102 protein-coding genes (1 of these 102 running past the window's edge) are annotated in these 115,343 nt (G+C 58.2%); 39 read left to right on the forward strand and 63 right to left on the reverse strand.

Annotated features, from left to right (window positions below; all coding sequences use genetic code 11):
• Positions 1-145 precede the first annotated feature (145 nt).
• The 12 genes from tkt to CLV97_RS00065 form a co-directional block, all read right to left on the reverse strand.
• Positions 146-2,155 carry a transketolase gene (tkt, locus tag CLV97_RS00005; protein WP_106343726.1) on the reverse strand — a complete coding sequence of 670 codons (2,010 nt, stop codon included), beginning with the start codon at positions 2,153-2,155 and terminating at the stop codon, positions 146-148.
• A 1,243-nt stretch (positions 2,156-3,398) separates the two neighbouring features.
• Complete coding sequence (locus CLV97_RS18880) at positions 3,399-4,127, reverse strand: ComEA family DNA-binding protein (RefSeq protein WP_106343476.1); 729 nt, start codon at positions 4,125-4,127, stop codon at positions 3,399-3,401.
• Positions 4,114-4,779, reverse strand: coding sequence for a 4Fe-4S single cluster domain-containing protein (locus CLV97_RS00020; RefSeq protein WP_106343477.1), 666 nt, complete (start codon positions 4,777-4,779; stop codon positions 4,114-4,116). Before CLV97_RS00020 ends, CLV97_RS18880 begins: the two co-directional genes overlap by 14 nt.
• Complete coding sequence (locus tag CLV97_RS00025) at positions 4,776-5,021, reverse strand: DUF2997 domain-containing protein (protein WP_245891295.1); 246 nt, start codon at positions 5,019-5,021, stop codon at positions 4,776-4,778. Before CLV97_RS00025 ends, CLV97_RS00020 begins: the two co-directional genes overlap by 4 nt.
• Positions 5,018-5,467, reverse strand: a complete 450-nt coding sequence (locus CLV97_RS00030; RefSeq protein ID WP_146130367.1) for a hypothetical protein — start codon at positions 5,465-5,467, stop codon at positions 5,018-5,020. The genes CLV97_RS00025 and CLV97_RS00030 overlap by 4 nt, the downstream gene beginning before the upstream one ends.
• A 19-nt stretch (positions 5,468-5,486) precedes the next feature.
• A complete protein-coding gene (locus CLV97_RS00035; protein ID WP_106343480.1) occupies positions 5,487-7,130 on the reverse strand; it encodes an AAA family ATPase in 1,644 nt (547 codons plus the stop codon).
• A gap of 489 nt (positions 7,131-7,619) precedes the next feature.
• Positions 7,620-8,081 carry a D-aminoacyl-tRNA deacylase gene (dtd, locus tag CLV97_RS00040; RefSeq protein WP_106343727.1) on the reverse strand — a complete coding sequence of 154 codons (462 nt, stop codon included), beginning with the start codon at positions 8,079-8,081 and terminating at the stop codon, positions 7,620-7,622.
• Between the two features lie 110 nt (positions 8,082-8,191).
• On the reverse strand, positions 8,192-10,345 hold the full coding sequence (locus CLV97_RS00045) for a RelA/SpoT family protein (RefSeq protein WP_106343481.1): 2,154 nt from the start codon (positions 10,343-10,345) through the stop codon (positions 8,192-8,194).
• 335 nt (positions 10,346-10,680) lie between these two features.
• The gene (locus tag CLV97_RS00050) at positions 10,681-11,040 is read right to left on the reverse strand and encodes a hypothetical protein (RefSeq protein WP_106343482.1); all 360 of its coding nucleotides are present in this window, start codon (positions 11,038-11,040) and stop codon (positions 10,681-10,683) included.
• A gap of 111 nt (positions 11,041-11,151) precedes the next feature.
• Positions 11,152-13,236, reverse strand: a complete 2,085-nt coding sequence (locus tag CLV97_RS00055) for a transglycosylase domain-containing protein (RefSeq protein ID WP_106343483.1) — start codon at positions 13,234-13,236, stop codon at positions 11,152-11,154.
• Between the two features lie 54 nt (positions 13,237-13,290).
• The gene (locus CLV97_RS00060; protein ID WP_106343484.1) at positions 13,291-16,848 is read right to left on the reverse strand and encodes a UvrD-helicase domain-containing protein; all 3,558 of its coding nucleotides are present in this window, start codon (positions 16,846-16,848) and stop codon (positions 13,291-13,293) included.
• A gap of 42 nt (positions 16,849-16,890) precedes the next feature.
• A complete protein-coding gene (locus CLV97_RS00065; RefSeq protein ID WP_245891312.1) occupies positions 16,891-20,133 on the reverse strand; it encodes a PD-(D/E)XK nuclease family protein in 3,243 nt (1,080 codons plus the stop codon).
• 301 nt (positions 20,134-20,434) lie between these two features.
• On the opposite strand from CLV97_RS00065, the gene CLV97_RS00070 reads away from it, so the two are divergent.
• The 12 genes from CLV97_RS00070 (at position 20,435) to ric (ending at position 32,411) form a co-directional block, all read left to right on the forward strand.
• Positions 20,435-20,620 carry a hypothetical protein gene (locus CLV97_RS00070; protein WP_106343486.1) on the forward strand — a complete coding sequence of 62 codons (186 nt, stop codon included), beginning with the start codon at positions 20,435-20,437 and terminating at the stop codon, positions 20,618-20,620.
• 151 nt (positions 20,621-20,771) lie between these two features.
• Positions 20,772-21,722 (forward strand): TAXI family TRAP transporter solute-binding subunit, encoded by a 951-nt coding sequence (locus tag CLV97_RS00075; protein WP_106343487.1) that lies wholly within the window; start codon positions 20,772-20,774, stop codon positions 21,720-21,722.
• 8 nt (positions 21,723-21,730) lie between these two features.
• Positions 21,731-22,231: a DUF1850 domain-containing protein gene (locus CLV97_RS00080; protein WP_170070292.1), complete on the forward strand. Its 501-nt coding sequence runs from the start codon at positions 21,731-21,733 to the stop codon at positions 22,229-22,231.
• Position 22,232: 1 nt separating this feature from the next.
• A complete protein-coding gene (locus CLV97_RS00085) occupies positions 22,233-24,272 on the forward strand; it encodes a TRAP transporter permease (RefSeq protein WP_342749755.1) in 2,040 nt (679 codons plus the stop codon).
• Positions 24,269-24,844, forward strand: coding sequence for a DUF4253 domain-containing protein (locus CLV97_RS00090; RefSeq protein WP_106343489.1), 576 nt, complete (start codon positions 24,269-24,271; stop codon positions 24,842-24,844). The genes CLV97_RS00085 and CLV97_RS00090 overlap by 4 nt, the downstream gene beginning before the upstream one ends.
• A 234-nt stretch (positions 24,845-25,078) precedes the next feature.
• A complete protein-coding gene (locus tag CLV97_RS00095) occupies positions 25,079-26,668 on the forward strand; it encodes an ABC transporter substrate-binding protein (protein ID WP_245891296.1) in 1,590 nt (529 codons plus the stop codon).
• Between the two features lie 124 nt (positions 26,669-26,792).
• Positions 26,793-27,797: an ABC transporter permease gene (locus CLV97_RS00100; protein ID WP_106343490.1), complete on the forward strand. Its 1,005-nt coding sequence runs from the start codon at positions 26,793-26,795 to the stop codon at positions 27,795-27,797.
• Between the two features lie 12 nt (positions 27,798-27,809).
• Complete coding sequence (locus CLV97_RS00105) at positions 27,810-28,682, forward strand: ABC transporter permease (RefSeq protein WP_106343491.1); 873 nt, start codon at positions 27,810-27,812, stop codon at positions 28,680-28,682.
• A gap of 14 nt (positions 28,683-28,696) precedes the next feature.
• Positions 28,697-29,653, forward strand: coding sequence for an ABC transporter ATP-binding protein (locus CLV97_RS00110; RefSeq protein ID WP_106343492.1), 957 nt, complete (start codon positions 28,697-28,699; stop codon positions 29,651-29,653).
• 5 nt (positions 29,654-29,658) lie between these two features.
• Positions 29,659-30,588, forward strand: a complete 930-nt coding sequence (locus CLV97_RS00115) for an oligopeptide/dipeptide ABC transporter ATP-binding protein (RefSeq protein WP_106343493.1) — start codon at positions 29,659-29,661, stop codon at positions 30,586-30,588.
• Between the two features lie 68 nt (positions 30,589-30,656).
• Positions 30,657-31,508 (forward strand): MBL fold metallo-hydrolase, encoded by an 852-nt coding sequence (locus tag CLV97_RS00120; RefSeq protein ID WP_106343494.1) that lies wholly within the window; start codon positions 30,657-30,659, stop codon positions 31,506-31,508.
• Positions 31,509-31,703: 195 nt separating this feature from the next.
• The gene (gene ric / locus CLV97_RS00125) at positions 31,704-32,411 is read left to right on the forward strand and encodes an iron-sulfur cluster repair di-iron protein (protein ID WP_106343495.1); all 708 of its coding nucleotides are present in this window, start codon (positions 31,704-31,706) and stop codon (positions 32,409-32,411) included.
• On the opposite strand, the gene CLV97_RS00130 is transcribed toward ric, so the two are convergent.
• Positions 32,408-33,496, reverse strand: coding sequence for a DmpA family aminopeptidase (locus CLV97_RS00130; protein WP_106343496.1), 1,089 nt, complete (start codon positions 33,494-33,496; stop codon positions 32,408-32,410). The two genes, ric and CLV97_RS00130, sit on opposite strands and share 4 nt — an antisense overlap.
• 246 nt (positions 33,497-33,742) lie before the next feature.
• Between CLV97_RS00130 and mnmH the strand changes: the two genes are divergently transcribed.
• From mnmH to CLV97_RS00165, 7 genes are all read left to right on the forward strand, one after another.
• Positions 33,743-34,816, forward strand: coding sequence for a tRNA 2-selenouridine(34) synthase MnmH (gene mnmH / locus CLV97_RS00135; RefSeq protein WP_106343497.1), 1,074 nt, complete (start codon positions 33,743-33,745; stop codon positions 34,814-34,816).
• Positions 34,817-35,037: 221 nt separating this feature from the next.
• Positions 35,038-35,379, forward strand: coding sequence for a DUF485 domain-containing protein (locus CLV97_RS00140; protein ID WP_106343498.1), 342 nt, complete (start codon positions 35,038-35,040; stop codon positions 35,377-35,379).
• A gap of 80 nt (positions 35,380-35,459) precedes the next feature.
• Complete coding sequence (locus tag CLV97_RS00145) at positions 35,460-36,971, forward strand: solute symporter family protein (protein WP_106343499.1); 1,512 nt, start codon at positions 35,460-35,462, stop codon at positions 36,969-36,971.
• Positions 36,959-38,764 (forward strand): LytS/YhcK type 5TM receptor domain-containing protein, encoded by a 1,806-nt coding sequence (locus tag CLV97_RS00150; RefSeq protein ID WP_106343500.1) that lies wholly within the window; start codon positions 36,959-36,961, stop codon positions 38,762-38,764. Before CLV97_RS00145 ends, CLV97_RS00150 begins: the two co-directional genes overlap by 13 nt.
• Entirely contained in the window at positions 38,754-39,587 is an 834-nt protein-coding gene (locus CLV97_RS00155) for a LytR/AlgR family response regulator transcription factor (protein ID WP_106343501.1), read from the forward strand. Before CLV97_RS00150 ends, CLV97_RS00155 begins: the two co-directional genes overlap by 11 nt.
• 170 nt (positions 39,588-39,757) lie before the next feature.
• Entirely contained in the window at positions 39,758-40,099 is a 342-nt protein-coding gene (locus tag CLV97_RS00160) for a DUF485 domain-containing protein (RefSeq protein ID WP_106343502.1), read from the forward strand.
• Positions 40,096-41,598: a solute symporter family protein gene (locus CLV97_RS00165; protein WP_106343503.1), complete on the forward strand. Its 1,503-nt coding sequence runs from the start codon at positions 40,096-40,098 to the stop codon at positions 41,596-41,598. The genes CLV97_RS00160 and CLV97_RS00165 overlap by 4 nt, the downstream gene beginning before the upstream one ends.
• Before the next feature lie 326 nt (positions 41,599-41,924).
• On the opposite strand, the gene CLV97_RS00170 is transcribed toward CLV97_RS00165, so the two are convergent.
• The 3 genes from CLV97_RS00170 to CLV97_RS00180 form a co-directional block, all read right to left on the reverse strand.
• Positions 41,925-42,344 (reverse strand): NUDIX hydrolase, encoded by a 420-nt coding sequence (locus tag CLV97_RS00170; protein WP_106343504.1) that lies wholly within the window; start codon positions 42,342-42,344, stop codon positions 41,925-41,927.
• 68 nt (positions 42,345-42,412) lie between these two features.
• Entirely contained in the window at positions 42,413-45,418 is a 3,006-nt protein-coding gene (locus CLV97_RS00175; RefSeq protein ID WP_106343505.1) for an ATP-binding protein, read from the reverse strand.
• Positions 45,415-46,548: a metallophosphoesterase family protein gene (locus tag CLV97_RS00180; protein WP_170070293.1), complete on the reverse strand. Its 1,134-nt coding sequence runs from the start codon at positions 46,546-46,548 to the stop codon at positions 45,415-45,417. Before CLV97_RS00180 ends, CLV97_RS00175 begins: the two co-directional genes overlap by 4 nt.
• 192 nt (positions 46,549-46,740) lie before the next feature.
• Between CLV97_RS00180 and CLV97_RS00185 the strand changes: the two genes are divergently transcribed.
• Positions 46,741-47,199: a hypothetical protein gene (locus tag CLV97_RS00185; protein WP_146130368.1), complete on the forward strand. Its 459-nt coding sequence runs from the start codon at positions 46,741-46,743 to the stop codon at positions 47,197-47,199.
• A 123-nt stretch (positions 47,200-47,322) separates the two neighbouring features.
• On the opposite strand, the gene fabF is transcribed toward CLV97_RS00185, so the two are convergent.
• The 3 genes from fabF to CLV97_RS00200 all read right to left on the reverse strand — a co-directional run bounded on the left by fabF (position 47,323) and on the right by CLV97_RS00200 (position 49,703).
• A complete protein-coding gene (gene fabF, locus CLV97_RS00190) occupies positions 47,323-48,564 on the reverse strand; it encodes a beta-ketoacyl-ACP synthase II (RefSeq protein WP_106343730.1) in 1,242 nt (413 codons plus the stop codon).
• Between the two features lie 123 nt (positions 48,565-48,687).
• Positions 48,688-49,161, reverse strand: coding sequence for a transcription elongation factor GreA (gene greA / locus CLV97_RS00195; protein WP_211295642.1), 474 nt, complete (start codon positions 49,159-49,161; stop codon positions 48,688-48,690).
• A 311-nt stretch (positions 49,162-49,472) separates the two neighbouring features.
• Complete coding sequence (locus CLV97_RS00200; RefSeq protein WP_106343508.1) at positions 49,473-49,703, reverse strand: hypothetical protein; 231 nt, start codon at positions 49,701-49,703, stop codon at positions 49,473-49,475.
• Between the two features lie 212 nt (positions 49,704-49,915).
• Between CLV97_RS00200 and CLV97_RS00205 the strand changes: the two genes are divergently transcribed.
• Positions 49,916-50,761 carry a CPBP family intramembrane glutamic endopeptidase gene (locus tag CLV97_RS00205; RefSeq protein ID WP_106343509.1) on the forward strand — a complete coding sequence of 282 codons (846 nt, stop codon included), beginning with the start codon at positions 49,916-49,918 and terminating at the stop codon, positions 50,759-50,761.
• Here the strand turns inward: CLV97_RS00205 and CLV97_RS00210 are convergent.
• The 14 genes from CLV97_RS00210 to CLV97_RS00275 all read right to left on the reverse strand — a co-directional run bounded on the left by CLV97_RS00210 (position 50,724) and on the right by CLV97_RS00275 (position 70,071).
• Positions 50,724-51,713, reverse strand: a complete 990-nt coding sequence (locus tag CLV97_RS00210; protein WP_106343510.1) for a 2-hydroxyacid dehydrogenase — start codon at positions 51,711-51,713, stop codon at positions 50,724-50,726. The genes CLV97_RS00205 and CLV97_RS00210 overlap by 38 nt on opposite strands.
• Before the next feature lie 353 nt (positions 51,714-52,066).
• Positions 52,067-52,297 (reverse strand): hypothetical protein, encoded by a 231-nt coding sequence (locus tag CLV97_RS00215; protein ID WP_106343511.1) that lies wholly within the window; start codon positions 52,295-52,297, stop codon positions 52,067-52,069.
• 232 nt (positions 52,298-52,529) lie between these two features.
• Positions 52,530-53,318 carry an alpha/beta hydrolase family protein gene (locus CLV97_RS00220; protein WP_170070294.1) on the reverse strand — a complete coding sequence of 263 codons (789 nt, stop codon included), beginning with the start codon at positions 53,316-53,318 and terminating at the stop codon, positions 52,530-52,532.
• Between the two features lie 259 nt (positions 53,319-53,577).
• Positions 53,578-53,940 (reverse strand): Panacea domain-containing protein, encoded by a 363-nt coding sequence (locus CLV97_RS00225; protein ID WP_106343513.1) that lies wholly within the window; start codon positions 53,938-53,940, stop codon positions 53,578-53,580.
• 248 nt (positions 53,941-54,188) lie between these two features.
• Positions 54,189-54,380, reverse strand: a complete 192-nt coding sequence (locus CLV97_RS00230) for a hypothetical protein (protein ID WP_106343514.1) — start codon at positions 54,378-54,380, stop codon at positions 54,189-54,191.
• Positions 54,381-54,489: 109 nt separating this feature from the next.
• Positions 54,490-55,224, reverse strand: a complete 735-nt coding sequence (locus tag CLV97_RS00235) for a hypothetical protein (RefSeq protein ID WP_106343515.1) — start codon at positions 55,222-55,224, stop codon at positions 54,490-54,492.
• A complete protein-coding gene (gene pglZ / locus CLV97_RS00240; RefSeq protein WP_106343516.1) occupies positions 55,199-57,202 on the reverse strand; it encodes a BREX-3 system phosphatase PglZ in 2,004 nt (667 codons plus the stop codon). Before pglZ ends, CLV97_RS00235 begins: the two co-directional genes overlap by 26 nt.
• A 166-nt stretch (positions 57,203-57,368) precedes the next feature.
• The gene (locus tag CLV97_RS00245; RefSeq protein ID WP_170070295.1) at positions 57,369-58,973 is read right to left on the reverse strand and encodes an argonaute/piwi family protein; all 1,605 of its coding nucleotides are present in this window, start codon (positions 58,971-58,973) and stop codon (positions 57,369-57,371) included.
• A gap of 46 nt (positions 58,974-59,019) precedes the next feature.
• Positions 59,020-59,484: a hypothetical protein gene (locus CLV97_RS00250; protein ID WP_106343518.1), complete on the reverse strand. Its 465-nt coding sequence runs from the start codon at positions 59,482-59,484 to the stop codon at positions 59,020-59,022.
• Between the two features lie 250 nt (positions 59,485-59,734).
• Positions 59,735-62,554 carry a DNA methyltransferase gene (locus tag CLV97_RS00255; RefSeq protein ID WP_106343519.1) on the reverse strand — a complete coding sequence of 940 codons (2,820 nt, stop codon included), beginning with the start codon at positions 62,552-62,554 and terminating at the stop codon, positions 59,735-59,737.
• Entirely contained in the window at positions 62,544-66,257 is a 3,714-nt protein-coding gene (locus tag CLV97_RS00260; RefSeq protein ID WP_106343732.1) for a DUF6079 family protein, read from the reverse strand. Before CLV97_RS00260 ends, CLV97_RS00255 begins: the two co-directional genes overlap by 11 nt.
• 301 nt (positions 66,258-66,558) lie before the next feature.
• Complete coding sequence (brxF, locus tag CLV97_RS00265; RefSeq protein ID WP_211295643.1) at positions 66,559-67,056, reverse strand: BREX-3 system P-loop-containing protein BrxF; 498 nt, start codon at positions 67,054-67,056, stop codon at positions 66,559-66,561.
• Positions 67,057-67,778: 722 nt separating this feature from the next.
• Complete coding sequence (locus CLV97_RS00270) at positions 67,779-68,561, reverse strand: N-acetylmuramoyl-L-alanine amidase (RefSeq protein ID WP_106343520.1); 783 nt, start codon at positions 68,559-68,561, stop codon at positions 67,779-67,781.
• A gap of 166 nt (positions 68,562-68,727) precedes the next feature.
• A complete protein-coding gene (locus tag CLV97_RS00275) occupies positions 68,728-70,071 on the reverse strand; it encodes a M28 family metallopeptidase (protein ID WP_106343521.1) in 1,344 nt (447 codons plus the stop codon).
• A gap of 489 nt (positions 70,072-70,560) precedes the next feature.
• On the opposite strand from CLV97_RS00275, the gene CLV97_RS00280 reads away from it, so the two are divergent.
• The 9 genes from CLV97_RS00280 (at position 70,561) to CLV97_RS00320 (ending at position 77,738) form a co-directional block, all read left to right on the forward strand.
• Complete coding sequence (locus CLV97_RS00280) at positions 70,561-71,445, forward strand: sulfite exporter TauE/SafE family protein (protein WP_106343522.1); 885 nt, start codon at positions 70,561-70,563, stop codon at positions 71,443-71,445.
• 16 nt (positions 71,446-71,461) lie between these two features.
• Entirely contained in the window at positions 71,462-71,902 is a 441-nt protein-coding gene (locus tag CLV97_RS00285; RefSeq protein ID WP_106343523.1) for an RrF2 family transcriptional regulator, read from the forward strand.
• Complete coding sequence (locus CLV97_RS00290; protein WP_106343524.1) at positions 71,899-72,093, forward strand: YezD family protein; 195 nt, start codon at positions 71,899-71,901, stop codon at positions 72,091-72,093. Before CLV97_RS00285 ends, CLV97_RS00290 begins: the two co-directional genes overlap by 4 nt.
• A gap of 91 nt (positions 72,094-72,184) precedes the next feature.
• Positions 72,185-72,718, forward strand: a complete 534-nt coding sequence (ssuE, locus tag CLV97_RS00295) for an NADPH-dependent FMN reductase (protein WP_106343734.1) — start codon at positions 72,185-72,187, stop codon at positions 72,716-72,718.
• A 5-nt stretch (positions 72,719-72,723) separates the two neighbouring features.
• Positions 72,724-73,731: a sulfonate ABC transporter substrate-binding protein gene (locus CLV97_RS00300; protein WP_106343525.1), complete on the forward strand. Its 1,008-nt coding sequence runs from the start codon at positions 72,724-72,726 to the stop codon at positions 73,729-73,731.
• Positions 73,731-74,909 carry an FMNH2-dependent alkanesulfonate monooxygenase gene (gene ssuD / locus CLV97_RS00305; RefSeq protein ID WP_106343526.1) on the forward strand — a complete coding sequence of 393 codons (1,179 nt, stop codon included), beginning with the start codon at positions 73,731-73,733 and terminating at the stop codon, positions 74,907-74,909. The genes CLV97_RS00300 and ssuD overlap by 1 nt, the downstream gene beginning before the upstream one ends.
• The gene (ssuC, locus tag CLV97_RS00310) at positions 74,878-75,651 is read left to right on the forward strand and encodes an aliphatic sulfonate ABC transporter permease SsuC (RefSeq protein ID WP_106343527.1); all 774 of its coding nucleotides are present in this window, start codon (positions 74,878-74,880) and stop codon (positions 75,649-75,651) included. Before ssuD ends, ssuC begins: the two co-directional genes overlap by 32 nt.
• 30 nt (positions 75,652-75,681) lie before the next feature.
• A complete protein-coding gene (locus CLV97_RS00315; RefSeq protein WP_106343528.1) occupies positions 75,682-76,440 on the forward strand; it encodes an ABC transporter ATP-binding protein in 759 nt (252 codons plus the stop codon).
• 380 nt (positions 76,441-76,820) lie between these two features.
• Positions 76,821-77,738, forward strand: coding sequence for a VOC family protein (locus CLV97_RS00320; protein WP_106343529.1), 918 nt, complete (start codon positions 76,821-76,823; stop codon positions 77,736-77,738).
• 146 nt (positions 77,739-77,884) lie between these two features.
• Here the strand turns inward: CLV97_RS00320 and CLV97_RS00325 are convergent, their stop codons facing one another.
• The 6 genes from CLV97_RS00325 to CLV97_RS00355 form a co-directional block, all read right to left on the reverse strand.
• Positions 77,885-79,381, reverse strand: coding sequence for a family 10 glycosylhydrolase (locus CLV97_RS00325; RefSeq protein ID WP_106343530.1), 1,497 nt, complete (start codon positions 79,379-79,381; stop codon positions 77,885-77,887).
• On the reverse strand, positions 79,378-82,248 hold the full coding sequence (gene dacB, locus CLV97_RS00330; protein ID WP_106343531.1) for a D-alanyl-D-alanine carboxypeptidase/D-alanyl-D-alanine endopeptidase: 2,871 nt from the start codon (positions 82,246-82,248) through the stop codon (positions 79,378-79,380). Before dacB ends, CLV97_RS00325 begins: the two co-directional genes overlap by 4 nt.
• A 969-nt stretch (positions 82,249-83,217) precedes the next feature.
• On the reverse strand, positions 83,218-84,486 hold the full coding sequence (locus CLV97_RS00340) for a PTS ascorbate transporter subunit IIC (RefSeq protein ID WP_106343533.1): 1,269 nt from the start codon (positions 84,484-84,486) through the stop codon (positions 83,218-83,220).
• Positions 84,487-84,510: 24 nt separating this feature from the next.
• Positions 84,511-84,786, reverse strand: coding sequence for a PTS sugar transporter subunit IIB (locus tag CLV97_RS00345; RefSeq protein ID WP_106343534.1), 276 nt, complete (start codon positions 84,784-84,786; stop codon positions 84,511-84,513).
• Positions 84,783-86,957 carry a BglG family transcription antiterminator gene (locus tag CLV97_RS00350; RefSeq protein ID WP_106343535.1) on the reverse strand — a complete coding sequence of 725 codons (2,175 nt, stop codon included), beginning with the start codon at positions 86,955-86,957 and terminating at the stop codon, positions 84,783-84,785. Before CLV97_RS00350 ends, CLV97_RS00345 begins: the two co-directional genes overlap by 4 nt.
• Before the next feature lie 176 nt (positions 86,958-87,133).
• On the reverse strand, positions 87,134-88,357 hold the full coding sequence (locus tag CLV97_RS00355; RefSeq protein WP_106343536.1) for a DegT/DnrJ/EryC1/StrS family aminotransferase: 1,224 nt from the start codon (positions 88,355-88,357) through the stop codon (positions 87,134-87,136).
• A 261-nt stretch (positions 88,358-88,618) separates the two neighbouring features.
• On the opposite strand from CLV97_RS00355, the gene CLV97_RS00360 reads away from it, so the two are divergent.
• Both CLV97_RS00360 and CLV97_RS00365 read left to right on the forward strand, forming a co-directional pair.
• A complete protein-coding gene (locus tag CLV97_RS00360; protein ID WP_106343537.1) occupies positions 88,619-89,119 on the forward strand; it encodes a DinB family protein in 501 nt (166 codons plus the stop codon).
• A 323-nt stretch (positions 89,120-89,442) separates the two neighbouring features.
• Positions 89,443-91,770: a glycoside hydrolase family 3 N-terminal domain-containing protein gene (locus CLV97_RS00365; protein WP_245891299.1), complete on the forward strand. Its 2,328-nt coding sequence runs from the start codon at positions 89,443-89,445 to the stop codon at positions 91,768-91,770.
• A 100-nt stretch (positions 91,771-91,870) separates the two neighbouring features.
• Here the strand turns inward: CLV97_RS00365 and CLV97_RS17810 are convergent, their stop codons facing one another.
• The 8 genes from CLV97_RS17810 to CLV97_RS00400 all read right to left on the reverse strand — a co-directional run bounded on the left by CLV97_RS17810 (position 91,871) and on the right by CLV97_RS00400 (position 97,418).
• Positions 91,871-92,056 (reverse strand): hypothetical protein, encoded by a 186-nt coding sequence (locus tag CLV97_RS17810; RefSeq protein ID WP_146130369.1) that lies wholly within the window; start codon positions 92,054-92,056, stop codon positions 91,871-91,873.
• Positions 92,032-92,352 carry a thioredoxin gene (gene trxA, locus CLV97_RS00370; RefSeq protein WP_106343538.1) on the reverse strand — a complete coding sequence of 107 codons (321 nt, stop codon included), beginning with the start codon at positions 92,350-92,352 and terminating at the stop codon, positions 92,032-92,034. The genes CLV97_RS17810 and trxA overlap by 25 nt, the downstream gene beginning before the upstream one ends.
• 114 nt (positions 92,353-92,466) lie before the next feature.
• Positions 92,467-92,676 (reverse strand): hypothetical protein, encoded by a 210-nt coding sequence (locus CLV97_RS00375; RefSeq protein WP_106343539.1) that lies wholly within the window; start codon positions 92,674-92,676, stop codon positions 92,467-92,469.
• A 259-nt stretch (positions 92,677-92,935) separates the two neighbouring features.
• Positions 92,936-93,862: a DUF4340 domain-containing protein gene (locus CLV97_RS00380; protein ID WP_106343540.1), complete on the reverse strand. Its 927-nt coding sequence runs from the start codon at positions 93,860-93,862 to the stop codon at positions 92,936-92,938.
• A complete protein-coding gene (locus tag CLV97_RS00385) occupies positions 93,859-95,247 on the reverse strand; it encodes a GldG family protein (RefSeq protein WP_106343541.1) in 1,389 nt (462 codons plus the stop codon). Before CLV97_RS00385 ends, CLV97_RS00380 begins: the two co-directional genes overlap by 4 nt.
• Positions 95,248-95,282: 35 nt before the next feature.
• Positions 95,283-95,993 (reverse strand): ABC transporter permease, encoded by a 711-nt coding sequence (locus CLV97_RS00390; RefSeq protein ID WP_106343542.1) that lies wholly within the window; start codon positions 95,991-95,993, stop codon positions 95,283-95,285.
• Entirely contained in the window at positions 95,993-96,937 is a 945-nt protein-coding gene (locus CLV97_RS00395) for an ABC transporter ATP-binding protein (protein ID WP_106343543.1), read from the reverse strand. Before CLV97_RS00395 ends, CLV97_RS00390 begins: the two co-directional genes overlap by 1 nt.
• A 205-nt stretch (positions 96,938-97,142) precedes the next feature.
• Positions 97,143-97,418 carry a gamma-glutamylcyclotransferase gene (locus tag CLV97_RS00400; RefSeq protein WP_170070296.1) on the reverse strand — a complete coding sequence of 92 codons (276 nt, stop codon included), beginning with the start codon at positions 97,416-97,418 and terminating at the stop codon, positions 97,143-97,145.
• A 356-nt stretch (positions 97,419-97,774) separates the two neighbouring features.
• Here CLV97_RS00400 and CLV97_RS00405 point away from each other — a divergent pair, with 356 nt between their 5' ends.
• From CLV97_RS00405 to CLV97_RS00410, 3 genes are all read left to right on the forward strand, one after another.
• Positions 97,775-99,112, forward strand: coding sequence for a helix-turn-helix domain-containing protein (locus tag CLV97_RS00405; RefSeq protein ID WP_170070297.1), 1,338 nt, complete (start codon positions 97,775-97,777; stop codon positions 99,110-99,112).
• On the forward strand, positions 99,096-99,236 hold the full coding sequence (locus tag CLV97_RS17990; RefSeq protein ID WP_170070298.1) for a hypothetical protein: 141 nt from the start codon (positions 99,096-99,098) through the stop codon (positions 99,234-99,236). Before CLV97_RS00405 ends, CLV97_RS17990 begins: the two co-directional genes overlap by 17 nt.
• A 159-nt stretch (positions 99,237-99,395) precedes the next feature.
• Positions 99,396-99,734 carry a DUF4870 domain-containing protein gene (locus CLV97_RS00410; RefSeq protein WP_106343546.1) on the forward strand — a complete coding sequence of 113 codons (339 nt, stop codon included), beginning with the start codon at positions 99,396-99,398 and terminating at the stop codon, positions 99,732-99,734.
• 6 nt (positions 99,735-99,740) lie between these two features.
• On the opposite strand, the gene CLV97_RS00415 is transcribed toward CLV97_RS00410, so the two are convergent.
• The 3 genes from CLV97_RS00415 to asd are packed head-to-tail and all read right to left on the reverse strand — an operon-like array spanning position 99,741 to position 102,509.
• Positions 99,741-100,961: an MFS transporter gene (locus CLV97_RS00415; RefSeq protein WP_170070299.1), complete on the reverse strand. Its 1,221-nt coding sequence runs from the start codon at positions 100,959-100,961 to the stop codon at positions 99,741-99,743.
• Between the two features lie 7 nt (positions 100,962-100,968).
• On the reverse strand, positions 100,969-101,646 hold the full coding sequence (locus CLV97_RS17815; protein WP_146130370.1) for a rhomboid family intramembrane serine protease: 678 nt from the start codon (positions 101,644-101,646) through the stop codon (positions 100,969-100,971).
• 11 nt (positions 101,647-101,657) lie between these two features.
• Positions 101,658-102,509, reverse strand: coding sequence for an archaetidylserine decarboxylase (asd, locus tag CLV97_RS00430; protein WP_106343549.1), 852 nt, complete (start codon positions 102,507-102,509; stop codon positions 101,658-101,660).
• A 97-nt stretch (positions 102,510-102,606) separates the two neighbouring features.
• On the opposite strand from asd, the gene CLV97_RS00435 reads away from it, so the two are divergent.
• Positions 102,607-102,789, forward strand: a complete 183-nt coding sequence (locus tag CLV97_RS00435; protein WP_106343550.1) for a gamma-type small acid-soluble spore protein — start codon at positions 102,607-102,609, stop codon at positions 102,787-102,789.
• A 42-nt stretch (positions 102,790-102,831) separates the two neighbouring features.
• Here the strand turns inward: CLV97_RS00435 and CLV97_RS00440 are convergent, their stop codons facing one another.
• Positions 102,832-103,422: a DUF502 domain-containing protein gene (locus CLV97_RS00440; protein ID WP_106343551.1), complete on the reverse strand. Its 591-nt coding sequence runs from the start codon at positions 103,420-103,422 to the stop codon at positions 102,832-102,834.
• A 165-nt stretch (positions 103,423-103,587) separates the two neighbouring features.
• On the opposite strand from CLV97_RS00440, the gene CLV97_RS00445 reads away from it, so the two are divergent.
• On the forward strand, positions 103,588-104,886 hold the full coding sequence (locus CLV97_RS00445; protein WP_106343552.1) for a S8 family peptidase: 1,299 nt from the start codon (positions 103,588-103,590) through the stop codon (positions 104,884-104,886).
• Positions 104,887-104,922: 36 nt separating this feature from the next.
• Here CLV97_RS00445 and CLV97_RS00450 read toward each other — a convergent pair whose 3' ends face one another.
• Positions 104,923-106,044: a S8 family peptidase gene (locus tag CLV97_RS00450; RefSeq protein ID WP_146130371.1), complete on the reverse strand. Its 1,122-nt coding sequence runs from the start codon at positions 106,042-106,044 to the stop codon at positions 104,923-104,925.
• 84 nt (positions 106,045-106,128) lie between these two features.
• On the opposite strand from CLV97_RS00450, the gene CLV97_RS00455 reads away from it, so the two are divergent.
• On the forward strand, positions 106,129-106,536 hold the full coding sequence (locus tag CLV97_RS00455) for a hypothetical protein (RefSeq protein ID WP_106343554.1): 408 nt from the start codon (positions 106,129-106,131) through the stop codon (positions 106,534-106,536).
• A gap of 187 nt (positions 106,537-106,723) precedes the next feature.
• Here CLV97_RS00455 and CLV97_RS00460 read toward each other — a convergent pair whose 3' ends face one another.
• The 6 genes from CLV97_RS00460 to CLV97_RS00485 form a co-directional block, all read right to left on the reverse strand.
• Complete coding sequence (locus CLV97_RS00460) at positions 106,724-107,242, reverse strand: hypothetical protein (RefSeq protein WP_106343555.1); 519 nt, start codon at positions 107,240-107,242, stop codon at positions 106,724-106,726.
• A gap of 49 nt (positions 107,243-107,291) precedes the next feature.
• On the reverse strand, positions 107,292-108,872 hold the full coding sequence (gene mbcS / locus CLV97_RS00465) for an acyl-CoA synthetase MbcS (protein WP_425440532.1): 1,581 nt from the start codon (positions 108,870-108,872) through the stop codon (positions 107,292-107,294).
• 149 nt (positions 108,873-109,021) lie between these two features.
• Positions 109,022-109,246 carry an alpha/beta-type small acid-soluble spore protein gene (locus tag CLV97_RS00470; protein ID WP_092037216.1) on the reverse strand — a complete coding sequence of 75 codons (225 nt, stop codon included), beginning with the start codon at positions 109,244-109,246 and terminating at the stop codon, positions 109,022-109,024.
• Positions 109,247-109,355: 109 nt separating this feature from the next.
• Positions 109,356-109,724, reverse strand: a complete 369-nt coding sequence (locus CLV97_RS00475; protein WP_106343556.1) for a hypothetical protein — start codon at positions 109,722-109,724, stop codon at positions 109,356-109,358.
• 349 nt (positions 109,725-110,073) lie between these two features.
• Entirely contained in the window at positions 110,074-110,286 is a 213-nt protein-coding gene (locus CLV97_RS00480) for a hypothetical protein (protein WP_106343557.1), read from the reverse strand.
• Between the two features lie 152 nt (positions 110,287-110,438).
• On the reverse strand, positions 110,439-110,810 hold the full coding sequence (locus tag CLV97_RS00485; RefSeq protein ID WP_146130372.1) for a hypothetical protein: 372 nt from the start codon (positions 110,808-110,810) through the stop codon (positions 110,439-110,441).
• 396 nt (positions 110,811-111,206) lie between these two features.
• On the opposite strand from CLV97_RS00485, the gene CLV97_RS00490 reads away from it, so the two are divergent.
• Positions 111,207-112,037: a hypothetical protein gene (locus CLV97_RS00490; protein ID WP_106343559.1), complete on the forward strand. Its 831-nt coding sequence runs from the start codon at positions 111,207-111,209 to the stop codon at positions 112,035-112,037.
• Between the two features lie 107 nt (positions 112,038-112,144).
• On the opposite strand, the gene CLV97_RS00495 is transcribed toward CLV97_RS00490, so the two are convergent.
• The 5 genes from CLV97_RS00495 to CLV97_RS00515 all read right to left on the reverse strand — a co-directional run.
• Positions 112,145-112,414: a cell division topological specificity factor MinE gene (locus CLV97_RS00495; protein ID WP_106343560.1), complete on the reverse strand. Its 270-nt coding sequence runs from the start codon at positions 112,412-112,414 to the stop codon at positions 112,145-112,147.
• A 36-nt stretch (positions 112,415-112,450) separates the two neighbouring features.
• Positions 112,451-113,251, reverse strand: a complete 801-nt coding sequence (gene minD / locus CLV97_RS00500; protein WP_106343561.1) for a septum site-determining protein MinD — start codon at positions 113,249-113,251, stop codon at positions 112,451-112,453.
• 271 nt (positions 113,252-113,522) lie between these two features.
• A complete protein-coding gene (locus tag CLV97_RS00505) occupies positions 113,523-113,813 on the reverse strand; it encodes a YkvA family protein (RefSeq protein WP_170070300.1) in 291 nt (96 codons plus the stop codon).
• Between the two features lie 58 nt (positions 113,814-113,871).
• A complete protein-coding gene (locus CLV97_RS00510) occupies positions 113,872-114,528 on the reverse strand; it encodes a zinc ribbon domain-containing protein (protein ID WP_170070301.1) in 657 nt (218 codons plus the stop codon).
• A gap of 571 nt (positions 114,529-115,099) precedes the next feature.
• Positions 115,100-115,343: the final stretch of a phosphoenolpyruvate synthase gene (locus tag CLV97_RS00515; protein WP_106343564.1), read on the reverse strand. 2,408 nt of this gene lie beyond the right edge of the window; only the last 244 of its 2,652 coding nucleotides appear in the window; the start codon falls outside the window, past its right edge; the stop codon is at positions 115,100-115,102.

Here is a 115,343-nt window from a genome sequence, read left to right on the forward strand (position 1 = left end):
TGGGTTCGTCCTGAACATATAAAAACCTTCCTTCGGAATTGTTTTATTCCGAATTCAACAAAAAAGGCTGTTGACCCTTCTTTGTCAACAGCCTCAGGAGGGGAATCGATTCCCCTCCTACGCGGTATCCAGGGCCAAAATTCCCTCAGCCCAAGAGGCGCATGACATGGTCCGCCACATTCTCCGCCGTAAATCCGTATTCCTTCATCACCCGGCCGCCGGGGGCGGAGGCTCCGAAGCGGTCGATGCCGATCACAAGTCCTCCTTCGCCGACATAGCGATCCCAACCCATCGGGTGGGCCGCCTCCACGGCGACGCGAACCTTGACATCCGGCGGGAGCACTTCATTGCGATATGCTTCCTCCTGCCGGTCAAACCGCTCGCGGCAGGGCATGCTGACGACCCGCACCGGAATGCCCCGCTCCGCAAGAAGCTTTTGGGCCTCCAGGGCCAGGCTCACCTCGGAGCCCGTGGCGATCAGGATGGCTTGGGGCTTGCCCTCCGCCGCCTCCGACAGGACATAGCCTCCGCGGCGAAGGCCTTCCTGCGCCTTTTCCGCCGTGCCATCCAGGACGGGCAGCTTTTGCCGGGTGAGCACCAGGGCGACGGGCGCGTTCTTTTCGGAAAGGGCTTCGCGCCAGGCGGCCACCGTTTCGTTGGCGTCGGCGGGACGGAAAACGGTCAAACCCGGGATCAGCCGCAATGAGGGAATCTGCTCCACCGGCTCGTGGGTGGGACCGTCCTCCCCGACGGCGATGCTGTCATGGGTGAACACGTAAATGACGGGCAGACCCATCAGGGCGGCGAGACGGATCGCCGGTCGCAGGTAGTCGGAAAAGACGAGGAAGGTGCCGCCGTAGGGACGGAGACCTCCGTGAAGCATCATGCCGTTCAAGGCCGCACCCATGGCGTGTTCCCGCACGCCGAACCAGACATTCCGCCCTGTGTAATCTTCCGCGTGGAAAATGCCCTCCTCCTTCATCGTGGTATTGTTGGAGGAAGCCAGGTCGGCGGAACCGCCGAAGAGGGTGGGCAGAGTTTTGGCCAGGGCGTTGATGGCCGCGCCGGAAACCTGGCGGGTGGCCAGCGGTTTGTCCTCGGGCGAGTATGCGGGCAGATCGGAATCCCATCCCTCCGGCAGCTCTCCGGCGATCGCCTGCTGCAGCTGCCGGGCCAGGGACGGATGGGCTTCCCGATACCGGTCGTAGAGGGCGTTCCATTCCTCTTCCTTCTTGACCGCTTCCGCCTTCCAGGCGGCGAAGTGTTTGCGGACCTCCTCCGGTACGAAGAAGGGCTCCTCCGAGGGCCAGCCGTAGGCCTTGCGCACCTCGCCCACTTCCTCCTGTCCGAGGGGTTTGCCGTGCACCGTGTTGGTCCCGGCGTACTTGGGGCTGCCGTAACCGATGGTGGTGCGCACTTCGATCAGGGTCGGACGCCCGGTGTCCGCCTTCGCTTCTTCGATGGCCCGGTCGATCGCCTCGAGATCGTTCCCGTCCTCCACCCGCAGCACCTGCCAGCCGTAGGCTTCAAAACGCTTGCGGACATCCTCGGTGAAGGAATGGGCCGTTTCTCCGTCCAGGCTGATATCGTTGGAATCGTACAGGGCGATCAGTTTCCCCAATCGCAGGTGTCCGGCCAGGGAAGCGGCCTCCGCCGCCACCCCCTCCATCAGGTCACCGTCGCTGCAGATGACGTAGGTGTGATGATCCACCACGGGAAAGCCTTCCCGATTGTAGACGGAGGCCAAATGGCGCTCCGCCATCGCCATCCCGACGGCCATGGAGATCCCTTGCCCGAGGGGACCGGTGGTCGCCTCCACCCCCGGGGTGTGACCGTACTCGGGATGCCCCGGCGTGCGGCTCCCCCACTGCCGGAATAGCTTCAGCTCCTCCATCGGAAGATCGTATTCGCACAGGTGGAGAAGGCTGTACAGGAGCGCCGAAGCGTGCCCGGCCGAGAGAACGAACCGATCCCGGTTGAACCAGGCGGGATGATCCGGATTGTGCCGCATGTGCCGGGTCCACAGCACATAAGCCATCGGAGCCGCCCCCATCGGCATCCCGGGATGGCCGGAATTGGCCGCCTCCACCATGTCGATGGACAACATGCGGATGGTGTTGACAGCCAGCTGGTCGACGGATTGGTTGGAAGTCATTTGTCGCTCATCTCCCTTCAGATGCTTAAACCCTTTGTTCGTCCCCGGAGCGAAACCGACCTGCCTGGGATTCATCCTTTCTCGGATCCATCGGGAGTCTTCACGGAAGAAAAGTCCCCCTTTTCGCGCGGAAGACGTTACAATTCTTTTGGTTTGCAGGATCCGGTCATCACATGTTTTTAGTCTATCAAATCGAAGACGCGAAGACCACAATGAAGTCAACAGGCCGGAAAATTTTCAAACAAATCTTAACATCTTCCTTTCCACAATCGAAAACCCTGGGATCAATGGGGTGAAAATCCCCAAGATGCCGCAGAATTTGCGGTTTGCGCTGTACGGATATAAAAAGATCTCGACTTCCCCCTGCTATAATCGGGGAGGAGGATGGAAAAGGATGACTTCCGAGCAAATCCAAACGCCGCAAGACACCCTTGGGCAGGATATGCTCCGGCTCCCGAACGTATTGGAGCACCTGAAACATCGAGCTTCAACGCCGGGAAGAGATCGAAAAAAGGGTCCACGCTCCGATTACGATCCTTGTCGAGTGATCGGCGGATTTTTCGCCCTCGCCCTCCACTCCCTGAAGCGTTGGCATGGGGGAGGAGTCGCGGTTTTCTTCGTATGTACCCTCTTTATGCTGCTTATGACCTCGTACTATTTCGGCAAGTATAATGGCCCAAGGATTACAAATGCGTTTGCCTTCCCATGGAATTACTGGATGAATCCCTCAAGACCGACGAAGGGTATCCCGAATCGGTTTGGAGCCCGAAGATTTCACCGACTGGATGATGCAACAATATGCCGAAAGCACAAACCACAATCGGGAAGTAAACAGGAACCGTTCGAACTGGTATGCAAAAGGGCGATATCTCTTTTGCACATTGGACACAGAAGGCACCTGGGTCAGCCTCTACCTGTCCCTGGCCGATCTGTCGTCCTGAAAGGAGGTGTGATCCTGGGCTAAAAAATGAACCTCCTAAAACGACACACAAGCCCTTGGGGATTCGTCAATACCCGGCGCCAACAACGAAGGCGGGAAAAAGGAAAGAGCCGAGCGGATCACCCGGCTTCAACACACCGCCTCGAACAAAGAAAAAGTAAAGCCCGACATATTTAACCCGACGACCCACGGCAAGGCGACAAACTTCCAATCCCGGGGAGTCGGCAGGGCGAAGTTCCGTCGACTCCATGCAGCAGGGGTCGCCCGGCGAAAAATCGCTCCCCCCCGCAAAGACATTTACACTCAATAATCCACAATCCGCCCAAAGCCCCCCTCCCTCTCCGACCCGGAAGGTCTTGAATCTTCCGCTTTCGGGCCAACTGTCACCATGGGCCGGATCCTCTCCTTGATATGGGGCTTCAAGCCCAGAGCATGGCTGAAATCCTCAAGGGAATCAAAACCTCCCCGTGCATCCCGGAGAGAAACGGCCCGCTTCGCCATGATCAGATTGATGCCGGGTAACGAGGCGATCTGCTCTTCCGAAGCACGATTCAGATCAACGAGGGCGGTTTCGCCCGGTGCATGCCGGTCGGAGAAAGGGGAAGCAGCCCTTTCCGGAGCGGAAGAAGCATCGGATGAAGCAAAAGGCGACGTGGAGGGGACTTTTGAAAGGAGGTTTTCTCCATCCACACCTAAGATTTTTCGTCGCAGAAGCTCTTCCTCCTGTTGGAGGAGTTCCTCTCTCACTTTCATTCGAACGAGATATTCCCGGCGGACGGCAAAACCGTGAATGATGGAAGCAATCCAAGCCCCGATCGCCAAATTTGTCAAATAATTTCCGATCGTCGAGTCCGGGGAAAAGACCATTAACAAAACAAAGGGAATGGAATAAATCACTCCCCACCAGATCCAACGCCGATGCCTCGCCCGGATTCCTATGTAAAAAAATGCCACCCAATAAAAGACAATGGTGAACGTCCATAGGATCCAAAGGGAATTTTTCCAAAACTTTTCTTTTTTATGCATCCCCATCACCTGCTCCCTCGCTCCACTTCCCTTTGATGGCGGTACCAGGCGCTGATTCCAGACGGGCCAATTCCGCAAACCAAGATTCCAACCGCTCTAGATCCACAATTCCATTGACGGCGATCCGTCCGTCCGGTTGGATCCGCACCTCCATCCGGTTGGGCGTATTCTCCAACCGGGCTTCCCAGTAGCGATAGCGGGAAGTGAGAAAATGGACGCGCTGGTTGGAAGAGCCGACCCAGAGTCGGCTCACATCCCGGAGGTCCGCGCGAAAGGGGCCGTCGATCAACACATCGGTCACCGCCAGCAAATCATGCCAATCGGTTCGGGAGGAACGCCGGATCTGTTCCAGCAAGTATCCCGTATAGGTGACAATGGATAACCCCCGGTTACGCAGAATTTTTCCCAGATGTGCCAATCCCTCCGCCTGGGCGAAGGGTTCTCCTCCGGCAAAGGTGACGCCTTCGACCGAAGGACCGTTCAAGATGCGTTCCGCCAAATCCTGAACGTCGATTTCTTCTCCCCCCTCTTCCGGCCACGTGTTCGGAACCGCACACCCCGAACAGCGGATCGGGCACCCCTGGACCCAGACACAGGCCCGTACCCCGGGTCCTTCCGTACGGGTGGCGGGCAAAAAGCGATGGATCCGCAACTTCATTCGAAACTCCCCCCGCCTCCCGACCGATCTCTAAGTTTTTCGGCATGAACTGTCGATTCTTTATTGAGGAGCTGCTCCACTTCCCTTTCGTAATATTCCGCAGTGTAGTCGGAATCGACGGTCTCCGCTTCCAACAGCTCTTCAAGGATCCGGATGTAGTCCGTACACTTTTTCCCTTTAACCCCTTTTACTTCCGCCCGAACCGTTCCATCGGGAAACAATCGGATCTGAACCCGTTTCACCGTGATCCCTCCCGAATGGCCAGGGTCAAAACGATGGAGTGATCTTCCTGCACTTCTTCCGATTCAAAAACAAATCCATATTGCTCGGCCCGGGACACAAGTTTTTTGTACACTTCCTCCTGCAGTACTTTCGTGTATTCCTCATGAATCACTTCGAGAAAAGAGGTCACCGATCTCAATAATTGTCCTTTGGACACTTGAGCCTCAATTTCCCCCTCCCGGTTCTTCACAAACTTTATTTCACCCCCGTCCAGAAACACGCGAATCCCTTTTTCCTCAGCGACGTATTGAGAACCGTATTCGCGCAAAGCCCTTTCCAACAAATCCCATCTCTTCATCCTTGTCTTCAGTGTGATGCCCCGCACCTGCGAACCCAACTCTTCACGCGTCGCAACGGCTCCGGTAACGGCAAGGGCAAGCGGAATCAGCACCAGTGAGACGCCCATGAGCACCATCCTCACTTTTTTAAAAATCCACTTTTCGGCCTCCGCGGACCCTGCGGATGTCATCATCCCCAGGTACGCAGGATCGGTCGGACTGTCTGGTGTAATCGACCATGTGTTCCCGCGCCGTCGCCGCCACTGCCCGTACATTTGCCCAATCGCGGATGGCCCGTATTTGCTCCGCCTGGGTGACGGACAAGGGGACCATGTTCTTGACAGCCTTCTCAAAATCGCTTAACCGGATGCTCCGCTGTTCTGAAAAGGCCTCAAACAGGGCGGCGATGACGACCTGTTCAATCTCCGCTCCCACAAATCCTTCGGTCCAATGGGCCAACGTTTCCAAAATTTCCTCATTCAGCTGAAAATCCCTCATCACCTCCGGATCGCGCAACCGTTTCCGGAGATGGACCCGAAAGATCTCCTTGCGTTCCACCTGTGTGGGAAGGTCAACAAAGAAAATCTCGTCAAACCTCCCTTTGCGGAGAAACTCCGGGGGCAGTTCTTGGATCTGGTTGGCGGTCGCAACCACGAAAACGGGTTTCGTCTTTTCCTGCATCCAAGTCAAAAAGGTCCCGAACACACGGGTGGAGGTTCCACTGTCCCCGCTACTCCCAATGTTGCTGAACCCTTTTTCGATTTCGTCGATCCACAGGATCGAAGGTGCGATCGCCTCGGCTGTGCGAATCGCCTGACGCATATTCTCCTCGCTGCTCCCGACAATCCCACTGAATACTTTCCCGATATCCAGACGAAGCAAAGGCAGCTTCCACATGGCGCTGATCGCTTTGGATATGAGGCTTTTGCCACAACCCGGCACACCGGTGATCAACACGCCTTTGGGGGCGGGAATGCCATATCGTTTCGCCGAATCGAGCCAGGAATTCTTTCGCTTCTCCAGCCAACGCTTCAGGTTTTCCAGTCCTCCGACTTCATCAATTGAAAAGGGGCTTCGGATAAACTCCAGAATGCCTGTTTTCTTGATGATCTGCCGCTTTTCCTCCAGTATCACCTCCACATCATCCGCGCCGACCCTGCCGTCCCTCACCATGGCACGAGCAAAAGCATTTTCTGCTTCCTTTAAGGTCAAGCCCAACGCCGCCTTGACAAGCCGCTCTTCCTCCTCGGGTTTCAAATCAATCGCAATCCGCCCGCTTCGCCTGTTCACTTCGATCATTTCGTGCAACAGGCGAGCGATTTCCTCCTCGGTGGGCAAATCGAACTCAACGATGGTCACATCCTTTTGCAGCTCGACCGGCAAAACACGGGTGGGCGCAGTGATGATCACATTTTTGGGTCGCGGACTTTGCTTCAACCTGACCGCCAAATCGCGCATCTTACGGATAACCGGATAATCGGGTCTCCCAGCCATGCCGCCAAAATAGAAATGAAAATCCTTCAAAATAAAAACCGCAGGCTGATCATATTTGTTGATAAACTCCAAGGCCTTGAGAGGGGATTGCGTTTCCGAAACCATCCGGGAATCGGCACCGACCATCCCGTCGGTCACCGTCCATGTAAAAAGATCCCGCACGGTTCGAATGCGTGACGGATCGCGCACCACTTCCTTGATCACATCAAGCAAACGCTCTTCTTCCCAAGTTGGTATGTACAAATAGGGGAATCGCGCTTTTAAAAATTCGGCCAATTCCACCGGAAACGAACGCAAATCCTTCTCCCCCCTTCAAGAGAAAAAACGAATCCACCCTCAGACGATCATCCCCACCATTATACTAGCACGAAAGAACGAGAAGCCATAGATCGGAATTCGGGGTATACATCAAAGTATTGAAACACGAAGCGATCGGGGACCATGATGAGCGGGCTCGATCCATTTATTCATACTTGACTTGTCTGAAACTAGACATTAAGTCCCTTGCCCGATCAACCATCCACTCATCCTGGCCAAAACGGGGGATCGCTTCGAGCCATGCCCCCAACCGCGGATGGCATAACCTTCGGGAGCGGAATCTTCAATGGGACCGTTTATATCGTCTGACGCGAATTCCAACAAGTCGTGATCAGGTGGAGCCAGCGCTTAATAAAATAAAACGACGCGCCAACCCCTGTTCCTGAAGGCGCGTCTCGCATGTCAATGTCCCGTTTTGCACCGGCAGTAAACCCGACACCCCGCAACACAGCCGCCCCTTCATCCCGTTCACACACGGACCTTTCCGTTCTCCCGGCTTTCCAGGATCAGGGTCACGGGGCCGTCGTTGGTGAAGGAGACCTGCATCATCGCCCCGAAAACGCCGGTTTCCACCCTCACCCCGTGACTCCGAAGCTGCTCGTTGAACCGGTCGTACAGCCCGGATGCGATATCCGGAGCAGCTGCGGCGGTAAAGCTGGGACGTCGCCCTTTCCGGCAGTCCCCGTACAGGGTGAACTGGGACACGGACAATATGCTCCCCCCCACATCGAGGAGGGAACGGTTCATCTTCCCCTGGTCATCCTCGAAGATGCGCAAATTCACCACCTTGTCCGCCAGGTAGCGGAGGTCCTCCTCCCCGTCTCCGTCGGTAAAACCCACAAGCAGCACCAATCCGTGATCGATGGATCCCGTCACCCGGCCGTCCACGGTGACCCGGGCGTTTTTGGCCCGCTGTAAGACGATGCGCAAAGTCTTTTCCCCCTTTTCGACGTTGATGAGGAAGCATAGAAACCGCCAAAAGCGAAAAGAAGCCGGGAAAAAACAGCCGCTTTCGCGGCGTCCCCGCTTCTGGCCCCTTCTCACTGCATAATCCGACGGACGGAGTAGATGTCCCGGACCCGTTTGATGCGCTCCACCACGTACTGGAGATGGTTCAGGTTTCGGATGGAAATGGTCATGTGGATGGAGGCCATGCCCCTGCGGTCCGCTTTGCCCGAAACCGCCGACAGGTTGGTTTTCGTCTCGGAAACCGCCTGAAGCACCTCGTGGAGCAGGCCGCGCCGGTCAAGGCCCGACACCTCGATATCCACGTGGTAGGATTGGTCCGGCGTCCCCTCCCATTCCACGGGGATCATCCGCTCCTTCTCCACCGACTTCAAATTGGGGCAATCCTTTCGGTGGACGGAAACCCCGCGGCCGCGGGTGACAAAACCGGCGATCTCATCCCCGGGGACCGGATTGCAGCACCGGGAGAGTCGGACGAGCAGGTTGTCCACTCCCTTCACCCGCACCCCGTGGGCCGGGCGGCGGCTGGGGCGCGGCAGTTCCTTCACCTCGGGCAGAAGGATGGGCTCTTCCGGTTCGGGCTTGAGCCCCTCGATCAGGCGGTGGACCACCTGGGCGGCGGAGATGCCCCCGTACCCGACGGCGGCGTACATGTCCTCCTCGTCCGGAAAATTAAACTTCCTGGCCACCTCCTCCACCCGCTCGTCGGTGAGCACCTCCGAAGCGTTGAAATCGTGTTTGCGGAGGAGGTTTTCGATCATTTCCCGCCCCTTGGCGACGCTTTCCTCCCGCCGCTGCTTCTTGAACCAGTTGCGGATCTTGTTTCGGGCGTGGGAGGATTTCACCATCTTCAGCCAGTCCTGGCTCGGACCGTAGCTGTGCTTGGAGGTGAGGATCTCGACGATGTCCCCGGTATGCAGCTTGTAATCCAGGGGAACGATTTTTCCGTTCACCTTGGCCCCGATGCATTGGTTGCCCACCTCGGTGTGGATGCGGTAGGCGAAATCCAGGGGAACGGATCCGGCGGGGAGCTCCACCACATCCCCCTTCGGGGTGAAAACGAACACGGAATCGGAAAAGAGATCGATCTTCAGATTCTCCACAAACTCCTGGGCATCCTGGGTCTCCTGCTGCATCTCCAGAATTTCGCGGAACCACTTCAGCTTCTCCTCGAAGGTGCCCGGCTGAACCTGGGTCCCTTCCTTGTAGGCCCAGTGGGCGGCAATCCCGTATTCGGCCGTCTTGTGCATGTCCCAGGTGCGGATCTGCACCTCGATCGGCTCTCCCTTCGGCCCGATCACCGTCGTGTGCAGAGACTGGTACATATTGGGCTTCGGCATGGCGATATAATCTTTGAAGCGGCCGGGCATCGGCTTCCAGATGGTGTGGATGATGCCGAGCACGGCGTAGCAGTCCCGAACGGTGTCGACGATGACGCGGACGGCCAACAGGTCGTAAATTTCGTTGAATTGCTTGTGCTGGGTGACCATTTTGCGGTAGATGCTGTATATGTGTTTCGGACGTCCGGAGATCTCCGCCTTGATTCCCGTTTTCTCCAGGCGTTCCCGCAACACCTGGATGATCTCCTCCAGATACTGCTCCCGTTCGGCCCGCTTTTTCCGCATCAGGTTCACGATCCGATAATACTGCTGGGGATTGAGATAGCGAAGGGCGATATCCTCCAACTCCCACTTGATCGTGGAAATTCCCAGCCGGTGCGCAAGGGGGGCGAAAATCTCCAGGGTCTCGTTGGCGATTCTTCGCTGTTTTTCTTCGGAGAGATACTTCAAGGTCCGCATGTTGTGCAGCCGGTCGGCCAGCTTGATCAGGATCACCCGGATATCCTGGGCCATGGCGACAAACATCTTTCGGTGGTTCTCCGCCTGATGCTCCTCGTTGGACTTGTACTTCATCCGCTTGCCCAACTTGGTGACGCCATCGACCAGCCGGCTGACCGTCTCCCCGAATTCCTCCCGGACGACTTCCAGGGTGACCCCGGTATCCTCCACCACGTCGTGCAGAATCGCCGCCACCAGGGTGGTGGCATCCATCTGCAGATCAGCCAATATGGTCGCCACCGCGACCGGATGATTCACATAGGGTTCCCCCGATTTCCGCTTTTGGCCGGCATGGGCCTTTTCCGCAAAGCGGTAAGCCTTTTCGATTCGCTTTATATCGTCCTCTTTTAAATATGCGGAGCATTTGTCCAGCAGCGCTTCAATCGGCATCGCAAATTCACCTGGAATGGCCAAAAATCGTTTTCCTATTATTATCTCCCAGCGGAAAAGAAAAGTAAAGGATCGCCGTATAAAAGGGAACGGAGGCACGGAAAGGCTGAGGAGGGGGAGCGGATGAAGGGATTGATGGAAGAGCCGGCAGAAAGCAACCCCGTGATCGGAGTGGGGACGAAAGTCATCGTTGATCACCGCAGGCGGCGACGAAAGGATTGTCTTATTATTCCGAAAAATACGGTGCGTCGGAAAGGCGCGCCTCCTTGCGCTCGCAAGGAGACCGGCGTCCCCCGACCGTCTTCGGATGCGAAAATGATGAGTCCGTCGCCGGCTTACGGCAACAACTTTTTCCCCCACGGCCAGTAACCCGCGTAACGGCGGACATACAAACCCGCCGCGGACAGGACAATCGCTGCGACCAGCGACATCCCGTAGGTGCTGACCCCTTCTTCCGCGATGAGCATCAGAACGGGGATTACGATCAGTCCGCCGTAGGAGACCGCTTCATAGGAAATCAACAGTCTCCTCCAAACGCGTGACATGTACTCGCGAAATTGAAAGCGGTCGTCCGGAGAAAACAATTCCCGAAACATCAAAACCAGGATCAATGCGATCCAAAAAAGAATGATAAAGATCGCCATCCAGGCAAACCCCGAAATCAGGCGGGAAAACCAATCTTCCAGCCAGTTCACCGACTTCTACGCTCCTTTTCCCAATATCTCATGCAAAAATTATAGCACGTCGCGGAAAAATGCCAACCTCCAATCACATGGCGCGAAAAAAAAAGCGGCCGCGGAGGGGGATCATCCCCCTCCCCACCGCTTTCTCCACTCTTCCAAGCGCTTCTCCCACTCTTTCTGACGCTTCTTGATCTCCTTCTCCAGCTCTTTCCGCCGCTTCTCCAGCTCCTTTTGCCACTTCTCCCCGATCTCTTCCCGCCTCTTCTCCTCGCGTCTCTCCGTCTCCCTTTTCACCTTGGGCGGCGTCTTCCAGGGAATCATCGAAAGATCGAAGGATTGGACCGGTTCCCCTTTCAGGGAGGCGGCCATCATTTCCCGGAAGATCCGGGCGGCCGTTTGACCGCCGGTAGTGGTCAGATAATGGTTCCCGTCGGTCTTGTCGTAACCGAGCCAGACCGCTCCCACCAACTGGGGAGTATACCCGACGAACCAATTGTCTTTGGCTCCGTCTCCGCCCCCCGGCAGCTGGGTGGTACCCGTCTTGCCGGCGATGGGTCGGCCCGGAATCCGTGCCGCCGTTCCCGTGCCTTCATCCACCACGCCCTTCAACATGTAGGTGATCTTTTGGGCCACTTCCTCGGACGTGACCCGGACGGATTTCTTATACCACTGGGCGACCAGTTCCCCGTCCGGCTTCTCGATGCGCCGAATGGCGTGAGCCTCCACCATCACTCCCCGGTTGGCGAAGGCGGAGTACGCCTGGGCCAATTGCAGGGGAGAGGTGCCCCCGTTCAATCCGCCCAGCGCCAACCCCAATTGGCGCTCCTTTTCGTCCAGGGGGATGCCGAACCGCCGGACGGTCTCCATCCCCCGGTCCACACCGATTTGATCGAGCAACCACACCGCGGGAACGTTGAGGGAATCCACCACCGCTTCATACATCGTCACTTCGCCCCGGTACCGGCCGTCATGGTTTTTCGGCCGGTAGTCCCCGAAGTTCGTCGGTTTGTCCAGCAGCCTGGAATCCAGGTCATATCCCGACTCCAGGGCCGGCGTGTAGACGGCCAAAGGCTTCATGGTGGATCCGGGCTGGCGCTTCAGCTGGGAAGCCCGGTTGAAGCCGCGAAAGGTGTGCTTCCCGCGGCCGCCGACCAGGGCCCGAATCCCCCCGGTGGAAGGATCGATGAGAACGGCGCCGCTCTGGACGATCTGATCCTTCCCGTCGGCGGGAAAGAGGTCATCGTTTTTGTAGACGGACTCCACCGCCTCCTGCATTTTGGGATCCAGCTCGGTGTGAATCTGGAGGCCGCCGTTCAAGACCTCGTTCGCCGTCAGGCCGTAACGGGAAACGGCTTCCTCCAGGATGTAATCGACGTAGTGGGGAAAGCGCCTGGCATCGTTGTCCAGCCGTTTGCCCTCAAGGACGATTTCCTGCCCCATCGCCGCCTTTTTCTCTTTTTCCGTGATGAATCCCAGTTCCACCATGCGGTCGAGAACCAGATCCCGCCGCTTCATCGTCTTTTGAAAATCCTTGAAGGGATTGAGGACGGACGGTGCCTTGATCATGCCGGCCAACAGGGCGGACTCTCCCAGGGTGAGTCGGTCCACCTCCTTGCCGAAATAAATTTCCGCCGCCCGTTTGATCCCCCAGGCCCCCTCGCCGAAATAGATGTTGTTCAAGTACATCTCCATGATTTCGTTTTTGGAATATTCCCGCTCGATCTTCTTGGCGAGGAGCATCTCTTTGATCTTTCGCTTATAAGTCCGGTCGTGGGTCAAAAAGACGTTTTTGGCCAGCTGCTGGGTGATCGTGCTGCCCCCCTGGACCGTTTTCCCTGCGGACAGATTATGGATCAGTGCGCGAAGGGTACCGACATAGTCGATGCCCGAATGGTGGTAAAAGCGTTGATCTTCCATCGCCACCACCGCCTGGACCAGGTGGGTGGGAACGCGTTTGATGCCCACCGCCTCCTTTTTGGAGGTGGAGATTTCGCTGGCCACACGCCCCTCCCGGTCGTAGATGACTGTGGGGTGGGGGGACGCATCCTTCAGGGCGCTGATGTCGCTCATGGATATGGCGACGTTGACGACGATGAGAAAAAGGGCGGCCGTCACCGCCAAAGCGACGATCACCGGCTTTCTCCAGCGCCGCGTTTTCTTGGCGCGCCGCCTCTTGGGGGACTTGGTCTTTTTTCTGTCGGTCTCCATGGATCTCTCCCTCCATACGGACGCTCCTCCGGATTCAGCCTGCGCAAGCCGGTCCTATTCCCGCCCGGCCTCGCAGACAAAGCGGTAGGCGCAATAGGTGCACCGTTTCCCGGGACGGGGTGTATATTCCGCCGAGGTCCTGCCCCGCTTCAACTTCTCGGCGGCGGATTCCAGCATGAAATCCGCTTCGGCGAGCCATGCGTTGTCCACCTCGAAGGAAACCTCCACACCGGGGTGAAGAAAGAAAAGCGTCGCCCTGTCGGGGACGATCCCCCACTCCCGGCGGGCCGCCAGGGCATAGAACCGGAGCTGGGGCTGGTATTCCTCCGCCGCCTCCATCGCTTCTTGCGGAGTGACATCGTTAGTCTTGAAGTCGATCAACTCCCATTCCCCCCGCTCGTTCCATTGGAGCCGATCGATGATCCCTTCCATCTCCAGGCCGCCGGCTCGGACGAAAAAGGGAACTTCCCTCATCACCTTCCGGCAATGCTGCGCCTCCCGGTGAATCCTTCCCGACAGGAACCGCCGGATGAGGGGACCGATTTTCTCCCACGCCCGGTGAAGGAGGGCAGGGGAAAGATTCATCTCCGCAGCCGCCCTCCGGAACAAACCGGATAGCTTCTCTTCCGACAGGGGGCCGTCGGGCAGGAGCTCGAGCATCCGGTGGACGAGATTTCCCCTGAGAATCGGGGAAAGCGCATGCCCGCCTCCGTCCTCTTCCGCCTCATCCGCCCATTTCAAGCGTTCCTCCGCCTCCTCCGGCGAAGCCATCCCGATCACATACTGGTAGAAATACTTGCGGGGGCAATTCATCAGCACCATCATCTGGGTGACGCTCACCCGCACCCGATCCCGCTCCGTCAGACCCCGGGGATGCATCCCTTTCCAGTCCTCATCGGTGAGAACCTCCGGCTGCCCCCTCTCCATCTCCTCGAGAAACCGGTCCAGAGCGGACTTTTGCATTTTTTCCCCCGACGCCCTCTCCTCCTCCCCGGACCACACGCGGATGGTCAGGTCGCCTTCCCCGAAGGGCAGGGACCAATGCCCCGCCTCCCAGTCGATCCGGTCGTAGTCCAAAACGGCATCCAACCACCGGCTCCAGGAACCGGAAGAGAGGATTTCTCCCCCTTTCTTCGCCTCCTTGTGCTCTTCCGGCTCGCCGCTCAGGATCAGCCGCTTCTCCGCGCGGGTGACGGCGACGTAGAAAAGGCGGACCGATTCCTCCCGCTCCAGGCGCCGCTCCTTCTCCTTCACTCTCAACCAGCGCTCCGTGTCCATCGGTTCCCCCGACGGATCGTAAAGGCGAACGACCAGACCCGATTCCTCATCGACGCCCATCCCGTCCGGTCCTCGCGGAGAGCGGCGGGCCAGGTCGGGAATGATGACCACGGGAAACTCCAATCCCTTGGATTGGTGGATGGTCATCAGCTTGACGCTGTCCGTCGCCTCCGACTCCACGGATGCCTCCGTTTCCGGCGTCTGCTGGTCGATCAAGAGCTCCATCTCCTCCAGGAAGAGGTCCGGGGAATAGGCGCTGTCTCCCTTCCGGTAACGGGCCAAGCGAACCAGCTTCTCCAGATTGGCCCGGGCCTGTTTTCCCTGCGGGGTGGCCCAAAGGACCAGATCATATCCGCTCTCCTTCAACAGCTCCTCAATCAGATCGGCCACGGGTACGCGCCCCATGAGACGGCCGGCGCGCTCCGCCAGCCGTCGGAAGCCGGAGAGCTTCTCCCGCTCTTCAGCGGAGATCTCCTCCACCTCCGCCCAGGATTCCGGCCGTCCCAACGCTCCCGCCTCCTTGAGCCACAGGAGGGTTTCGTCGCTCACGGCGCAAAAGGGGGAGCGCAACACTCCCGTCAGGGCCAGGGTGTCCTCCGGATCCGTCAGCCACCGGAGCAGATTCAGCACATCCGCGATCTCCTGCCGATCGTAAAACCCCCGTCCCTTCACCACGTGAAAGGGGATGCCCCGGCGGACCAGTTCCTCCTCATATCGCTTGACCTCCGTCATCGCCCGGAACAGGACCGCGATATCGCCGGGACGCCATCCCTCGGCGATGAGTCCCTCGATCCGGCGGGCGATCAGTCGGGCCTCCGCCTCACGGGCGCTTCTCCCGTCCCGCTCCTCCCTGTTCGGCACGGCCAGATATTCCACGCAGGGACCTTTTCCCCCGGCCGGTCCGCGGGCTTCCGCCTCCTGATAGCAATTGGGCTCGCCCGGGCCGGAAGACATGAGCCGGGAGAAAAAACCGTTGGTAAAGCCAACGAGACGGGGATCGGAACGGAAGTTGGCCTTCAATGCCACTTCCCGTCCCCCTTCGGCCAGCAGCTCTTCCCGGGTTTTGCTGAAGACCGACACGTCCGCCCCGCGAAACCGGTAAATCGACTGTTTGGGATCCCCCACCACGAACAGCTTGCCCGGAGCGGGGCTTCCGTCCGGATGGCGGCGGAGTAAATCGATCAGCCGCTTCTGCAGCCCGTTTGTGTCCTGGTACTCATCCACCATCAGGAAGCGGATCCGCCGCCGGAGCCGGCGCCGGACATCCTCCCTCCCCTCCAACAGGCGGCACGCCCGCAGCTGAAGATCTTCGAAATCGAGGGCATTCCGATCCCGCTTCGCCGCGGCATACCGTTCTTCGATCCCTTCCAGAAGGGGGAGGAGGAAATCCAGGGTCTTTCGCTCGGCGGGAAGGTGAAGCTGCCCCCGGAGGGCTTCCGCCAAATTCTCACCGGCTTCCTTCATCCGATCCCGATGAAGGAGCAAATCCTCTTTCTTTCCCCAATTGCCTTTCAGCAGCTCCAGCGCCCGTTCCACCGGAGGGAGCAGGTTCCCCGGATCGCTCTCCCGGGTGAAAAGCTCCCGGAGGCGGGGCCATTCCTCCTGAAGGGCCTTCAGCTTTTTGCCTCCCCGCATCTCCATCAGGGCGTCGCCCGCCCCGAGAAATTGGATCCGGGTTTCCTCCCGAACCTGCTTCAAACGGGATGCCGATCGGCGCAGGTCCCGTCGGGTGATCTCCCCCAACTCCTCCGCGGTCCAGCCGTATCCGGCCATCTTCCTCATCACGCCGCCCAGGGCTTCGATTCCCCGGGAAATGCCGATGCCCGCCAGCCAATCGAGGAGAGGGGAATCGCCGGACGTCCCGGCCCGGGCAAGCAGCTCCTCCTGCACCGCATCCCGGAGCAACAGGCGGGCCTCCACTTCATCCAGCACGACAAACTGCGGATCGACGCCCGCCTCCACGGGAAAATCCCGGAGCAGGCGGGCGCAGAAGGCATGGATCGTCATGATGCTGGCCCGCTCCGACTCCACCATCAGGCGGTACCAGCGATCCGCCTCTTCCCGCCTCCCCGAGCGCCCGGCCTCTTCCAGCCGTTCGGCCAGACGGCGGCGGATTCGCCCTTTCATCTCCGTCGCCGCCTTTTCGGTGAAGGTGATGGCCACAATGCTCTCCAGGATCTCCGGGTCATCCCCGTAAAGGGAAAGAATATGCAAAAACCGCTCCACCAGAACCCGGGTCTTTCCGGAGCCCGCCCCGGCCGAGACGATGCAGTCCGCATCCAGGGCATGGGCCGCTTCCCGCTGCTCCGGCGTGAGGGAGATTCCCTGGTTCATCCGCCACCCTCCTTTTTGTCCGTCCTTTGATCCTCCGAGAAATCACCCGTCGGCGCTTCCCCTTCCGTTTTCCTCCTTTTGGGCCGACCGCCGGGGATCAAAGCGGCAAATGGTCCGATGGGGACAGTGTACCGGGCATTCCACCGCCGGTTGGACGGCAAAGTTTCCCTGAAGGGACAGGCGGAGGCCTGCGGACAGACGCTCCCCGATCGCATCCAGGGTCTCGGTCCAGGCCTCCTCGTCCAACGCGGAGCGAACCGAATCTAGAATTCCCGCCCGCTTTGCCTGGGACTTGCGCCACAAGCCCTGATTGCGGTTTTCCGTGGGCCGCTTGCCGGGGCTGCCCGGAACATAATAGGCCGCCCCGACGGCTTTCTCCGCAGGAAATCCGAACCCCTTCTGCAGGGCCCAGAGGTACAGGGGAAGCTGCAGGTGGATCCCCGCATGGACCTCCTCCGTCCGGGGCGCCGTTCCCGATTTGTAGTCGTAAACGACATAGTAACCCTCGTCATCCACATCGACCCGGTCCACCTTTCCCCGAAGCCGGAGGCAAACGCCGCCGTCGAGGGAAATCTCCACGGGCTCCGTCCGCGATTCGGGATCCGACTCGCCCCGCTGAAGGAGGCCGGGATCGAGGGGCATTCCGAAGGAAAGCTCCAGATAGCGGGGAAGCAGCGTCCCCTTCCCCTCGGTGCGTCCTCGCCAGTAAAACTCGTGTTCCAGGATGGTCCGGAGCTGCCGTTTCAGACGGATCTTCTCCACCCGCAAGTGAAGGGGATGCCGCTCCGCCGGCAAGGAGTCGACGGCCTCACGAAACACCGCATCGGTAACGGATTCCAAGCGCCGCAGGGCCGTCTCCGCCTCCTCGGGAGACGGCGCCCGATCGCGATAGCCGTCCCAGAAACGGCACAAAATCCTGTGCAACAGCTCGCCCCGCTCCAAAGGGGTCAACCCGTCTTCCGGTTTTTCCCTTTCGCCGAGCCCCAACAGGCGACCGGCGAAGAAGTGAAAACGGCACAGGGAGAGTTCGTTCAATTGGGACGCACTCCACACCCGCTCGCCCAGTTGGCGGCGGAGCCGATCCCGAAGGCGGCCGTCCCCGAGCACCCCGTCATAGGCGGTAAACCCTTTTCCCCATCGGATCCGCTCCGCCCGGATGCGTCCCACCCGGGGACGCAGAGCGCCGTCTGCGGTCACGCAGCGTTGGAGCAAGCGACGGGCTTTCTCCCCGTCTTCCCGGTCTCCCTCCTCTGCAGGGGACATGCGGCTGAGCAGATCGACGGCCCGCTCCATTCCCAGGCGGAGGGAGAAACATTCCGTCCAATCATCGGGCAACAGGGAGGAGGCGTCCATCTCCCTCCACCGGATGCTCTTCCGCGTGAACACCCGGAGGAGCTCCTCCACATAAGGGGATGGAAGCCGTTCCCTCCCCTCCCCGTCCCCTTTCGTCCAGGAAAGCACCAGCAGCTCCTCGGCCGCCGCCGTGCACAGGAAAAAGGAGGTGAGCTGCCGCTTCCGCCGCTCGTCGGTGGTGGGAAGGAGCACCGCCTCATCCCGCAGCCGGTTCACTTCTTCATCGGAAAGAAGCCAATCTTCCCGGATGGGCCGGGGCCATACCCCCTCCGTGCAGCCGAGGAGAAAGACCGCCCGGTAGCGATCCCCCCGCACCTGGTTGGGTTCCAGGACCTGGAGGCCGCCCCTCACTCCCGGCCTGCTGCGAACAGGCTTCCGCTCGGCCGCCGCCGTCAGCGCGGCGACAAAGGAGGGAAGATCGCTCCTTTGCCGGCCGGCGCCGATCCGGCCGTACAGGGCTTCCCATTCCTGCGCGATCGAATCCAGCTGGCGAAAAGCGTGGAGATCCTCGGCCAAAAGCGGCAGCAATTCAGGATCCCCCTCCAGTTCCGATCCCTTCGCCGCCGGCTCGATCCGGCGAATCCATTCCCGGAACCAGGCAATCCGCTCCGCCCAAGGGACGTCGAGGGGGATGGCTTCCACCCATTCAAGCAGCTCGAGCATGGGCGAAGGCGACTCTTTGTCCTCTCCCGCCATTTGCTCCAGCCGCTTTCGAAGGCCCGAGGCCCCATCCTGCATCCCCAACCGCCGGAGCCGCGCCGCCCACTCCCCGCGGGAACGGCGATCCCCCCAGGGAATGTAAGGGCTGCGCAACAGATGGAGGATCATTCCTTTTCTCCCCATCCGGACCAAAAGGGCCGCCCGGATCGTGCGAAACAGGGGATGATCCGACAGGGGACGCGTTCGGCTCCGGGAGCAGGGCAAGCCCGCCTCATCCAACGCCCGGAACAGCTCCGGCAGGTACATTTCCGGATCGGCCGAGACGATCGCCGCCTCCGACAGCGATCCCCCCGATTCCTCCAGCCACCGCTTGATGCGGGCGACGACCGCTTCCACCTCCCGTCGGATACCCGGGGCGGCGATCACCTCCACGGTCCCGTCGGCGTCCGCCGTCTCCGGATCCCGCGAAAAAGCGCAGCCGGTCAGATGGCAAAGGGGCGCGGCTTTTTTGTCCCAGGGATCGGGCCCTTCGATCTCCGCGGGCCGGACCGCAAACCCGCGCCGGGACAGCCGTTCCACCGTCCGCCGGGTTTCCCCGAACAGACGTTCCCGGGACGCATCCCACACCAGGTGCAACTCCGTCGGCACATCCGCCGTCACCAACTGGATGAGCAGTTGCTCCTGCAGGGGCGACAGATCGTAGAAGTGCTCGGCGACCACCCGCTCCGGCAGCTGCACCCTCCTCCGGGCGATCTCGCCCATCAGCCGGAAGTAGGGCTCTTCGTGATCCATCAGCCCGCATTGCTCCAACAATTCGTGATACGCCTCATAGATCCGGGCCAATTCCTCCCATTTCGCGCCTCGGTTCCGCCAAAGGGCGGTCAATCGTTCCGGCCGGATTCCGCCCCGCTTCATCATCCCGATCCAGGTCTCCACCTTTTGCAGCCAGCCCTCTTGGTTGACCATCTCCTGAAAATAGGAAAATCCGCCCCGATCCGCCGCCCGGAGCACCGCCTGCTGGACGATCAGTTCCTGCTCGGCCGGGGACATGCGGTGAAGGGGCTCTTCCGCCAGACAGTGCATGACGAACTGGTCAAAGGTAAAAATCCGGACCCGGTGGGCCAGCCGGGAAAATCCGCCCAGCCGCCAGCGCATCTCCGACGCCACCCGGGAAGAGGGTACGAGATAAACCATCTCCTCCTCTCCGCCAGGCAGTCCGAAAGGCCAACCCATGCCCCACGAGAGGCGGGATACGGGATACAAATGGATCACTCCGGGCAAAGCACTCCCTCCTTCAGCCGGACAGGATGGCATGATTTTCCGTCATACCCGCATGAGAAAGGGGACAAGATGCAATTATCAGCAAAAACCGAGCCACTCTCTCGCCATCTATGTACCCCAAAAGTGTAGCGAAAAACGCCGCAACACGCTTCCCCCGGAGCGGCAACAGCCCGCCCGGCAAATCCGAAAATCCGGATCTTTATGGAACGTACGTTCAGTATACATCATTTTCTCCGGATTTTGTTTCGCAGAGGGAAAACCGCCGAAGGGCAGCGTCAGGGAGGTGGGATCGATGGGCAAAGATGCGCATCCCGATGAATTGAACGACGGCCTGCTGGCCGACTATCCGTCCGGATGCGATCCGGCCACACGCGTCACCGCCGGCATCCAGGAAACCTGGGAGATTCACCCTTCCGAAGAGGAACAAGCGGAAAAGGAGAAAAAGCCGAAGAAGCCCGATGAATCTCCACGGCGATGAAAAACCCGGCAAGAATGCGCCGGGTTTTGTTGTGAACGCCCCAAACGGATGCGCATTTGAAAGAAAAATCGACGGATTTTGTTTGATCGAAAACTGAAACTGCCTTATCATCGAAATTGGATGAAATATCGATTGGAAACGAGGTGGAAGGATGAAAAGAATTTCCTTTATTTTTATTTTGGCTTCCGTGTTGTTCCTGTCCGCCTGCGGCGGGGGAAGCGGCGCGGACGACCGGCTGTTCCTCACCATCGCCACCGGGGGACAATCCGGGGTTTATTATCCCCTGGGCGCCAGCCTGGGCAAGCTGTACGAAACCGAATTGGGAGCCAAATCCTCCGTGCAGGCCACGGGTGCCTCCGTGGAAAACATCAACCTGCTGGATCAAAAGCGCGCGGAACTGGCGATCATCATGGGGGATGCCGCCTCCCAGGCCTATGAGGGAACCGGCCCCTTCGACAAAAAGGTCCAATCCTTCGCCACCGTCGCCTCCCTGTATCCCAACTATGTTCAGGTGATCACGACGAAGGATTCGGGGATCGAAACCATCGAGGATCTGAAGGGAAAGCGGGTCGGCGTCGGGGCCCCCAACAGCGGAGTTGAATTGAATGCCCGGGCGATCCTGGAAGCCTACGGCATGTCCTACGATGACTTCGAAGAAGATTTCCTCTCCTACAGCGAAGCGATCGACGGCATCAAAAACGGAACGGTGGATGCCGCCTTTGTCACCTCCGGCATTCCCAACCCGGCGGTGACCGATCTGTCCACCACCCACGAGGTGAAGGTGATCCCCATCGAAGGGGAGGGGATGAAAAAGCTGAAGGAGCTCTATCCGTACTACGCCGAAAACACCATCCCCAAGGGCACGTACGGAAACAAGGAGGATGTTCCCACCGCCTCCATCATGAACCTGCTGGTGGTCCGGCGGGATATGGATGAGGAGACGGTATACCGGTTGACCAAGACGATGTTTGAAAACCTGGAAAAGATCCAGAGCTCGCACAATGCCGCCAAAGCGATCAAACTGGAGACGGCGAAGGACTCCGTTCCCGTCCCCTTCCATCCCGGGGCTGAAAAATATCTCAAAGAAGCGGGAGTGGAATAATTCCGTCGGTGGTAAAAGCCCTCCGGAGGCGAAGGTTCGCCGGTCTCCTGGTGGCCTCGATCCTGTCCATTCTCGTAGTTGTGTGGCTTTTCCTTCCCGTCAGATTCCTGGAAATCGTCGATGAACAAAGCGGCCGGCGATACGGCCTCTTCCGGGTGGAGGAGGATGCGCGGATCCGCCTGTCGTGGATTCATTCCGTCGAACGCACGCCCTGGGTGGAGCAGTACCGGATCAGGGGAACGAAGCTGATCCTGACGGAGGTGCGCGTGAAGTCCTTCGGGGCGGGAGTCGACGTGGAAGCTCCGGAATCGAAGGTGGAAGGAGGATGGGTGGTGATGCGCAAGATGGATCGGGAATTTGACGCCCTCCATTTCATCTATTCCCGCCGTGCAGGCCATCGGCTGCACCTCGGAAACCGGGACCTCGATCTGAAATCCCGCGTTCCGCACCACGCCTCCGTCGAGGTGCGCATCCGGAAGAGCCCCCGAATTTCGGCCATCATCGAGTGAGGTGAATTCTTTGAGCCAGGAACAAACGCAAAGCGGCAGCAGGGAGTTGCTTGAAAAATATGACAAGGAAATGCGGTTCCGGATCCTGAAATCCCGGTGGCAGGCGGTCCTCGTCACCCTTTTGGCGGCGGGCCTTTCCCTGTACCAGCTGTACACCTCCGCCTTTCCCCTGTTCAACACCCATCCCCATCGGGCCATCCACTTGGGCGTCATCCTGGCGCTGGTTTTTCTCCTGTATCCCTTGGGCCGGAAAAGCCCGAGGGACCGAATCGCCTGGTATGATGCGATTCTCGCCCTGATGGGATTGGCCACGGCCGTCTACGTTGTGGCGGACTTCGCGGGCATCGTCCAGCGGGGAACCACCCTGTACAATACGACGGACCTGATCTTTTCCATCGCCACTGTCCTTCTCGTCCTGGAGGCGGGCCGCCGGGTTATCGGATGGGGACTTCCGGTCCTGGCTCTTCTCTTCATGTTGTACGCCGTATACGGAAGGGAATTTCCCCTGGACGCCTTTGCCCACCGCGGATACACCTGGGAAGATACCCTGGCTTACATGTTCATGGGGCTGGAAGGCATCTACGGAACGGCGATCGGCGTCTCCGCCAGCTACATCTTCCTGTTTATCCTGTTCGGAGCTGTCCTCTCCAAGTCGGGAATGGGCCAGTTCTTCAACGACCTGGCCCTGGCCCTCGCCGGATCCTCCAAGGGAGGACCGGCCAAGGTGGCGGTTCTGTCCAGCGCCTTTCTGGGCTCCATCAACGGTTCGGCGGTCGCCAACGTGGTGACCACGGGAGCCTTTACAATCCCCCTGATGAAGAAAATCGGCTACCAGCGAAACTTCGCCGGCGCAGTGGAAGCCAGCGCCTCCGTCGGCGGCCAGGTACTTCCGCCCGTCATGGGGGCCGCCGCCTTCATCATGGCGGAAACCCTGGGAATCCCCTATTCCACCATCGCCCTGGCCGCGTTGCTGCCGGCCCTGCTGTATTATGTAAGCGTGCTCACCCAGGTCCATCTCCGGGCCGACCGCCTGGGGCTGAAGGGCATCCCCCGCTCGGAAATCCCGCGGGTGAGGGATGTGCTGAAGGAGCGGGGACACCTGGTCATCCCCCTCCTGTTTCTCATCTACATGCTGTTCTTCACCAACGTCACCATCCTGTACACCGCCTTCTGGACCATCCTGGTGACCCTTGCCGTCGCCTCCCTGCGCAAAACGACCCGGATGAGCCTCCGGGACCTGATCGACGCCCTGGAAGAGGGGGCGCGCTCGGCGATCGGGGTAGCCATGGCATGCGCCGTGGTGGGCATCATCGTCGGGGTCGCCGCCCTGACCGGGTTCGGATTGAACCTGGCCCAGGGGATTATCGATTTTGGAAACGGCAACCTGTTCTTCACCCTGCTCTTCGCCATGGCGGCGTCCATCCTGCTGGGAATGGGCGTCCCCTCCATCCCGGCCTATGTCATCACGGTCACCATGGCGGCGCCGGCGCTGGTGGAACTGGGCGTTCAACCCCTGGTCGCCCACATGTTCGTCTTCTACTTCGGCATCTTCGCCAACCTGACGCCGCCGGTCGCCCTGGCCGCCTTCGCCGCGGCGGGCATCTCCGGCGGGAGCCCGATGCGAACCGGATGGGCCGCCGTCAAGCTGTCCGCCGCGGGATTCATCGTCCCGTACATGTTCGTCTACTCCGACCAACTGCTGCTGGTCAACGCCGGATGGGCTGAGGGACTCGGCCTGGCCGTCACCGCCGCCGCGGGGGTGTTGATGCTGGGGGCGGCCGTGGAAGGGTATCTGCTTTCACCCCTTTCTCCCCTGCTGCGCCTTGTTTTGGGAGCGAGCTCCCTGCTTCTGATCGATCCCGGTCTGATCACGGATCTCGCCGGGGCCGCCGTGGGCGCTTTGGTTTTCCTCCGGCAATGGTGGCGCAAGCGAAACCAAACGGACGGAATCTCTTTATCCGCTGAACCCTCTTTCTTTTTCCAAAAAACTCATCCCCATCGACGCACCGGATTTGCAAGGAGGGGAACGCGAGGAAGATGAACTTTCAGGAAGTATGCGGGAAATTGGAAAAATGGGCGGGAAAGCCTCTGGAGCCCATCATTCTGGACGAAGCGGAGATTTTCTGTTTCTTCCTAAAAGGACCTTACCGGCATCGATTCACCCCGGGGGATACCGGTGCGCGGAAGGTCCAGCTGGATTGGGACCGCGCCGAAGCCTTCGTGGAGCAGGTGAAAAATCAGGCGGAACCTGATGTCCACATCTTTTATATGGAGGGATTCGAATCGGGGGTGGAAGTGGCCGTCGGTCAATCGGACTCCAAATACGACATCCTCTGCTGGGCGAAGACGGACGGTTCCAATTATGATATCTATACGTATGATCTGATCTGCGAGTTGAAAAAGATCGAAGAAAAATACGGGGAGTTGGAATTCCTTCAGGCCACCTACGACTCGCTGGAACTGGGGCTGTCCCGGCTGCCAGAGGACTACTCCGAATTCATCTACGACCTGTGCGGCTTCTGTCCGGATCTGCGCGCGCAGATGTTTCACGAGGAGGAGGACTTGATCGAATACATCCGGGAAAACCATTCCGTGCCCCTCTGGTGGGACTAGGACGTGTCCCGTTTTCCGTCAAACCGCCGGTTTCTCACAACCGGCGGTTTTTTGTACCCGCCCGATCCCGAATCCCTCCATACATTGCCTTCTTTTTGAAAGACCGCCATGAGGTATAATAATAGGTGGAATAATCAGACGGGGGACAATATTGAAAACGAGAGCCGCCTGCATCGCAACCGCTCGCGCCGCAGTCTTCGAGTCCGGATTTCCCACGGGGAAGGAGTGCTGTCCATGAAAATGATCAAGCGATTCTCTCCGGCGTTCATTTCAGTTCTCTTGTTGCTGTCGGCCGCCTGCGCCCCCAACGCGAACGCCCCCTCCAAAGCGAAGTCCTCGTCGCCGGTTGTGGTCGACAATGCCAAGGACACCTTTGTCGTGGCCATCAGCGCGGATCAGGGAACCCTGGATCCGGCGGTGACGATGGACAACTCGGCGTGGAAAATCACCTACCCCGCCTATGAACGCCTCGTCGAGTACGACGGAAGCAGCACCGAAGTCAAACCCGGATTGGCGAAGGAATGGAAAGTGAGCAAGGATGGCCGCACCTGGACCTTCACCCTGGAAGAGGGCCATCGATTTGCCGACGGAACGCCGGTGGACGCCGAAGCCGTCAAATTCAGCTTCGACCGCCTCCTGAAAATCGGAAAGGGCCCTTCGGAAATCTACGGCATCATTTCGGAAATCCGGGCGGAAAACCCGACGACGGTCACCTTTGTACTGAAACAGAACTTCCCTCCGTTCCTGTCCACCCTGGCCGCCAACTACGGGGGCATCGTGAACCCCAAAGTGATGGAACAGGAGCAAAACGGGGACCTGGGTCAAAACTATCTGGCCAACCACACGATGGGAAGCGGGGCCTATCAGCTGACGGAATGGAAAAAGGGGCAATATATCAAGCTGGAACAAAACCCCCACAGCCTGAAAAAGCCGTCCTTCAAAACCGTTTACTTTAAGATCGTCGGCGACCCCTCCGCCCAGCGCCTGCAGCTGGAAAAGGGGGAAATCGACGTGGCCGAAGGCATCCCGGTGGAGCAGATCGAGTCCGTGAAAAAGATGCCCGATGTCAAGCTGCTCCAACAGCCCAGTCTGCTGGTGGATTACCTCTACATCAACACGGGCAAAGGGAATCCGGCCCTGAAGGATCCCCGGGTTCGCCGGGCCATCAGTCACGCCATCGACTACCAATCGCTGATCGAGGCGGTTCAACAGGGGTACGCGACCCGGCTGCGCGGCCCGATTCCGAAGGGCCTGTGGGGACATGATCCCGACACTCCCGTATACGACCATGACGTGGAAAAAGCCAAGTCCCTGCTCAAGGAAGCGGGCGTCACGAACCTGACCCTCGATCTCCTGTACTCGGACAACAAACCCTGGTGGGAGACGGAAGCGCTGACGGTCCAAGCCAATCTGGCCGAAGCGGGCATCCAGGTGAAGCTGAAAAAGGTGGCCTACGCCACGATGCGCGAAATGATCGACCGCGGGGAATTCGACCTCTGCACGGGGGTCTGGAGTCCGGATTTCGCCGACCCCTTCATGTTCATGAACAATTGGTTTGACTCCAGGAATTTCGGTCTGGCCGGAAACCGCGCCTTTTACAAGAATGAAGAGATGGATCGGCTCGTCCGCAAGGCGGCTTCCATCAACAGCAAGGAAGAACGGATCAAGCTCTATCGACGGGCCCAGCGGATCGCGATCGACGAAGCGCCTTACATCTACCTCTACCAAAAGGATTTTCTCCTGCCGATCCGCAAAGAGGTGAAAGGTTTCGTGTACAACCCGATGCTCGAGGGAATCTACAACATCGCCGAAATGTCCAAATGAACGGCCCTTTAAAGGGTTCGGGCTCCGGCCCCCTTTCTTTTTTGCATAAATGGAGATCCGCCGGGTCGATCCCCGGTGATATCCCGTCTGGAGCCCGAATGCGATCCAACAGGAGTGTTTTCCCATGAAGAAAATGATCGTCAAACGCCTGTTGCTTCTCTTCCTCGTCATCTTCGGGGTGACGCTGATGACCTTTCTGATGTCCCATGTGATTCCGGGAGATCCGGCCCGGATGATGGTGGGACAAAGGGCCAGCGAGGAAACCCTGCAAAGAGTGCGCGAGCAGCTCGGTTTGGATCAGCCCCTTTGGATCCAGTATGTACGGTACCTGAAGGGACTGCTTTCCGGAGATTTGGGCATTTCCATCCGCACCCAAAAACCGGTATTGGACGACTTGATCACGTTTTTCCCGGCCACCCTGGAACTCGCCCTATTGGCCTTCCTCTTCGCCATCCTCATCGGAGTTCCGCTGGGCGTCCTGGCGGCCGTGAAAAAGGACACCTTCTGGGATCACGCGAGCCGCCTCTTCTCCATCGCGGGGGTCTCAACCCCCGTCTTTTGGAGCGGTCTGGTGATGATCCTCATCTTCTACGGATACCTGGGATGGTTCCCCTCCAGCGGGAGACTGGACATGGACGTCCATCCCCCCACCCGCATCACCGGGCTGTATCTGGCCGACAGCTTGCTCACCCTGGACTTCATCGCCTTCAAAAACAGCCTGTGGCACATCCTGATCCCCGCCCTCACCCTGTCCTACGCACAGCTGGCGATCATCACCCGCCAGGTGAGGGCCAGCATGATCGAGGTGCTGGAACAGGATTACATCCGCACGGCCATCGCCAACGGCATCCACGGACCCTTTCTCCTCTTCCGCTACGCGCTGAAAAACGCCCTCATCCCGGCCGTCACCGTGATCGGAACCTCCTTCGGCTCCCTGTTGGGAGGGGCGGTGGTGACGGAAACGATCTTCGGCTGGCCGGGCATGGGAAAATATGTGGTCGAATCCATCGCCTATCTCGATTTTCCGGCCATCATGGGGTTCTCGCTGGTCATCGCGGTCGGCTATGTCCTCATCAATCTCCTCGTCGATCTGACCTATTTTCTGCTGAACCCGCAGATCAAGGAATAAAGGGGGATCACCATGCAGGAGCAGGCCGTCGTCCGCCCCTCTCTGCCGGAGGGCGAAACCCATCCCGTGTGGCACAAGGTGAAGAACAACAAATTGATGATGGCGGGAATCCTCATCATCGCGCTCATTCTCTTCGCTTCCCTGCTCGCGCCGGTCCTCTCTCCCTACGACCCGACCAAGATTCATATCGCCGAGCGCTTTCAACCTCCCTCCTCCGACCACTGGTTCGGAACCGACGAAGTAGGAAGGGACATCTTCACCCGCATTCTCTACGGAGCCCGGCTGTCCCTCGGCATCGGGGCGGCCGTCGTGGTCGCCGCCGGTTTAATCGGCATGATCCTCGGAACGATCTCCGGCTATTTCGGCGGAACCGTCGACCAGGTCATCATGCGCATCATGGACATGATCCTCGCCTTTCCCGCCCTGGTCCTGGCCATGGCCCTGTCCGCCGCCCTCGGACCCAACCTGCAAAACGCCATGATCGCCATCGCCATCGTCAAAATTCCGGTCTATGTCCGCCTGGCGCGGGGGCAAACGCTGGAGCTGAGAGAAATGCTGTTCGTCAAAGCGGCCAAAACCTTCGGCATCCGGCCCTGGCGGATCATCGTCAAACACATCGTTCCCCACTCGGTTACCGCCGTGATCATTCAAATCACGCTGGATATCGGGGATGCCATCCTCCTGGTGGCCACCCTCGGTTTCCTGGGACTGGGGGCCCAACCGCCGACCCCGGAATGGGGCGCCATGATCAGCGTGGGCTGGAAATATCTCTTGGATTACTGGTGGTATCCCACTTTCCCGGGATTGGCCCTCTTCCTGGCCTCCGGGGCCTTCAACCTGATCGGCGACGGCATTCGCGACATCCTGGACCCGAAATCCAACTGACGGAGGAAGAGAGCATGCTGCTTGAGATCAGAAACCTGTCCGTCGAGTTCCGCGGAATCCGCGGCACCGTCCAGGCGCTGAAAGGGATCTGTCTCTCCATCGCGGAGGGAGAAATTCTGGGGATCGTCGGCGAGTCGGGATCCGGAAAGTCGGTCACGGCCCTGTCGATCCTGGGCCTTTTGGGCAAAAACGCCGCGGTCACCGGCGGAGAGGTGTTGTACAAGGGACGGAACCTTCTGGCTTTGGACAAAAAAGCGTGGACGTCCATCCGCGGCAAAGAGATCGGCATGGTGTTCCAGGAACCGATGACCGCCCTCCATCCGACGATGAAAGTGGGGAGGCAACTGGCGGAGGTGATCCGAAGGCACCGGGGGGTGTCCAGGAAGGAAGCCCGCAGGCTGGCGGTGGCCTCCCTGGAGGAAGTGCACATCCGCGACCCGCAATCGGTGGCGGAAAAATACCCCTTCGAATTGAGCGGGGGGATGAGACAACGGGTGGTGATCGCCCTGGCGATGTCCTCTCCACCCTCCCTCCTCATCGCCGACGAACCGACAACCGCGCTGGACGTGACGACCCAGCACGAAATTCTCAAACTGATGAAGGAGCTGTCGGAAAAGAGGGGGACCGCCATCCTTTTCATCACCCATGATCTGGGGGTGGTGGCGGAATTGTGCCGGAGGGTGGCGGTCATGTACGCCGGGGAAGTGGTCGAAACGGGTCCCACGGCGGAGGTGCTTCGGTCGCCCGTCCATCCCTACACCCAGGCCCTTCTGCACGCCTTGCCGGATCTGGCGGACCCTCACGAGCCCCTGAAAGCCATCCCCGGTGAAGCTCCCGATCCCCGTGCCCGGCCCGCCGGCTGCATATTCGCGCCGCGCTGCCAGATGAGGATCACCCGCTGCCAACGGGAAAAACCTTCGCTGGAACCGGTGTCGCAGAATCGCCACACGGCCTGCTGGCTTGCGAGGTGAAGAGGATGAACCCGCAGGAATTGATCCGATTTCATCGGGTGGAAAAGCGATACGGGCCCCTTCGGGCCGTTCGACAAGCCGACTTCTCGATCCGCAGGGGGGAGGTCTTCGGTTTGGTGGGGGAATCCGGCTCGGGAAAAAGCACCATCGCCAACATGCTGATCGGTTTGACCCCGCCCAGCGACGGAACCATCTCCTACATGGAAAAACCGCTCTGGAGGAAAGGGTCCTTCCACATGCCCCGGCCCGGGGAGCTGCAAATCGTGTTCCAGGACCCCCAATCATCCCTGAACCCGAGGATGACCGTCCGGGAAATCCTGTTGGAACCCCTCTACGCCTTCCGTGCGGCCGAAAGAAAGGAAAAGGGATCGCCGGAGCGCCTCGCTTCTCTGATCAAGCAGGTGGGATTGAAGGAAGAACATCTGTCCCGATACCCCCACGAGTTCAGCGGCGGCCAGCGGCAGCGCATCGCGATCGCGAGGGCGCTGATCACCGATCCTTCCTTTCTGATCCTGGACGAGCCGACATCCGCCCTGGACGTTTCCGTTCAGGCGCAAATCCTCAACCTGCTCAAGAGGCTGAAGAGGGAGCGGAATTTGACTTACCTGTTCATCTCCCACAACATGTCCGTCATCCGGTACATGTGCGACCGGATCGCCGTCATCTACAAAGGAAAGATCGTCGAGATCGCCCCGGCCGCCGAGATGTTCCGAAAACCCGGACATCCCTACACCCGCATCCTTCTCTCTTCCCTGCCCGGCGTGTACGGCAAAGCCCGGGATCCGCTCTCCTTCGCCCCGCCGGTCTCCGAAGAAAAGGCCGACGCCTGCATCTTCTATGAAAAATGCCCGCTCCGTCGGGAAAGGTGCCTGGAGGCCCCCGCCTTCGTCACCTGGGAGGGGGACTGGGGCGGCGCGTGCCACTTCCGAAACTGAGCCGATCCTTCTTTCCTTCCGCATACTTCCGAAACCGGCGGGCATGATTCTACAGGGAGGGTTGCCCGATGGACCGACAACTGGAAGACAGCATGGAAGGAAAATGGATTCCCGCCGTCTCGGTGAGATCCGGCGAGGGACAAGAGGTGACACCGGATCTGTTTTGCCTCACCGTTCAGATTGTCAATGTCGTCATGGTCGGACGTCCCGACCGGTGGGTCCTCGTGGACGCGGGGATGCCGGAATCGGCAGACGTGATTCTCTCGGCGGCCATCGAACGCTTCGGACAACACCACAAACCGAGGGCGATCATCCTCACCCACGGACATTTCGACCATGTGGGCGCCGTCGTCGATCTCGCAGAGACATGGGATGTTCCCGTCTTTGCCCACGAGTTGGAACTGCCCTATCTGACCGGCCAGGCCCGCTACCCGGAACCGGACCCCACCGTGGAGGGGGGATGGGTCGCCAAGCTGTCTCCCCTGTTCCCGAGGGATCCCGTCAACCTGGGAGACCGGGTGCGGAAGCTTCCCCCGGACGGCCAGGTTCCGGAAATGCCCGGCTGGCGGTGGATCCACACGCCGGGGCACACCCCCGGACATGTTTCCCTTTTTCGGGAAGCGGACCGGACATTGATAGCGGGAGATGCCTTTGTCACCGTCCGGCAGGATTCCCTGTACAAGGTCGTCATGCAGCAGAAGGAAATCAGCGGGCCTCCCCGCTATTGGACGACGGATTGGCCGTCGGCCCGGGAATCCGTGAAGCGGCTTCATGCCTTAACCCCCTCCCGCGCCATCACCGGTCACGGAGTTCCCGTCTCCGGCGAGGAGTTGACCGGGGGATTGGAGCGGCTCGTTCGGGAGTTTGACCGCATCGCCCTGCCGGATTACGGCCGGTACGTGGACGGCAGGAAGCACTGACCCAATACAAGCCGGGAAGGGTTTCTCATGACCCTTCCCGGCATTTTTGCGGGCTTTATCGACGACAAGGCGGAACAATGTGACCGACATCACAGGATCCGTCGCTTTCCCGGGGTAATATGGGCTTAAGCCGCTTCCTGTCGTCGTTTCAACCTCTGCGTTGAAACCTAAAGCCCTGCAAAAGGAGGAAGATTTATGGAACGGAAATTTACCGGTTCCGAAACCGTCGGTGAGATCGTCGCCGCCTTTCCCAGCGCCAGCAATTTGATGAAGACATACAAAATCGATTTCTGCTGCGGCGGCGGCCGCCCCCTGTCCGAAGCCTTGAGGCAAAAAGGAATCGACGAAAAAAACTTCCTGGAAGAGTTGAACCGGCTTCATCAACAAGCCCTGGAAAAACAACAACAGAACGTGGACTGGCGAAACGCGCCCCTTTGCGACCTGATCGATCACATCGTGCAAAACCACCATGCCTATTTGCTCAAAGAACTTCCCCTGCTCAGCGAATTTGTCACCAAGATCTTCCGGGTGCACGGCGGTGCCCATCCCGAACTGGCTCAGCTTCATCGCCTGTTTCATCAAATGAAAACGGACCTGGAGCAGCATCTGGTCGAGGAAGAGGGAACGGTGTTCCCCCTCATCAAGGAAGCGGAACGGGCGGGGACCCGAGAGGCCTTTCAAAAAGCGAACGAAACCATCGCCAAGATGGAAGACGACCACAGCGCCGTCGGCGAGCTGTTAAAAGAGATGAGGAACATCACGGACGATTACCGGCTGCCGGAAGGTGCCTGCCGAACCTACACCTTGACGTTTCAAAAATTGGAGGAATTGGAGTCGGACATGTTCCAGCACATTCACCTGGAAAACAACGTGCTGTTTCCCCGGGTGAGCGAACAAGCCTAATCCGCTCGCATCCACCGGTCCGCGCTCCGCTTCCACAGCTCCACCGCCCGCTCCGCCGGCAGGGCCTCCACTCGTCGCCCCTTTTTCCCGAGGGTCGTCTCCGCCGCGAACAGGGAATTGTGGATCGCCTCTTCGGTGGCCTCCGCCACGGCCTGAAAGCAAAGGGAGAGCAGCTCCCCGTCCTCCGGCAGGCGGCGGATCGTAAGGAAGCCGCTGTCCGGGTCGGCCGGAATCCGGTTGCCCGTCGAAAAGGCGATCGCAATGTCCCCGCTTCCGTGCCGGGCGAAGGAGCCGGTCCGGGCCAGCCCGAACGTCGCCCGCCTGGCCAGACGGCGAAGCTGCTGGGCATCCATCGGCAGGTCCGTCGCCGCGACGATGATGATGGAACCGTCGGCTTCCTTCTCCGGAGGGCGTCCTTCCATCAAGCGCCCCACCGGAACGCCGAGCAGGTGGAAATCCTCCCTTTTTCCGAAATTGGAAAGCACCAGCACGCCGATATGATACCGGTCACCGCCGACCGGAATGCGCCGGGAGGAGGTGCCGATCCCCCCTTTCCAGCCGAAGCAGACCATGCCCGTCCCGGCGCCGACGCTTCCCTCCTCCACGGAACCTCCCCGCGCCCTCCTGAGCGCCTCCCGGGCATGTTCGGGGCGGACGTGCAGCCCCCGCATGTCGTTCAGGTAGCTGTCGTTGCACTCCGCCACCACCATGTTGACCGAACCCGCCTCTTCGCCGATGCCGGCATCCCGTTCCATCAGATATTGGAGGGCTCCCTCCGTCACCGCGGGCACCGAGAAGGTGTTGGTGAGCAGTATGGGGGATTCGAGGGTGCCCAGCTCCTCCACCTGCACCAGTCCGACGGTTTTCCCGTACCCGTTGATGACATGCACCGCCGCCGGCAGCTTTTCCCGGAAGAGGCTTCCCGGATGGGGCAGGATCGCCGTCACGCCGGTTCGCACCTCTTCCCCCTGCCGGAGGGTGCAGTGGCCCACCAAAACCCCCTCCACGTCGGTGATCGCATTCTCCTTTCCCGTCGGGAGAACCCCCGCTTCAAGTCCGTAATCCCTCAAGCGTTTTCGTGCCATGGCTTCCTCCCTGCTCTCGATATTGTCCGTTTCCCAGCCTTGATCGGGCGGTGCCGGCCTCCGATTCGGCCGCCAGCCCCGTACTCGAACCCGATCACCGCGGCTCCGGAAGCTGAAGAAGCGATAAAGGCGCGCCTTCCTGGATTTTTCACCCCCGATTTTTGGACTTCCCCGCGCGTGTGTTATGATGATACAGAGAAAAGGTTACTTGCATCAAGCCGATGCACACGATCGGAGGCACACGGGATGATTCGGGAAATATCCGTGGAAGAAGCCCTCAACAATCCCCGTCTCCGCTGGGTGGACGTCCGTTCCCCCGGAGAGTTTGCGGATGCGACCGTGCCGTGGGCCGTCAACGTGCCGCTCTTCGACGACGAGGAACGGGCCCGCGTGGGGACGAGCTACAAGCAACAGGGAAGAAAAAAGGCGATTCAACTGGGGGTCCGCATCGTGTCCCCCAAAATCCCCTCCCTGCTGGAGCAGGTGGAGGAAGCGACCCAAGGGGGCGAACCCCTCATCTTCTGCTGGCGCGGAGGGATGCGCAGCAAGGCGGTCGCCACGTTTTTGGATCTGGCGGACCGGCCCGTCTACCGGCTGGCGGGAGGTTACCGGGCCTATCGGCAGTATGTCGTTTCCCGGCTGGAGTCCTACGACCTGCGCGCCCGCCTGATCGTCCTTCACGGACTGACCGGCGTGGGGAAGACGGATATCCTGCAGCGGCTTTCCCAAGAGGGCGTCCCCGTGCTCGACCTGGAGGAAATGGCGGGTCACCGAGGGTCCGCCTTCGGGACGCTGGGCGAAATCCGCCCGCGGAACCAGAAAATGTTCGATTCCCTGCTTTTCCACGCCCTGGAGCGATTCAAGGACGAGCCTTATCTGTTCATGGAGGCGGAAAGCAAGCGGATCGGACGGGTGCTGATGCCCGATTTTCTGGAGGAAGCCAAGGCGGCCGGCATACCGGTGATCGTGGAGGCCTCCTTTGACGTGCGGGTGTCGCGGATTCTCGAAACCTATCTGCGCGGGGAAACGGATCCGGACCGCCTCCAGCAACAGGTGGCGGGGGCCGTCTCCCGCATCGAGCGCCGCCTTCCTCCCGACGTCAGAAAGGAGCTGGCTTACCGGATCGGGGAGCGCGATTGGCGACGGGTGGTGGAGATCCTGCTTGAGAAGTATTACGATCCCCGCTACCTGCACTCCCAGGAAAAGGTGGAAGGAGACGCCATCCACCTGGATGCGGAGGATCTGGACACCGCCGTGGAGGCCTGCAAGGGGATCTGGAACCGCTTGAGGCGGCGGACGGCGACCGACATCCCGGTTTGACGGGAACGGTCGCCTTTATTTTTTATGCAGTTTCCCGCCATCCTCCCTTTTCTCGCCCTGTCCATCTCCGGATTTTCAGCAACTTCTTTCAATTTATATCAATATTATCCTATTTCTTGAATGTTTGTTTTGATTATAGTATAAAGAAAGATAAGAAAATATTCTCTATATATAATTATACCGATTTGCCGGGAGTCCCGCGAAGAAAGGAAGAACCCGGGATGGATCAGGAGCGGAACCGGGCTCCTTCAGAAGAATTTAACCGTTTTCTTCGGAAAAAAATGCGGTTCCTCCTCTCCGCCGGCATCTTTTTCGTCTCCTTCTACTTCCTTTTTCCCCTGCTGATCAGCTGGTTTCCGGAAAGGATGAACCGTCCCGTGTGGGGACCCTTCAGCTGGGCCTGGCTGTACGCCTTCGCCCACTTTGCCGTCGTCTGGATTCTGGGAGCGATGTATCTTCGGCAAGCGAACCGGTGGGATCGGACGGCGGAATCTCTCCGAAGGAACGAAATGTCCGAACATGCTTTGTCAACCGGTGAGTCGGAAAAGAGGAAAAGCCCGTAACCGGCGGAAAACGAGGATCCCGCGGTAAAATGTCCGGGCTGAGGAAAACGCTTTCATTTCCGAGCTAAGAGGATCGGGCCATGAATTTGACACACCTGATTTTTCTGGCCGCCATCCTGGCCGGCATCCTGATCATCACCCATTGGGCGGCGAAAACCAATACGACGCCGCAACAATTTTACATCGTGTCGGGGAATCTGACCGCCACCCAGAACGGTTTGGCCATCGCCGGCGATTTCATCAGCGCGGCATCCTTTCTCGGCATCACGGGATCCATCGCCTTTTACGGCTTTGACGGTTTTCTCTATGCCGTCGGCTTTCTCATCTCCTACCTCCTGCTGCTGTTTTTCATCGCCGAGCCCGTCCGCAGGTTGGGAACATACACCTTGGGGGACGTGATCGCCGCCCGGTTTCCAAAGCGGTCGATCCGCCTGATCGTTTCTCTCAACACCATCATGATCTGCGTGCTCTACATGGTTCCCCAGCTCATGGCCGCGGGGCTGTTCATCCAGCTGCTGCTGGGGCTGGACTACCAAATTTCCGTACTGATCATCGGCCTCTTGATCACCGTTTATGTCATGTTCGGCGGCATGATCACCACCTCTTGGGTCCAGATCATCAAAACGGTGCTGTTGATGACCGGCACCTTTCTCCTCTGTCTGCTCGTGCTCTCCCGTTTCCATTGGGACCCGGGGGCGCTGCTGGCCCGTGCGGCGGAGGAAAGCCCCTACGCCGAGGGCTTTTTCCGGTCCGGAAACCTCCTGACCCACCCCTTCGAGACCTTTTCCCTGCTCCTAACGTTGATCCTCGGCACGGCGGGCTTGCCCCACATCCTCATCCGTTTCTACACGGTTCGCGATCAAAAGGCCGTCCGGCAATCCGTCGTGATCGCCAGCTGGATCATCGGCACCTTTTATCTGATGACGCTGGTCCTCGGCCTTGGCGCAGTGGCATTGGTGGGTTGGGAGCGGCTGGCGACCGCCGACCCGGAAGGAAATCTGGCGGCCCCCCTTTTGGCTTACACCCTGGGCGGCGACTTCGTCATGGCCTTCCTCTCGGCGGCGGCCTTTGCCACCATTCTCGCCGTGATGACCGGATTGGTGATCGCGGCCACCTCCTCCTTCGCCCACGACATCTACAACCATCTTCTCCACCGGGGGAAGGCGGGAAGGAGGCAGCAGCTGAAAGTGGCCCAGGGAACCGCCGCCGTCACCGGGATTTCGGCCATCCTCCTGTCCCTGTTGATGGAGACGAAGAACGTCACTTTTCTCGTCTCCCTCGCCTTTATGATGGCGGGTTCCACCCAGTTTCCCCTGCTGCTCCTCACCCTTTACTGGCGAAAATTCACCGCCTTCGGGGCGGTTGCGGGAATGCTTGCGGGACTTCTCGCCTCCCTGTGGTTCGTACTTCCGGGAGGAACGGAGCTGGAAAACCCCGGGATCTTGGCCATTCCCCTCGGGTTCGCCGCCGCCGTGCTCGGCACTTGGCTCACCCGCCGCCCCGAGGAGGAGCGGCGGTTCGATCAAATCCTGCTGCGGGTGCATGCGGGAATCGATCCCCGGAAAGGCGGGAGCCAGGAATGCAAGAGCTGACCATCCTCCTGCTGCAACGCATCGCCTTGCTTCTTCTGTGCGCCTTTTTGCTCACGCGCATTCCTTCCTTCCGCTATCTCCTGGATTGGGAAATCAACGTCAAAACCGTCCTCTCCCACTCCGCCATCTTCGGCCTGTTCGGGATCGCCAGCACCCAGGCCGGGGTGATCTTCGACGGGGAACGCTTTTACTCCGGTTTATGGTACACGAGCTTGTCCGGAGACGAAACCCTGGTCAGCTCCGGCCTCGTGGCCGTCGTAATCGCCGGTCTACTGGGAGGTCCCGCCGTGGGATTGGGGGCCGGATGCATCACCGCCGGATACACCTTCACCCTCGGCGGCCATCTGATCGCGGCCAGCAGCCTCGTCAACCCGGTCACAGGCTTTCTGGCGGGACTCACCGCCCGCTTTTTTTCCCAGGAACGGGTGATCTCCCCCTTCAAGGCACTGTTCATCGGGATGTTTGCACCGATCCTGTACATGCACCTTTTCCTGATCTTCAGCCCCCGTCCCGAAGAGACCATTCCCTTCGTCAACGCGGTCGGCGTCCCCCTCGTGGTGAGCAACAGCGTGGGAATCGCGATTTTCACCGCCGTGATCCGCGTCGCCCTGGAGGAAAAGGAACGGGAAGCCGCCGGGGAAACGCGGAGGGCTTTCAAGATTGCCGAAACCGCTCTTCCCCATCTCCGCCAGGGGTTGAACGGACGGACGGCCCGGGAGCTGGCGGAGCTTTTGAACCGGGAGCTGACCAACGTGGCGGCGGTGGCGGTAACGGACGGAGAACGGGTGTTGGCCCATGCGGGAAGGGGAGCGAAAGGCCACGGAGAAGGGGGAACCCTGCCGCGGGAGGAGGAATCGGCCGGAATCGGAGAGACGGGACTCCGAATGGTGTCCGGCCACGAGAGGATGGACTGCGGCCGGCCGCGCTGTCCCCTGCGGGCCGCCCTGCTCATTCCCATCTTTGAAACGGGGGAGAAAGTCGGACAGATCATCCTCTACTTTCAGCGGCAACAGCAGATCCGCCCCGTGGAGATCGCCTTCGCCCAGGGGTTGGAAAAACTCCTCTCCCACCAGTTGGACATGATCGCCGCCGAAAAGGCGAAAGCGCTGCTGCAGGAGGCGGAGCTCCGCAACCTGCAGGCCCAGATCCATCCCCATTTTCTGTTCAACACCCTGCACCTGATCGCCACGCTGATCCGGGTGGATCCCGCCCAGGCACGGCGCCTCATCGTCCATCTGGGGGCCTTTATGCGCAGCAGCATGAAGCTCGCCTCATCCTCCCTCGTCCCCCTCGAGCAGGAAGAACAGCAGCTGAAAGCTTATCTGGAGATCGTCCGGGTGCGGTTCCGGGGAAAACTGGACATCCGCTACCGAAGGGAAGAGGGAATCGAACAGGTTCCGATTCCGCCGTTTACCCTTCAACCCCTGGTGGAAAACAGCATTCAACACGGGTTGAAGGACATATCCGACGGGGGGTTGGTAGAAATCGAATTAACCCGTGACCGGAAGGACAAGCGGCGGTTGCAGGTGGTGATCAAGGACAACGGCAAGGGCATTCCTCCGCACATCCTCCCCACGCTGGGAAAAATGCCTTTTCCTTCTCCGGGCGGTGAACGAAGCGGGGGCATGGGAATCTACAACGTCAACCAGCGCCTGATCCGCCTCTTCGGGGAAGAGGCCCGGCTTTGCTTTGCCAACCGCCCCTCCGGCGGCAGCATCGTCTCGTTTCAGATCCCCTGTCCGGTATCGGATGAAAGAAACCGAGGAGAGGAGGTCACCGCACATGTCGATTAAAGCGATGATCGCCGAGGATGAACATCTGGCCCGGGAGGAACTGGCCTATCTGATCCGCCAGGAAGAGGACGTGGAACTGTGCCCCAGCGCTGAAAACGGTCAACAGCTCCTTCAATTGTACCGGCGATACCGGCCGGACGTCATCTTTCTCGACATCGAGATGCCGAAACGGTCGGGCATCGACGCCGCCCGAAGAATCCGGGAGGACAGCCGGGTTTCGGACGGAACGCCCCCTCTGTTTGTCTTCACCACCGCCTACGATGAGTACGCCGTCCAGGCCTTCGACCTCGAGGCCGTCGACTACCTGCTGAAGCCCTTCGATCCGGAACGCTTGCACGAAGCGATGGCCCGCGTCCGCAAAGCGCTCCAGCTGAGCCGGGCGATGTCGGATCGGGACCGTGCCGAAACCTCCCCAAAGAAAAAAAGCGATCGTCTTCGGAACGGCAAAGAGAACCCGCCTTCGCCCTTTCCGGATTCGAAACTGCGTTCCTCCAAACTGCTGGTGGAGGACGGGGAGAAGGTGGTGGTTCTCGACCCGGCGACCATCTGTTACGCCGTGCGCGTCAACCGGCGGGTGGCCATTCACACGGAAAAGGAGGTCATCTACGCCAAGATCACCCTGCAGGAATTGGAGGAAATGCTCCGGAACTACCCCTTTTACCGTTCCCATCGGAGCTATCTGGTCAATCTCGATTACATCAAGGAAATCGTCCCCTGGTTTAACGGAGCCTGCAACCTGATCCTGAAAAACAAGGAGGACACGAAAATTCCCGTCAGCCGTTCCGCGGTCAAGCCCCTTTTCGAATTGTTGCGCCAATATTGACGTTTCAGTCGGACCTCCCTGCAATTCGCGCGCGCCAAAACGCATTTCACACCCCAATTTCCCAATGGGGTGTATTTTCTAAATATAATAGAAAAAGAGTAAGCGCTTGCAAAGGCGGGGCGGTTTGAAAAAAACCGCACCACTCCACTCTCATTCCGGGAGGTGTCTGTATGGCCAACCAACCGCAACAGGCGGAACCCCGATCCCCTTCCCGCGATTGGGAACGGATCGCAAACACTCCGGAGTTCAAGGAAATGATGTCCCGTAAAAAGCGGTTTATCATCCCCGCAACGGTGATTTTTGCCGTGTACTATTTCGCCCTTCCCATCCTGACCGGGTATTTCGATTTTCTGAACACCCGGGTTGCAGGTGCCCTGAACTGGGCGTATCTGTTCGCCCTCTCCCAGTTTTTCATGGCCTGGATCATCGCCATTCTGTATGTCCGGAATGCCAACAAGACGGATCGTCTCGTCGAAAAAATCGTTGCCAAAGAAAAGGGGAATGAGCGATGAACACGACGGCCTTTGTCCTCTTCTGTATCATCGTCGCCATCACCTTGTACGTCACCTATTGGGCCGCCAAACGCACCCGGACCACCACCGACTTCTACGCGGCGGGCCGGTCCATCCGCGGCTGGCAAAACGGCATCGCCATCGCCGGGGATTACATGAGCGCCGCCTCCTTCCTCGGGATCGCGGGACTGATCGCCCTGTTCGGCTACGACGGCTTTCTCTATTCCGTCGGCTGGCTGGTCGCCTATCTCGTCGTGCTTCTGATCGTGGCGGAACCCCTTCGCAATTCGGGAAGGTATACGATCGCCGACATGCTGGCCTACCGGATGAAGGCCAAACCGGTCCGCTCAGCGGCGGCCCTGAGCACCCTGGCGATCTCCACCTTCTACATGATCGCCCAGCTGGTCGGGGCCGGCGGGATCATCAAGCTGCTGCTGGGCATCGACTACGAATGGTCGATCATCATCATCGGCGTGCTGATGATCCTCTATGTGGCCTTCGGCGGCATGCTGGCCACCACCTGGGTGCAGATCGTCAAGGCCGTGCTGCTGATGACCGGAACGATTCTGCTGAGCATTTTGGTCCTGGCCAATTACAATTTCAGCCTGGTAAACATGTTCAACGAAGTCTCCGCCAAATACGGTCAGGAATTCCTGGAGCCGGGCCTGCAATATGACAACCCCCTCGACAACATCTCCCTGGGCATCGCCCTGCTGGCGGGGACGGCCGGACTCCCCCACATCCTGATCCGTTTCTACACGGTCCCGTCGGCCCGTGAAGCCCGGATCTCCGTGGTGTGGGCCATGTTCATCATCGGGGCCTTCTACATCATGACCACCTTCCTCGGCTTCGGCGCGGCGCTGCTCGTCGGACAGGAGAACATCACCGCCGCCGACAAGGCCGGGAACATGGCCGCACCGCTGTTGGCCGAAGCGCTGGGTGGAAACCTCTTCCTCGCCTTCATCTCGGCGGTGGCCTTCGCCACGATTCTGGCCGTCGTCGCCGGACTGGTGATTTCCGCCGCCGGCGCCTTTGCCCACGACTTCTACTCCAACGTGTTGCGCGGCGGAAAGGCGACGGAAGCCGAGCAAATGCGGGTGGCCAAGATCGCTTCGGTGGGAGTGGGCGTGGTTTCGATCATCCTCGCCCTGGTCGCGAAGGACATGAACGTGGCCTTCCTGGTGGCCCTGGCCTTCGCCGTCGCCTCCAGCGCCAACCTGCCGGTCATCCTGTTCACCCTATTCTGGAAACGCTTCAACACTTCGGGAGCGGTGTGGGGCATCTTGTCCGGACTGATCGGCTCCGTCGTGCTGGTGTTGATCAGCCCCAACTTCATGGGGGACGACGCCATCTTCCCCTTGAACAACCCGGCCATTCTATCAGTTCCCATCGGATTTTTGGGAGCCTGTCTCGGAACCCTGCTGAGCAAGGAACCGGAATCCGAGCAGAAATTCCCCGAACTGTACGTCCGCTCCAATACCGGAATCGGGGCGGAGTGACAGCCATTGCCCTTTGCGGCAATCGCGCACCAACGGTCTTTTTCAGAAAAAAGGCGGCAGCTCATTCCTCGGATCGGGATGGCTGCCGGTTTTTTCTAAAGCGCCTTCCAAAAGTTGATCGTCAAATGGGACAGGGACGTTTCATCCATGGATTTCCCGATTGGCGATCCAGGGAAAAACCCGGATATGAAAACCGTTGCGTCCGTGATCCGGCAAGTGGAATCCCGCCGGGTCCATCGCCGAAAAACTTGCGGACGAACCTCTCGCATCCCTCCTCCGTCTTACGCACATCTAAAAACCCCCGCCGCTCGCCGGCAGGGGGCTTTTCAATTCCTTTTTTCCGGGGTCATAAAGGAGCGGACGGCGGGCGTCTCCCGGCCGCTCAGGGCATCCTGGAGCCGAATCCGCATCCGCTCTCGGGAGACGAGGCGCATGGCTTCCTCCGCCGAAAACCAGCCCACCTCGGAGGTTTCATCCCCGGTGGTCGGCTTTCCGCCGACGGCCCGGCAGAGGAAGACCAGACTGACCACATGCGTTCCCTTGGCTCCGACGTTTTTATATACTCCGGACAGCCGGATCACGTCCACCTCGATGCCGCTTTCCTCTCTCACTTCACGAGCCACCGCCCCTTCCAGGCTGTCATCCAGCTCGACCACTCCGCCCGGGGGTTCCCAGTTCCCGTTGTCCCGGCGGCGGACCAGGAGCACTTTTCCGTCCCGGTTGAGCACGATGCCGGTCGCTGCCACATGATGTTTGGGAAGTACGGCTCTCCACCCCCTTCTTCACCGCTTTCCGTCTCCCTATTCTATGATCTTCATCCCGTGCCGGAAGCGGCCGTCTGCGGTGAGGTCTCCAACTGGACCCGCTGGAAGGCAATCCCCTCTTCCTCCAGGAGAAGGCGCTCCCGGTTCTGACAGGTGCACAGGAGGATCTGGTGCTCATCGGAGAGTTTTCCGAGGATGCGAAGGGCCTCCCGCAGGCGATCTTCGTCGAAGTGCACCAGGCTGTCATCCAAAATGATGGGCAAGGGCGTCTTGCCCGCTTCGGAGAAAAGCCGGATCAAAGCCAGACGCAGGGCAAAATACATCTGGTCGATCGTTCCCTGGCTGAGCTGGTCGATCTCTTTGCGTTCGCCGGTTTCGGGCACAAACACGCTGAGGCGGATCCCGTCCGTCGGGTCGATCATCAGGTTTTCATACCGCCCCCGGGTCACCTCGCGAATCCAGTGGGAAGCGTGAGGAGTCAGCCGGGGAGCGATATCCTCCTGCACCTGGCGCAGCGCCGCGGCCAATTCCTCCTTGGCGATCTCCAGGGCCGTCCGCTCTTCCTCCAGCTCGGCCACCCGCTCCTCCGCTTCCCTCAGCAGACTTTCGGCATCGGACAGGGGCGGAATCCGGTCGAGGCGGGTGTGAATCCGCGTCGAGAGGCGAAACACTTCTTCGGATTGCTTCCGGCATTGCTCCTCCAGGGCTTGGAATTCCGTTTCCGCCTGCATTACCTGTTTCCGGAGTTCCTCTTCATCCGGCACTTCGCTCTCCGCTTCCTCCTCGTACAGGCGCTGCTCCAATTCCACAAGCTCCTGCTCCAGTTCCTCCAGCCGCTTATCCCATTCTTCCTCTTCCCGGAGCTGCTTGAGCCGGGCGGCCTTCTCTTCGATCTCCTCCAGCCTGTCATCCAGCTCCCGCACCCGTTCGCTCCGCAGGAACCATTCCTCCCATTCGGGGAACTGGTCGGTGCCCAAACGCTCAAACCAGGGCTGAAGCCGGCGGACCGTTTCCGCGCGGACCGCCTCCCACCGGGAAGAATCGGCGCGGAGAGCCTCCAGATCCGTCCGGAGTCGATGAACCCTCTCCTTCACCTCCCGCGCCTCCCGGAGGACTTGGGACAAGGAGGCATGCCACTGTTCCGGATCAAACGGCCCCAGCCGCTCCAGCAGGGAATCATTCCAGGCCTCCGCATCCCGACGCAATTCCGCCAACCGGCTCCGGTTTTTCTCGCGGGCGGATCGGGCCCATTCCACCTCCCGCTTCCTCTCCTGGATCCGGTCCCGCTTCCGGTAAAGATCCAGGGCAGAATCGGCATCCCAGCGGCGAAGGATCGCCTCCTGCTGCCGGAGCACCTCATCCAGTTCGCGCTCCAGCTGGTCGAGGTGATTGCGGGCATCCTGCAACATTTGCTTCGTATCCCATTTTTCCGTCTCGGCCCCGTCCGAATCCGCTTCCTGTCGCAGTTTGTTCCAGTCTTCCTCCAATCTCCGCCTCCGGAGTTCCCAATTTTCCAGGGCCTCCCGGTCCATCGCCCGCTGCTTCATCCAGCGATAAGCGGCGAAGGCGGAAAAGAGAAGAGTCACCACCGATCCCCAGGGCCAGAGGACGATCAGCGCCACGGTCAGCGCCAGACCGGAGATCCACATCCATTTCCAGGGAGCGTCGGTGGGAACCGGCGGGACGAGGGCATCCAGCGCTTCGCGGAGCATCTCCTCCCGCTGTTGCCGTGCTTTCCGCTTTTCCTGGAGTTCCACCTGTCGGGCGAGAAACGATACTTCTTCCTCGCAGCGGCGCTTTTCCCGCCGGTAAACATCCTCCCGCCCCTGCAGGTCGGACATCGCCATGCAATCCTCTTCCAACCGGCGAAGATCGGATTCGTCCTCTTCCACTTCCGCTTCCCCTTCCGCCGCCTGGGCGATCTCCTCCTCCCGCTGCAGCACCTCCTCCAGACGGTAGAGATGGCGCTGCATCTCCTCTTCGTCCAGCTCGAGCAGCCAGCTTTTCTCCTCTTCCAGGAAGGACAACTCCTCCTTCGCCTTCCGGTAACGCTCGGCATTTTCGGAAAGACGGCGGCGGGCGTCATTTCGCTCTTCCGCCAGCTGCCTAAGCTCTTCCCACTCCTCCCGGGTGAGGAGATGGGGGGGTTCTTCCTCTTTCCTCTTCTCTCTGAGGGCAGTCTCTTCCCGCTCCAGATCCGCCAGCGAATTCAGCTTCTCCCGCATCGACTCCGCCTGCACCGCCAGATAATTTCTCCGCTGGTCCAGGGCGGTTCTCCGCTTGGCCGCTTCCAGGCGTTCCCGGAGCTGGCCGAGCCGTTTTCCGGCCCTCTCCCGTTCGGATTCAAGCGCCCTAAGCCGTTCGCGCATCTCTCCCAGGCGCTGCTTGTCCTTGTCCAGTTCCTGAAGCGTCGAGCGGATCTCCGTCACATCGCGCTCCAGGGAGTCCCTGCGGCTCACTGCCATGCCGTAGGGTTTGGTGCGGGCCTGGGGCGTTTTCCCGATCCGCTGGATTTCCGACTCCAGCCAGTTCAGGACCGGCGTGATCTCGGTCTCTTCCCCCTGGGCGATCAGCCGGCGAATCCGCTCCACCACCTGTTCTTCCCCTGCCAGGGATTCGGAGGTGAGAAACACGATGCGACGAAACATTTCCCTCGACAACCCCAAATGGGTCTCCACGAACCGCCGGTCCTTCCGGGCATCGAAGGGATACTCCTCGGTGACATCCCGGCCCGTCTTGAGATCCACCAGCTGCTCCCGGTCCTCCGGCCATTCCAGGGAACGGATGAGGCGGTACTCTCGGTCGCCGATTTGGAAATCGATTTCCCCGCCGTATTCGCGCCCTTGCCAGGGTTGGAATCGTTCATGCCAGGAAGCCCGCTGGCGCTTGTTTACCCCCTCCTTTTTCCCGCCGTACAGCAATGCCGTAATTCCCTGAAGCAGGGTGGATTTTCCCGATTCGTTCGGCGCTTCGATCAGGTTGATTCCCTCTGAAAACCGAAAGGATTGACCCACCCACCGGCCGAAACCGCGAAAGAAGACCCGCGATATCCTCATCCCCGGACCACCTCTCTGCTCAAAAGGGCATCCAGTCCTTTGTACAGGGCCCGTTTCAACAATTTTTGCTCGTTGGGTTCGGCTGAGCTGATGCGCTCTTCCATTCTGCGGACAAACACGCCGACCACCCCGTTTTCCCGCCGCAGCTGTTCCAGATCGTAATCGGGGATGGTCTCATCCACGCATTCCACGTAGTGAAACCCCGCCTGCCTGAGCTGCCCCGACGCCCACTCGACGGAGATCGACCAATCCCGAGGTCGATATCCCGTGAAATGAATCCTGCGGTAAGCCTCGCGCTCTTCGCCCGAAATCTTCTCCGTCACCCGGCGGACGGCCTCCTCCGGCGTCTCACAGCCCGTGATGTCCACCTGATCGATCTCACAGCGGCGAGTGTGGACCGGCACCGTTTCCACCGTCAGCCCGCCCTCGCCGACGGTCCCCACCGTCACGGTCCGCTCCCCGGTCTCCTTCCAGCGCACCGCCTCCGGAGATCCGGGGTATCGGACGACGGTCCGGCATTCATTGGACAGACGGATCGTGGAGGGCTGATGAATATGACCCAACGCGACATAATCCAACTCCAGCGCCGCCAACGCCTCCCGTTGAAGGGGGAAGTACGGGGAGGTCTCCTCTCTGTCCGTCAAGGTGCCGTGAGTCACCATAATGCGCTTTCCTCCGTCATCCCGGATCTCGGGAAGCGAAGGGGTGGATTCCTCGTAGTCTGCAAACCCTTTTCCGTACAGGTGAAGGTGATATTCCGAAAAATAATGGTGCTCCCATTCGGATGAAAAGATGTGCACGTGATCCGGCCACCGCTCGGTCCGGTACCAGGAGTCCGGCCGGTAGGGATCGTGATTTCCGGGCGCGATCAGCACCTTCGTCCCGGACAGTTCCTCCAGTTTCTCCATCACGAATCGGACCGTCGATCTCCCGGCATAACGATGTTCCAACAGATCGCCGGCAATAAACAAAAAATCCGCCTGGCGCCGTTTCACGAGATCCACAATCCGATCGAAGGTCCGGCGGAACTCTTCCCGACGGGCCAGAAGCTGTTCCTGACCGCCCCGCCAACCCTCCAAGGGCTTGTCCAAGTGAAGATCGGCCGTATGTACGAATGTAAAGGATTTCACCATGCCACCTCCCCGCCCCCGGGTAAAATGTCTTAATCCCATGATACACTGCCGGAGTCACCTTCTCCATAGAAAAAACGGCATAAAACCGTACGGAGCCAAAAGAAAGCCTTTAAACGGCAAGTATGTTTCTCCTCGCACATCCCCAAACTAAAAAAAGAATATAACCTTCCGCCGAAGGAGGGAATGTCCTTGTCCGGCGCAATCTCTTCCCGCCGTCGGATTCTCGCCTGTTCCCTGGTCCTCCTTGTGGCCGCCCTCGGCTTCGGGGGAAACGCGGAAGCGGAAGTTCCGCCCAGAGTGTCCAAGGTGGAGGTTTACCGCGTCCATTCCGGTCATGCCCGTCCGATTCCGGTCACCCGCCTCATCCACGTGGAGGTGGAACGGGTGCTGGAGGGGATCCAACAGATGACGGGGACCTCTTTTCCGCAAATGCCGGCCGAATACTTCCTGTTTCGCTTCCCCACCCCCGTTGTACTTTCCGATTCCCCCGTCGGATATCCGATCCGGGAAATCGCCGTCACTGCCCCCCAATCCGCCTGGGACCCTCCGAGGCTGCTGATCCGCAACGGGCGGAATCACTGGGTGGAATACCGGACCGACCGCCCGCTGACGGTGCTGTTGGATCAATTGAAGGAACGGGGGCTGTAAGACGGACCGGAGGGGTCGAACCGCTCGCGCAAAGGCCAAGCGGCTCTGCCCCTCCGGCTTTTTTCAGGTTCCGGTCATGGATAGCCCCTTTTCTTTTTCGGGACATCCCGGGCGCAGAAACGGCTATTCCTCCCACCGCCTGACGATCAGGCTCACATTGTGACCGCCGAAACCGAAGGAATTGCTCATCACAACCCGAACATCCCTTCGCCGCGCCCGATGAGGGACATAATCCAAATCGGGCTCCGGATCGGGATGATCGCAGTTGATGGTCGGCGGGATGATCCCGTCCCGAATCGCCAGCACCGAAGCGATCAACTCCACCGCCCCGGCGGCCCCCAGCAGATGGCCGATCATCGATTTGATGGAACTGATCGGAACCTTGCGGGCGTGCGCCCCGAACACCTTCTTGATCGCCGTCGCTTCGATCGCATCATTGAACCGGGTGCCGGTTCCGTGGGCGTTGATATAATCCACCCGGTCGGGAGTCATCCCCGCCTCGGCAAGGGCGAGGCGCATCGCCCGAACCGCTCCCGCGCCCTCCGGATCGGGGGCGGTAATGTGATAGGCGTCCGTGCTGGCGCCATATCCGACCAATTCCGCCAAAACCTTTGCCCCCCTCCTCCGGGCGTGATCCGCCTCCTCCAGGATGACCACCCCGGCCCCTTCTCCGGCCACAAAACCGTCCCGATCCCGGTCGAAGGGCCGGCACGCCCTTTCGGGATCGTCGTTTCGGCGGGACAGGGCGCGAATTTTGGAAAAGGCGGCGAGGCCGAGGGGCGTGATCGGCGCCTCCGCCCCGCCGGCGATCACGACATCGGCCGTTCCATACTGGATCGCCCTCATGCCTTCGCCGATGCAGCTGGCGCCGGTGGCGCAGGCGGTGACTACCGCCGCCGACACCCCCCGGGCGCCGGTGGCCACGGCGATCTCTCCGGAGGCCATGTTCGCCAGCATGGCCGGAGCCAGGAACGGACTGAGGCGATCCGGCCCCTGGGTCAGCACGCGGCTGTATTCCCGCTGGATCATGTCCAGCCCTCCGCTGCCCGTTCCCACCATCACCCCGACCCTTTCGGCGGCTCTTCCCTCGATCCTCAAACCGGCCCGCTCCAGGGCCTGACGGGCGGCCGCCAGGCCGTACTGGGCAAACCGGTCCATGCGGCGCGCCTCTTTTCGATCCATGTAGTCCAGGGGATCGAACCCGTCGATCTCCGCGGCGATGGTGGTGGGAAATCCGGACGGATCAAAGCGGGTGATCGGCCCCACTCCGCTCTTCCCGGCCATCAACCCGGACCAGAACGTTTCCGGGTCCATGCCGATCGGAGTGAGAACGCCAAAACCGGTGATCACGACCCGCCTGCGCATTGACATCCCGCCCTTTTCCAAAACATGGTCCTCCACTATTATGGGGATGGCGGGAGCGGTTTATTCCACGGCACCGCTGACCCAAATGAAAGCGCACCCCGTCGGGGTGCCTGCGAGGTTACGTCATTCGATTTTCAAAATCTTGAACTGAATCGTCCCATCCGGTGCAGGTACGCTGACGACCTCCCCTTCGCGCTTGCCGATCAGAGCGGATCCGATCGGTGATTCGTTGGAGATTTTCTGGGACATGGGATCCGATTCCGCACTTCCGACAATCGTATATGTCTCCACCTCGCCGTCGGGCAATTCCTGGATGGTTACCTTGGCACCGACGGAAACGAAGTTTTTATCCCCGTTCTTGTCGATGATCTTCGCATTCCGGACCATGTTCTCCAGGGTAATGATCCGGGATTCGACGAATGCCTGCTCTTCCTTGGCAGCGTCATACTCGGAGTTTTCGCTGAGATCCCCCTGAGAGATGGCTTCCTTCAGACGTTGAGCCACCTGATGACGCTTTTGGGTTTTCAGGTATTCAAGCTCCTCCTTCACTTTTACAAGGCCTTCTTCGGTCAAAAGTACCTCTTTTTTCTGGATCATACCGATTCCTCCCTGTCGGCCAAATTGTTTGTTTATGCAATATGGCCTGTAACTCTGAATTCCCGTCCGGTGCAAATCTTTCCCTTTATCTATCGAGAACCGGAGGGATTAAACCCCCTTCGCTGTCGGCGGCATGATCTGCCGGCACCGAAATGCGCATCCGCTGATGGGGGATGACGGTTTCGGTGCATGGCCAGGATATGATCTGTCGGCCTGCCGGAAATGCCCCCGCAAACAGAGGCACCCTCCTCGCAGGGGGATCCTGTAACGGAGTACCGGGGTTCATCCGGGCCGGGGCTGACGTGTTGGGATTACCGGCGATGAAGTCCTGACAATCGGGTTTCCCCCAGATGGGTTTCCGGCCCGCTGCCAGCCCTGAGAGTTTCCGGCCACACGTCATAATAATATTCCCGCTTCCCGGAATTTGAATCGTCAAATTGCTGTCTTTCGACCACCCGGACCGCTCCGGATTCTTCGGCTTTCAACCGTTGCCGATGTCGGCCCCCTTCATGGAGGAGTTTCGGACAAGCCGTATACAACATTTTCATTACCCCTGAAAGCGGTTACATATAACCACTTGTCTAAAATTTTTTTCGGAGGTTCCTGACTGCATCCCAAACCGGTCGCACTTCAAGGTATCTTAGCACATCTGAATCCATATTCCAAGATCTCCGTCGACGAATTTTGCTCCAATTTTTGAAATCGCTTATACTGGAAAACACCATTCTCCCGCGAGGATTAAGGAGGTCTCCCCATGGAATGGCTGAAACTGTTGGGCAAACTGATCCTCACCTTTGGACTGGCCATGACGGGTACGCTTCTGATTTCCCTGCTCCTTTCCCCCTGGGTCCCGGAGGAGCCACTCCTGTGGTCCATCTTCCCCCAGGAAGCGGCCTTCATCGGTGCTTCCTTCCTGACCTGGATCGCTTTGGAGAAACGCCCTCTGGAGGACATGGGATTGATCGCCGCCCCCTTCCGCAGCTTTGCCATCGGATCGGGAATCGGCATGATGATGATCGGCACGGTGTTCCTCCTCCTTTGGCCAAGTCCGTACTTGGAAGTGATTGCGGTTCGCTGGGACGCAGCGGTTCTCCTCTCGGTCCTGTCAGCCGCCTTCGGTTATTTGGCGGTCGCCGCAGGGGAAGAAATTTTCACCCGCGGGTATGTACAAACGTTGCTCGTGGAGCGCCTCGGAACATGGGGCGGCATCATCGCCACCTCCCTGCTCTTTTCTTTCCTCCACCTGTTCAATCCCCATACATCCCTGCTGCCGATGTTCAACCTGTTTCTCGCCGGCATCCTCCTGGGCGTCATCAAGGAAACGGCGGGAAACCTGTGGATGCCCATCGGACTGCATTTCACCTGGAATTTGACCCAGGACGCCCTTTCCCTCCCGGTCTCCGGTTTGCGGCTGACCCCCGCCCCCCTGGTGGAGGCTGCGGAAAGCGGACCCGACTGGTTGACCGGTGGTCCCTTCGGACTGGAGGGCGGCGTCGCCGTCACCCTCATTCTCCTCCTGGGCATCCTGTGGTTTGTGAAGCGGGACCCCGAAAGGTTCAGGATCAAGGGGTTCTTCTCCGCCGCCAAACCTCTTCGTTGACCAGATGGGGAGGCCGTTTCCCCTTAAGGGGAGCCAACAGATTTTCCACCGCCACCTTCGCCATCCGGAGGCGGGTTCCCCGGGTGGAACTTCCCAGGTGCGGGGACAACACCACGTTATCCAGCTCGGCCAGACCTTCCGCCAACTCCGGTTCGCGTTCGTACACGTCCAATCCCGCCCCCGCGATCTGACCGTCCCGCAACGCCCGGACCAAAGCCTGTTCGTCGACCAGAGGGCCTCGCGCCGTGTTGATCAGATAGGCGGTCGATTTCATCATGGCCAGTTCCGCGGCACCGATCAGATGGTGCGTCTCTTCGCTGTAGGGAGCGTGCAGGCAGACGAAATCAGCCTGCCGCAGCAAATCCGGCAACGGGCGGTAGGAGGCACGGAGCGCCCGCTCCTCGTCCTCGGGCAGGCGGGTGCGGGAATAATAAATCACTTGCATGTCAAAGCCCCGCGCCCGGCGGGCGACAGCCTTGCCGATCCGTCCCATCCCGATGATCCCCAGGGTGGCCCCATGGACATCCTGTCCCAGCATCCACATCGGAGACCATCCGGGCCACCGGCCGGCTCGGGTCACCCGGTCTCCTTCGCTCACTCTCCGCGCCACATCCATGATCAAAGCCCAGGTCAGATCCGCCGTCGATTCGGTGAGCACTCCCGGCGTGTTGGTCACGGGAATCCCGCGGCGGGTGGCTTCCTTCACATCGATGTTGTTGAATCCCACCGCGTAGTTGCTGATCACCTTCAACTTTGGAGCGGCATCCATCAATTCCGCGTCGATCCGGTCCGTCAGCATCGAGAGTATCCCGTCCTTGTCCCGGATCCGGTTCAACAGTTCCTGCCGGGTCAAAGGACGGTCCTCCCCGTTCAGATCCACGTCGCAGTGCCGCTCCAACCGCTCCAGCGCCTGCTGCGGCAATTTCCTCGTCACCAACACCTTCGGTCGCATCGTCTACCCTCCCGTCAACACTATGCAATATATGCGGGAGATATCCGAGAAATCAGGCATTTTTCAAAAACGGTGCACCCCTCTCGTCCCTCCCGTTCCAATGTATATCACGACGGGCTTCGTGTCCATTCCATGGTCAAGCTTGTAAGAATCTTGTGATAAATATTCCCCACTTGTCGTAAAATAAAACTTCTTTCGTGTTATTTGAGTGTTTTAGTCGAATCGCCCCGAAAAATTCCGATGGAATCCGGCGCCGTCCCCGCCTCCGGCCGCGTGAAAGCCCCGCCGGATTGATCCCGCCCGCAAAATGGGCCATCTTCCCCGTGGCGCCGCGGAACGACCCACATATGATATCAGTGTACGGTGCGGTTGACCCGTCCAAATCCCACATGAGGAGTGAAAAGCGCATGTTCCGATTTCTTTCCGGCCACCACCATCCACCGATGATGCACCCTTGGCCCCACCACCATCCCTGTGCCATGGATCCCCGCTTCCACGAAGCTTATCATCACGTCAAAAGAGCCTACAAAATCATGAAACATATGAAGAGAAGCTGTCACAAACCTCCCCACCGCCATCGCCATCCCCACCGCCCCCCTTACTGCGGGTGGGAAAGCAACAGAATATGGTCCTCCAGCTCCCCCCACATCTCCAGCAGCCGTTACAGCACTTCCGCCGACGACTGAATCCATCGGTCAAAGGACGCCGTTCGGTTATGAACCATCCATCCTTTATCATCACGCTGCCTTTGTCCCCTCCTAAAAAGCAAACGCACCTTTCACCCGGTGCGTTTGCTTTTTTTTGGGGCGTTTCCGATCAGGCTCCTTGTTCCGACCCGAGAACGCTTTTGAAAAAGGCGATGCTTTCGGAAAACAGCTCTTCCCTCCAGGAGATTCGGGAAAACACGTGATTCGCTCCCCGGATGGAATGCAGGCGGGCCGACGCGCCGTACACCTGCAAATACCGCCGGCCCCATTCGAGCGGAACCGACTCATCCCGGTCCCCGTGCAGGATCAAAACCGGACCCTTGTAGGAGGAAATTCCCTCATAAAGATCCCATTCCTTCAATTCCTCGTAAAAGGGGCGCCCCAGTGTCACCCCCTCCAGATCCACCCCGCCGTCGGGAAGCGGAATGCCCGTCCGGAAATACTCCTCCACTTTTTCCCGCATGTTGCCCGCCGGCGCCCACAGGCACAGTCCCCGGACACACTCGGGCATCGAAGCTGCGACGTGCGTCGCCACGACCCCGCCCATGCTGAACCCGCACAAAAACACCTTCTCGGGATCGACGCCCCCCATTTGGCGGACATATCGCAGGATCTCTTTTCCCTCTTCGATCTCCCTGCCCAGGGTCATTTCCTTAAATTCCCCGTCGCTCTCCCCGGAACCGGAGAAGTCAAAACGAACGCAACCCCAACCCTCTGCAGCCAACCTTCGCGCAAATTGGACGAACAGCCACTTGCTTTCCATCCGGTTTCCCGTAAAGCCGTGGTACAGAATCACCGCGGGATGGGGAGAATAGCCGGGGCGATGCACCGCCCCCCGCAGGACCACCTCCCCGATCCGAAGCTCCGTCGGATATTCCCGTTGCCGATTTTGGTTCATGATGGTCCCCCCTTCTCTCACCTTCACTAGACCATTGATACCCGCCACAAAGTCTGCCAAACTGATTTCATTTTCCCCCTCGGGAGATTGAAAAGCGACAGCCCCAGCAATTCGCCTTCGAGAAACGGTTAAATTCACATGGCAGCAAACAAAATAACCGGCAACAATACCGGCTTTAGAATGGTTGGACATACCATCTTCAACTTATTGCCTCAACCGATTTGCAGCGTATCCGCTATGGAATACGGGATCATCTCCTTCAGGGGCGTGTTGATCCAAACCGGTTCTCATGGGAAAACTCCGAGATCCGTTTGGCATTCATTCCCCGCAACTTGTCAATGACGTATTCCACCGTTTCCAGCTCATCTTCCTTTAGCGGAACAGCCCGCTCTGCGGGCAATCCCTCCACATACTCTCCGACGATTTCCCCGCCATGTTCCATCTCCTCCCGCCGGATCGGCTTCTTCAAGATAGGAAAGAAGAAGCCGCGACGGGCGGGAACGGGACCGTAACGATTTTTTACATAAGCCATACCCATGATGGGCGGCGTCCCATGCCATTTTAAATGGAGAAAGTCGGTGTAAAACCAATGTTTGAAAAATGCAGATTCGCATTTTCCCAGCCTTCGCGGTGATTAGCCGAACCAACGAAAAACGTTTTCGGAATCAAAATCGCATACCGGGTAAGTTTCTGTCCACAAGAAAAATGAGCGGATACCTACATCGATACCCGCTCAACCTGTTGGCAAAAAATCAGAGAGGAGGCGATATTTCGCCTCGTCTCCAAGAGGTGGAGAGTCACTCGGCGAAAATCGCCTTCCCGGCTACCGTCTGTCTCAGCGAACGAAATCGGTACCCGCTGCTTGGTCTTTCACTCCTCTTCAAATCCGCTGATCTTGAACTTTAGCGTCCGGCAGTTTTCCGTCACCGTACGGACGACATCGTCAGAAACGCCGTCGGGAAAGTAAGCGGAAATGTCGATGGAAATGGTGACTTGAGCACCGACCTGTCCCGCCAAATGCTGCACCACTTCCTTGAGGATTTCCTGGGACTTGGAAGCCATTTTGAAGGGCTCCACTTCGACGGTGCCGTGAAAGCGGCGCAGTTTTTGACAAGCCCGGCATGAACAGTGTGAAATTTAACTTAGATGATCCGGATACGGTCAGATTGGCTCATCCGATCCGTTCCCGGCACCCCACCATGATCAAATCGAGCCCCTGTCGGTCCACTTCCAACCGCTCCGACGCCCGCAGATCCGGAATTGACAGGTTTACGGAAAAGGGAAACAGCTCCGGCGAGCGATTGATCACATCAAGGGGCACCATCTCCGCTTCAGAGGCGTAAATCAACACCTCAGCCAACCAAAGCCGGAGGTCGGGATGGTCGATGGCCAATCGTTCCGTCGGCACATACACGCCGTGCCTCACCATTTTCAAGGCACCCCATTCCCGCATGCTGGAGATCACCGCTTTACTGGCCACTTCCACCTTGCGGCGTTCCCCGTAAATGCGCTTAATTTTGCGGTTGATGCGTTCCGCAAGCACTTCGCGGTCCAGTTGCAAAGCCAAGCCCACCTGTTTAGCAAAATGCCTAAAAAAGGGGTAGACCAACAGGGCCATACCCCAATGCAAGGCACGCCGTTGTCTGGCTTCTGTCTCGGTCAGCAAGCTGCGGGCGCGCATGCGCAAATGGCTGACCGCCTCTGTCTCACCGGAACGCCCATGCCATATATTCAGCATGATTGTTGCCGTACTCTCCTGAGTGGTACGGCCCGGACGATTCCGACCCACATGCTCGCGAAACAGCGTGATCAAATCACCGCGCGACCGATTCGGATCCTGAAACGCGGCAAACTCCATATCTTCAAGTGTCACACGGTAATCAAAACCGATGATCATCTTGGCCACTTTTATCCACCACTTTCACCAACGGCACCAGCACTTCTTCCACGCTGATCCCCCCATGCGCCATGATCCGCCCCTGACTTGTGGTAAACGCAGTACGGCCTCGGGCCAAGAGGGGGAATACACCGGGGGGAAAACCAGCCGGCGACCATGCGAGCGTATGGGGATGTTTCGTCAGGGCCTGATCGCGAAAAGCCTCATCCGCGTAGATTCGTGCACGGTGACCGCGGGTTTCGGCGAGAATACCTTGATCGATACGTCCCGTACCCATACATTCCAACTGACCATGGTCGCTGGTCAGATAGACATCGAAACCATTGTACAGAAGTTGTTCGATCAGCGTCAACAAATACCCCCTCTTCAGCCATACATCCAATTGCGAACGCAGTCCGGCCGCCCCCTGTCGCACCCCGTGAGCCATGTCGTCGATGGCGTTGACAACCAGGCCAAGGACGCGAAGAGAAGGGGCCTTGACCTCCTCGATCCAAGTATCGATCGGCTCCTCACCCAAACCCTTCCGATACCCGATCTCCCCTCGTCGCAAGCCTTGATTCTCCCAAAAACGCTGCCACAGCTTCGGTTCTCCCTTCGTCGTCTGCCACGATTCGCTGAAAAAAAGTGGCGATTCCCCGGCAAACAACGCTTGCCGTGAGATATTGGTCAGAGTGGGAACCCAAGCAAATACCGCCTGCTCCGCAAACGACCACTCCTTTCGTATGTCAGAGAGATGGCGGCGGATCTGCACCCAGTTGACCCAGCTCATCCCATCGAGCACCACCAACGCCGTCCTGCGATCCCCTTGACGACTGGCCAAGTAATGGGGCACATGGTGGAGCATGACCGGGCGCGGATGATACGACAAGTTAATCAATGTGGAAAAGCGTTCCGTGAGCCACCGCTCAAACCGTTCTTCGATGGTTTCCCGCAGTTTCACCCACGCCTGATGCCGATCCTTCTCAAGTTCCGCTTCATGTGTCAACACCCAATCGTACAATTCCGCCCATTTGGGCACCAATGCCTGCCATGCGTGGTGATGGTCCAATTCCTCGGCCGCCTTGGTCACTTGCCTCAACAAATGTTCAAAGCGATTATGCGGGTCGGCAGGCACCTCCGGCACCACTCCGACATGTGCCCAGGCCGGGAGCGAAGCCCGCTCAAAACCGGAAACCGGTGTCAAGAACCCCTCCATGAACAGGTTGTCCACGCGATGACGGATCTCGTCGTGATCAAAGGGCAAAATTCCCTCTTCCCCTTCACCGAATACATATGGGTGATCCGGCGTCTCCTTCGCCTGCGCCCGTATTTTCCACTGTAGAAAACGCGGCCAGGCATCCTGCAGAAAGCGGAAAAAAGCTGTCCTCGACGGAACAATGGTTTCCAAAGGCAGACCGCGCAACGCGGCCTTCTCGGAAAAACGGGCGATTAAATATTGGTCCAGCACCTTCGGATAAACCCGCCCCGCCATGTGCCGTGACAGCAGATAGGCCAGCAGCTCGGGCACCGTTTCAATCAGCTCAACCGCCACCTTGAACACGCGACGCAGCAAAAAATCGCATGTGGCCATATCGGTCAACGGACCCCGAAAATCCGGATAAACAGCGAATAGCACTGCATAGTCATGAGCCTCCAGCTCCCGGATCACGCTATAAGAAAGCCGGGGAAAAAACTCGGCCAAGTGAAGGGAGAGTTCTCGTCCGTCACTCAGCACGTCATGCGGCACCCGATCCCGCTGGTCCATGGAAAAGGGAAAAACAACGACCAACTCCGCATTTTCCCCGCCGTCCCACCGGCGGCGATATTCTGACTCGTACACATAGCGAAACCGGATCGGATCGTCATAAAACAACAATTCGAACCCGCGCCGGCGGATCTCTTCCAAAATGTGCTCCTCGCGGATCAGATCGTCGGGATCATACACCAAGGTTAACCTGGCCAATCCGGGATGAAACGGTTGCAGAATCCGTGCTTGCCAGTCTCCCATGTACTCTCCCTCCGGATATAGAGTTCAACCCTGATGATTGTGCGTTTATGATAAATCCAGCTTATTAATCGGAGTCCTGCCTGTGATTACACGCAAATTTCCGCCACACTCACGAGCACGGACAACGGCGATTGTTCCAGAAAAAAGGTCCCGTATCCGGGAGCCTCTAAACACTTGCAATACCCTTTAAAACAGGATTTTCCGGCATCATCCCTTTGTTAAAGAACGTTGAGCTTTTATCGGCATAGTTGATGGTAACGGGCAGGCGCACTCTTCGATCCGTATGGATGTTCATATATGACAAATGGTAAATATCTTCCACAAGATGTTCCATCGGTGTCGGACCGGTATGATGATGGATTTTTATCGGTTTGGCCATTCCCACGAAATCCGAAGGATCGGTTGAACAGAGATATGCGATGTTTCCTTTGATGTAGGCCGTCCCGGGGATGTTGACGTACCGTTTCTCGGTGGCGGAAGTCTCCAGGCGGGCCATCCTCCGGTTCGCGTTTTTGATAACCGAAACATAATCAAAATCGATGGGCTCATCCAATTCATTCAACACTTCCGAAATCCAGATTTGTTCTTCTTTGTGACCGGTTCCATCCCGGTGGAAGACAATATTCTCGGGCGACCGGCCATATTCCTTTCTAAACCGGTGAATCACTTCGATCACTATCCTCTGTATACTCTCTTTGCCAAGTTTCTCGCCGGCCTCATTGGAAGAGAACGGCTGCACCCAAACCGGTCTCCCATCATAGCCGAAAACCTGAACAATCCCGGTTGCATGTTTCCCTTGATCGTGACTGACATCGAACCCCACAAAACAACTCGCATGAAGCGGTTGATCCAATACCCACGGCTGAATCCCGCCTTTTGCGTAGATCCCCAGTAAAATTTGGGGAATGGCGTAGGTGTTGTCGGTCGTTTCCAACTGAATGAATTGTGTCATTACCCCATGGTTCCTACCCAACTCGTTTTTTATCAATTGGTATCGGGACTCGTTCTTTTTATGGAAGATGACGGCGGTGACCACGGACGGATCCCAATCCAACTCCTTCAATTTCAGACGCAATTGGGAAGGATTCGAGAACGAAATCTGTTTGATGATGTTCATTCGCTTCAAGGGGACACCCCACGCACGAGAGGTTTTTTCCAGCTCCTCCGCAAAGTCCTTCATATGAAGCGATTGCGAATGACTGTAGACATCATGATCAATCAGGTACTGGTATTTTAACGGTTCCTTTGGAGGGGCATAAACCCCGCCTTCACGGAGAGCGTTTTTGATCCTACGAAAATCCTTCACCTTAATATCGTTGCCAACCCTTAAAACGGGTTCATCGATTTCGACGATTCGATAACCCGTCGCTTTGGCCTGTAAATTCTTTGGTTCGGGACCCAATTCATAAGGAAACAGTGTCTGATCAAATCTTCTTATTAAACGACCTGCCAATTTAGCTGATTGATTTGTTTTTTGATTTGTGCTTAACCGGATTAGCTTCTTGACCTTTGGATCGATCCCACTATAATGACATTCCAGTTTCAGCAATTGGGGGATGTAGGTATAGGGACGAGCGTTCCGGCCCTTCTTCTTCACTTTCACTGCGGGAGTTTGCGGGGGGATATGGGCTACCAAGTCGGGGCGTTTCTTTACTGTTCGGTAATACTCAATCGGGCTGGGTTCACCCAGTTCCATGGGATCGGAAACCGTTTGATCCAATTGACCGACAAATTCATAATGCGTCCCTGTGTAGGGATCAAAAACTCCCATTCCGGGTACCACATGCTCCGTCTGCATTATCTGAAAAAGGTTTTTCTCAAAACAGGCGGAACTTCATGTCGAACCCGATGATGATGTTTCCATTCGGTTCCACTAGAACATCAAGGTGAATGCCCTTGTGAACCCTGATACCCTCGATGGAATCCCCTTTCTTCGCGACAAACGTCCCGTAATCATGATGGTATTCGGATTTGTTGGCCTTCCCGATCCCATTGAGTATGAGACGCTGCAACAGTTTCCGTTCCCGCTCATTTTCCAAATCAATGGCCCGGTATTCGTGTTCCTTTTCATATCCCTCCGGCCATTTTTTCAGTTCCTCGAACGAGCCAATATAGGGACCGTAAAAAGCGACTACGGGATCCCCGTTCATCTTGGCAACCAACCGTGAAAGGGAGCCGTTTTCGTAGTCCTTTTCCTCATAGTTCCGCACGGGCAATTTGTAGAGATGAAATTGTATTTCTCCCGCATGGAGAGTCATTAACCATTCGGAAAAGAAATACATATTTTCCACCTCATTTTTTCTATTTATTGTACCCTGGATTTATATTTTTGTCGAAGTAAATGTCCTTGGTAAAAGTACTTGATGAACGGTAAAGGAAATCCGGTTTTGGCACGGGGGTGCCTTTGTTCGGGTATAACTTCAACGGTGCAACCTCTCCGACCCATTCAAAAAACTTTTTCAATGAGCTTATCTTTCTTGCCCAATCTTGGTTAAAGAGACAGGCCGGTTTTCGACCGGCCTGTTCTCCTCTTTACAACCCCAAGCGGTTGCGCGCGTTGTTGTAGTAGATCAGCAGCTTTTCATCTTCGCGCAGCACGGCGTCGGGGAGGCGATCGCCCACTTCGACGATGACCGCATACTCCTTGGCCGACCAGTATTTCTTAAACCCGGCGCGGATCGCCTCGGTGCGGAACTTGCGCAAGCGCCTTTTGTTCCCCTTGATCTCTTCGCGGTATACTTCGAATTCCCGCAGCAGGGCGCGTTCGCGCAATTTCTCCAGGTCGGCCTGCTTGTTGGGATCGGGCACATACCAGCGCCCCTTCGCCTTGGCGACCAGTCGCGGATCGTCGGGGGCCAGGCCCCGCAGGTCTTTGTAGTTTTTGCTGAGGTAGCTGTGGATCTGGCTGGGCACCTCTCCCGTGCCGTCGTATTGCAGAAAGTTTTGTTCCAGGAGCTCGGAAAGCTCCGGCAGTTTCTCGTGCTTGGCGATGTATTGGATATCCCGGAAAAAGACCGGGTTGAGCTCGGCGTAGGTTTGCGGCTTCTTCAGCAAGAGCTGACGCAAACGCTCGATGGCGCTCACCTCGTCGGTGACCAGGATCGATCCCTGCACAAACTCCTTGGCCAGGAGACGCTTCTTGTCGTACTCGGCCACCTGCGTCTCCAGGAAGACCATCCCGTCGCGCATCGGAAAACGCCGGTACAATTCCTCCTGAAACTCGCCCGACGAAAGCGGCACCGGCAGTCCCCGCTGCACGTGATAGGTGACCATGCGGTCAAACAGGACGCGCGGTGTGCGCTCCTTAATCTCCAGCGCTTCCCCCTGCTTGCCGATGAAAACCGGCAGGTTGGCCAGATGGCCCCGGACAAATTCCCAGGCGGATTGTTCCGTGCCGCCGGCGCGTTCCAGCCTCTCCGCCATCTCAGTCGACGGTTTGTAGGCGGAGATGACCAGATCCTGCTTCACCGCAGTGGTCGAGGTGACCGCCTTAAAGCTTCCCTGCTTTTTGTCCAACGCCGCCACATTGGCGACGATGAAACCCGCCTCTTGCAGCGCCGCCTGAATGGCGTTCCATACACTGGCCTTGGTGTTCGAAAACTCCACCGTCATCCAGCGGCCGGGCTTCAGCACGCGGTAGGCCTCCTTAAAGCAGGCCGTCATCAATTGGCGGTAGTCGTCTAGTGTTTTTCCCTGCACCTTGTTCTCAATCGCTTCCGGCCGGTTGTTGGTAAACACCTTGAGCCAAGATTCCCACAGGAAGTTGAGCTCCGAGTACATGAAGTTGGCCCCGAAGGGTGGATCGGTGAAGATATAGTCGATGGAGTTGGAGGGAATTCCTAAATAATTACTGCTTTGTGTAGAAACTATACTAGAATAATTAAAATTTTTTAGTGCAAGCAATCCTTTGAATACAAATTCCACATTTCTTTCAACAGAAAGGATGGCATTGGGGGGGGTAATAATCGAAGAAATGTACAATGTACCGGATAAGGGTCCGCCACCTTTTTTGTCCGCCCTAAAACGTCTCATTTTGGATATTGTAAGATTTGCAGCAGAGTGCGCTAACATACAAGCTGCCTTAGATCTATTTTTGTTCCTTTTAAAGCGATCCCAAATAGCTCCCAACACCCACAAATTCCGCTTCGTATAAAAATGATGCACATGGGTGACACCGTGCGATTCCATAGGCTGACGCGTATTGTATCCCTCCGGCAGCGCGTCCTTCGGAAACCAATACGGTATCTCGCTCTCCTCAATGCGCTTGATCAATGCCAGATCGGCCTCGTCCGGCCGCTTCTCGAAGCGCTTGTTGCCCACGCTGTAGTTGATCAGCACCGGGACTTGCTTGGCCTGTCGGATCGTCTCGCCGAGAGCCGTGTCATAGGTGGTGACCCAGGCCCGCTCCACACTGCGCTTGGTCAATTCCGCCGCACAGCCGGGACAGGTAAATGTGTCACGAACCTTACCCGCCTCTTGGTCGACGGCCACATCCCAGAAAACCATCTCCTCGGCACAGCTGGGGCAGACGAAGACATCGCTCCACACGGTATAGTTGATCCGCCCCTTGATCGGCTTACCGTCCACGTCGGTCTGGACGACGCCGTTCACGGTGTGGTTCGTCTCGTACATCCAGCCGCATTCCCGCTCCACCTCGGCCAGGATGCGCTCCGCCTCTTCTTTGAAGGCCTCCGCATCCACGGGGGTGTTATAATTGTAGGCGATAAAGGTGGCCGCGGGGGATAGGTCGTTCAGCACCGCCCGGCGCGCCCCCAGTTTGGAGATCGGTTTGTCGCCGTCGAGGATCGTCCCGTCATCCAACACCTTGTAGCCGAGGCTTTCCACCGCCTTCCGGTCGCCGCACAGCTGGGCAGCGACGCCGGTCATGCCTGTGCCGGCGAACCCGTCAAACACGATGTCCCCCGGCTCGGTGTAGTGCAGGATATAGCGCATGATTGCCTTGTAAGGCACTTTGGTGTGGTAGGAGTGGGCGTTGTAGACGGGATCGTTTTTCCCCTCGCTCACATCGGCGGTGTAGGGCTCCCGACGGTATTCCGCTTCGTTCTCCTCTCCCTGCAGACGCGCTTTTTCCGCCTCCCAATAGGCGATCATCTCCCCGATGAAGGGGTTGGGACAGGCCGTGTAATAGGGCGGATCGGAGAGGGCGAGGATGTCCTCGTCCTCTCCGTGGGGAAAACCTTCCATCTGCCGCAGTTCCGGCAGTTTCTCCCGCAGCCGTTCGGTAAAATAGGTACGCCGCTCTTCTTCGCTGGCAAAGGTTTTCCCCAGACAGGTGACGGGGCCGTTGGCCTTCGCTTCGGTCAGTTGTAAGGATTGTTGTTTATTCTCCATGGTGAATCCCCTCTCTTTCCGTCCATTGCAGGATGATGCGGAGGCGGGCCGGCTCTTTGCCCTGTGTCAGTTTACCGAGAAGGGCGTCAAAGCGCGCTTTGACTTCTTCGACGGTCAAGGGCGCTCCTCCTCCGAGGGCGGCGGCCAACTCGTCGATCCGAAGCACGGCCTTTTCGATTCCCCGGAGCACGGTGCGGGCCGCTTCGATGAACGCCGGGTCGAGGGGTTCGGACTGCGCCTGCCAGTTCAGAAATTCTTCAATCAGCTCCCGCTGTTCCGGCGCGAGCAGATCGATCGCTTCGCGGAGCTCCGGTTTGGCCAGTTCACGGTGCAGCATCGCCGTCCACTCGTCGAACATCCTCTGCAGCTCGTCCTCCAATGTGTCCAAATCGGTAGACGGCAGGGTGGGTTCTTCCGCCGGCTTGAAGCGGCAGGCCGGACAGACCGGATGGCTTTCCAGCTGATCACGCGTCAGCTTCCAGCAGGATTGAAGCATGGCCAGCCGCTCGCGCCAGCGGGTGAGCTGCAGACGCGGCAACAGCTCGATCCGGGCCAGTTCGTTCAAGACAGCGAGGCGCGGATCCCGGATCAGCCGGGCCTTCCGTTCGTCCTGTTGATATCCGAGTCGGTGTTTGCCGTGCAGGTCCAGGTACAGATCGATGTAGGCTTGTTTCAACTGCACCATCTTGCTCACCACTTCCCGGGCACGACCGTCGTGTACCGCAGCGATCGCCTGGTGGCGGAGTTGGGCCACCTGCCGGTTCCAGGAGTGGTCGTCGGGAAGGGTCTGAGCGGCGGCGTTCAGGTAGGCGGCGTGTGCCTGGATATCGTCGGCGCGCTGTTTCAACTGCTCCACCCGGGCCAACTGGCTGAAGGCGGCTTGTTGTTTTTTCACGTCATCCACCGTGATGTGCAGGTTGTTCAGCTTGGCCGGCGTATTGTAGCGGGTGAGCGACTGCAAAAAGTCTTGCCAGCCGTCGAGTTGTGCCTGCAATGCCTGCCGCTCGGCCTCCGAGAGGACAAACCCGTCCCAGCAGGGAATTCCGCTTTTCACCACGCGCAGCGTTTTCACCGTCGCCTCCAGCAAATCGTTGATCCGTCGCTGCATCGCATGGACGGCGGTCTCCAACAACTGCCGGTCATTGGGGTTGCTTAAGAGCCCACGCTGCACATCGAGGAGATCGAACAACTCGCGCAGCACGCCGAGGGGCAGGCCGGAGGGCTTTTTGACGTACTTGAACTCCACCAGCTTTTTCACCGGGAGGGAGGCCAACCGCTCCATCCCGGTGGCGTCGATCTTTTCCCCCGGCAACTGGATTTCGGCAAGCCCGGCATACACCAATGCCGCCAGAATCACCGCCACCCATTCCGGCTCCAGCCGGAACGGGCCGGCCGCCACCTGGACCTCGCCCCCGTATAGCTCTTCGATCAGCTCCGAACGGTTGAGGACCTGTCCCTCCCCCTTCTTTTCCAGGAGGTCGAGGATCCACTTGGCATAGGCGGACCGCTGAGGCTCCACCTTACCGTCGTGCAGCAGCACCAATCCCTTCAACACCCCTTCTCCGCCCGCCGTCTTGTGCCCGGCCAGCCATTTGAGTGCACTGTCGGCATAACTGTCGCGGTTGCTCACCGTGATCCCGGTGCTGCCGGGGACTGCGCGGAAGCTGGGATAATCCGGATAACGTTCCTCGAACCAGGCGCTGAGACAGGCCGCACCCACGTGGTCGACCATTTCGCGCAGGGTGGCGTTGGCAGACAAACCGCTCAGATATTCACTGGCCTTCTTGCTCACGCCCTTGTGGGTGATGCGGAAGGCCGTTCCGAAATTCTCCCTGAGCCATGCGTTCAAGCTCTTCAAATGGCGGCTGATATGATCCACATACCGCTTTTTGGTGGCCGTGGTGGCGTTGATCTCCAGCTCGCGGGCCGCGGCATACCGCGTCATGTGGTGCATGAATGTATCGTCGCGATGCACCAGCCGGAAAAAGACTTCGTCACCGCGCTGTTCGTCCCGAAACCGGGGCGGGTCAAAGGGCTGCACCATATAGAGGTAAAAATCCCGCGGCGGTTGGGCCGTCGAACGCTCGTTGGGCGTGCCGAGGAACAGGTAGCCCGGACGGGTCACCTTGCGGTCAGCCCAGAGCAGCCCGTGGGGCCACAGGCGGAACCCGCTGCGGTAAGGGGTATCGGAGCATTCGAGCGCCTTTTCCAGCGCATCAAAATAATGCCGGTCCAACTGGGCGTCGGAAAGGGTTTCCGCCTTTTGCTCAATCAGCCGTTCGACATCGACACCGCCTTCCACGTCAAGGTAATATTGCCCGTTTTCCTTATTGAACGCGATATACTCCCCGCTGGCCGCCTTCTGGATTTCCTTCAGGACCGTTTCGATGGTGATCGAGAGAAAATCGGCATCCTCATCGGCAATCGTCGGAGAGAACAGGAACAGATCGTCCCGCAGCATGTTCGGGGTGACGCCGATGCGGTTGGTGATGTCCCCGGTGGTAAGGCGGTGGACCGACAGTGCATTTACGATGCGGAGAGCGAGCGCTTTGTAAGAAGGCTGGGTGATGTTGCGCACCACCTTCTCCCGCAATACCTTGGAAGTGTCGATCACTTTTTTCAGATCGGGATCGGTCTTGTTGGAGACATTCCCCTCCAAATACGGCCAGTAACTGTCATAGGAGATGATCCCCGGCTCGTCCTCGGGAACCGTCTCATCAAACCGCTTGCGAATCTCCGCACTCAGTGTCTTCAGGATTTCCCGTTTCTCGACGGCCGCCACCTGCTCAAACGCCTCCAGATAGGCGGGATGGACGGGGAAGAGGGAAACATAGGTTTCCATCCGTTCGTTCAAATTGTCGTACAGGCGGGTGAACTTGGCGAGATGCTCGCGCACCCACGCTTTTTGCCGCTCATCTTTTTTCAGCAGGCGCTCGGCGACGACGGTGGCCACGTCCTCGCGCACGATGCGCACCTGTTCAAAACGGTCCCGCACGCGACGCAACTGCTCGGCGACAAACTGGAAACGCGGATTGTCAAACAGCATCTCTTGCACACCGCCGATCACCCGGAATCGGGTGGTCCGGCAAGTTTCACCCATTTCACGCAAAAAATTGAGGTCGCGAATCAAATCGTGCTCTTTGCGCGTGCGCAAATAGTCGAGCAGCTCATCGATGACCAAGAGCAACCCCTGATCCGGATAACGCGTCTCAAACGCCCCCATCATGGCGTGAAAGGCGTCTTTGTTGTTACGTACTTCCTCCTCCGGCGGAAAGGTGAAGTCGACGCCCAGTTTAGCCAGACCCGCTTCCAATTCACCGACGACAAAATTGCGCAAAGACATCGTCGTCGAGCCGATTTCCGTGCGGATTACCCGGAACTTGCCGCCAATTTCCAGGGCCTTTTCGCGCACGGCAGGATGGCGGATCTTTTCCGCCAGCTCCCCATGCTCGGCAACCGCGGAAACGACAGACATCAGGTGGGATTTCCCCGTCCCGTAATTGCCGACGACGAGCAATCCCTTGTTGTCCGCGGGACGTTCGAATTGCAGCTGCTCAAAGACCACCTCCGTCAACCGCTCGGCCATTCCGTCCGAAATCACGTAGGTGGTAACCAGTTTTTCGGCGTAGTCGACTGCATCTGCCTCGATAAGTTGAACAACAGATTCGATCGGTTCAAATTGGACCAGATCGCGATACTTCATCTGACCGGGCGACACCGGATATGGAAATCGATGCGCCCTTCCCTCCCTTTCTTTCTCTGTTTGTTATGTAGCTGACCAGAAGAGTTGGAGCCATTTTTTCGATTTCGGGAGTTGTTGACGGGTCGCGTTACAACAGGATCGATTTCAGCATGGATAACGACGACCACTCCGCCTCGCTCTATCCCAAACAGTGGGGTGGTAGACTGTTACAGATTCCCGGAGCAAACACATCCCGGCTTTTGTCACTGCTGCTCCAACCACCAGTTTCCCGCCCGACGCCGCAAGGGGTTTGGTTTCAGCCTCACACCTTACCGCCGACGGAAATGAGATGCGCGTGGAAGTTTGTATACCGCCGGTACTCCGGGTGATCCGGCTCGGCGTATACGAGAACCTCTCCCTCCAGTCGTCCTGCCCACGATGCGACCAACAACCGATGGCGACTTTCATTTTCCAGGAGCAGCAGCGGATCCAACTGAAGTTCCGGAGCGAACAACATCTCCAGATTGTCGAGGAAGACCGTCCCGGACGCTGTATCGGCAATCATATGCCTTACGATCCGCCCGACTTCGTACGGGTGGCGAGAACGCGGCACTTCGTGCAACCGTGCGCTCACACGCAAATTGATATTGAGTAATGGTGCCGCCAAAATTTTTGCCGCCGCCCGCAACAAAGCCGTTTTTCCGGAACCGCTCGGGCCGACGACAAGGATCAGACGGTGTCGACGAACCCCCGTTTGCATCTGTCGGACGGCTTCCATAAGCGCTTGGAACGCTGTTCGATCGACAGTGGCATCACTCAAGACACTTGCCCCCAGTCGGTAAACGTGATCGATGAACTAAAAGTGCAAATAACAGGATAAGATCTGTCTGAACGGTACGGTTCATGGCCTGATTGAGAAATGGTGATTTTTCAAGGTTTATCGTAACTGATCCACAAGACAACATAATGTCCCAAACACATATTCGCTGGTCGGCTGTTCGTGGGGTCGGTTGGCACTTCGGAAAGGGTTGGCCACCACCGCCGTCGTCCCTCGGCCGTCATCGTTGGATCTGGTGAATTTGCGCAATGGTCCGTCGATTCGCCGGACCTTTCTCCGGCTCATTCGAATTCGGAAATCCCTGGCCTTCAGAAAACTTCCATATAAACTTTGCGATAAGGGGTGGCATGATTCCTTCCAAACGAGAATTTGTCGAAAGAAGTAATACTATTGTATCAAAAATAGGGGACAGGGGAAGTAATTTGTAACCGCTGGTATCCCTGTTTGGGTGCCGGCGATTCGATCATAAAACATGTTCGCGACAACTGTGTGTCACGAACATATATTTGGTGATCTGTACCCACCCAACGCAATTCCGTCAATTGCGAAATTGCCTCCGCGCAGCATCCCATCCGGATTTTCCTGTATTTGGAATAAATAGAAATTGTCGTCGACCTCCGAGGGTTTTTGCCCTATCGGAGGTCGACGACACAATCAACGCCTCCCCTGTATGGGTGGCATTTGCGGCTCAAAGCGGGTGAGTATCAAGCTGCCAAAATATAGGCATCACCGATTCCCGCATCCTTCACTTGCTTCAGGCGGGCTTCCGCTTCCGCCTTGGAGTAGTAGGCTCCGGCCTGCACGCGGTACCAGGTCTCTCCCGAGATCGTCACCTGCACGATCACGGAGGAAATCCCCTTGCTGGACAGATAGTTTTTGCGGTTCTCGGCGTTCTGACGATCCTTAAAGGCTCCTGCGATCACTTTGTAAAGGACCTTTTTGGAAAGGGAAAGGGCTTTGGCGATTCCTTCCCCGATGGCATTGGAGAGATCGGTGATGAACGTCGAGTTGTTCAGAAGGCTCAGATCGTTGGAGTGATCGATGAACAAGTTTTCCAGAAGGATGGCCGACATGGCGGTTTCCCGCAGGACGTGGAAGTTCGCCCTCTTTTTCCCCCGGTCCCTCACACCGTATTTGCTGCCGATGGCGTTCATCACCGTGCTGTGGATGGTGTTTTGCGCGTTGATGGTTTTTTGCGAAACGCTTCCGTTGTAAATATAGCTTTCCCATCCCGTCCCGCCGCCGGCATTGATGTGAATGGAACAGAAATAATCGGCGTTGCGGGAATTGGCCAAATTGGTTCGGCTCGCCAGGCTTACCGTCGTATCCGTCGTCCTTGTCATCAGCACGTCGGTCTGATAGTTGGCCAGCAGATAGTCCCTGACCTTCAGCCCGATCCTGAGGGTATAATTTTTCTCCTGGTAACTGCCGTTGACGGCACCGGGATCGCTTCCCCCGTGCCCCGGATCGATCACGATGAGAGGCATAAAACTCACCACTCCCTTTCTGTTTTCTAATAATCTATTCCGAAAAAGATTGATAGGTGAGAGACAACGGCACATTCGCAACACCAATTTCCCGCAGGCGGTTTTAAAGCCAATGAAAAAAGCACCCCGAAGGGTGCTTTGGATCCCTGTCGATGTCGGTCGAAAATCAGCCCGCTTTCCGCCACGGCTCCCGAACAGGTACCGATTGCCGGATCACCTCGAACACCGCCGAGCCGATCACCTCCAAAGCCGTCTGCATTCGCTCCGGACTGATGTTTTCCGCAATCGTGTCCATGGGAGTGTGATAGACCTTCTCGATGTCGTAGATGAGAGGATCCCAACTGTCAACCCGCATCCAGATGAAAAGGGCGGCAGGAATCCCACGCTGATGGAAGGGGACGTGATCGCTGGAACCGAAACGGCCGAGGGCGACGGGCTTGCCCAGCCGCTTCCCCGCTTTCACTGCGGCATCAGCGACGCGGTTGGTCTCTCCGTCCACGGTCATCGCGTACAAGTGGGTCACATTTTCATAGCTGGTGGCCACCATGTCCGCGTTGAAAACCCCGATGATCCGGTCCGCTTCTTCGTCGCTCAATTGGTTGACGTAATGCTGCGAACCCAAAAGCCCCCGCTCTTCCGAGCCGAAAAAGGCGAAGCGGAGTTCGACGCCGGACCCGTGTTTCCTGAGCACCCGGGCGAGCTCCATGGCCAGCGCGGTTCCCGAAGCGTTGTCATTGGCTCCGGGCGCTCCCACCACACTGTCCATGTGGACGGTGACCATCACGACGGGCGCATGGGGATCCCCCGTTTTGGCCGGGCGACTGGCAATGACGTTCAAGGATGACAAGTTGCCGTGGTGTTCCGTGTTCACCTTGATTCTCACTTTGCCCTTTTCCAGCCGCTCGATCAGCCGCTGCCCGTGGATCAGTGAGATGCCGAGAACCGGGATGTCCACCCTCTCTTCAAAGCGCGGAGAAAAGGCCGGGCCGTAATTTCCCCGGGAGCCGACGGTGTTGTAAAACAGCACCCCTTTGGCCCCGTTTTCAACCGCCCGTTTCAGTTGCTCATCCCTGTTGGCGCTGTCGTATTGGATCAGGACCATCTTTCCCTTCGCGCCCGCCGCATAATCCTCCTCGGAAAGGCCCTTCCCGACATCGATCACATCGCCGGAAACCGGTTTCTTGCCGGTGATCCGCCCTTCGGGCGAGGCGCCCACCTGCCACTTCTCCTTTCCCGAATGAACATAGCCGATATATTGGTCGGGAACGGAGAACGGCTGCTTCTCGATCGCATATCCCAGTTTCCCGAGCTGGGAAGCGATGTACTCGGCCGCCTTTTTTTCCGACTCCAATCCGCCGACCCGCGGGCCGATCTTTTCCGACAGGACCCGGACATGCTCGATGGCCCGATCGGCATCCACCCGGGAGAGAATTTCTTGATCCCAGGACGCATTCGCCGAGACGGTTGCATTCCCCAAAAAGAGCGCCGAGACAAAGAGAACCATTGTCATTGCCAATGCGGCGATCCTTCTCCCGTTCCCACTCACGAACGATCCCTCCGTATCGAATTATTGAAAATCGACAGAAATAAGCTTCGACAAGGAATGGTTCGATTCCTTGCAGGAACGGGGCTCGACAAACCGCCGGGACGCCGCCTCCGGTCGGCGAACAAAAGGATCGCACCAAAATTTCCAAAAAGTAAAACTATTCTCTTCCCTATTGACACGCCGCTTCGCGGAAGGTAACATTCTCTAAAAACTAAGTATTCTAATCGGAATTTATTTAAGTTTGTTTACCTTTTTTATGCGTTTTTTGGAGAAAACCGTACCTCCCTATCTATCGACGCGCCGGAACAAAGGGCCGAAGAAGTAGTACTGGCGTTGAAACTGCTGCAAAACTGGCACCGGCACAAGGTCCCCTACATATGAATGATTACGTGGCGAAAAGTCGACTAAACTACTCGACATTCCTTTTTCAAGGGTTCGGAAGGAGTGGATGATGTGAAAAAATTGATTGTGTTCGCGCTAATCGGATTTGCCGCGCAGTTGGTTGACGGTTCATTGGGAATGGCATACGGCGTGACGTCCACTTCCCTGTTGCTCCTGTTCGGGATCGCGCCGGCGGTGGCTTCCGCTTCGGTCCACATGGCGGAGGTGGTGACGACGGCCGCTTCGGGCATCTCCCATCTGAAATTCGGGAACGTGGACAAAACCGTGGTGAAGAAACTGGTCATCCCCGGTTCGATCGGCGCCTTCACCGGAGCCTGCTTCCTGAGCAACCTCCCGGGAGATCTGGCCAAACCCTACATCGCCGCGTTTCTCTTCGTCCTCGGAATCTACGTGTTGAGCCGGTTCCTCTTCGGCGAGGAAAACCGGGTCAAATCGGACAAAAAACCGCCCTCCCGACTGCTCATCCCCTTGGGATTGGTCGCCGGCTTCGCTGATTCCACCGGCGGCGGAGGGTGGGGGCCCCTGAGCACGCCGATCCTCCTCAGCCGCAATGAAATGGAAACGCGAAAGGTGATCGGCACCGTCGACACCAGTGAATTTGCCATCGCCGTATCCGCCACCCTCGGTTTCCTGATCTCCCTCGGGCCGGAAAATTTCCACTGGCCGTGGATGGCGGCGCTGATGGCCGGCGGGATCATAGCCGCACCCATCGCCGCCTGGCTGGTCCGCATCATCCCCTCCCGCCTGCTGGGCGTCCTGGTCGGGGGACTGATTATCGTCACCAATGCAAAGACCCTGCTGAACAGCTTCGGTTGGATTCCCGTCTCCTGGCATGCGTCGATTTACGGCTTCCTCTACTTGGTTTGGGCGGGAAGCGTGGCGCTGGCCGTGCGGAAATTGATCATCAGCCGCAAAAGGGCCTTTCTGTCCCAATAAAGAGGGGGCTGAGACCATGAAAGTGTCCACCCGGGGTGAATATGCCCTGCGGGCTTTGATCCTGCTGGGACAGCATCCAAATGAAGTGATCCCCGTCGCCGACATCTCCGCGACAACCCGGGTGCCGATCAACTACCTGGAACAGATCCTCTTGCAGCTCAAAAAACTGGGATATGTGACGAGCAAACGGGGAATTCGGGGAGGATACACGTTGCGGCTTCCGTCCGACCAAATCGTGATCGGGGAAGTGATCCGCCGGTTGGAGGGGCCGCTGGCTCCGATGGGGTGTGTCAGCGTGACCGCCTACGAACCCTGTCCCTTGGAGGAGGGTTGTCTCTTGAAGCCGCTGTGGGCCCTGATCCGGGACACGGTGGCCCGCCTGCTGGAGCAAACGACGCTGGACGACCTGCTCCGTGGTCGCATTCAGACCGGAAAGGAGAGGATGGATGTCAGATGAACGCCCCTTCCATCTCCCAGTCGCAAATCCGGCAAATCATCCGCGCACTGGAAGGCCTGGAATACGGTACCGTCCTGATCACCGTCCACAATTCGCAAATCGTACAGATCGACCGGACCGAAAAACATCGCTTCCCCCCGGCATCATCCAACTCCGCGCCGGACCGATCGGCCCGAAAGCCGACTAAATGAAACCGAAAAAACCCGCCGACCGGACAACCGGAGGCCTCATCTCTCGTCAGAAGGGATGGGGTCTTTCATTTTTGAAAGGAGGATGCCCATGATGGCGCGCATTGTCACGATTTCCGGCAGTCCTTCACCTTCCTCCCGGACAAAGGCCGTGGTGGAATACATCAAAGGCCTGCCCGCCGCAAAGGGCTGGCAGACGGATTCGATCGAAGTCCGCGAATTGCCGCCTGAAGATCTGGTCTATGCCCGCTTCGACAGCCCGCGGGTCCAAAACACGGCTCGCCTTCTGGAACAGGCCGAAGGCGTCATCATCGCCACCCCGGTTTACAAGGCCTCCTATGCGGGATTGCTGAAGGCGTATCTGGATCTGCTTCCCCAAGATGTTTTGGCGGGAAAAGTCGTCTGGCCCATCGCAGTGGGGGGTACCCTGGCCCATCTGCTGGTAATCGATTATGCGCTGAAACCGGTGCTTTACGCCCTCGGCGCTCAGAACGTGTTGAGCGGTATCTATATCCACGATCGCTGGATCCGTCGTTATCAGGAAAAGATTCTGCTGGAGGGCGAGGCGGAAGAGCGCATCCGGACGTCGCTGGAGCGGTTTGTCAGAAACCTGACCCAAAGGGAGTGAAACGGATGTCCATAGGTCGAAAGCGGTTGATACTGAAGGCGCGCTGGTTCTCCCTCCTCCTGCTGTCGGCGGGATTGGCGTTGTGGGCCGCAGGCTGCGGCTCATCCGCCACAGAGAATCAGGAAAAGACATTGCGGATCGGCTACCAGAAGTTTGGAACCCTCAGCATCCTGAAGGCCCGCGGAACGTTGGAAAAGCGCCTGGAACCCCGGGGAGTACGGGTGGAATGGATCCATTTTCCCGCCGGCCCGCAGCTTTTGGAGGCGATGAATGTCGGCAGCATCGACATCGGGCACACCGGCAACACGCCGCCGATCTTCGCCCAAGCGGCGAAAACGCCCCTCTTGTATATCGCCTCCGGCGTTCCCAAACCGGAGAACGAAGCGATCGTGGTGCCCGCGGATTCCCCCATCCGAAGCGTAAAGGATCTGCGGGGGAAAAAAGTGGCCCTGAACAAGGGATCCAATGTGCACTATCTTTTGCTGCAAGCGCTGGACAAGGAAGGGTTGAAATACGAAGACATCCAACCCGTCTATCTCCCCCCGGCGGACGCCCGGGCGGCCTTTGCCAAGAAGAGCATCGATGCCTGGGTGATCTGGGATCCCTATTACGCCTCGGCGGAAAGGGATCTGGGAGCCCGCACCATCACCGATGCCCGGGGCTACACGACCAACCGCGAATTTATCCTCGCCTCCGAGACCTTCGTCCAGGAACGCGAGGAGATCATCCTAATATTTCTGGAGGAGTTGAAGAAAACGACGGATTGGTTCAATGAGCACCCCGAAGAAACCTCCCGGCTCCTCTCCAAACAGATCGGAATGGATGTGAAAACGGTAGAGAAAGCCATCACGCGCTCGAAATACGGACTTGTCCCGATGAATAATGCGATCGTCGAGGAGCAGCAGCAGATTGCGGACACCTTTTTCGAGGCGGGCTTGATCCCCGAAAACATTCGGGTAAAGCAGGCGGTCTGGTTTGGTGAAAAATCTTCAAAAGAAAGGAAGGAGAAATGATGAACATCTTTTGGTTTATTCCCACCCACGGGGACGGGCGTTACCTGGGCACCGCTAGGGGAGGACGCGCCGTCGACCATGCGTACCTGAAACAACTCGCACAGGCGGTGGATCACTTGGGATACGCCGGGGCGCTTCTGCCCACGGGGCGTTCCTGCGAAGACGCATGGGTGGTGGGCGCTTCCCTGCTGTCCGTCACCGAGCGCATGCGTTTTCTGATCGCGGTCCGTCCCGGCCTCATCTCCCCCTCCGCGGCGGCGCGCATGGCCGCCACCTTCGACCGTCTCTCCGGCGGACGCCTTTTGATCAATGTGGTGACCGGCGGGGATCCCGTGGAACTGGCCGGGGACGGAATCCACCTGGACCATGACACCCGTTATGAGCTGACCGACGAGTTCCTCACCGTCTGGCGGGAAGAGATGCGGGGAAGAGAAGTGACGCTGAGGGGACGGCATCTGGACATCCGGGGCGGAAAGCTCCTGTTTCCGCCGGTGCAAACCCCCTATCCCCCCCTGTATTTCGGCGGTTCATCCGAGGCGGCCATGAAAGTGGCGGCCAAACATGTGGACGTCTACCTCACTTGGGGGGAACCTCCGAAGCAGGTTGCCCAAAAAATCCAGCAAGTGCGCCTGCTGGCCGAAAAGCAGGGGAGGACGGTACGATTCGGCATCCGGCTGCACGTGATCGTGCGGGAAACGGAACGGGAAGCCTGGGACGCGGCCAACCGCCTGATCCGGTATGTGGACGACAAGGTGATCCAGGCTTCCAAACGGGCCCTCTCCCGATCCGATTCCGTCGGACAGCGGCGCATGTCCCAGCTGAGCGGCTTCAAGAAAACCGATCTGGAGGTGAGCCCCAACCTCTGGGCCGGAATCGGTCTGGTCCGGGGCGGCGCCGGCACCGCCCTCGTCGGCGATCCGCGCACGGTGGCGGAACGGATGAAGGAATACGCCGCACTGGGGATCGACACCTTCATCTTGTCGGGATATCCCCATCTGGAAGAGGCGTACCGGGTGGCCGAACTGCTCTTCCCGGAACTGCCCCTCCAAAACGTCCCTTCCGCCCCGAGACAGCAGATCATCAGCCCTTTCGGTGAAATCATCGCCAATGACCACTTTCCCGGAGAAGGGAAAGGAGGGGGAGCCGATGACCGGCCGACGACTGCGAAAAGCGGTTGAACCCCTGATCCCCTGGAGCCTCCCCGTCACGTTGGTGATTCTCTGGCAGCTGCTGGGGCAGATCGGCTGGATTTCATCGAGAACACTCCCGGAACCGACCGGCGTGATCGAGGCTGCCGTCCGTCTGGCCGCGTCGGGAGAGCTCTTCCGCTATATCGGGGACAGCACCTTCCGGGCGCTGTGGGGATTGTTGATCGGGGGAAGCATCGGACTTGCGCTGGGATTTCTGAACGGCCTGTTTCCGGTGGCGGAACGACTGCTGGACACCACCGTCCAGATGCTCCGCAACATCCCCCACCTCGCCCTGATCCCCCTGGCCATCCTGTGGTTCGGCATCGGCGAGGAGGTGAAATTGTTCCTGGTCGCACTGGGCGTGTTCTTTCCCATCTATTTGAACACGTATCACGGAATCCGCTCCGTGGATCCCGGGCTGATCGAGATGGCAAAGGTATACGGCCTCCGGGGCTGGACGCTCCTTCGGAAGGTGATCTTGCCAGGGGCGCTGCCCTCCGTCCTGGTCGGGGTGAGATATTCCCTCGGAATCATGTGGTTGACCCTGATCGTGGCGGAAACCATCTCTTCCGACACCGGCATCGGCTATATGGCGATGAACGCCCGGGAGTTCATGCAGATGGATGTGGTGGTCCTGAGCATCCTGTTGTACGCCCTGCTCGGCAAGCTGGCCGATGTGCTGGCCCGAGGGCTGGAAAAGCGGTGCCTGCGCTGGCGGGCAGGCCAATAGCGAGACACGAAAGCGAAGGAGGGTTTTCCGATGGAACAGGTTCCTGGAGGCACCCGGTTGGAGATCACCGGCCTTCAGAAGCGGTTCGGGGAACGCCCGGTCTTGAATGGAGTCGATCTTCAGGTGAACGCCGGCGAATTCGTGGCCATCGTCGGCCGGTCGGGGTGCGGGAAAAGCACGCTGCTGCGCTTGATCGCCGGACTGGAAACGCCCACGGTGGGAAGTATCGCCCTGGACGGCGCGCCTGTGCGGGGGTTGAACCCCGCAGTCCGGGTGATGTTTCAGGAACCGCGCCTCCTTCCGTGGCAGAAGGTGGCCGACAACGTGGCCCTGGGGATCGACGGCGAGCGGGAAAAGGAAAAACGGACCGCCGAGGCGCTGGATCAAGCCGGACTGGCCGAATTTGGCGAAGAGTGGCCCGCCGTGCTCTCAGGGGGGCAGCGCCAGCGGGTCGCCCTGGCCCGGGCGCTGGTCAGCCGTCCCCGCCTGCTATTGCTGGATGAACCTTTGGGGGCGCTGGATGCGCTGACGCGGATCGAAATGCAGCGGCTGATCGAAGCGTTGTGGAGGGAACAGGGGTTTACCGCCCTATTGGTCACCCATGACGTGGAGGAAGCGGTTGCCCTGGCGGACCGGGTGGTGCTGCTCGAAGGGGGAAAAATCGCGTTGGACCTGAAGGTTTCCCTGCCGCGTCCGAGGCAGCGGAGCAGTGCGAAGTTCGCATCCCTGGTCGGAAGGATCCTGGACCGGGTTATGCAATCGCCGGTAAACAGCCGGCAGATTTTATAGGGCTTTTGCGGACGGGGCGGTCGATTATCCTTTCGTTCGGGCAAACGATTTCGGCCGTTCAAGGGGAGAAACCTTTCGGCATTGTTCGCTTTTGAGATGGCAACCGTCCCGTTCCTTACATACCCTCTGCGCGAAAACCGATCGCGCTGAAAGGGCTTCGTCGCTCCGGTGTTGAAAAGGGAACGGGGAGTCCGGCACAAGCAAAACAGGCAGCCCCTGAACAGGGGTTTTTTCTTTCCTCCCTTTCCGGAGTCCCGTTCCACGGCCCGGATCATTCCGAGCCCGTTTTCAAAACCGCAAACGCAAAGAAATGTTGTATGCATCTTTGTGATATATTCTAAGAAACGAGCTTCATATTTCCGTTTATGGAGGAAAAAGTCATGAGCGATGCCAAGCCTGTCAGACTCATCACCCCCCACCTGTGGTTCGACAAGGAGGCGATGGAAGCTTCGAGATTCTATTGCTCCGTCTTTCCCGATTCAAAAATCACGAGCACGACGACGTTGCGCAATACGCCCTCAGGAGATTGCGATGTTGTTTCGTTCACCATTTGGGGACATCCGTTTCAGGCCATCTCCGCCGGGCCCTTCTTTCAGTTCAACCCTTCCATTTCGTTCATCGTCCATTTTGATCCGTCCCGGGAAAAAAACGCGAGAGAACTAATAGATGAGGTGTGGTACAAGTTGTCCGAAGGCGGCACCACGCTGATGCCGCTGGATAAGTACCCCTTCAGCGAGCGGTATGGCTGGATCAAGGACAAGTACGGCGTCACATGGCAGCTCATTCTGACGAATCCGGAGGATAAGCCGCGCCCCACGGTTATGCCTTCCCTGATGTTCACGGGCAAAAACTGCGGAAAAGCGGAAGAGGCGCGTGAGTTCTATCTTTCCGTCTTCCGGAATTCCAAACCCGGTGCCCTCTTTCGTTATTCCAGCCACGATCCAGACAAAGAGGGAACCGTGATGTTCTCCGGCTTTATGCTGGAAAACACTTGGCTTGCGGCAATGGACAGCGCGCGGAAACACTTCAATTTCAACGAGGCGATTTCCCTGATCGTCTATTGTGAGACGCAGGAGGAAATCGACTACTACTGGGAAAAACTTTCTGCGGTTCCCGAAGCTGAACAGTGCGGCTGGCTCAAAGACCGATACGGCGTCTCGTGGCAGATCGTCCCCGTCGCACTGGACGAGATGATGACCGAGTGCACGCCGGAACAACTTGATCGCGTCACGCGGGCGTTCCTGAAGATGAAAAAGTTTCACATTGCGGATTTGGAGAAAGCGCTTCGAGGAGAATAACCCTGTGAAAAATCGGAGTATCCAAATCAGATCCATTCCGCCGATCCCGACGGTATCCCGTCTCTAGCTAATTTTAAATCAGGTAGAATCGGAAATCGTGAATGAAAAGCCGGCTTCCGCTTCCGGAAACCGGCTTGAACCCTTTTTCATTTGATGAGTTGCATGTTCACCTCGGCCACGTTTCCGGCTTTCACTTTGGTCACCTTCACCGCGGCCACCCGCTTGTCCACCTGGATGACATAGTTGCCGGGGGAGAGATCCGAAAATCCGAAAAAGCCGTTGCCGTCCGTACGCGTTTCCCGGAGGACTCCCTTCGGCCCCCTCAGCTTCACCTTGACTCCGTCCGCGGGGCCGCGCATCCCCTTCACCTTGCCCATCAAGAACCCTTTTTGGGGAACGGTTTTCCAGGGCATGTCGGGAACCTCCGCCCACTCGGGGAAAACCGGCTCTCCGTAGGGATTGGAACCGGAAAGGGCCGCATAAAAGACGTCGTTGGAGATGCCGTCCATATTCGTCTCCGCATAGCTGTACAGGCTCACCCCCGCCGCCCGGTTCCCGCTCGGGGAAGGCGCCTGGGCCCGCCGGATCTGGTCCAGGGTGCCGGAAATGGAGTTGAGATACGCCGCCGGTCCGATGACGACGTGCCGCCCGTATTGATGATCCTTCTCCCAGGTGATCCACTGGTCGAACCACAATTTCTGGTCGGGCACGTGTTCCCGATCATAATTCATCGGGATGGCCATGTCGATGATCCCCTCCGAAAGCCAACCGTTCCAATCCTGCATCACCTGCTGCATCGGCGCCGACTCCCGGTATTCCTCCTCGCTGGTCGGCCCCTTCCCCCAGGCGATCACCGCCGCGCTCACCTTGATGTCCGGCCGGATGGCGATGGAGCGCAGATAGACTTGCCGCATCAGATTGGTCACCTGTTCCCTCCGCCACTGCTTCCACCTTTCATCCTGGGGGTCGGGGGTGCCGACGGCGCCCGTTTCCGCCCGATACCGCTCAAGACTGGTGGGGTTGTATCCCCAGTCGACTCCCATGTAGCGGACCAGATCGAGATGGATCCCGTCCACATCGTATTCCCGAACCACGTTGAGGTATTGCTCCACCGTATATTCCACCGCATCCGGATGGCCGGGATCCAGCACATAGTCGTTCCCGCTCCGCTCCGCCCCGTCCACCCGGGTCATCAGCCAGTAGTCCCGTCCCTCCGCCGACGGGCCGTGCTGATTGAATACGTGGTCGGGGGATTTGGGCGGAGTCGCCGAGTTCCAGATCGGCAGCGTGGCCAGCCAGGCATGCACTTCGATCCGCGGTGATCCGCCGTGGGCCTTGTCGATCAGGTACTGGAGCGCGTCAAAGTCCGGCTGCAGGGCGGGATCCTCCGTACGGGGCTCAAGCGCCCGGTTGAAGTAGGCATCCCCGCGCCGCCTGACCTGGACGATCAAGGCGTTCACATTGGCCTTCCGGGCATCGGCGACCAGCTTGTCCACCTGTTCGGGGGTTTTGATTCCGTCATGGAAGGCGTCGACCCAGAAGGCGCGAAACTCCTTTTCCTGCGAAGATTCCGCCGCCGAAGCCGGATAGGCGGCCAGCATCAGCACCGACATCAGGGCAAGCCCCGCAACCCATTTTCTCACGGCTCTCCCTCCTGTTCGCTCCTGGAATACTCCGCCAGGGCCGTTCCGATGCGATCCTCCAAACTCTTGAGGGACCCTTCCGAATGCCCGTTCAGCAGGATGGCGTAGACGATCCGCTCGCCGTCCCGGGTGCGCAGGTAGCCGGAAAGGGCGCTCACGCGGGTCAGCGATCCCGTTTTGCCGCGCAGATTGCCCGCGGCGGCCGTGTCGCGCATCCGGCTGCTCAGCGTTCCGTCCACGCCGGCGACCGGCAGGGACTCGACAAAGGGCTCTTCAATCGGCTGCTCGGCCACCGACGACAACAACTTCACGATCTGTTCCACGGAGACCCGGTTGTATCGGGTCAGGCCCGATCCGTCCTTCAGGTTGAAATGGCGGTCCATGCCGGAACGCTTCGCATATTTCATCACCCCCTCGATGCCGCTCTCCGCTGTTCCCTTCCCCGTTTTCTCCAGACCCAGGGTCCGGAGAATCATCTCGGCGTAATAGTTGTCGCTCGCCTTGTTCATGTAATGGACCACTTCCGAAAGGGGAGGAGACTTGTAGGTGGCCAGCCGCTTGGCGCCGGCCGGCTTTTGGCCCTCCCTCACCCGGCTGCCGGGAGCAAAGGCGATCCCTTCCTCCTCCAATCGCTCCTTCAACACCTGCCCCGCATACAGGTGGGGATTTTCCACCGGGACGCGGGTGTAATCCCCGCTGAAATTTAGCGGGAGACTTCCGGTGATCCGGATCCGGTTCGTTCCCCGGTCGCGCTCTAGCCTGAGGGTGTTTTTGGAATTCTCCGGACCGGTGACCGCCTCGTTGATCACCTCCACATAATCGGTTTGGGGAGTCAGCTGAAGCCGAATCGGATCGCCCGGCTTCTCCCCCGGAAGGTAATCGAAGCGGACGGTCCCCCGGTTGATCGAAAGGGCCGTAATCTGGGGCTGGTAATATCCGCTCTCGTCATCCCAGGCCCATCCCGTACCGTACACCTCTCCGGAAAACGCTCCCGCATCCACCACAATATCGCCCAAAATGCGGCGAATGCCCCGTTTCTTCAGATCCCGGGCGATGGCTTCCACGGTGGGCCCCTCCTGCACCCGCAGCGAATCCTCGGTAGCCAGGGTGGGATCCCCGAAACCCTTGATGATCACATCGCCGGCCAGCACGCCCCCGGCAAGGGAGCCGCTTCGGTAAACCTCCGTCTTGAAACGGTAATCGGCCCCCAAACCGTCCAGCGCGGCGGCGGTAGTGAACAGCTTGGTGTTGGACGCCGGCGTAAGGAGCGCCTCCGAGTCACGGGCGTACAGGGTTTCTCCCCGGTCCATCGAACGGACCAGCACTCCCGCGATCGCGCCCCGGTAACTCTCCTCTTCCAGGAGCGGGTCAAGCAGTCCGGAAAGGGGATACACCTTCTCCTCCGGCAGGTCCCCCGGATCCGGCAGCTCCGGGTAAGCGGCGAGGGCCGCACCAATCCGGCCCAACAGCGCCCGGGCGGCGCTTACGTCGCTTACCCCGTTCGCCAAAACCGCAAAGGCAATCCGGTCGCCCCCTCGCCCGGTCACGATGCCGGCCATCCCGGCGGAGCCGTCCGCCTCCCCGCAGATCACCCGCAGGGTTTTTTCCTTGATCCGGCCCGCGAGGGGCTTGCAGGTTCCCGATGCGGAAAGCAGCTCATCGAAGCGCTCCCTTTCCGGGTGCTTCTCCATGGCCGCAAGAAGCTGAACCAGATGAGCCGGGGCAATCACATTCATCCGGGACAGGCCCGATCCGTCCACCTGGGCGAACCCCGTATCCATCCCGATCCGGCGGGCGAAATCCTCCACCGCCTCAAGGCCCGCCTCGAAGCTGCCCTCCCCGGCCGCGTTCGCCCCCAGCTGTTTCAGCAACATCTCCGCGTAGAAGGAATCTCCCTCCCGCACCATGTGTTCCAAAAGCCGGTCCAGCTCCGGCGAAACCACCCTGCCGACCCGCTTCGCCTCCGGCCCCTTCTCTCCGGCGACGATCCGCGAGCCCGGGTGCATCTTCACCCCCTCCCGGCGCAGCAGCTCCCGGAACACGGTCCCCGCAAAGCGGGCCGGATCCTCCACCGTCCGCCGCACCTTCATCCCCGGGTGATCCTTGCCGATCGTTCCCGTGATGACCAATTCATTTTTCGCCCGCGTCCGGTCGATGGTCAAGGCTTGTCCGCCGCCGGGCACCGTCTTCGCCCGGTTGATCACGCGAACGTAGTCCGGAACCGGAGAGACCTGGATGTGGGGGGGCTTTCCCGGCCGCCCGGGCGTCACCTTCACCGAGACGGTGTTTCCTTCGACGGACAAGGCGCCGATCTGGGCGCTTGAGGGAAAAGGCTCGTCATCCCACATCCATCCCGTCCCGAGCCGCACCTCATCAAAAAACGAATCGTCCACGATCAGATCTCCCCGCACTTGGCGGATCCCCTTTTTCCGCAGCGCTTCGGCCAGATCCTCCAGCCGATCCGCGCTGAGGGACGGATCGCCGTAGCCCTTCAGGATGATGTCCCCCTTCAGGATGCCGCCCGACAGCTGTCCGTCCACATACACCTCCGTAGGGATGCGCATCCCCTCCGGCAAGCCGTCGAGGACCGCCGCCCCCGTCAACAGCTGCAGGACGCGCCCGGGAACAAAGGTTTTTTCGGCGCGCAGGGACGCAAGGGATTCCCCGCGATCCAGCGAAACCGCCTCATAGCCGACCACCATCCCTCGGGCGGAGGGATCCTCCTTCAGCTCCTCCACATAGTGGCGAAGGGTTCGGTCAAGGAGATCTTCCGTCTTCGCCTCCGCCGCCCATGCGGGCACAGCCGTCCAAAAAGCCATCAACAGCGCAAGCGTCAGGACCAGGAGCGCGCGAGGGATACGCTTCATGTGTCCGCCCTCCCATCGATTCCAGGTTTCTCCCGGCGATTAGCCTCCACGGTGTCGGGTAGCGTCCCGTGATCCATGCCGGCCACGCCTTCGCTATTTTTATAATAAACGAATTCTTGGGAAAATAACGTCTATTCTTGTCGAATCCGTAAAAAATGCAATCGCACTCCGGAAATTTTCCTCGGATTATCGCGGCAGGAGTCATCCGATAAGCGGCCCCTCAATGTCCCGCCGCCTGGGACATTCGGAAAAGAGAGAAGCTGGTCCCGCCTCCGGCTGAAAGCGGGATCGACATTCGGCCATGCCGCACTTTTCGCCGGCCGCCTGGCGCGCCTCGCCCCTTCGGATTCTCAAGGATTCGCGTTCAAGCGGGCTCCTTCACACCGCGGCGCTTCTTTTGCCTGGCTTTACCACAAATCTGCGTCTAAAGACGAACCCAGCAAGGGTGTATGGAGCCACATCCACAACGTCCTAACGAGTCAAAGTGTAAAAACCATTGGCAAATTAGGAAGTATATATTTCAGAAAACTTAAGAGGCAAGATACTAAAGGGGGCTTATGTAGCCCCCTTACTCCATCCCGAAGATCTTCATTAAACGGAGCGAGGGCGTGTAATGGAGGGCCGGGCTGGAAAGTGCTTCGGTTTTATTTAAAGTGGAGATGGCGGATCGGACCGCTGTTGCGCGTGATGCCCGGCATCCTTTCCTATTGGGTTCATGGTTGGATACATTTGTCGCCCTCTTGCTGATCGGAGGAGGGATGATCAAACGGGTTGCAGACGGGATGTTGCGAAAAAAGGACCGTTGCCGGAAGGGCTGGTCACACTTCCGGTCTCCCCCCATCCGGCGGGCGGAAAATAAAAGCACCGGCTTCTTCCGAAAGAAGCCGGTTTCGCATTGAACAGCACCCGCAAAACCCGCGAACGCATCGGCAAAAGCCGGGGATCAGGCAAGTGACCGGGGTGCGCTTCTCATTGCAGCCACTGGGCGAGATAGCCGATGATGATGCCCACAACGCTGAAATCCGTGTCGCCGAACGTCGTGTTTTCAAAGCCGATGTCCCCCAACACCGGCAGGAGCAGGGCAGGCAAAAAGCTGATGAGCAGCCCGTTGACAAAGGCTCCCAATACGGCGCCGCGACGGCCGCCGGTGGCGTTTCCGAACACCCCGGCCGTCGCCCCGGTGAAGAAATGGGGCACCAGACCGGGAATGATCAGCGGGGCACCGATCGCGGCCAGGACCGCCAACCCCACCAGGCCGCCGGCAAAGCTGGAGATGAAGCCGACGATGACGGCGGTGGGGGCGTAGTTGAAGGTGATCGGGCAATCCAGGGCCGGTTTGGCGTCCGGAACGATTTTTTCCGCGATGCCTTGGAAAGCGGGAACGATCTCCGCCAGCATCATCCGGACCCCGGCCAGGATGACGTACAGACCGACGGCGAACATCAAACCCTGCATCACCGCAAACATCAGGTAATTCTGGTCTCCCGCCGCCTTCGCGGTCACGTCGGGTCCCGCCATCAACGCTACCAGCACGTAGAGGATGACCATCGTCAAGGCGGTGGAGACGGTGGTGTCCCGGAGAAAGCTCAACCCCTGGGGAACCTTCAGCTCTTCGGTGGATTTTTCCGGATTGCCGAACCACTTTCCGATCAAAGCGGCGGAGATGTAGCCGAAGGTTCCGAAATGGCCGATGGCCAGATTGTTGTCGCCGGTGATCTTTCGCATGAACGGCTGGGCCAGGGCCGGAATGCCGACCATCAAGAGCCCGAGCAGGACGGAGCCGATCAGGATCGCCGCCGTCCCCTCAATGTCCGCCGCCGTCAAAACGGCGGAGAGAAGGCACGCCATGAAAAAGGTATGATGCCCCGTCAAGAATACGTATTTGAAGGGAGTGAGGCGCGCAAACAACAGGTTGAACAAAAAACCCAGGCTCATGATCAACGCCGTCTGCTGCCCCAGGGTTTTGACGGCAACCCCCACGATGGCTTCGTTGTTGGGAATCAGGCCTTGGATGCCGAAGCCCCGGTTCAAAATCTCCCCCAGCGGATTGAGGGATTGGACGATCGCCTCCGCTCCGACTCCCAAAATGAGAAAGCCGACGATCGTTTTCAACGTCCCGGTGACGATGGAGCGAAGGGGTTTCCGAAGGGCGATCAGCCCGATCATGGCCATCAGGCCGGCGATGATCGCCGGTTGACTCAGGATGTCATTGACGATGAAACCGAGAAATCCCCGCATCGCGGTTCCCCCCTGTGAAGGTGATCATTGCAGATGCTTTAGAACCTTTTCCTCCACTTCCCCCCGGCTGATGAAGTTGACGATGGTTTCGACGGGGACGCCGAGCCCCCGCAGTTCCCCCGCCAGCCCCTCGGAGGTGACGATCAAGTCAAAATCCGGGACCATGGACGGTGCCGATCCCAGATCGCAATGCTCCACCGTCACGTCGATCCCCTTTTCTTCACACACCTTTTGAATGTTGGATTTGAGCATCAGGCTGCTCCCCAAACCGTTGCTGCAAACCACCAATACCTTTTTCATTCCTTTTCTCCCCCTTTTTGAACAAATGGCCCGATGATCTCGATCACTTCCTCCGGCTGAACCGCCCTGCGCAGACGTTGCAAACTGGGCGGGTGGGACAACAGCTCCATGAGCTGGGACAGAGCGTAAACATGGGATTCGTTGTCCGTGGTTCCGAAGGTGATGGCGATGTCGACGGGATCGTTTTGCGGATGGCCGAAGGAAACGCTGGGACTCAGGGTGATCAAACTCATGCATACCTCGCGGACCCCGTCTTCGGGACGGGCGTGCAGCAGGGCGATCCCCGGAGCGATCACCATGTAGGGGCCGTGCTCTATCAGGTTTTCCCGAATTTGATCGACATAACGCGCTTCAACCGCCCCCTGGCGGAGAAGCGGCTCCGCCCCCGCCTCCACCGCCTCCCGCCAGCTGCGGCATTCGACCTGCAAGCGAATATTTTCCGGCTTCAGTAGTTGATCCAACATGGGTGCATTCACTGCCCTTCCAGTCCGTTGTTTTTGGAACAAAACGCGTTCTTCCAGCCACTTGCGAACGGCAAAGGACAAACGGCCCGCATTGCGGATGTCGGCGTACCGCTGGATGATCTCCATCAGCTCCCCGACGAGATGGGCGTCGGAAACCAGGGGGGCGGCCAAGTAGAGCCGCTCCTTCAGCTGCATGATTTCCCGCCTCCCGGGAAGCGGGGAAATGCGGACCACCGGGATGTCCTCGGGGAGAGGATCCAGGTTGACCGTGCTGATCACCAGATCGACGCCCCCGTCCTTGATCTTTTCCGCCACGCGCTTGACGCTGGTGGTGCCGATCCACTCCACTCCCGGCAATTCGCTTCGGAGAGTGGATTCGAGCAACTTGGCCGTTCCCAGCCCGGAGGCGCAGACCAGGAGAATCCGCCTGGAGGAAAACGTCTCCCCTTTCACCCGGGTCACCGCCGCCCCGAAATGCATCGCCAGGTAACCCGTCTCGCCCGGAGGAATCGGGCACCCGACAACCTTTCCCAGCCAAAAGGCCGCCTTTTGGGAAGCTGCGTAGATCTGGGGATAACGGGCGCGGATGTCGTCCAGGATCGGATTGTCCAGGGGCAGGCCGTATTTCAGCCGGGCCAACACCGGCTTAAGATGGGCGATCAGCCCCTCCGCCAGCTCCTTGTCCAGATACAGGGGAATGCGAAGGGTTTCGGACACAATGCGAATCATCCTGCCGGCGATCTCCTGAAGCGGCGGGTCCGCCTCCTCCCGGAAGCTGTCCTGCACCGGAGCGGGTCCCCGCTTCGCCCCCAACAGATGCAGGGCGAGATATCCGATTTCGCTTTCCGGGACGGACACGCCGAGCCGCTCTTCCAGCGCGCAAAACAGGCGCTTTGCCACCCGGAATTCCCTTTTTTGTTTCAGCTCGGCCAGCCGGTCCGGGGGAAGCGAGACGCCTTGCCCTTCCTTCAGGCGCAGGACGGCCAGAGCGATGTGGACGGTCAGCCCCCGGTACGCCCGGTCCGAAAGGGAAAGGGTGGGCCCCCAGTCGAAATCGGTCAGAACGGATTCGATTGCGGCCGTCAGCCCTTCCGGCAACAGCGATGCGAAGGAGGGGTCGGGCACCGCACGGACCCGACCTCCCACGGCCCGGAGCAGATGATCCAGCTGTTCCGGATCCATCCCGTCGAGGACGAAGGAGGCCGCGGCTTGACGCCAGCGGAATTCATCGGCGTCCAGCTTGAGACCGTGGCCGGGAATGCGCAGAAGGCGGATCTGATAGTCGGCCAGCTTGGCTTCGACGGCCTTCAAATCGGAGAGCAGCGTTCCGCGGGATACCCCCAACCGGTCCGCAAGATCCTGGATGCGGGTTTTGTCCGGATGCTTCAGAAGGTGCGAGAGAATGAACCGGACGCGTTCCTCGTGCCGGAGGGGATGCCGGTACGGATTGCCTCCCAGGGAAGCCAGCTGCCGCAGAGCGGACTGAATCCGCTCCCCGGACCCGATCACCTGGACGCCGCGGCGGGGCTTTTTGGACAATTGCAGCCCCTGTTCCCCGAACCAGGGCAGGAGGGCGTCCAAATCATACCGGATGGTCCGCGGGCTCACCTTCAACCGGGAAGCCAATTCGGACACCGTAACCGGATCGGTCTCCGTAAGCAGCTCCCCCGCCAGCCTTCGCTGTCTTTCCGTCAACCTCGCATCCATGGCCGATCCCCCCGACCAATGTGGCAACGACTGATTCAAACCCAGTATATATAAACGCCAAACCGCTTGTCATATACATCTTTCTTCCGGTTTCAATGCGGCAAAATCGAACCATTAAAAAACCGGCCCTGAAGGACCGGTTTGTGGAGAGAAAAGCCCTCTGGTGGAGGACAGGTCTAAATCGCAGATGCCCGAACCAAATCCCGGGCGTGACGCCGCACTTTGTCCATCGCTTCCGCCACCGAGGCCAGATCCCGGGGCGAACCGAGGAGAACGCGCTGGGGAAACCAGAGGACCTCCTCGTCGCCGGCCCGCTCGGCCTCCGGACACGGCGGGACGGCCTCCTCCCCGACTCCGAACCGTTTGGCAAGCTCCCGCCGGATGGCCCGGTTGCGGTTCAGGGGTACATAGCCCGGAGACACCGGAATGCCCTCCGCCTGAAGAGCCCGGACAAAGCTCTCCTTGGGCAGGCCGGAAAAGGCCTGACGGTCATAACGAAACAGGTACAAGTGCCATGCGTGGGTCGTCACCCGCGGATCGCGCCCGACGGGACGGATCCCCGGCACCCCCTCAATCAACCGGCTCAGAGCGGCTGCATTCTTCTCCCGCAGGCGGATCATCTCCTCCATCCGCTCCAGCTGGCAAAGCAACACTGCGGCCTGAAATTCGGTCATCCGCAGATTCCAGCCGATCCGTTCGTGCTGATACCACTCGCCCTTCCGCACCCGGCCGACGTTGTGGATGGACCAAGCCGCATCCGCCAACCGCTCGTCGTTCGACAGCACGATTCCCCCTTCGCCGGCGGTCATGTTCTTGCTGGACTGGAAGCTGAAGGCGCCCAGATGGCCGATCGCCCCCACCCGCCGCTGCCGCCAGGCCGCTCCGTGAGCCTGGGCCGCGTCCTCGATCACCATCAGGTTGCGTTTACGAGCCAACTCGCCGATGGCGTCCATATCGGCGGGATGACCTCCCAGGTGGACGGGAATGATCGCCCGGGTTCGTTCCGTCACCTTTTCCGACGCGTCCCGGGGATCGATCTGCATGGTTTCCGGATCCACGTCGGCAAACACCGGACGGGCCCCCACCGCCAGGCAGGAAGTGGCGGTGGCGATAAAGGTGTAGGCGGGAACGATCACTTCATCGCCCGGTTCCACCCCCGCCGCCCGGAGCGCCACCTCCAGGGCGACGGTCCCGTTGACCACGCAGACGCCGAACTTCGCTTCCTGAAAAGCGGCGAACCGCTCCTGAAACCTTTTTACCCGATCTCCGTCCAGCGCACCCCATTTGCCCGATCGGAGCACTTCAATCAACGCCTGCTCCTCTTCCTCTCCAAACACCGGCCATCGCGGAAACGGTTTCTCCCTTACGGGGCGTCCCCCCAACAGAGCCAAGCGGCTCATCCCGTCGCCTCCCTTTGCTGCCAACTTGTTTTCAATCGGCGGAAATTCCGACAACTGAACACGAGCCAATCCGTCATCCCGGAAGAATCAGCTCTCGGGCTGCTCTTCTGCCATCCGATCCCCCCTCGCCTTCGCTTTTCAATCTATCAGAGTGTCAATAAATGGTCTATGAGAAAAATAGGACTAAATTATCTCTCAGGTATAAAAAAAGGGTAATATTTACGGTAATATTTACTATCTTCCATCCAAGGGGGCAGCGAAATGGAGAATCCATCCCTCCGCCTCTACGATTACCACGTGTGGGCGAATCAACGATGGTTCGATCACCTGAAGGAATTGCCCGGGGAACTGTGGCACCGGGAGATGACCAGCGTGTTCCCGTCCATCTCTCAGGTGTTCGCCCACATATACATTGTCGACCACATGTGGTTTGCCGGGATGTCGGGAAAAAGCTTCGAGGAGTCCAGGGTGTTGGGAAACCGGTTGACTGATGAGATGAAGGGGATCAGCCTGGAAGAAATGGAGGAGCGGTTTGCCCGATTGTCCGAGCAGTACCGATCGTTCCTCCGGGAGCAGCAAGACGGGCCCATTCCGCTCAAACATCCTCATTACGGTGAAACGAGCGCTAATCTTTCGGATCTGGTGCGCCACGTGGTCAACCACGGAACCTATCACCGGGGAAACCTGACGGCGATGTTGCGACAAGCGGGATATAAGGGGGTTCCGACCGATTACATTTTCTACTTGTATACCCCCCGCTGAGGGAAGGAGTTTCCTTTTTTCCGTCGGGCAGTTCTCTGAAATACGCGGACAAAACGTTGACCCCCTCCAAGGGGGAAGGAGCCGAAGCGGCTCTTCTTTTTCGGGACAAGGCCCGGGTATCCCGTGAGGGCAAGCCCATTTCATCTGTGAAAAGATCTCCTCACACCCCCTTCGCTCAATATTTAAAAAACGCAACAAAGGCGGTCGCTCCCAGGATCGCTTCTTCAAGAGCGCGCCATCAAAATCGGACAAAAATTGAAGGATTTTAGTGACAATTTGAAGAATACCGTCATCGGTTCAAATCCTCCAGAGAGGTGATCTCCGTGAACAGGCGCAAACTTTCGCTGCTGATGTTGGTCACCGCCCTTTCCGTCGCCCTGGCGGGTTCCCATTTCGCCATCGCCACCGCGGAAAAACCTCCATCCAAGCCGCCGTACCTGGATCCGTCGCTGCCGGTGGAAAAACGGGTTAAGGACCTGCTGAAGCGCATGACCCTGGAGGAAAAAGTCGGGCAAATGACCCAGATCAACGTGACGCGGTTGATGGGCGAGGACGAATGGGACCGGGGCCCGCTCAATGAGGAATGGATGAAAAAAGTGTTCGTCGACAATCACGTCGGTTCCATTCTGAGCGGGGGCGGCGCCGCTCCGGTGCCCAACACCCCCGAAGAGTGGGCAAAGATGACCAACACCCTTCAGCGGTACGCCCTCCAGCATTCCCGGCTCAAGATCCCCATCATCTACGGAGTGGATGCCGTCCACGGCCACAACAACGTCCTCGGAGCCACGATCTACCCCCACAACATCGGACTGGCCAACAGTTGGAACCCCTCCCTCGTCCGGGAAATTAACGAGCGAACGGCGAAGGAAGTGCGCGCCACCGGCATTCACTGGAACTTCGCTCCGGATGCCGACATCGGCCGGGATTTGCGGTGGGGCCGCTACTATGAAACCTTCGGAGAAGATCCCCTTCTCGCCTCCGAAATGGTCGGCGCCGCCGTCGCCGGGCTGGAAGGGGACAAGCTCTCCTCGTCGGATCGGGTGGCCGCTTCCGTCAAACATTATGTGGGATACTCCCAGCCTTTGAACGGAGAGGACCGTGCTCCGGCGGACCTTTCCCTCCGCACCCTGCGGGAAATCTTCCTTCCCCCCTTTGAGCGGGCTGTCCAAAACGGTGCGGAAACCATCATGGTCAACAGCGGATCGGTCAACGGCATCCCCGTCCACGCTTCCGAGTACCTGCTGAAGGATGTCCTGCGGAAGGAGCTGGGCTTCCAGGGGGTTGTGGTATCCGATTGGGAAGACATCATCAAGCTGCACACCGTGCACAAAATCGCTCCCACTTACAAAGAGGCGATCCGAATCAGCATCAACGCCGGCGTCGACATGTCGATGGTCCCCTTGGACGCTGAAGGCTTCACCAAGAACCTGATCGAGCTGGTTAAGGAGAAAAAGGTTTCCGAGAAGCGGATCGACGAGGCGGTGAGCCGGATCCTCACCCTGAAATTCCGATTGGGATTGTTTGAGAACCCTTACGTGGATGAGAAAAAGGCGAAAGAAATCATCGTGGACCAGGCGGACAGGGAACTGGCCCGACGCGCCGCGACCCAGTCCATCACGCTCTTGAAGAACGAGAAGAATCTGCTCCCCCTGAAAAAGGATCTCTCCACCATACTGGTTACGGGCCCCAGCGCCGACAACCCGGCCAATCAGATGGGGGGATGGACCATCGGTTGGCAGGGAGTTGAAAATCCGGAGGAAATGCCGCCGGCGGTCACCCTTCTGGAAGGTATCAAAGGGAAAGTTTCGAAAAACACCCGGGTTCTCTACGAACCGGGAGTTCCGCCGGAAGATCAAAAGGATGATCCCGGTGCCGTAGATAAGGCAATTAAAAAAGCGGTAAATGCCGCCAAAAAGGCGGATGTCATCATTGTGGCAGTCGGGGAAACACCGTATGCGGAAGGGGAAGGAAACACCTCCACGGCCGCCCTGTCCCAGGCTCAGACCAAACTGATTCGGGCGCTCAACGACACCGGGAAAGATGTGGTAGTGGTCCTCGTGGCGGGCAGGCCGCTGATGATGACTGAGACCATCGAATCGGTTCCCGCCTTCCTGATGGCCTATCTCCCCGGCACCGAGGGGGGAAGCGCATTGGCGGACATTCTCTTCGGCGACGCGAATCCCAGCGGCAAACTGGCCTCCACGTGGCCGAAGCGGATCGGTCAGGTGCCCACCTTCTACAACCGGCAGCCCGGCGCTTCCTACGATCCCCTGTTCCCCTTCGGTTACGGGCTGAGCTACACCAGCTTCCGCTATGAAAACTTCCAGGTGCCGAAGTCGGCCAAACCGAAGGGCGCGCTTCGCGTCGAAGTCACCGTGACCAACACGGGAAAACGGGCGGGGGACGAAATCGTCCAGGTGTACGCAGACCGCCAATACCAGTCGGTATTGAGCCCCGTGGAGCGGTTGGTCGCCTTTCAACGGATCTCCCTGAAACCCGGAGAGAGCAAGCGGGTGATCCTCGACATTCCCGTTTCCCGGCTGTCCGTCATCCCCGGCGACATCCTGGGGACGGAGAAGCGGGTCGTGGAACCCGGGACGTACCAGCTCAGGGTCGGAGACCTGACGAAAACCTTCACCATCTCGCAATGACATGAGCAGAGGAAACCGCGAGGGCGTGTCACCCGGTGCTGAAATGAGACGGGGGCGGCACGCCCTTTTCCTTTTTACATCCCGGCTTTATGGACCGGGTTTACCTGCGGAATTCACGGAGCCCCATTTGGCGAAGGGTGCCGGTGATCAACCGGGACTGAACACGAGCGGTCCGGAATCCGACGGAAAATCCCTTTCGCTTCCCGAAGAGGAAAAGAAGCGGCGGAATGACCGCCGCTTCTTTTTCCCTGAGGACCGCCTTCATGTGGTATAGGACTCGATCCACGCCTTCAGGCGTTCCTTCGGTTGGTAGCCGACCACCGTGCCCAGCTCCAGTCCCCCCCGGAACAGTTTCAACGTGGGAATCGTCATGACCCCGTGCCGGCTGGCGGTGTGGGGATTCTCATCCACATTCAACTTGGCGATCGTGACGCCGTCGCCCATCTCCGCCGACAGCTCCTCCAGCACCGGGGCAAGCATCCGGCAGGGCCCGCACCAGGGAGCCCAGAAATCGACCAGCACGGGCTTTGGCTGCCGGATGGTTTGTTCAAAATCCCGATCGGTTATGGTTACCATGGACATGGTTTGAAATCCCTCCCCTCTACCCGCATTATACCCCGATGGGTATATTGGCACAACGGGGCCAAACAGCCAGTATATCCGTGTTGCCTTGGCCATCCGACGGGATTCCAACAGTCAAACCAACACCACACCCATGGCAACCAACCCCAGACCCAATAGGAAATAAATCAGCGACCGTCTCCCGTTTCGCTTTCTGTCTTCCCCGGTACGCCGCGCCTCGATCCATCCGTCCACGAAATGGCCATCCCGATTGCCCAACGCCCCCTTGGCCATGAACAGCAATATCACCCCCGCAACCAAACAAACCCAGCCGACCGTTTCCATCGGTTCCCCCCTCCCGATTTTCTTCCAACCTTAATTGCTTCATCAATTGTTTTCCCGTCCTGATCCCCGCTAAATCCTTTGGGAACAAGTCATTGCCGGGATCCCGGAGGGGGTGTGCCGCGCAATAGCAAAAACACTCAGCGGCACACCCCCTCCGGCTTTTTCCGCTTTTCACCTGTCTTCGAAAAGCAACTCGATCAAAAATATTGCCCCGCACCCCCGGAAGCGGGTGCCGGGCAACACTCTCCAGCGATTCGGCTCACTTCGATTGTTTCTCTTTTTCTTTTTTCTTCTCCTTTTCCACCTGCTGCATCCATTCCTCGATCTTCTTTTCTTCGAAGGACCGGGCCCATTTTCCCCCCTTCTCCATGACCCATATCCGTCCCTTTTGTTTGACGCCAACAACGGTGCGAGTGTCCCCTTTCAAACGCAAGGTGAGCGAAAGAACCGGCGTTTCCTTCTTAAACCGATCCGCTTCAACCGCCAAGTCGTCGGCAGTAAGATAAGTAAGGTGTTCAATCCAACCCCCGATCCGCTTCGGATCAAAACGGTCCTCCCCTTCCGTCAGCTTCCATTGATCTCCCTTCTTCTCGGCTGCCAATCGCTTCCCTTTCCAATCAGCCCGGATCCCGGTCACTTTCTCAGGATCCAGGGAGACCGCCTGCTTTTCCATCAGATCGAGGGGGCGTTTACGTAAACCCTCCGCCTGCACCCCATCCAATTTCAGTACGGGGGCTTGGTCCCCGGTGGTCACATAGTTCCCCCCTTCCACCGGGATCTGGCTCCCGACATCCAGGCGAAGCGTTTTCCCGTTTTTCAGGGATACGGTCAAACTTAGCTCCGGGTCCTTCAGACCAAAGGGGGTCACGTCGTCCGGGCGCTTTTTCTCCACCGGTTCCGCATTTTTCAGCCCGACGAAGGACGAAACCCAAGCATCGACCGCCTCCCCGTCCACGGGGAGGGGACGGGGACGGACAAATTCCCATCCTTCCCCGGTCTTCTTGAGCTCAAGGGAGACTTTCCCCTTCTCCAAAAGGGTCAATTGGGTCACATCCTCGGCTTGGACCCCGGGGAACAACCGGTCCGCCCTTTTCTCTTCAGGATCTGATCCGCCCGAACCGGAATAGAAGAACCACAATGCTGCAAAAACGAGGACGGCAAGTCCCGTAGGAAGCCATCGCTTCATGCCCGACGCCTCCTCCACCAGATCACTCCTCCGGCGATCAGGAAGATGATCGGCAAAAGCACGACGGTACCCAGAAAAATCGCGAGGGCCTCGCCGGCCGGTACATAGGCCTGGCGCAGGGACATCTCGACGGGGCGGATGGTCACCTTGGTTTCATCCCCCTGCAGCCAGCCGACGGCGTTCAGGACAAAGTCGCGGTTTCCCTGCAGGGTTAAAGCGTTGCCCGAAAACATGGCGGAACTTCCGACAACCACCGCCCGGGGCTCTTCGGCATCCTCCCCCTTCCCTCCGCCCTTCTTCGCCGTCACCGCATAGGCAAGGGTCAGCGGACCCGGTCGGTCCTCATCTCCCTTTTCCACCCGTGCCTCCTCCGAAGCCCAGGACGTCTCGCCGAAGGCGTCCCGGGAGGTCTCCAGCAGCTGCTCCAAGGCCTCTTCCGATCCCTTGACCGGATCCAGGCTGGTCGCCCGGGGAAGCACCGTCACCATGTCCCGCTCCATCAGCTCCGAAGTGATGTCGTGACCAACATACTGGGGAACCGGAGTCAGGGGATCGCCGTAATAGGCGCGTTCCGGATCGACGACCAGGTCACCGGAAGCCCGGATTCCCAACCGTTTCAGAAGCCCATTCATATTCTTCCACTTTGACATTCCCTTTTCGGGAGAAAGGGCGATGAGCACCTTCCCGCCGCCGTCCAGGAACCGGTTGATCATCTTGGCCTCCTGGCCCGTCAGATCGGAGGTCGGTCCGGCAATCACCAGAACGTCCGCATCCTCCGGAACGCGGGTCTCCCGAATCAGATTCAACTCCTTCACCTGGTTGCCCTCCCCCATCAGATCGGAGCGCAACGCCGCCGCATCCGCACCGGAAACTTCCCCGTGTCCCTGCAACAAGTAGATCACGGGTTTTTGGGAAGAGGTCAGGTTTCGGATGGCCTGTGTGAAGTGCTCTTCTCCCCGAAATCCGTAGGATCCCTGTACCGCCCCCGGCACAAACAGATCCCAGGGAGCAACGGTTTCCTCTTTTTCTCCTTTGACAAAGACGACGGTATTGTACTCTTGCACTTGATATTTCTGGGCCAGAGAGGGTTCCTTGACGGGATCGACAAAGCGAACGTCCAATTTGTCCGTCTCCTTTTGGTAAGCCCTCAGGAGCCGCTCCACCTGCCTGCCGGTATCTCTGTTATCCGTGAAGGCATAAACCCGAACCGTTTCCTTCAACCCCTTCAGGGTCTCCTTCGTCTGGGCCGACAGGCTGTTGACCCCCGTCTGCGTCCAATCCCAGCGCCAGGGGGCTTTCCCGGAAATGAGGACGATAAGCGCAAAAATACCGATCAGGGCGGCGATGAATACGCCCGAGTTGACCACCTTCAATCCCCTGTTCATCGAACCACCTCCGATCCGCGAATATTTGTGCCCGTTTATCGCCAGCGCCGCTTTTCCAGGGACTGGACGGCCAATCCCAGAAACAGAAGAATCAGCGCGAGATAATAGACGATATGGGAAACATCGACAATGCCCTTCTCAAATTCCTCCAGGTGATGGAGCATGGAAAAGGAGGAGAGCACCTCCTGCGACACCCCGTAGAAGGCGTCGCTGGCCGTTTCCAAAATCCAAAATCCGAGCAGCAGGGCGAAGGCGACAATCCCGGAGACCATTTGATGTGAGCTCAGGCTGGAGGCGAACAGGCCGACGGCCATCATCGCCGATGCGATCAGAAACAGGCCCAGATAAGCGGCGGCCAGGAGCCCCCAATCCAAATCGCCGTACCGGGTGAGAATCCACGGATAGATCAGGCTGATGGCGAGAATCATCAGCACCACGGTCACCGCGGCCAAATACTTCCCGATCACGATGTGAAACACCGTCAAGGGGGAAGTAAACAGCAATTCGTCCGTCCCCTGCCGCAGTTCCTCGGATACCAGGCGCATCGAAAGCAGCGGCGTGATGAACAGAAAAAGAAACGACGCCGACTGATACACGTACTCCTCCCGCACCACCTGCGATCCGAGGAAGGCGGTGGAGAACAGATAGCCCATCACGACAAAAAAGAAGGCAAAAGCGACATAGGAGGTGGGTGTCACGAAATACTGCCCCATTTCCTTTTTGTAAAGGGCCAGGACCTTTCGCATCATGCATCCCTCCGCTCGGTGGTCGTCAGCTTGCGGAAGACCTCTTCCAGGGAGAGATTTTGCCTCCGCATTTCCAATATGGGAAACCGCGCCTCCGCCATGGCGAAGAACAGCGCTTCGCGAATGTCCGCATCCTCCTTCGCCTTCACCCGAAACTCCACGGTTCCTTCGGCTTCTCCGGCAATTTCCACCCGCTCCACCTGATCGATCGCCCGGATTCGGGCCTCCGCCTGATCCCGTGGTCCCTTGATCTTCACCGCCAGGGTGAAGCCTTCATTCATCCGGTGCGACAGGTTTTCCGGCGTGTCATCCTCTATGAGACGCCCCTGATGAATGATCAGGACGCGGTTGCAGATCATCTCCACCTCCGGGAGAATATGGGTGCTCAACAAAACCGTGTGCTTCTCGCCGAGCTCCCGGATCAAACCGCGAATTTCGCGTATCTGGTTGGGATCCAATCCCGAAGTCGGCTCGTCCAGGACCAATAGATCCGGTTCATGAAGGATCGCCTGGGCCAAACCCACCCGCTGCTTGTATCCCTTGGACAGGCTGCGAATCAGTTGGGTGGCCTTCTCCTGAATCCCCACCCGCTCCATCGTTTCGCCGATCCGTCGCTTTTGCTCCCGAACGGGAATCTCGCGGAGGTCGGCGATCAATTTCAAATACCCGTACACCGTCATGTCCGGATAGAGGGGCGGCGTTTCCGGGAGATACCCGATCTTTCGCTTGGCTTTTCCTGAATGTTCGGACATGGAAATGCCGTCGACGCGCACTTCCCCTTTTGAGGGCATCAGATAACCGGTGATCATCCGCATCGTCGTCGTCTTTCCTGCACCGTTCGGCCCGAGAAAACCCACGATCTCCCCCCGGGCCATGGAAAAATGGATATCCTCCACCCCACGCCGGTTGGCGTACCTTTTGGATACGGAATCAACATCCAGCAAATGGATCCCCCCTCACAAGAAAAAATCAAAAACCAGATTTCTTAAGGAAATCCGGTTTGAGCATCCAAAAAATATTGTAATCGGGTGAAGGTCCAGGGACAAGGGAGGAGCGAGGCTCCCTCCGATCCGACATCGATTGAAAATTTTTGCGGGTTTCATGCAACCTCCGCAGGCGGAAACCCGTCCTTCAAATAACCGCTTTTCGTCAACCGGGAGGGATCCCGAACCGCTCTTGCCACATGCGGAGCAATTTCTCACGGTAGGAGGGATCGAGAAAGCGGTCCACCCCGTTCAAAATCGCCCGGCGGTACGAAGGGCTGGGAGCCATTTCCGCAGGCGCCTTGTGAACGACGCTGTATGTCATCGCCCGTACCCGTTCACCCTTCCACACCACTTCCACTTCCATCCGGCGATAACGGCCGAGGGGAACTCCTTCCCGCCTGTCCAGGGGAGCCTGCGCCGACGGATGAAGTTTGTACAAAACCCCCCTCCACCTCATCCTTCGGCGAAGGAAGCAGATCCGCCACTCCCCCCTGCCACTTGTCGCTCCACAAGGTAAAGGCCAGCCGGTATCCGGGAAGGACCGCTCTTCCCATCACTTCATAATTTTTCCCTCCGACCGTAGAACGAAAGCTCGCCTCATCCATGCAGGACCCGTAAGCAAAATATCGCACGCCTTTTTCCATCCTTTCCCCCTTGATAAGTTTAATGGTGATTAGAAAAACCTTCCGTTTTTCATCAACATGAAAATATAGTATGATAAATTTGGGAAAGATCCCTATTAAGATCCCTTTAATGGGGTTGATTATGGAAAATACTCCCAAAGGAGTGGGAATCATGATGAATACCTTGGATCTGGCGCAGACCGGCGAATTGATTCGAAAAATTCGCAAGGAACGCGGTCTGCGGCTCGAAGATCTGGCCGACGAAAACATCTCCCCGGCCACCATCAGCAACATTGAGCGGGGGATTCCCCATGTCCACGTGGATAAAATCCGCTACCTGCTGAACAAGCTGGATCTGGACATGGAACAGCTTCCCGAATTGATCACCGATAAACAGGAAGAGATGGAGACGATGAAACTCCGGCTGGTCTCCATCGAATCGATGATCGATTGCGGCAACGTAGACCAGGCCATCGATGAACTGAAAACATTTTCCGTCCCCGATGACCATCCCTACTCCGCCTACATCAGCCTCCTCAGAGGAAAAAGCCAGGTGAAAAAGCGCAAATGGCGGAGGGCGGAGCGGGAGCTGCTGAACGCCATCCGCATCGCCAACCAGAACCCCCAGGCCAAAAGCAGCAACATCGCTGCCGGCAGCTATAACGAGCTGAGCATCATCAGCTATTTCAACAACAACGTGGAAAAAGCCCTCGACCTGGTGGAAAAAGGGCTGGAGGTCTTCATGGAGGATGGGGAGCGCAGCTATTTCAAATCGGTCCTGCTGGGAAACAAAGCCCTCTACCTGGAGCACCTGGACCGCGTACCGGAGGCGCTTCGGGTCGTCGAGGACCTTTGGGATACCATTCCCGAAATCCCCAGCATCGAAACGGTTCTCAATCTGTACGAGCTTCGGTCCGTTCTGCTCCGGCGTTCCGGGATGTACGAGGAAGCCATCAACTATGCCAAGGAAGGCATCGAAATCGGTCGGATCAACAGACAGACCGGTCGTCTGTTCCACCTGTGGACGGCTTTGGGCAGCGTCTATCTCAACATGAAAAAGTGGAACAAGGCGGAGATCGCTTTGAAAACCGCCCTTTCCGTCAGCGAAAACATGTTGTACCCCAACGGCCTCACTACCGTCTACACCAAGCTGGGGATTTTGTACATGAACCAGCAGAAATGGGAGGAAGCCCATAAAGCGATGAGTGAAGCCCGAAAGACGGGAGAACGTACGAATGATCTGCGGAGACTCGCCTTGGCCTACCTGGTGTCCGGAGATTGCCACCGGGCCGAGGGGGACGACAGCAAGGCCGTTCCCTATTATCAGCAGGCGCTGCAACTGGCCCGCAAACAGCGAAACAAAAAACGGGAGTACGCCGCTCTCTTCCGCCTCGCCCAATGCGTTGAACATACCAACGAGCAGGAATTTCACCAGTACGTGGAAAAGATGTATAAAGTACAAGTAGAACTTTCACAACCAGAGGGGATGGGGTATGAGGAAATTGAGTAAACTGCTGACGGTATTCGTGCTGATGGCCCTTGCCTTTGCACCGGGAGTGGGTATCGACGCCCAGCATGCGTCGGGGGATGTGGCAAGTTCCGTCACCATCAAAGGGGATCCCGTTCACATCTGAGGCCCGGGTGAAACGACTGCCGGTTATTCAACTCCAGATCCGAGATGTTTGTCAACTGTCCACCAGGGTCCTCCCTGGTTTTTTTATGGGCCGAGCCTGTACAGGCAAGGGCGGAATGGCATAGAATAAGGAGGACATTCATGAAAGGAGTCATACAATATGAACGCGCTCGCACCATCCGGTGAGGAAAAGCTGCTGGCGGCTCTCTGCCACGGCAGCGCCCTGTTCTTTCCCATCCTTCTCCCTCTGATCATTCTCCTGTTAAAACGGGACTCGCTCTTTGTGCGCAACCATGCCCGAGAAGCCCTGGTTTTTCATCTTTTCATGATTCTCGTGATGTTTTTATGCAAACTGTTGTTCATCGTCCTGATCGGTTTCCTGCTTCTCGGGATCGCCTTCCTTTTCTACGCGGTCACCACCGTCATCGCCGTGATTCGATCCTTGTCCGGCGGGGAATATCGTTATCCCTTCACCAGCCAATGGGCGAGAAATTTGTAAAGGCATCTATCGCCGCTTTCCTTCAGGAAGGGGCAGGTGACGAATCGCCAGCCAGGTGAAAACCGGAACAAATCCGACGACCAGGACAAGCCAGCGAAGCTGTTCCGGAGAGGGAGCCCGCTCCACCCACCAGAGAAAAAGGAGGAGACTGGAAATCCTCCCCACATTGAGGGACAATTCCCGGGCGACCACGAATTCCACCCGGAAACGGGCGGTCTCCCGGCTTTCCCCGATCACATCGAACGCCATCGAAGTGAGGGGGATGAGGTACAGGGGGGAGAACAGGGCGGCCCCCACCCCCAAAACAAACAGCGTCCAAGTGTTCAGTTCCCACAGGATGGGCAAGCCCACCAACCCCATCATCAAGGACCCCAACAGGACGGACTCGTCCCTCCAGTCGGGACGCATAAACCGGCCCACCAAATAAAAAGTCACCAAGGAAACCAGGGAGGAAATCGCCAAAAAATTGCCCAACACCCACTCGTCCTTGGCGGCGATATAGACGAGGAGTCCGATGAGAAAAGCGAAAATGCCTTCCCGGGCCCCTTGGGCGACCATGGCCAGGCTGACCCAGTACCAGCGGGTCCCCCGTCGGACTCCCAACCTCAAAATGTCCGTGAGCCGATATTCCCCCGAAGCGCGCCGGCGCTTCAACAGAAAGCTGATGAGGACCGCCAATAAAAAAATTCCCAGCGAAAAGCTGAAAATGATCCGATATCCCGTGAGCTGATCCACCCGCTTGATGATCCAGCCCGACAACATCGGTGCGGCGATACCGGCCGCTGAAACCAAGAGGCCGTTGACGCCGTTAAAAATGTCCCGGTTATCCCGCTCGGTGATCTCGAAGTACAGCAGATTGAACGCCAGCCAATAAAAGCCCGACCCGATTCCCATGAAAACGCCCAGCAGGGTCACATGCTCGGCGCTTTCACGCCCCAATATCAACACCGACAGGTAAAAGACCGCCTGAAGAGCCACCCCCACACGCACCACCACCACCCGATCCACCCGTTTGGCCAGCCGTCCGGCCACCACAAACGCCGCCGCCATCGCCACGTAACTGATCAGATTAAACCATCCGATCAGGGCAAACCGGCTGTTGATCTTCCACAGATAGACATTGACAAACGTGTTGGACAGAGCGGTGGATGCGGCAAAGAGCCCGCTGATCAGCAGGAGAAGCCAAGCTTCCCTGTCCAGTTGTTTCCGGTCAGCAAGGAATTTCATAAACGCCTCACCACGGGTTAGCATAACCAACAGGGACCATCTTAACAGTTCCCGTTTCATGCCAACCCCGGAGCGATCCCTTTCTCATCGTTTCGGGCGAAGCAGAATCCCGGTGAGGAGAAAACCCGTGACCAATCCTCCCAGATGGGCGATCAAATTGATCTGCGGATCCAGGATGCTGATGAGAACGCTGATCCCGATCATGGCCAACAATCCCTTGCTCACTTCCGGCTCGATGGCCCGGCGGATGATGAGATACAGATAAACCCCCATCAGGCCGTAGATCGATCCCGACGCCCCGGCTCACTCCGGTTTGACCGAACCAGATCATGTACCAGTAGGTCATCAGGTTGCCGACAAACCCTGAAAACAAGTACAAAAACAAAAAGGAGATTCGCCCGAACAGCCATTCCAACTGGGGGCCGAATAGATACAGGGCAAAGCTGTTGAACAGGAAATGAAAAAGACCGATGTGGATGAAGATCGGCACCACCAGACGCCACCACTCCCCGTAGCTGACCAGAAGCGGTTCCAAGGCACCGAAGCGGATCAAATTCGGTATGTATTGCGTGCCTCCCAGGAAGGTCATGATCAAGAAGAAAACCGCTTGCACCGAAAAAAGGGCAGTCACGACCGGAAACAGGCGGGGAAATTGACGAAAGGGGATATGTGTGTGGCCGAACATAAGACCCCTCCTCAGTGATTGGCCGATCCGACGCCCCGGACGATCGGCTGACCCATCTTCAATGCTGTTCCCGACACCCAGTCGGAGGTCCACTCCACTCTCCCCGGTTCAAACAGTAGAATAACCGTTGAACCGAATTCAAACCGCCCCATCTCCTGTCCCTTGGATAGAGGGAGCGGCGGTTCGTACACCTTCCGCAGTCGCCCTCCGGCGGAACGGGTCGACACCTGCGGATCAAAATTGAGTCGAATGCTTCCCACATTGGTGGCCCCCACCTTGACCACGGCGATCCTTCCCAGGGAGGTGCGCATAAAGGTGATCAGGCGCTCATTTCGCACAAACAGGCGGGGAATGATGCGAACGCCGAAATCGTTTACCGGAAACAGTTTCCCCGGTATGTAGGACACATGCGTTACTTCTCCGGCGGCCGGAGCGTGAATTCGGTGGTAATCACGCGGACTGAGGTAAATGGTGACAAACTTTCCGCCCTCGAACGCAGCGGCCTGTTCGCTGTCCCCTCCCAGCAGATCTTCGAGTCGATAGGTTACTCCCTTTGTTTGGAGCAGGGTGCCCTCGGTGATCTCCCCCAACTGGGAAATCACTCCGTCGACCGGACTGACGCCCGTGTTTGGGGACGAATCCACGGGGCGGGCATCCGGCTTCAGTTTCCGTATGAAAAACTCCAGCAGGTTTGGATAATCGCGCCAGGGTTTTTCCGCCTCTTCCAAGTTGATCCGGAATCGGCGGATAAAAAGGGGAATCGCAAACCGGCTGATCGGGCTGCGGGCCCAGCGACCCACCGCTCTGGACAGGGCATGTTTGGGGAGAAGATAAAAAAGGGACAAGAGGAAACGGTCCTTCATTTTTCCTTCAAAAACCCTCCCTAACACAAATTAGAATGGAATTCGGCGAGTGAATCATACTTTCCTGGGCACAATACATACCGGAGGTGATAAAAAAATGGCTTTCCAACCCAAAGGACCGGCCCAAACCAATGCCCAGCAGGTCCGCCAAAAGAACCGGCAAGCGGCTCAGCAGCAACAACAACAATATCAAAATGAGTTTGCTTCTGAGACGAATGCGCAACAGGTTCGCCAGCAAAACCAACAAGCCGAAGCCCGCAAGCAACAAAACCAACAATAACGGATATACTCACGACGCCCATCCCGGGAAATCCGGGATGGGTTATTCGTTTTTTGGGGTTCCTTTGGAAACCCCCGCGGACAGGATGATCCGCATCGCTTCCTCCACGGAAAGATCCAACACTTCGATCTCCTCGCGCTCAAACCAGTGCAGATCCCCGGCAAACTGCATGCTTTGCGGGAGATAAACCCCCACGTATTCCTTGCCGTCCGACGTCTTGAAACAAGGCTCCTTCACCGTCAAAAAACCGATCCGCCGGGTGCCGGCGACCGGGACAAGAACCACCGTATCGAAGGATTTTTTCTCTCCGAAGAGGGAGTGAATGGTATCCTTCAAGGTCCCGTAAACGCCCTTGATGAAGGGGAGTCGGTGAATCAACCGGTCGATGAAGTCAAACACCTTCCGGGTCAACCAGATCCGGGCCAAAAAACCGATGAAAAGCACGAGTCCCACCACGACCAACAAGCCGAGCCCGGGAAAGCGAAGGTTTTCCGGAAGCAAAGCAAGCCCCCATCCATTGACCAACCGGTATACATAGCGGAGCAGATAAACGGTACCGGCCAGGGGGAGAATCACCAGGAGCCCGCTGGTAAACATCAAGGTCAGCCGACGAAAAACCCCCGAACCTTGCATCGTTTCACCCCCTTCAAAAAATTTGTCGCATCCCTCGGTACTAGTTTAACACAGAAAAGATGGGACGACGGCCCGATTTTGCACGAAATGGACGGATATCGTTCCCCTTTGCCCCGTTCGGAAATATTCTATCAACATATCAAAACCTTTTAAGTAGGTGAATGAATGAACCAGACACGACATCATTGGCTGCGCGTTCATGGCCGGCGAATGGACTCCGCACTGCGGAATGACCTGATTCGCCGACTTCACCTGCTGCGCTGGATGCCCTGTTTTCTGCACCGGACCGCTCTCGGTGTGATGGAAAGCCTGACCCGCGTCCCGGTCCTGATTCAATTGGAAGCCAACCGGAAAAAAGAAACGGGAATCGTGGCCGCAGAACATCAGGCCCTCGAATTCCCGGTCAGGCGAGTCTTCGACAATCTCGGCCTGTACTCCTGTCGCCTTTCCCTGAAGCAAATCAAGGAATTGATGGAGCGACCCGAAGTCAGCAAGATTTACCTGGATCGGAAAGTGTACGCCCTTCTGGATACAGCCGCTCCCGCAACCCGAGCTCCCCTGGTTTGGGAAGCGGAAAATCAGGGAGAAGGCGTCACCATCGCCGTGGTCGACACCGGCATCGATCCACATCCCGATCTCACCCGCCCCAACAACCGCATCGTCGCCTTCAAGGATTTTGTCGGCGGCCTCACCAAACCCTACGACGACAACGGACACGGCACCCATGTGGCCGGATGCGCCGCCGGAAACGGATACGCTTCCGACGGAAAATACAGGGGAACCGCCCCCCGGGCCCGGCTGGTCGGCGTCAAAGTGTTGGACAAAACCGGGGCGGGGAACTTGTCCGATGTGATTGCCGGGATCAAGTGGTGCATCGACAACCGCGACCGGTACAACATCCGGATCATTTCCCTCTCCCTCGGCAGCCCTCCCAGCGGTTCCTACCGGGATGACCCCGTCTGCCGGGTCGTCGAAGAAGCCTGGAACCACGGCATCACCGTCATCGCCGCCGCAGGAAACAGCGGACCGGAAGCGGGAACCATATCCAGCCCGGGGAACCACCCGCGAATCATCACCGTGGGAGCCTCGGACGACAATGAAACCGCAGACCCCGGAAACGACACCATCGCCTCCTTTTCCAGCCGGGGTCCGACGGCAGACGGAGTGGTGAAACCGGATCTGATCGCTCCCGGGGTGGAAATCACCTCCCTCCGGGTGCCGGGTTCCTATCTGGACAAAATGAGCGCGGACAACCGAACGGGCCAATACCTCACCCTGTCCGGCACCTCCATGTCCACACCCCTCGTGTCCGGCATCGCGGCCCTGATCCTGTCCGCTCATCCGGAACTCGATCCGGATCAAGTAAAGCAAAAATTGCTGTCCACGGCTCGGGATCTCGGATTTTCCCCCAACGAACAGGGCAAGGGTCTCGTCGACGCCTTCCGGGCCGTGTCAGCCGAATGAGTTCTGCATGAAGATGCCGTTTATCGCGGCATTTTTTTATATCCGCGCGTGCACCAGCATTTGGACGGACCGGTACGCATTCACTCTCCCCACTCCCGCACCCGTCACCGGAACGGAAGAAGCGGACAAAATCCGACGAACCTGCTCGGGGGTCAAATCCGGCCTCAAATACAAAAGCAGGGCCACCGTTCCGACAACATGAGGGACCGCCATGGACGTCCCGCTCATTTCCCTCGTTCCCCCGTTGGTCCAGGAAGAGGGGATCATCTCTCCCGGGGCGGCCACATCCACCTCCCGACTGTGATTGCTGAAGGAAGCGATTTGTCCCCTTTTATCGGTTGCGGTGACAGCGATGGTCTCCGGATACCGGGCGGGAAAATCCACCCTTCCGTACATGCCTTTGTTTCCCGCGGCGGCCAGCATCACGATGCCCTTCCGATAAGCCTTGTATATCGCCCTCCTCAAGGATTCGCTCATCTTCTCCATCCCGAAGCTCATGTTCACCACTTGCATCTTGTTTTCAATGCACCAGTTGATGGCGCTGAGCAAATCGGACAGGTTGGCGGTTCCTTTTCGATTGAAGGCTTTGACCGCATAGATGTAGGCCCGAGGAGCCACACCGATGAGTCCCGATTCCACGGCGCATCCGGCAATTGTTCCCGCCACGTGGGTTCCGTGCCCGTTGTAATCGTAGGGGGAAAGCAGCGGGGACAAGATGTTGACTCCCCCGCGGTAATTGCTCTTCACCGCCGGGTGATCGTAGTCGATGCCCGTGTCGATCACCGCCACCTTCACCGCCTTGCCCCGGGTCATCGACCATACCTTGTTCGCCTCCACCTGCCGAACTCCCCAGGGAATGCTCGGCGCGGACCGGTCGGAGATTTTCCCTGCATAGGGCTCGGTGATGGTTACACGGAGGTCCGGCTCCCAATGGAGCACATAAGGATGCCTCTCCAAAAGGCCAATCGCTTCCACATCGTGGACAAATTCACCGACCACCATCCCCAAATGGCGCAGAACGCGAACCGGCCGCCCGCCAAACCGGTAAAGGTCCCGACAGACGTCCTCGGGATCGCAGGATTCCTTCAGATGAAAAATGCGGCGGATTCTTTTCGTTCGACCGATCCAGGGTCGGGGGTCAGACCAAGGCAAAATCATGTTGAACACTCCCCATCCTCACTTTTTGGGCTGGGATTGCATATATTGAGACCGATTCGGCCATGCCAAAGGAGGGTAGTGAATTTGCCACCCAACAAACGATCTTCACGGAGTACCGTCAGCAGCGAAGATCACCCCTCAATTCCGAAAATCTCCGATCGGCTCGAGGAACTGCACCTTCTGGCGCAGCAACTGTCCATGACCACCAGCGAAGTGGAACGCTGGATCAAAGCGATCAACAACTTGTCATCGATGGTTCAAGACCGAAAAAACCTGAACGACCTCGTTACCTTCCTGTACAACTGGCAAAATAAATCAAAAAGCGGAAAACAGGGGGGCAACAATCCGGCGAAGACATCGCGGCAGAGTGCCCTGCCGAATCAACCGATTTCCCGGGACGGAGACAGCCTGTATGACATCATCAATGCGCCGAATTTCACCCAGATCGTGGAGAAAGTGATGGCACGAAAGAAGAGGCGGAAAAAATTCTAGCCGTTTCGCGCGGAGAGAAATAAACGATTTACGGGATACAAGTTATGTACGTCTTGGGAAAATGCACACGTTATCCACCCAATGGGCAAAAAAAAAAGGCGGAGGCCGAAACGGCCTCCGCCTGAGTTATTGACAGACCCGGCTGACTTTCCGCCGGGCCGGGTCTCCTGATCGGTCGAGCTGCCGGTCATCTCTTCCCGGCAGGACGAAATTTCGAAGCGCAACCGAAGGATGAAAAATCCGTGTCCCTTCCCACGTTCCGCACCTGATCCCAGAAGGCGGCGACACAGTCGAGGGGGCGGGACGCCGAATTCTCCCCGGCGAAGAAGAAGGTTTCCTCTTCCCCGTCTTCCCCTGTAAAAGTCACATAATATACCGAATAACGGACGGTCCCTCGATCGGGATCCTCAATGTCGAAATGCGCTTCGTGACTGATCGAAAGCTGCTCAAAGGAACGAACCGCCTCCCGGTCGGCTTGGTTCTCCATGTCCCGGAAGCGGATGGCGAACCGATCCCCCTGCTCGTCGATTTCGACATCGCGAATGCGGCCATACAGGCGAAGCTCCCCCTGATCCGCATCGATCGTTCCCGTCAATACCGACGTCCCTTCGATCGCGCGATTCAGCAGGCGCTCAAGATCGGCGGAAAACATTTCCCGAACAGAAGCCTGAAAATTAACCACGTTGCCGTGGGGAAACACGCGCATGATTGACCGACCCCTTCCGCCCCGATTATACCGAAGGGGATCCGTCGATTCAAGAAAGGTTTTGTTTCCTTTGTTTCTCCAGCATGCGAAGTTCCACCCGCCGAATCTTTCCGCTGGTGGTTTTGGGCAAATCGGTGACAAATTCGATCTCCCGCGGATATTTGTAAGGGGCGGTCACGCTCTTGACGTGCTCCTGGAGCTGCTTCACCAGTTCTTCCGATGCCTCCTCCGGCCGTTTCAGCACGACGAAGGCCTTGACGATCGCTCCCCGAACGGGATCCGGACTGGCCACCACGGCGCATTCCCGCACGGACGGATGTTTCACCAGGGCATCCTCCACCTCGAAGGGGCCGATGGTGTAGCCGGAGCTGATGATGATGTCGTCGGCACGACCTTCGAACCAGAAATAACCGTCCTCGTCCATCCTCGCCTGGTCACCGGTGAGATACCAGTCCCCTCGGAAGGCCTTGGCGGTCCGTTCGGGATCCCGGAAGTAACCCTTGAACAGGGCCGGGGCATCCTTATGCACCGCAATGTCCCCCACTTGTCCCGGCGGCAACACTTGGCCGCTCTCGTCGATGATCGCCACCCGGTTGCCCGGCGTAGGCTTCCCCATCGATCCGGGCTTGATGGTCATTCCCTGAAGGGTTCCCACCAACAGGGTGTTTTCCGTCTGTCCGTATCCATCCCTCACATCCACGCCGAAATGCTTGCGGAAGGTATCGATCACTTCCCGGTTGAGGGGTTCGCCGGCGCTTACCGCGCTGCGCAGGGACGACAGATCAAACCGGTCCAGCTGATCCACTTTGGCCATCATCCGGTACTCGGTGGGCGTGCAGCACAAAACATTCACCCGGTATTGTTCCATCAGGGCGAGGTATTTCTCCGGATCAAACCGGCCCTGGTAAACCAATCCCGTCGCCCCCGACCCCAGGGTGGAGATGAAGGGGCTCCACACCCACTTGGCCCAGCCCGGACCGGCCGTCGCCCAGACCGTGTCCGTCTCCCGAATATCCAGCCACTTCTTGGCCGCCACCGCCTGATGGGCAATGGCCCAGCTGTGATGATGGATGACCCCCTTGGGACCGCCCGTCGTTCCCGAAGTGTAGGAAATAAAGGCGATATCGTCGCTCCGCACCTGGGGCAAACGCACCGAATCATCCGAAACGGAAAGGTTTTCGATCGGCTCCCAACCTCCGCTTTTCTCACCGCGGACAACGCGCAGCTTCAGGCCGGAATACTCCTTCGCCGCCTCATCGACCCGCCCGGTGAGCACACTGTCGGCAATCACCCCTTTCACTTCCGCATGCGTCATCCGGTAACGGATGTCGGAGGGCATGAGCATCTCCGAGCAGGGGAGCACGATCAGACCCGCCTTCAACGCCGCCATATAGGCGATATAGGCCTCCGGAACCCGCGGCAAAAGGATCATGATCCGGTCGCCCTTGCTCATCCCCGACTTGAGCAGACCCTTTGCCAGGGCGTCGGATCGGTCCTTCAATTCGGAGTAGGTCAGAGTCCTCTTTTCTCCCCGCTCATTTTCCCACCGGATGGCCACCTTGTCCCGGTTCGCCGCATGGCGGTCGATATCCTGGGTCATGTTGTAATATTCCGGTATTCTAAGTTCCAAGATAAATCCCCCCATTGCGAAAATGCCATACATCTTTTTCATTCTACATCTTTACAAGGGGATCCTGTCCTTTTTACATAACATTTTATTCCTTTTATAACCAACAAAAAGGAGGCGGATTTTCCGCCTCCAAGACCGATCATTCTTTGTTACCGAACAGCGCCGCCACCCAATTGTTGCTGAGCCAGAGCGACGAGACGCTTCGTGATTTCTCCACCCACAGATCCGTTGGCCCGGGAAGTGGTGTCCGGACCCAGGTTCACACCAAACTCTTGAGCGATTTCATACTTCAGCTGGTTCAAAGCCTGGGAAGCCCCCGGAACCAGCAGTTGGTTGTTGTTACGCCGACGTTCTTGCTGTTGTTGTTGGGCCATCTTTTTTCACCTCCTTGGTAGATGGTACTCTTATCTTGTGAAGTTCTCGGAGTATGATACGAGTGAAATTTTGGTTACGCGCCTCCCTTTATGCCGCGCAAGACCCGTTTCACAGGCGACCTCCCGCTCGCTCCAGGAGGGAGCGGGCCTCCTCCTCCCTGGCTTCATCCGTGACCACCGTCACTATCACGTCCTCCGGCGCATCCAGGCCATCCGCTCCGGACAGCCCGCTGGCGTCAGGATGGGCCGCAGCCAACACCCCGGCATCCCGGCTGCTGATCGCCGCCCCCATCGTAATGCTTGCCAGAGAAGAGGGGGATTCGGAGATGGGATTATCCAGATCGACCACATTTTCCCCCGGGAATTGGGAAAAACGATCCATCTGGACCGTTTCGAAACCTCGCTCCTTCAGCTCCTGCACCGCCTTTTGAGCGTTTTTCTCGGTCCGGAAATAGGCGATGATGCTTTTTTCCTTCATCTGCACACCTCCTTTGGGCGTATCACGCATAATATGGTTGAATCCCGACTTTCTCTATGCACTTGCCGGGTGCCACATTTTTCGTCGGGCGAATGAAGCGCATCCGGTCCGGGCACCTTAAAAAAGAAACGTCCTTCAGGAACGGGCGGCTCAAAAACGAAAAGGGCCGCCGGCCGGACGCCGGCAGCCCTTTATGCAAGGATATCCTCATGAGTGCGACTCAAATGGGATTGCCTTTTATGTGCGCCCCTTGCCCCGGACAAATCCCCTTGCCCGGGACAAGGAAGTACCTGTCCTATGAACGATCCGATCGAGACCCGAAGGTCCTGCTATCCGATGTTGGCGGGGGTTAGCTGGCTCCTTTCATCCTCAATTGGCGACGAAGTTTTTTCAGCCGCTCAATCTCCTCACGCAGATCATGTTGATACAGGAACTCGTGGCGAAGAACGGCCAATCGAAACTCCCTCTCCATACTGCGCAATTTTTCTTCGATTTCGCGCAATTCTTCCACCATGAGGAACCACCCCGTTCGCAGAAGATGAAAACCAGGAGTCTCGTCCATGGTTTTCCCACTCCTGTTTATACCCTCTTTACGAACAAATAAACCTCAAAAAACGGGAAAAATCCTGATCGATTCCATTCCCTGCGACAAATTCCTCGCCAATCAAACAATGGGAAGGTCACCAACCTCCCCATTGTTTCGACGAACGTTCGTCATTCTTCGCTTTTTTGGGAAGCCAACTGATTTAAACGTCGCACCAAAACCGACGTCCGATACACCTTGTACATTTTGGCGGCATCCACCGTGGTCAGCAGCCTCGTTCCCGCCGTCAGCTTCCCTCCGTCTCGGTAGCGAATATAGTCATACTGTTTCAGTCTCGCCAAGATTTCCTCCCACTTTTGCCTGCTTCCGATATGTTCACGAAAGTGCTCGTAGACCACATTGCGGTCGGCGACGGGTTCCTTCTCCCTTTTTCTCATGTCCGGGTCCAGCCGGGGGTACACCAAGAGTCCCCACAGGATCACCAAAGCGGAACGCGTCACGGGATCCCAGTTTTTATGTACGGGAGAATCCCCTTTATCCATATCAACCCTTCTTTTGGGTATTTCCGGAAGGAGCGAACTGATCTCTCGGACGGACAAGTTGCCCATTCTAAAATCCCCCCTTCTTTCTGTCCATCGATGGTCGGATGCAGTCGGAATGGGCTTTTCCGGGTGAATGGTCGTCTCTTGACTCGAATATTTTGATACGCTCTAAAAGGTTGGGATGAATTGAAGTTAAGGTCTATAATACCTTTATGGTCGAATTCAGGTACAATTATACTTTTGAATGGGATAACCCCCGAAAAAAACGAGGATTTGATAGCCTTTTTCTGCAATGTATTCTCATAACAATGAATTTTTACAAGTATTGCCCTGGAAAATTAGATTAAATTTCTGTTATATTGAAAAAGAGTGAAGTGTATACGGGGGGAATCCGCCATGTTCGATACAAAAAAAGGAAAATATTCCGAGGAGGAAAACGAACGGATCATCACCGCATTAAATGAAGAATTGGCGAAGGGTAGGCCGGAACGGGAAGTGATCCGCGAACTGGCAAATGAACTGAACCGGGGATATGCCGGGATCATCGCCCACGTCCGAAAATTGCGGGCAGAGCGTCCCGAACGATTCACGGCCGTTTCCGCCGGCAACACAAAGCCCCGCTTGAACAGTTGGTCCGATGAGGAAGAGGAAATCCTGGTGCAAACGGTCAACCAATTCGCCAAAGAGGGAAAACCCATCACCGCCGCCATCGAAGTGTTGAAGGAGAAGCTCTCCCGCACCCCCGGAGCGATTTACCAGCGAATTTATACTCTCAGGAACAAATATCCACATAAATTCACCCATCTTCCGAAACAGCGTCCGCGCAGACGAAAACAGCCCAGCTGGGCCGTGCAGAAACCGATTATACGCAAGTTGGAAACCCCGCCCAACTGGGAAGAGGAGCAGCGGTGGAACTCCGAACCGGGCCGCGAAGAGGCTTCCGCAACGGCGGAAGCGGCCATATCCGAAGAAACGGTCGCGATCGCCCCGATGAACAGCGAAGAGGCGATGTTGCTGAAGGCCTTTGAGGAGCGGTACGGCCGGATCAATCACCAGACGAAGGAGAAGATGCTGCAGCTGATGCGGCGCTACGGTTGCACCCGCGTCTCCATCGCTTTGTTCACCTTGTCCGAAGATAAAGACTTCCCGATGGTCATCGCCAACTTTTTGGAAGAGCACTTGAAAAAAAGGACAAACGGATATGACGGAAAAGGGCACGGGCATTGAGCCCGTGCCCAGTCGCGTATTCGGGAAAAACCGGAATGTCGGTTATCAACGCTTTATCGGATAACCAGCGGTCTCCTCTTCTCCCCGGGACATCCCTACGTACATACCTAAAGGGGTTCCCGGACGGTATCCCTCCGTCGAATGGGGATGCTGGCACAAATCACCGTCGTCCGATCCCGGCCGGTCTGCGGTCGAATCTCCACCTGGCCTACCACATCGTATCCAAACTCATCGCACAGCTCAATCAGGCGAGCCCGAAAATGCTTCAGTTTCTTCTCGTCGATTTCCGTGCGCTGATAGCTGAGGACCAGAGACAGTCGGTCATCAGCGGTATCCGCAGTCGGGCGTTCCCTATCCCTTCCAAACAGATTGATCATGTCGATTTTCACCTCAGTCCTGGATCGGGCGATCAATTAAGCGATGGGAAACAGCCGCTTCAGCCGATTGATGAAGCCGTTGTCCTCCAGCTCCATAAAGGGGACGGACTCCCCGTTTATCCGGCGGGAAATATTGCTGAAGGCTCGTCCTGCAGTGGATTTTGCATCCATGATCACCGGTTCCCCCGTATTGGAGGAGCGGATGATCCGCCTGTCCTCCGGAACGATCCCCAACAGATTGATCGCCAGGTGGTTTTGAATCCGTTCGACGCTCAACATGTCGCCGGCCTTCACCATTCCCGGCTGAACCCGGTTGACGATCAGATCGATCTCCCGGAGATCGGCCGCCTCCAAAAGTCCGATCACCCGGTCCGAATCCCGGACGGAAGGAATCTCCGGATTGACGACCAGAATCGCCCGGTCCGCCGCAGCGATCGCATTCCGGAAACCGCCCTCGATTCCGGCCGGGGAATCGATCAGGATGTACTCGAATTCGTTTTTGAGCTCGTCCACCACCTGTTTCACCTGAGACGGCGTCACTTCTTCCTTGTATCGGGTCTGGGCCGCCGGAAGAAGAGCCAGATTGGGAAATTCCTTGTGACGGACAAGAGATTGACGAAGCTTGCACACCCCTTCGATCACGTCCACCAAGTCATACACGATCCGGTTCTCCAGGCCCAGCATCAGATCCAGTTTGCGAAGACCGATGTCGGTATCGAGCAGACAAACCTTTCGACCCAGCTGAGCCAGTCCGATCCCCACCGATGCGACGGTCGTCGTTTTCCCCACGCCGCCCTTTCCGCTGGTCACCGTAATCGCCACGGGTTCATGATTCATTTTCGCTACTCCTTTCTCAAACCCTCTTAAAGATCGATTCTTCTCGTGGGTCGACGGTCCGGCGGCGCCCAAAGCCGTGGCCCACCGATCAATCTCCTCTTCCCCAACGCTTCTTTGCCTTTCAACTGGTTACATTTCGGAAGCTTTGACAACAGATTACAAGTTTCATCAATATTGTAACAAACATGGAAAGAGAAAAAAAGTAATTCGTTGGGAAAGAAGGCGAAAAAGAGGAGAAATGAGCGCCATGGTCCCTGTGCGACATTGACAGTCAATCCGAATCTTTCGGCTTCCTGTTCTGTTTTTCAAAATGCTCCAGTTCCTTGGAAAACAGTTTCCAGATAACCATCGCCAAAGCGGCGTCATCCACATAGCCGAAAAGCGGGATCAGGTCGGGAACGAAATCCGTCGGCAAAAAGAAATACACAAAGCCGGCTCCCACCATGAGTTTCTTGGCGAGGCTCGTCTCAGGATGCCGAAAATAGTCCATCATCAGCTTCAATGTGCGCAGCACCCTTCCAACCCCGCCCGCCCGCTGGATTTTTCGGTCCAGCTTCTCCATGAAGATCGCCCCCTCGAAGATCATGCGCCAACCCGAACAGCCCGGCGCAGGCGGCTCGTTACAAGAACTTTTCACCGCAATAGGGACAGGTATCTACAAGCTCTTTCAGCTGATTTCCACACTCCGGGCAGACGAAAATCGCCTCTCCGACCACTGTTTGAAACTCGGACAGTGCACGTGGGTTGTCCGACGCAACGGCTGTCCGCCGCTCTCCGTCGGGCTCATTTTTGTCGGAAGATACGGTTTGCGAAACGATGGGTTCAGAATGACGTCGGTGGGAGGAGGCATCGGATGCCTGGGGCTCCGACGCGGTGTTGCGTGCATCGGTGGAGGGGGGCATGGCATGGGGGATCGGAGCTTGACATACGGGGCAGTGTTCCGTCCCTCGGTCGAAAACGGCACCGCATTCGGGACAGTCCACCTTTCCCCGCACTGAAAGCAGCTCCCGCTCCATGGCTGTGATATCGGCCTGAAACTGGCGAATCAACTGGAGGACTTCCTTCATATCCCCGCTGAGAACAAGGCGCTCCCCCTTGTTCTCATTCCATGCTTCATATACAAGGATGCCCAAACGACGATATAATCGGTTGATATCTTCTTTTTTCCCTCGAATCCGCAGGTTTAATCGGCTGATTTCGACCATTTGCTGAGACTTATGACTGGCGGTCTCCACACCCTTTTCCACGCGCTGCTTCAGTTCCTTCCAGAGCTTCAACCGGAACCCCTCCATAACCTCAATTCCCTTCAATCATAGACGATATCAGATCAATCCCCGGTTCACAAGAAGGGCGGACAAAAAGAAAAACCCCGGGGGGCCGGGGGTAAAGATTTCGACGCGATGATCTCTCCTGACCTGTCAGAAATCGTCGCCCCATCCGGGACCGCCCCAGGGACCGGGCCCAAAAAAGCCGGGAGGCATATCCCAGGGATCCTCCCCCCAGGGACCCGGGGGACCGATAAATTCCGGATCGGGTCCACCCCACGGGCCGCCGGGGGGATACCTGCCGTCCAGCAACGGCGGCGGACCTCCGCCGGCAAGGGGCGGACGGCCCAGACGCCTGCCAAACCTCGGAGGCCCCGGTCTCCTCCCCCCGATTCGCCCAAACAAACCCGGCGGGCCGGAAGCGCCTTTGAACAACCGAATGGGCATGCTGGTCACTCCTTGCGGGTAGTAGAGTCAAGTGGAAGAGTCCTGATATCCATATGCATCGGGGGACGGATGGATATGGCCACACGACGAGGCGGGAGAAAATCCGCATCCACCCGGGGGGGATCGATCCTCCCCGCTATTCCTTCTCACCCTCCAAAATCTCCACGTATCCGTTGGTTCCATCGACGCGGACATATTGGCCATCCTTCAGAATTCGGGTCGCATCCTTCACGCTGACCACGGCCGGGATGCCATATTCGCGGGCGACAACGGATCCGTGGGTCATCATCCCTCCCACTTCCGTCACGAGGGCCTTGGCCGAATGAAACAGGGGCGTCCAACCCGGATCCGTGTAAGGAGCAACCAGAATTTCCCCTTTG

Origin of the sequence: Planifilum fimeticola, assembly GCF_003001905.1 — a bacterium.
GTDB classification, from domain to species: domain Bacteria; phylum Bacillota; class Bacilli; order Thermoactinomycetales; family DSM-44946; genus Planifilum; species Planifilum fimeticola.

Bases quoted from the DNA above. Each gene is read 5' to 3' on its own strand.
- CLV97_RS00150 (WP_106343500.1), top strand. From the start codon at position 36,959: ATGCAAGAGCTGACCATCCTCCTGCTGCAACGCATCGCCTTGCTTCTT.
- CLV97_RS00505 (WP_170070300.1), bottom strand. From the start codon at position 113,813: ATGGAGAAGCTGGACCGAAAAATCCAGCGGGCGGGCGGGGTTGGAAGG.
- CLV97_RS00270 (WP_106343520.1), bottom strand. From the start codon at position 68,561: ATGCCTCTCATCGTGATCGATCCGGGGCACGGGGGAAGCGATCCCGGT.
- CLV97_RS00375 (WP_106343539.1), bottom strand. From the start codon at position 92,676: ATGGAAACGGTCGGCTGGGTTTGTTTGGTTGCGGGGGTGATATTGCTG.
- CLV97_RS00205 (WP_106343509.1), top strand. From the start codon at position 49,916: ATGGAATGGCTGAAACTGTTGGGCAAACTGATCCTCACCTTTGGACTG.
- CLV97_RS00390 (WP_106343542.1), bottom strand. From the start codon at position 95,993: ATGCGAAAGGTCCTGGCCCTTTACAAAAAGGAAATGGGGCAGTATTTC.
- CLV97_RS00485 (WP_146130372.1), bottom strand. From the start codon at position 110,810: ATGGATAAAGGGGATTCTCCCGTACATAAAAACTGGGATCCCGTGACG.
- CLV97_RS00410 (WP_106343546.1), top strand. From the start codon at position 99,396: ATGAACGCGCTCGCACCATCCGGTGAGGAAAAGCTGCTGGCGGCTCTC.
- asd (WP_106343549.1), bottom strand. From the start codon at position 102,509: ATGAAGGACCGTTTCCTCTTGTCCCTTTTTTATCTTCTCCCCAAACAT.
- CLV97_RS00245 (WP_170070295.1), bottom strand. From the start codon at position 58,973: ATGGGAGTTTTTGATCCCTACACAGGGACGCATTATGAATTTGTCGGT.
- ssuE (WP_106343734.1), top strand. From the start codon at position 72,185: ATGGCGCGCATTGTCACGATTTCCGGCAGTCCTTCACCTTCCTCCCGG.
- CLV97_RS17990 (WP_170070298.1), top strand. From the start codon at position 99,096: ATGAGGAAATTGAGTAAACTGCTGACGGTATTCGTGCTGATGGCCCTT.
- CLV97_RS00230 (WP_106343514.1), bottom strand. From the start codon at position 54,380: ATGGCTTCCAAGTCCCAGGAAATCCTCAAGGAAGTGGTGCAGCATTTG.
- CLV97_RS00380 (WP_106343540.1), bottom strand. From the start codon at position 93,862: ATGAAGCGATGGCTTCCTACGGGACTTGCCGTCCTCGTTTTTGCAGCA.
- CLV97_RS00285 (WP_106343523.1), top strand. From the start codon at position 71,462: ATGAAAGTGTCCACCCGGGGTGAATATGCCCTGCGGGCTTTGATCCTG.
- CLV97_RS00275 (WP_106343521.1), bottom strand. From the start codon at position 70,071: ATGACAATGGTTCTCTTTGTCTCGGCGCTCTTTTTGGGGAATGCAACC.
- CLV97_RS00315 (WP_106343528.1), top strand. From the start codon at position 75,682: ATGGAACAGGTTCCTGGAGGCACCCGGTTGGAGATCACCGGCCTTCAG.
- CLV97_RS00445 (WP_106343552.1), top strand. From the start codon at position 103,588: ATGAACCAGACACGACATCATTGGCTGCGCGTTCATGGCCGGCGAATG.
- CLV97_RS00360 (WP_106343537.1), top strand. From the start codon at position 88,619: ATGGAGAATCCATCCCTCCGCCTCTACGATTACCACGTGTGGGCGAAT.
- CLV97_RS00095 (WP_245891296.1), top strand. From the start codon at position 25,079: ATGAAAATGATCAAGCGATTCTCTCCGGCGTTCATTTCAGTTCTCTTG.
- CLV97_RS00220 (WP_170070294.1), bottom strand. From the start codon at position 53,318: ATGAACCAAAATCGGCAACGGGAATATCCGACGGAGCTTCGGATCGGG.
- CLV97_RS00140 (WP_106343498.1), top strand. From the start codon at position 35,038: ATGGATCAGGAGCGGAACCGGGCTCCTTCAGAAGAATTTAACCGTTTT.
- CLV97_RS00300 (WP_106343525.1), top strand. From the start codon at position 72,724: ATGTCCATAGGTCGAAAGCGGTTGATACTGAAGGCGCGCTGGTTCTCC.
- CLV97_RS00155 (WP_106343501.1), top strand. From the start codon at position 38,754: ATGTCGATTAAAGCGATGATCGCCGAGGATGAACATCTGGCCCGGGAG.
- CLV97_RS00075 (WP_106343487.1), top strand. From the start codon at position 20,772: ATGAAAAGAATTTCCTTTATTTTTATTTTGGCTTCCGTGTTGTTCCTG.
- CLV97_RS00215 (WP_106343511.1), bottom strand. From the start codon at position 52,297: ATGGCGATGGCGGTGGGGAGGTTTGTGACAGCTTCTCTTCATATGTTT.
- fabF (WP_106343730.1), bottom strand. From the start codon at position 48,564: ATGCGCAGGCGGGTCGTGATCACCGGTTTTGGCGTTCTCACTCCGATC.
- CLV97_RS00320 (WP_106343529.1), top strand. From the start codon at position 76,821: ATGAGCGATGCCAAGCCTGTCAGACTCATCACCCCCCACCTGTGGTTC.
- CLV97_RS00045 (WP_106343481.1), bottom strand. From the start codon at position 10,345: ATGCCGATTGAAGCGCTGCTGGACAAATGCTCCGCATATTTAAAAGAG.
- CLV97_RS00055 (WP_106343483.1), bottom strand. From the start codon at position 13,236: ATGGAGACCGACAGAAAAAAGACCAAGTCCCCCAAGAGGCGGCGCGCC.
- CLV97_RS00475 (WP_106343556.1), bottom strand. From the start codon at position 109,724: ATGAAGGAAAAAAGCATCATCGCCTATTTCCGGACCGAGAAAAACGCT.
- tkt (WP_106343726.1), bottom strand. From the start codon at position 2,155: ATGACTTCCAACCAATCCGTCGACCAGCTGGCTGTCAACACCATCCGC.
- CLV97_RS00470 (WP_092037216.1), bottom strand. From the start codon at position 109,246: ATGGCCCAACAACAACAGCAAGAACGTCGGCGTAACAACAACCAACTG.
- ssuC (WP_106343527.1), top strand. From the start codon at position 74,878: ATGACCGGCCGACGACTGCGAAAAGCGGTTGAACCCCTGATCCCCTGG.
- CLV97_RS00110 (WP_106343492.1), top strand. From the start codon at position 28,697: ATGCTGCTTGAGATCAGAAACCTGTCCGTCGAGTTCCGCGGAATCCGC.
- ric (WP_106343495.1), top strand. From the start codon at position 31,704: ATGGAACGGAAATTTACCGGTTCCGAAACCGTCGGTGAGATCGTCGCC.
- CLV97_RS00210 (WP_106343510.1), bottom strand. From the start codon at position 51,713: ATGCGACCGAAGGTGTTGGTGACGAGGAAATTGCCGCAGCAGGCGCTG.
- CLV97_RS00385 (WP_106343541.1), bottom strand. From the start codon at position 95,247: ATGAACAGGGGATTGAAGGTGGTCAACTCGGGCGTATTCATCGCCGCC.
- mnmH (WP_106343497.1), top strand. From the start codon at position 33,743: ATGATTCGGGAAATATCCGTGGAAGAAGCCCTCAACAATCCCCGTCTC.
- CLV97_RS00120 (WP_106343494.1), top strand. From the start codon at position 30,657: ATGGACCGACAACTGGAAGACAGCATGGAAGGAAAATGGATTCCCGCC.
- pglZ (WP_106343516.1), bottom strand. From the start codon at position 57,202: ATGGGAGACTGGCAAGCACGGATTCTGCAACCGTTTCATCCCGGATTG.
- CLV97_RS17815 (WP_146130370.1), bottom strand. From the start codon at position 101,646: ATGTTCGGCCACACACATATCCCCTTTCGTCAATTTCCCCGCCTGTTT.
- trxA (WP_106343538.1), bottom strand. From the start codon at position 92,352: ATGTCCATGGTAACCATAACCGATCGGGATTTTGAACAAACCATCCGG.
- CLV97_RS00145 (WP_106343499.1), top strand. From the start codon at position 35,460: ATGAATTTGACACACCTGATTTTTCTGGCCGCCATCCTGGCCGGCATC.
- CLV97_RS00495 (WP_106343560.1), bottom strand. From the start codon at position 112,414: ATGATCAATCTGTTTGGAAGGGATAGGGAACGCCCGACTGCGGATACC.
- ssuD (WP_106343526.1), top strand. From the start codon at position 73,731: ATGAACATCTTTTGGTTTATTCCCACCCACGGGGACGGGCGTTACCTG.
- CLV97_RS00060 (WP_106343484.1), bottom strand. From the start codon at position 16,848: ATGAACCAGGGAATCTCCCTCACGCCGGAGCAGCGGGAAGCGGCCCAT.
- CLV97_RS00440 (WP_106343551.1), bottom strand. From the start codon at position 103,422: ATGCAAGGTTCGGGGGTTTTTCGTCGGCTGACCTTGATGTTTACCAGC.
- CLV97_RS00100 (WP_106343490.1), top strand. From the start codon at position 26,793: ATGAAGAAAATGATCGTCAAACGCCTGTTGCTTCTCTTCCTCGTCATC.
- CLV97_RS00070 (WP_106343486.1), top strand. From the start codon at position 20,435: ATGGGCAAAGATGCGCATCCCGATGAATTGAACGACGGCCTGCTGGCC.
- CLV97_RS00490 (WP_106343559.1), top strand. From the start codon at position 111,207: ATGTTCGATACAAAAAAAGGAAAATATTCCGAGGAGGAAAACGAACGG.
- dacB (WP_106343531.1), bottom strand. From the start codon at position 82,248: ATGAAGCGTATCCCTCGCGCGCTCCTGGTCCTGACGCTTGCGCTGTTG.
- CLV97_RS00130 (WP_106343496.1), bottom strand. From the start codon at position 33,496: ATGGCACGAAAACGCTTGAGGGATTACGGACTTGAAGCGGGGGTTCTC.
- CLV97_RS00435 (WP_106343550.1), top strand. From the start codon at position 102,607: ATGGCTTTCCAACCCAAAGGACCGGCCCAAACCAATGCCCAGCAGGTC.
- minD (WP_106343561.1), bottom strand. From the start codon at position 113,251: ATGAATCATGAACCCGTGGCGATTACGGTGACCAGCGGAAAGGGCGGC.
- greA (WP_211295642.1), bottom strand. From the start codon at position 49,161: ATGATCCAGAAAAAAGAGGTACTTTTGACCGAAGAAGGCCTTGTAAAA.
- CLV97_RS00350 (WP_106343535.1), bottom strand. From the start codon at position 86,957: ATGGATGCGAGGTTGACGGAAAGACAGCGAAGGCTGGCGGGGGAGCTG.
- CLV97_RS00355 (WP_106343536.1), bottom strand. From the start codon at position 88,357: ATGAGCCGCTTGGCTCTGTTGGGGGGACGCCCCGTAAGGGAGAAACCG.
- CLV97_RS00290 (WP_106343524.1), top strand. From the start codon at position 71,899: ATGAACGCCCCTTCCATCTCCCAGTCGCAAATCCGGCAAATCATCCGC.
- CLV97_RS00090 (WP_106343489.1), top strand. From the start codon at position 24,269: ATGAACTTTCAGGAAGTATGCGGGAAATTGGAAAAATGGGCGGGAAAG.
- CLV97_RS00345 (WP_106343534.1), bottom strand. From the start codon at position 84,786: ATGAAAAAGGTATTGGTGGTTTGCAGCAACGGTTTGGGGAGCAGCCTG.
- CLV97_RS00260 (WP_106343732.1), bottom strand. From the start codon at position 66,257: ATGAAGTATCGCGATCTGGTCCAATTTGAACCGATCGAATCTGTTGTT.
- CLV97_RS00200 (WP_106343508.1), bottom strand. From the start codon at position 49,703: ATGTTGTATACGGCTTGTCCGAAACTCCTCCATGAAGGGGGCCGACAT.
- CLV97_RS00250 (WP_106343518.1), bottom strand. From the start codon at position 59,484: ATGTATTTCTTTTCCGAATGGTTAATGACTCTCCATGCGGGAGAAATA.
- CLV97_RS00460 (WP_106343555.1), bottom strand. From the start codon at position 107,242: ATGCGCGTGTTTCCCCACGGCAACGTGGTTAATTTTCAGGCTTCTGTT.
- CLV97_RS00255 (WP_106343519.1), bottom strand. From the start codon at position 62,554: ATGGAGAATAAACAACAATCCTTACAACTGACCGAAGCGAAGGCCAAC.
- CLV97_RS00480 (WP_106343557.1), bottom strand. From the start codon at position 110,286: ATGGACGAGACTCCTGGTTTTCATCTTCTGCGAACGGGGTGGTTCCTC.
- CLV97_RS00020 (WP_106343477.1), bottom strand. From the start codon at position 4,779: ATGAAGTTGCGGATCCATCGCTTTTTGCCCGCCACCCGTACGGAAGGA.
- CLV97_RS00415 (WP_170070299.1), bottom strand. From the start codon at position 100,961: ATGAAATTCCTTGCTGACCGGAAACAACTGGACAGGGAAGCTTGGCTT.
- CLV97_RS00450 (WP_146130371.1), bottom strand. From the start codon at position 106,044: ATGATTTTGCCTTGGTCTGACCCCCGACCCTGGATCGGTCGAACGAAA.
- CLV97_RS00160 (WP_106343502.1), top strand. From the start codon at position 39,758: ATGGCCAACCAACCGCAACAGGCGGAACCCCGATCCCCTTCCCGCGAT.
- CLV97_RS00165 (WP_106343503.1), top strand. From the start codon at position 40,096: ATGAACACGACGGCCTTTGTCCTCTTCTGTATCATCGTCGCCATCACC.
- CLV97_RS18880 (WP_106343476.1), bottom strand. From the start codon at position 4,127: ATGGGGATGCATAAAAAAGAAAAGTTTTGGAAAAATTCCCTTTGGATC.
- CLV97_RS00175 (WP_106343505.1), bottom strand. From the start codon at position 45,418: ATGAGGATATCGCGGGTCTTCTTTCGCGGTTTCGGCCGGTGGGTGGGT.
- CLV97_RS00405 (WP_170070297.1), top strand. From the start codon at position 97,775: ATGATGAATACCTTGGATCTGGCGCAGACCGGCGAATTGATTCGAAAA.
- CLV97_RS00115 (WP_106343493.1), top strand. From the start codon at position 29,659: ATGAACCCGCAGGAATTGATCCGATTTCATCGGGTGGAAAAGCGATAC.
- CLV97_RS00340 (WP_106343533.1), bottom strand. From the start codon at position 84,486: ATGCGGGGATTTCTCGGTTTCATCGTCAATGACATCCTGAGTCAACCG.
- CLV97_RS00105 (WP_106343491.1), top strand. From the start codon at position 27,810: ATGCAGGAGCAGGCCGTCGTCCGCCCCTCTCTGCCGGAGGGCGAAACC.
- CLV97_RS00030 (WP_146130367.1), bottom strand. From the start codon at position 5,467: ATGGGCGTCTCACTGGTGCTGATTCCGCTTGCCCTTGCCGTTACCGGA.